This is a genomic window from Staphylococcus nepalensis (assembly GCF_002442935.1).
GTDB classification, from domain to species: domain Bacteria; phylum Bacillota; class Bacilli; order Staphylococcales; family Staphylococcaceae; genus Staphylococcus; species Staphylococcus nepalensis.
On sequence record NZ_CP017466.1, the window covers coordinates 1,095,760 to 1,211,102 of the forward strand.

Annotated in this window: 105 protein-coding genes, 27 tRNA genes, 3 rRNA genes and 1 pseudogene (1 of these 136 running past the window's edge); 106 read left to right on the top strand and 30 right to left on the bottom strand. The window is 33.2% G+C overall.

Going from position 1 to position 115,343, the window contains the following annotated elements; all coding sequences use genetic code 11:
- Together BJG89_RS05025 and BJG89_RS05030 are read right to left on the bottom strand one after the other, a co-directional pair.
- Positions 1-1,348 (bottom strand): annotated as a pseudogene (locus BJG89_RS05025) (MutS-related protein); it reaches 242 nt to the left of the window's first position.
- A 343-nt stretch (positions 1,349-1,691) separates the two neighbouring features.
- The gene (locus tag BJG89_RS05030; protein ID WP_096808845.1) at positions 1,692-3,620 is read right to left on the bottom strand and encodes an ABC-F family ATP-binding cassette domain-containing protein; all 1,929 of its coding nucleotides are present in this window, start codon (positions 3,618-3,620) and stop codon (positions 1,692-1,694) included.
- 151 nt (positions 3,621-3,771) lie between these two features.
- Here BJG89_RS05030 and BJG89_RS05035 point away from each other — a divergent pair, with 151 nt between their 5' ends.
- The 6 genes from BJG89_RS05035 to BJG89_RS05060 all read left to right on the top strand — a co-directional run bounded on the left by BJG89_RS05035 (position 3,772) and on the right by BJG89_RS05060 (position 9,824).
- On the top strand, positions 3,772-4,413 hold the full coding sequence (locus BJG89_RS05035) for a redox-sensing transcriptional repressor Rex (protein ID WP_096808846.1): 642 nt from the start codon (positions 3,772-3,774) through the stop codon (positions 4,411-4,413).
- Between the two features lie 204 nt (positions 4,414-4,617).
- The gene (locus BJG89_RS05040; RefSeq protein ID WP_096808847.1) at positions 4,618-5,712 is read left to right on the top strand and encodes a YeeE/YedE family protein; all 1,095 of its coding nucleotides are present in this window, start codon (positions 4,618-4,620) and stop codon (positions 5,710-5,712) included.
- A gap of 27 nt (positions 5,713-5,739) precedes the next feature.
- A complete protein-coding gene (locus BJG89_RS05045) occupies positions 5,740-5,964 on the top strand; it encodes a sulfurtransferase TusA family protein (protein ID WP_096808848.1) in 225 nt (74 codons plus the stop codon).
- 371 nt (positions 5,965-6,335) lie between these two features.
- A complete protein-coding gene (locus BJG89_RS05050; protein WP_096808849.1) occupies positions 6,336-7,298 on the top strand; it encodes a LacI family DNA-binding transcriptional regulator in 963 nt (320 codons plus the stop codon).
- A gap of 78 nt (positions 7,299-7,376) precedes the next feature.
- Complete coding sequence (locus BJG89_RS05055) at positions 7,377-8,858, top strand: sucrose-6-phosphate hydrolase (RefSeq protein ID WP_096808850.1); 1,482 nt, start codon at positions 7,377-7,379, stop codon at positions 8,856-8,858.
- Entirely contained in the window at positions 8,859-9,824 is a 966-nt protein-coding gene (locus tag BJG89_RS05060) for a carbohydrate kinase family protein (RefSeq protein WP_096808851.1), read from the top strand.
- A gap of 190 nt (positions 9,825-10,014) precedes the next feature.
- On the opposite strand, the gene agrA is transcribed toward BJG89_RS05060, so the two are convergent.
- The 6 genes from agrA to BJG89_RS05090 all read right to left on the bottom strand — a co-directional run bounded on the left by agrA (position 10,015) and on the right by BJG89_RS05090 (position 15,091).
- Positions 10,015-10,731 (bottom strand): quorum-sensing response regulator AgrA, encoded by a 717-nt coding sequence (gene agrA / locus BJG89_RS05065; RefSeq protein ID WP_096808852.1) that lies wholly within the window; start codon positions 10,729-10,731, stop codon positions 10,015-10,017.
- 12 nt (positions 10,732-10,743) lie between these two features.
- Positions 10,744-12,039 carry a quorum-sensing sensor histidine kinase AgrC gene (gene agrC, locus BJG89_RS05070; RefSeq protein WP_096808853.1) on the bottom strand — a complete coding sequence of 432 codons (1,296 nt, stop codon included), beginning with the start codon at positions 12,037-12,039 and terminating at the stop codon, positions 10,744-10,746.
- Positions 12,040-12,069: 30 nt separating this feature from the next.
- Positions 12,070-12,207 carry a cyclic lactone autoinducer peptide AgrD gene (agrD, locus tag BJG89_RS05075; protein ID WP_096808854.1) on the bottom strand — a complete coding sequence of 46 codons (138 nt, stop codon included), beginning with the start codon at positions 12,205-12,207 and terminating at the stop codon, positions 12,070-12,072.
- A gap of 2 nt (positions 12,208-12,209) precedes the next feature.
- On the bottom strand, positions 12,210-12,779 hold the full coding sequence (locus BJG89_RS05080; RefSeq protein WP_096808855.1) for an accessory gene regulator AgrB: 570 nt from the start codon (positions 12,777-12,779) through the stop codon (positions 12,210-12,212).
- A gap of 746 nt (positions 12,780-13,525) precedes the next feature.
- Positions 13,526-14,311, bottom strand: a complete 786-nt coding sequence (locus BJG89_RS05085; protein WP_096808856.1) for a carbon-nitrogen family hydrolase — start codon at positions 14,309-14,311, stop codon at positions 13,526-13,528.
- 150 nt (positions 14,312-14,461) lie between these two features.
- On the bottom strand, positions 14,462-15,091 hold the full coding sequence (locus tag BJG89_RS05090) for a nitroreductase family protein (RefSeq protein WP_096808857.1): 630 nt from the start codon (positions 15,089-15,091) through the stop codon (positions 14,462-14,464).
- Between the two features lie 191 nt (positions 15,092-15,282).
- Here BJG89_RS05090 and BJG89_RS05095 point away from each other — a divergent pair, with 191 nt between their 5' ends.
- A complete protein-coding gene (locus tag BJG89_RS05095) occupies positions 15,283-17,295 on the top strand; it encodes an SdrH family protein (protein WP_096808858.1) in 2,013 nt (670 codons plus the stop codon).
- A 205-nt stretch (positions 17,296-17,500) separates the two neighbouring features.
- Here BJG89_RS05095 and mroQ read toward each other — a convergent pair whose 3' ends face one another.
- A complete protein-coding gene (gene mroQ / locus BJG89_RS05100) occupies positions 17,501-18,244 on the bottom strand; it encodes an intramembrane glutamic endopeptidase MroQ (protein ID WP_096808859.1) in 744 nt (247 codons plus the stop codon).
- Between the two features lie 175 nt (positions 18,245-18,419).
- Between mroQ and groES the strand changes: the two genes are divergently transcribed.
- From groES to BJG89_RS05115, 3 genes are all read left to right on the top strand, one after another.
- Positions 18,420-18,704, top strand: a complete 285-nt coding sequence (gene groES / locus BJG89_RS05105) for a co-chaperone GroES (protein ID WP_096808860.1) — start codon at positions 18,420-18,422, stop codon at positions 18,702-18,704.
- Positions 18,705-18,756: 52 nt separating this feature from the next.
- On the top strand, positions 18,757-20,379 hold the full coding sequence (groL, locus tag BJG89_RS05110; protein ID WP_096808861.1) for a chaperonin GroEL: 1,623 nt from the start codon (positions 18,757-18,759) through the stop codon (positions 20,377-20,379).
- 406 nt (positions 20,380-20,785) lie between these two features.
- Complete coding sequence (locus BJG89_RS05115; RefSeq protein ID WP_096808862.1) at positions 20,786-21,253, top strand: DinB family protein; 468 nt, start codon at positions 20,786-20,788, stop codon at positions 21,251-21,253.
- A gap of 46 nt (positions 21,254-21,299) precedes the next feature.
- On the opposite strand, the gene BJG89_RS05120 is transcribed toward BJG89_RS05115, so the two are convergent.
- Positions 21,300-22,592, bottom strand: a complete 1,293-nt coding sequence (locus tag BJG89_RS05120; protein WP_096808863.1) for an aminotransferase class I/II-fold pyridoxal phosphate-dependent enzyme — start codon at positions 22,590-22,592, stop codon at positions 21,300-21,302.
- 199 nt (positions 22,593-22,791) lie between these two features.
- On the opposite strand from BJG89_RS05120, the gene BJG89_RS14760 reads away from it, so the two are divergent.
- The 7 genes from BJG89_RS14760 to pmtD all read left to right on the top strand — a co-directional run bounded on the left by BJG89_RS14760 (position 22,792) and on the right by pmtD (position 27,027).
- Entirely contained in the window at positions 22,792-22,890 is a 99-nt protein-coding gene (locus BJG89_RS14760) for a Trp-rich small protein (RefSeq protein ID WP_096808864.1), read from the top strand.
- Positions 22,891-23,123: 233 nt separating this feature from the next.
- Positions 23,124-23,318 (top strand): SE1626 family protein, encoded by a 195-nt coding sequence (locus BJG89_RS05130; protein WP_096808865.1) that lies wholly within the window; start codon positions 23,124-23,126, stop codon positions 23,316-23,318.
- A gap of 147 nt (positions 23,319-23,465) precedes the next feature.
- On the top strand, positions 23,466-23,846 hold the full coding sequence (pmtR, locus tag BJG89_RS05135; protein ID WP_096808866.1) for a PSM export ABC transporter transcriptional regulator PmtR: 381 nt from the start codon (positions 23,466-23,468) through the stop codon (positions 23,844-23,846).
- Positions 23,843-24,730: a phenol-soluble modulin export ABC transporter ATP-binding protein PmtA gene (pmtA, locus tag BJG89_RS05140; RefSeq protein WP_096808867.1), complete on the top strand. Its 888-nt coding sequence runs from the start codon at positions 23,843-23,845 to the stop codon at positions 24,728-24,730. The genes pmtR and pmtA overlap by 4 nt, the downstream gene beginning before the upstream one ends.
- A gap of 15 nt (positions 24,731-24,745) precedes the next feature.
- On the top strand, positions 24,746-25,408 hold the full coding sequence (gene pmtB, locus BJG89_RS05145) for a phenol-soluble modulin export ABC transporter permease subunit PmtB (RefSeq protein WP_096808868.1): 663 nt from the start codon (positions 24,746-24,748) through the stop codon (positions 25,406-25,408).
- An 18-nt stretch (positions 25,409-25,426) separates the two neighbouring features.
- The gene (gene pmtC, locus BJG89_RS05150) at positions 25,427-26,299 is read left to right on the top strand and encodes a phenol-soluble modulin export ABC transporter ATP-binding protein PmtC (protein ID WP_096808869.1); all 873 of its coding nucleotides are present in this window, start codon (positions 25,427-25,429) and stop codon (positions 26,297-26,299) included.
- Positions 26,299-27,027, top strand: coding sequence for a phenol-soluble modulin export ABC transporter permease subunit PmtD (gene pmtD / locus BJG89_RS05155; protein WP_096808870.1), 729 nt, complete (start codon positions 26,299-26,301; stop codon positions 27,025-27,027). Before pmtC ends, pmtD begins: the two co-directional genes overlap by 1 nt.
- A 76-nt stretch (positions 27,028-27,103) precedes the next feature.
- Here pmtD and BJG89_RS05160 read toward each other — a convergent pair whose 3' ends face one another.
- Positions 27,104-27,664: a thioredoxin family protein gene (locus tag BJG89_RS05160; RefSeq protein WP_096808871.1), complete on the bottom strand. Its 561-nt coding sequence runs from the start codon at positions 27,662-27,664 to the stop codon at positions 27,104-27,106.
- A 163-nt stretch (positions 27,665-27,827) separates the two neighbouring features.
- Between BJG89_RS05160 and BJG89_RS05165 the strand changes: the two genes are divergently transcribed.
- The 3 genes from BJG89_RS05165 to BJG89_RS05175 are packed head-to-tail and all read left to right on the top strand — an operon-like array spanning position 27,828 to position 29,808.
- A complete protein-coding gene (locus BJG89_RS05165; protein WP_096808872.1) occupies positions 27,828-28,349 on the top strand; it encodes a hypothetical protein in 522 nt (173 codons plus the stop codon).
- A 50-nt stretch (positions 28,350-28,399) separates the two neighbouring features.
- A complete protein-coding gene (locus BJG89_RS05170) occupies positions 28,400-28,960 on the top strand; it encodes an HAAS signaling domain-containing protein (protein ID WP_096808873.1) in 561 nt (186 codons plus the stop codon).
- Positions 28,957-29,808 (top strand): DUF4097 family beta strand repeat-containing protein, encoded by an 852-nt coding sequence (locus BJG89_RS05175; protein ID WP_096808874.1) that lies wholly within the window; start codon positions 28,957-28,959, stop codon positions 29,806-29,808. The genes BJG89_RS05170 and BJG89_RS05175 overlap by 4 nt, the downstream gene beginning before the upstream one ends.
- Before the next feature lie 93 nt (positions 29,809-29,901).
- Here BJG89_RS05175 and BJG89_RS05180 read toward each other — a convergent pair whose 3' ends face one another.
- A complete protein-coding gene (locus tag BJG89_RS05180; RefSeq protein WP_096808875.1) occupies positions 29,902-30,942 on the bottom strand; it encodes a C45 family autoproteolytic acyltransferase/hydrolase in 1,041 nt (346 codons plus the stop codon).
- Between the two features lie 439 nt (positions 30,943-31,381).
- On the opposite strand from BJG89_RS05180, the gene BJG89_RS05185 reads away from it, so the two are divergent.
- Positions 31,382-31,552: a hypothetical protein gene (locus tag BJG89_RS05185; RefSeq protein ID WP_017723456.1), complete on the top strand. Its 171-nt coding sequence runs from the start codon at positions 31,382-31,384 to the stop codon at positions 31,550-31,552.
- A gap of 365 nt (positions 31,553-31,917) precedes the next feature.
- Here the strand turns inward: BJG89_RS05185 and BJG89_RS05190 are convergent, their stop codons facing one another.
- A complete protein-coding gene (locus BJG89_RS05190; RefSeq protein ID WP_096808876.1) occupies positions 31,918-32,334 on the bottom strand; it encodes a YolD-like family protein in 417 nt (138 codons plus the stop codon).
- A gap of 349 nt (positions 32,335-32,683) precedes the next feature.
- Here BJG89_RS05190 and pglS point away from each other — a divergent pair, with 349 nt between their 5' ends.
- Entirely contained in the window at positions 32,684-33,721 is a 1,038-nt protein-coding gene (gene pglS, locus BJG89_RS05195; protein ID WP_096808877.1) for a 6-phosphogluconolactonase, read from the top strand.
- Positions 33,722-33,779: 58 nt separating this feature from the next.
- Here pglS and BJG89_RS05200 read toward each other — a convergent pair whose 3' ends face one another.
- The 3 genes from BJG89_RS05200 to BJG89_RS05210 all read right to left on the bottom strand — a co-directional run bounded on the left by BJG89_RS05200 (position 33,780) and on the right by BJG89_RS05210 (position 36,840).
- Entirely contained in the window at positions 33,780-35,159 is a 1,380-nt protein-coding gene (locus BJG89_RS05200) for an aldehyde dehydrogenase (RefSeq protein WP_096808878.1), read from the bottom strand.
- 148 nt (positions 35,160-35,307) lie between these two features.
- On the bottom strand, positions 35,308-36,234 hold the full coding sequence (locus BJG89_RS05205; RefSeq protein WP_096808879.1) for a manganese-dependent inorganic pyrophosphatase: 927 nt from the start codon (positions 36,232-36,234) through the stop codon (positions 35,308-35,310).
- Positions 36,235-36,288: 54 nt separating this feature from the next.
- Positions 36,289-36,840 carry a cysteine hydrolase family protein gene (locus BJG89_RS05210; RefSeq protein ID WP_096808880.1) on the bottom strand — a complete coding sequence of 184 codons (552 nt, stop codon included), beginning with the start codon at positions 36,838-36,840 and terminating at the stop codon, positions 36,289-36,291.
- 138 nt (positions 36,841-36,978) lie between these two features.
- Here BJG89_RS05210 and BJG89_RS05215 point away from each other — a divergent pair, with 138 nt between their 5' ends.
- Complete coding sequence (locus BJG89_RS05215) at positions 36,979-38,067, top strand: glycosyl hydrolase family 28-related protein (RefSeq protein WP_096808881.1); 1,089 nt, start codon at positions 36,979-36,981, stop codon at positions 38,065-38,067.
- Positions 38,068-38,197: 130 nt separating this feature from the next.
- Positions 38,198-39,757, top strand: coding sequence for an SLC13 family permease (locus BJG89_RS05220; RefSeq protein WP_096808882.1), 1,560 nt, complete (start codon positions 38,198-38,200; stop codon positions 39,755-39,757).
- A 206-nt stretch (positions 39,758-39,963) separates the two neighbouring features.
- On the opposite strand, the gene BJG89_RS05225 is transcribed toward BJG89_RS05220, so the two are convergent.
- Positions 39,964-40,773 (bottom strand): prephenate dehydratase, encoded by an 810-nt coding sequence (locus BJG89_RS05225; protein ID WP_096808883.1) that lies wholly within the window; start codon positions 40,771-40,773, stop codon positions 39,964-39,966.
- A gap of 41 nt (positions 40,774-40,814) precedes the next feature.
- Positions 40,815-41,882 carry a nitric oxide synthase oxygenase gene (locus BJG89_RS05230; protein ID WP_096808884.1) on the bottom strand — a complete coding sequence of 356 codons (1,068 nt, stop codon included), beginning with the start codon at positions 41,880-41,882 and terminating at the stop codon, positions 40,815-40,817.
- A gap of 245 nt (positions 41,883-42,127) precedes the next feature.
- Between BJG89_RS05230 and BJG89_RS05235 the strand changes: the two genes are divergently transcribed.
- The 10 genes from BJG89_RS05235 (at position 42,128) to BJG89_RS05280 (ending at position 53,712) form a co-directional block, all read left to right on the top strand.
- Positions 42,128-43,597, top strand: coding sequence for a nicotinate phosphoribosyltransferase (locus tag BJG89_RS05235; protein WP_096808885.1), 1,470 nt, complete (start codon positions 42,128-42,130; stop codon positions 43,595-43,597).
- Positions 43,590-44,426 carry an NAD(+) synthase gene (gene nadE / locus BJG89_RS05240; RefSeq protein WP_096808886.1) on the top strand — a complete coding sequence of 279 codons (837 nt, stop codon included), beginning with the start codon at positions 43,590-43,592 and terminating at the stop codon, positions 44,424-44,426. The genes BJG89_RS05235 and nadE overlap by 8 nt, the downstream gene beginning before the upstream one ends.
- Positions 44,427-44,495: 69 nt before the next feature.
- Complete coding sequence (locus tag BJG89_RS05245) at positions 44,496-45,074, top strand: DUF2179 domain-containing protein (RefSeq protein WP_096808887.1); 579 nt, start codon at positions 44,496-44,498, stop codon at positions 45,072-45,074.
- The gene (locus BJG89_RS05250) at positions 45,071-45,256 is read left to right on the top strand and encodes an NETI motif-containing protein (RefSeq protein WP_096808888.1); all 186 of its coding nucleotides are present in this window, start codon (positions 45,071-45,073) and stop codon (positions 45,254-45,256) included. Before BJG89_RS05245 ends, BJG89_RS05250 begins: the two co-directional genes overlap by 4 nt.
- A gap of 346 nt (positions 45,257-45,602) precedes the next feature.
- Positions 45,603-46,898: an adenylosuccinate lyase gene (gene purB / locus BJG89_RS05255; RefSeq protein WP_096808889.1), complete on the top strand. Its 1,296-nt coding sequence runs from the start codon at positions 45,603-45,605 to the stop codon at positions 46,896-46,898.
- An 85-nt stretch (positions 46,899-46,983) separates the two neighbouring features.
- The gene (locus BJG89_RS05260; RefSeq protein ID WP_019469593.1) at positions 46,984-47,286 is read left to right on the top strand and encodes a YerC/YecD family TrpR-related protein; all 303 of its coding nucleotides are present in this window, start codon (positions 46,984-46,986) and stop codon (positions 47,284-47,286) included.
- 301 nt (positions 47,287-47,587) lie between these two features.
- Positions 47,588-48,280, top strand: a complete 693-nt coding sequence (gene pcrB, locus BJG89_RS05265; protein ID WP_096808890.1) for a heptaprenylglyceryl phosphate synthase — start codon at positions 47,588-47,590, stop codon at positions 48,278-48,280.
- Entirely contained in the window at positions 48,277-50,481 is a 2,205-nt protein-coding gene (gene pcrA, locus BJG89_RS05270; protein WP_096808892.1) for a DNA helicase PcrA, read from the top strand. Before pcrB ends, pcrA begins: the two co-directional genes overlap by 4 nt.
- A 3-nt stretch (positions 50,482-50,484) precedes the next feature.
- Entirely contained in the window at positions 50,485-52,488 is a 2,004-nt protein-coding gene (gene ligA, locus BJG89_RS05275; RefSeq protein WP_096808894.1) for an NAD-dependent DNA ligase LigA, read from the top strand.
- A 12-nt stretch (positions 52,489-52,500) separates the two neighbouring features.
- Complete coding sequence (locus tag BJG89_RS05280; RefSeq protein ID WP_096808896.1) at positions 52,501-53,712, top strand: CamS family sex pheromone protein; 1,212 nt, start codon at positions 52,501-52,503, stop codon at positions 53,710-53,712.
- 91 nt (positions 53,713-53,803) lie between these two features.
- On the opposite strand, the gene putP is transcribed toward BJG89_RS05280, so the two are convergent.
- A complete protein-coding gene (gene putP / locus BJG89_RS05285; RefSeq protein ID WP_096808898.1) occupies positions 53,804-55,339 on the bottom strand; it encodes a sodium/proline symporter PutP in 1,536 nt (511 codons plus the stop codon).
- A gap of 385 nt (positions 55,340-55,724) precedes the next feature.
- Here putP and gatC point away from each other — a divergent pair, with 385 nt between their 5' ends.
- The 7 genes from gatC (at position 55,725) to dinB (ending at position 63,570) form a co-directional block, all read left to right on the top strand.
- Positions 55,725-56,027, top strand: a complete 303-nt coding sequence (gene gatC, locus BJG89_RS05290; protein WP_096808899.1) for an Asp-tRNA(Asn)/Glu-tRNA(Gln) amidotransferase subunit GatC — start codon at positions 55,725-55,727, stop codon at positions 56,025-56,027.
- Between the two features lies 1 nt (position 56,028).
- Positions 56,029-57,486: an Asp-tRNA(Asn)/Glu-tRNA(Gln) amidotransferase subunit GatA gene (gene gatA / locus BJG89_RS05295; protein ID WP_096808901.1), complete on the top strand. Its 1,458-nt coding sequence runs from the start codon at positions 56,029-56,031 to the stop codon at positions 57,484-57,486.
- A 12-nt stretch (positions 57,487-57,498) separates the two neighbouring features.
- Positions 57,499-58,926 carry an Asp-tRNA(Asn)/Glu-tRNA(Gln) amidotransferase subunit GatB gene (gatB, locus tag BJG89_RS05300; protein ID WP_096808904.1) on the top strand — a complete coding sequence of 476 codons (1,428 nt, stop codon included), beginning with the start codon at positions 57,499-57,501 and terminating at the stop codon, positions 58,924-58,926.
- Positions 58,927-59,125: 199 nt separating this feature from the next.
- Positions 59,126-60,043: a diacylglycerol kinase gene (locus BJG89_RS05305; RefSeq protein ID WP_096808906.1), complete on the top strand. Its 918-nt coding sequence runs from the start codon at positions 59,126-59,128 to the stop codon at positions 60,041-60,043.
- 138 nt (positions 60,044-60,181) lie between these two features.
- Entirely contained in the window at positions 60,182-61,543 is a 1,362-nt protein-coding gene (gene rlmD / locus BJG89_RS05310; RefSeq protein WP_096808908.1) for a 23S rRNA (uracil(1939)-C(5))-methyltransferase RlmD, read from the top strand.
- A 202-nt stretch (positions 61,544-61,745) separates the two neighbouring features.
- Positions 61,746-62,300, top strand: coding sequence for a DUF3267 domain-containing protein (locus BJG89_RS05315; RefSeq protein ID WP_096808910.1), 555 nt, complete (start codon positions 61,746-61,748; stop codon positions 62,298-62,300).
- A gap of 199 nt (positions 62,301-62,499) precedes the next feature.
- Positions 62,500-63,570, top strand: coding sequence for a DNA polymerase IV (gene dinB, locus BJG89_RS05320; RefSeq protein ID WP_096808911.1), 1,071 nt, complete (start codon positions 62,500-62,502; stop codon positions 63,568-63,570).
- A 32-nt stretch (positions 63,571-63,602) separates the two neighbouring features.
- Here dinB and BJG89_RS05325 read toward each other — a convergent pair whose 3' ends face one another.
- Positions 63,603-64,157, bottom strand: coding sequence for a 3'-5' exonuclease (locus BJG89_RS05325; protein WP_096808913.1), 555 nt, complete (start codon positions 64,155-64,157; stop codon positions 63,603-63,605).
- 487 nt (positions 64,158-64,644) lie between these two features.
- On the bottom strand, positions 64,645-65,151 hold the full coding sequence (gene ftnA / locus BJG89_RS05330) for an H-type ferritin FtnA (RefSeq protein ID WP_096808915.1): 507 nt from the start codon (positions 65,149-65,151) through the stop codon (positions 64,645-64,647).
- A gap of 170 nt (positions 65,152-65,321) precedes the next feature.
- On the opposite strand from ftnA, the gene murT reads away from it, so the two are divergent.
- Both murT and gatD read left to right on the top strand, forming a co-directional pair.
- Complete coding sequence (gene murT / locus BJG89_RS05335; protein WP_096808918.1) at positions 65,322-66,641, top strand: lipid II isoglutaminyl synthase subunit MurT; 1,320 nt, start codon at positions 65,322-65,324, stop codon at positions 66,639-66,641.
- The gene (gene gatD / locus BJG89_RS05340; RefSeq protein WP_096808920.1) at positions 66,638-67,363 is read left to right on the top strand and encodes a lipid II isoglutaminyl synthase subunit GatD; all 726 of its coding nucleotides are present in this window, start codon (positions 66,638-66,640) and stop codon (positions 67,361-67,363) included. Before murT ends, gatD begins: the two co-directional genes overlap by 4 nt.
- A gap of 100 nt (positions 67,364-67,463) precedes the next feature.
- On the opposite strand, the gene BJG89_RS05345 is transcribed toward gatD, so the two are convergent.
- Positions 67,464-68,450 carry an FUSC family protein gene (locus tag BJG89_RS05345; protein WP_096808922.1) on the bottom strand — a complete coding sequence of 329 codons (987 nt, stop codon included), beginning with the start codon at positions 68,448-68,450 and terminating at the stop codon, positions 67,464-67,466.
- Between the two features lie 177 nt (positions 68,451-68,627).
- Here BJG89_RS05345 and map point away from each other — a divergent pair, with 177 nt between their 5' ends.
- The 5 genes from map (at position 68,628) to vraR (ending at position 72,248) form a co-directional block, all read left to right on the top strand.
- A complete protein-coding gene (map, locus tag BJG89_RS05350; RefSeq protein WP_096808923.1) occupies positions 68,628-69,380 on the top strand; it encodes a type I methionyl aminopeptidase in 753 nt (250 codons plus the stop codon).
- Between the two features lie 104 nt (positions 69,381-69,484).
- Positions 69,485-69,871: a hypothetical protein gene (locus tag BJG89_RS05355; protein WP_096808925.1), complete on the top strand. Its 387-nt coding sequence runs from the start codon at positions 69,485-69,487 to the stop codon at positions 69,869-69,871.
- Between the two features lie 16 nt (positions 69,872-69,887).
- On the top strand, positions 69,888-70,589 hold the full coding sequence (gene vraT, locus BJG89_RS05360; protein ID WP_096808927.1) for a cell wall-active antibiotics response protein VraT: 702 nt from the start codon (positions 69,888-69,890) through the stop codon (positions 70,587-70,589).
- Complete coding sequence (gene vraS, locus BJG89_RS05365) at positions 70,586-71,629, top strand: sensor histidine kinase VraS (RefSeq protein WP_096808929.1); 1,044 nt, start codon at positions 70,586-70,588, stop codon at positions 71,627-71,629. Before vraT ends, vraS begins: the two co-directional genes overlap by 4 nt.
- Entirely contained in the window at positions 71,619-72,248 is a 630-nt protein-coding gene (gene vraR, locus BJG89_RS05370; RefSeq protein ID WP_096808931.1) for a response regulator transcription factor VraR, read from the top strand. Before vraS ends, vraR begins: the two co-directional genes overlap by 11 nt.
- 72 nt (positions 72,249-72,320) lie before the next feature.
- Here vraR and BJG89_RS05375 read toward each other — a convergent pair whose 3' ends face one another.
- The 3 genes from BJG89_RS05375 to BJG89_RS05385 all read right to left on the bottom strand — a co-directional run bounded on the left by BJG89_RS05375 (position 72,321) and on the right by BJG89_RS05385 (position 74,456).
- Positions 72,321-73,412 carry a YihY/virulence factor BrkB family protein gene (locus BJG89_RS05375; RefSeq protein ID WP_096808934.1) on the bottom strand — a complete coding sequence of 364 codons (1,092 nt, stop codon included), beginning with the start codon at positions 73,410-73,412 and terminating at the stop codon, positions 72,321-72,323.
- Positions 73,413-73,700: 288 nt separating this feature from the next.
- The gene (locus tag BJG89_RS05380) at positions 73,701-73,985 is read right to left on the bottom strand and encodes a YtxH domain-containing protein (RefSeq protein ID WP_096808936.1); all 285 of its coding nucleotides are present in this window, start codon (positions 73,983-73,985) and stop codon (positions 73,701-73,703) included.
- Positions 73,986-73,991: 6 nt separating this feature from the next.
- Entirely contained in the window at positions 73,992-74,456 is a 465-nt protein-coding gene (locus tag BJG89_RS05385; protein ID WP_096808938.1) for a low molecular weight protein-tyrosine-phosphatase, read from the bottom strand.
- Positions 74,457-74,588: 132 nt separating this feature from the next.
- On the opposite strand from BJG89_RS05385, the gene BJG89_RS05390 reads away from it, so the two are divergent.
- The 3 genes from BJG89_RS05390 (at position 74,589) to BJG89_RS05400 (ending at position 76,745) form a co-directional block, all read left to right on the top strand.
- Positions 74,589-74,792, top strand: a complete 204-nt coding sequence (locus BJG89_RS05390) for a DUF1128 family protein (RefSeq protein WP_096808941.1) — start codon at positions 74,589-74,591, stop codon at positions 74,790-74,792.
- Between the two features lie 14 nt (positions 74,793-74,806).
- Positions 74,807-76,048: an aminopeptidase gene (locus tag BJG89_RS05395; RefSeq protein ID WP_096808943.1), complete on the top strand. Its 1,242-nt coding sequence runs from the start codon at positions 74,807-74,809 to the stop codon at positions 76,046-76,048.
- A 175-nt stretch (positions 76,049-76,223) separates the two neighbouring features.
- Complete coding sequence (locus BJG89_RS05400) at positions 76,224-76,745, top strand: acyl-CoA thioesterase (RefSeq protein ID WP_096808945.1); 522 nt, start codon at positions 76,224-76,226, stop codon at positions 76,743-76,745.
- A gap of 150 nt (positions 76,746-76,895) precedes the next feature.
- On the opposite strand, the gene yfkAB is transcribed toward BJG89_RS05400, so the two are convergent.
- Positions 76,896-78,056 carry a radical SAM/CxCxxxxC motif protein YfkAB gene (gene yfkAB / locus BJG89_RS05405; protein ID WP_232165069.1) on the bottom strand — a complete coding sequence of 387 codons (1,161 nt, stop codon included), beginning with the start codon at positions 78,054-78,056 and terminating at the stop codon, positions 76,896-76,898.
- Between the two features lie 177 nt (positions 78,057-78,233).
- On the opposite strand from yfkAB, the gene BJG89_RS05410 reads away from it, so the two are divergent.
- From BJG89_RS05410 to BJG89_RS05440, 7 genes are all read left to right on the top strand, one after another.
- Complete coding sequence (locus BJG89_RS05410) at positions 78,234-78,404, top strand: SE1561 family protein (RefSeq protein ID WP_096808949.1); 171 nt, start codon at positions 78,234-78,236, stop codon at positions 78,402-78,404.
- 88 nt (positions 78,405-78,492) lie between these two features.
- Complete coding sequence (locus BJG89_RS05415; protein ID WP_096808952.1) at positions 78,493-79,011, top strand: type 1 glutamine amidotransferase domain-containing protein; 519 nt, start codon at positions 78,493-78,495, stop codon at positions 79,009-79,011.
- A gap of 297 nt (positions 79,012-79,308) precedes the next feature.
- A complete protein-coding gene (gene sgtB, locus BJG89_RS05420) occupies positions 79,309-80,121 on the top strand; it encodes a monofunctional peptidoglycan glycosyltransferase SgtB (RefSeq protein WP_096808954.1) in 813 nt (270 codons plus the stop codon).
- Between the two features lie 445 nt (positions 80,122-80,566).
- Positions 80,567-81,385 (top strand): recombination regulator RecX, encoded by an 819-nt coding sequence (gene recX / locus BJG89_RS05425; protein ID WP_096808956.1) that lies wholly within the window; start codon positions 80,567-80,569, stop codon positions 81,383-81,385.
- The gene (locus BJG89_RS05430; protein WP_096808958.1) at positions 81,363-81,677 is read left to right on the top strand and encodes a YfhH family protein; all 315 of its coding nucleotides are present in this window, start codon (positions 81,363-81,365) and stop codon (positions 81,675-81,677) included. Before recX ends, BJG89_RS05430 begins: the two co-directional genes overlap by 23 nt.
- 15 nt (positions 81,678-81,692) lie before the next feature.
- Positions 81,693-83,225 (top strand): ATP-binding cassette domain-containing protein, encoded by a 1,533-nt coding sequence (locus tag BJG89_RS05435; RefSeq protein WP_096808960.1) that lies wholly within the window; start codon positions 81,693-81,695, stop codon positions 83,223-83,225.
- 9 nt (positions 83,226-83,234) lie between these two features.
- Positions 83,235-84,089, top strand: a complete 855-nt coding sequence (locus BJG89_RS05440) for a sugar ABC transporter permease (protein WP_182478045.1) — start codon at positions 83,235-83,237, stop codon at positions 84,087-84,089.
- Positions 84,090-84,195: 106 nt separating this feature from the next.
- Here BJG89_RS05440 and BJG89_RS05445 read toward each other — a convergent pair whose 3' ends face one another.
- Positions 84,196-85,173 (bottom strand): metal-dependent hydrolase, encoded by a 978-nt coding sequence (locus BJG89_RS05445; protein WP_096808962.1) that lies wholly within the window; start codon positions 85,171-85,173, stop codon positions 84,196-84,198.
- Between the two features lie 123 nt (positions 85,174-85,296).
- On the opposite strand from BJG89_RS05445, the gene mutY reads away from it, so the two are divergent.
- The 3 genes from mutY (at position 85,297) to BJG89_RS05460 (ending at position 88,887) form a co-directional block, all read left to right on the top strand.
- The gene (mutY, locus tag BJG89_RS05450; RefSeq protein ID WP_096808963.1) at positions 85,297-86,343 is read left to right on the top strand and encodes an A/G-specific adenine glycosylase; all 1,047 of its coding nucleotides are present in this window, start codon (positions 85,297-85,299) and stop codon (positions 86,341-86,343) included.
- 66 nt (positions 86,344-86,409) lie between these two features.
- Entirely contained in the window at positions 86,410-86,952 is a 543-nt protein-coding gene (gene ntdP, locus BJG89_RS05455) for a nucleoside tri-diphosphate phosphatase (protein ID WP_096808965.1), read from the top strand.
- Between the two features lie 198 nt (positions 86,953-87,150).
- Complete coding sequence (locus BJG89_RS05460) at positions 87,151-88,887, top strand: ABC transporter ATP-binding protein (RefSeq protein ID WP_096808967.1); 1,737 nt, start codon at positions 87,151-87,153, stop codon at positions 88,885-88,887.
- A gap of 103 nt (positions 88,888-88,990) precedes the next feature.
- On the opposite strand, the gene BJG89_RS05465 is transcribed toward BJG89_RS05460, so the two are convergent.
- Complete coding sequence (locus BJG89_RS05465; RefSeq protein ID WP_096808969.1) at positions 88,991-90,085, bottom strand: FUSC family protein; 1,095 nt, start codon at positions 90,083-90,085, stop codon at positions 88,991-88,993.
- A 75-nt stretch (positions 90,086-90,160) separates the two neighbouring features.
- Entirely contained in the window at positions 90,161-91,450 is a 1,290-nt protein-coding gene (locus BJG89_RS05470) for a glutamate-1-semialdehyde 2,1-aminomutase (protein ID WP_096808970.1), read from the bottom strand.
- A gap of 82 nt (positions 91,451-91,532) precedes the next feature.
- On the opposite strand from BJG89_RS05470, the gene BJG89_RS05475 reads away from it, so the two are divergent.
- The 42 genes from BJG89_RS05475 to fumC all read left to right on the top strand — a co-directional run bounded on the left by BJG89_RS05475 (position 91,533) and on the right by fumC (position 110,577).
- The gene (locus BJG89_RS05475; RefSeq protein WP_096808972.1) at positions 91,533-91,988 is read left to right on the top strand and encodes a peroxiredoxin; all 456 of its coding nucleotides are present in this window, start codon (positions 91,533-91,535) and stop codon (positions 91,986-91,988) included.
- Positions 91,989-91,994: 6 nt separating this feature from the next.
- Positions 91,995-92,945, top strand: coding sequence for a phosphoglycerate dehydrogenase (locus BJG89_RS05480; RefSeq protein ID WP_096808974.1), 951 nt, complete (start codon positions 91,995-91,997; stop codon positions 92,943-92,945).
- Positions 92,946-93,039: 94 nt separating this feature from the next.
- Positions 93,040-93,492 (top strand): peroxide-responsive transcriptional repressor PerR, encoded by a 453-nt coding sequence (gene perR, locus BJG89_RS05485; RefSeq protein ID WP_096808978.1) that lies wholly within the window; start codon positions 93,040-93,042, stop codon positions 93,490-93,492.
- Positions 93,493-94,159: 667 nt separating this feature from the next.
- A 16S ribosomal RNA gene (locus BJG89_RS05490) occupies positions 94,160-95,712 on the top strand.
- 104 nt (positions 95,713-95,816) lie between these two features.
- A tRNA-Ile gene (locus BJG89_RS05495) sits at positions 95,817-95,893 on the top strand.
- 21 nt (positions 95,894-95,914) lie between these two features.
- Positions 95,915-95,990: transfer RNA gene (locus BJG89_RS05500), tRNA-Ala, on the top strand.
- A gap of 194 nt (positions 95,991-96,184) precedes the next feature.
- Positions 96,185-99,105: ribosomal RNA gene (locus BJG89_RS05505) — 23S ribosomal RNA — on the top strand.
- Between the two features lie 78 nt (positions 99,106-99,183).
- Positions 99,184-99,298: ribosomal RNA gene (rrf, locus tag BJG89_RS05510) — 5S ribosomal RNA — on the top strand.
- Together the 16S, 23S and 5S rRNA genes with 27 tRNA genes alongside form the textbook arrangement of a ribosomal RNA operon.
- A gap of 11 nt (positions 99,299-99,309) precedes the next feature.
- Positions 99,310-99,385 (top strand) — tRNA-Val (locus BJG89_RS05515).
- Between the two features lie 10 nt (positions 99,386-99,395).
- Positions 99,396-99,471 (top strand) — tRNA-Thr (locus tag BJG89_RS05520).
- Between the two features lie 6 nt (positions 99,472-99,477).
- A tRNA-Lys gene (locus BJG89_RS05525) sits at positions 99,478-99,553 on the top strand.
- A 12-nt stretch (positions 99,554-99,565) separates the two neighbouring features.
- Positions 99,566-99,647 (top strand) — tRNA-Leu (locus tag BJG89_RS05530).
- Between the two features lie 3 nt (positions 99,648-99,650).
- Positions 99,651-99,725: transfer RNA gene (locus tag BJG89_RS05535), tRNA-Gly, on the top strand.
- A gap of 7 nt (positions 99,726-99,732) precedes the next feature.
- Positions 99,733-99,821 (top strand) — tRNA-Leu (locus tag BJG89_RS05540).
- 12 nt (positions 99,822-99,833) lie between these two features.
- Positions 99,834-99,907, top strand: a tRNA-Arg gene (locus tag BJG89_RS05545).
- Between the two features lie 28 nt (positions 99,908-99,935).
- Positions 99,936-100,009, top strand: a tRNA-Pro gene (locus BJG89_RS05550).
- Positions 100,010-100,028: 19 nt separating this feature from the next.
- Positions 100,029-100,104: transfer RNA gene (locus BJG89_RS05555), tRNA-Ala, on the top strand.
- A 26-nt stretch (positions 100,105-100,130) separates the two neighbouring features.
- A tRNA-Met gene (locus tag BJG89_RS05560) sits at positions 100,131-100,204 on the top strand.
- 26 nt (positions 100,205-100,230) lie between these two features.
- A tRNA-Ile gene (locus tag BJG89_RS05565) sits at positions 100,231-100,304 on the top strand.
- Positions 100,305-100,313: 9 nt separating this feature from the next.
- Positions 100,314-100,406, top strand: a tRNA-Ser gene (locus BJG89_RS05570).
- A gap of 41 nt (positions 100,407-100,447) precedes the next feature.
- Positions 100,448-100,540, top strand: a tRNA-Ser gene (locus BJG89_RS05575).
- Positions 100,541-100,553: 13 nt separating this feature from the next.
- A tRNA-Met gene (locus BJG89_RS05580) sits at positions 100,554-100,627 on the top strand.
- A gap of 14 nt (positions 100,628-100,641) precedes the next feature.
- A tRNA-Asp gene (locus BJG89_RS05585) sits at positions 100,642-100,717 on the top strand.
- Positions 100,718-100,731: 14 nt separating this feature from the next.
- Positions 100,732-100,804: transfer RNA gene (locus BJG89_RS05590), tRNA-Phe, on the top strand.
- Between the two features lie 10 nt (positions 100,805-100,814).
- A tRNA-Thr gene (locus BJG89_RS05595) sits at positions 100,815-100,890 on the top strand.
- 7 nt (positions 100,891-100,897) lie between these two features.
- Positions 100,898-100,981, top strand: a tRNA-Tyr gene (locus tag BJG89_RS05600).
- A gap of 11 nt (positions 100,982-100,992) precedes the next feature.
- A tRNA-Trp gene (locus BJG89_RS05605) sits at positions 100,993-101,066 on the top strand.
- A 2-nt stretch (positions 101,067-101,068) separates the two neighbouring features.
- A tRNA-His gene (locus BJG89_RS05610) sits at positions 101,069-101,141 on the top strand.
- Between the two features lie 11 nt (positions 101,142-101,152).
- A tRNA-Gln gene (locus tag BJG89_RS05615) sits at positions 101,153-101,224 on the top strand.
- 8 nt (positions 101,225-101,232) lie between these two features.
- Positions 101,233-101,306, top strand: a tRNA-Cys gene (locus BJG89_RS05620).
- 7 nt (positions 101,307-101,313) lie between these two features.
- Positions 101,314-101,388 (top strand) — tRNA-Gly (locus tag BJG89_RS05625).
- 17 nt (positions 101,389-101,405) lie between these two features.
- Positions 101,406-101,480 (top strand) — tRNA-Gly (locus BJG89_RS05630).
- 42 nt (positions 101,481-101,522) lie between these two features.
- A tRNA-Leu gene (locus BJG89_RS05635) sits at positions 101,523-101,606 on the top strand.
- 510 nt (positions 101,607-102,116) lie between these two features.
- A complete protein-coding gene (locus BJG89_RS05640; RefSeq protein ID WP_096808980.1) occupies positions 102,117-103,184 on the top strand; it encodes a PTS sugar transporter subunit IIC in 1,068 nt (355 codons plus the stop codon).
- 246 nt (positions 103,185-103,430) lie between these two features.
- Positions 103,431-104,894: an ABC transporter substrate-binding protein/permease gene (locus tag BJG89_RS05645; RefSeq protein ID WP_096808982.1), complete on the top strand. Its 1,464-nt coding sequence runs from the start codon at positions 103,431-103,433 to the stop codon at positions 104,892-104,894.
- A complete protein-coding gene (locus BJG89_RS05650; protein ID WP_096808984.1) occupies positions 104,887-105,609 on the top strand; it encodes an amino acid ABC transporter ATP-binding protein in 723 nt (240 codons plus the stop codon). Before BJG89_RS05645 ends, BJG89_RS05650 begins: the two co-directional genes overlap by 8 nt.
- A 164-nt stretch (positions 105,610-105,773) precedes the next feature.
- A complete protein-coding gene (gene queG, locus BJG89_RS05655; RefSeq protein WP_096808986.1) occupies positions 105,774-106,901 on the top strand; it encodes a tRNA epoxyqueuosine(34) reductase QueG in 1,128 nt (375 codons plus the stop codon).
- Positions 106,902-106,905: 4 nt separating this feature from the next.
- On the top strand, positions 106,906-107,376 hold the full coding sequence (gene trmL, locus BJG89_RS05660; RefSeq protein ID WP_096808988.1) for a tRNA (uridine(34)/cytosine(34)/5-carboxymethylaminomethyluridine(34)-2'-O)-methyltransferase TrmL: 471 nt from the start codon (positions 106,906-106,908) through the stop codon (positions 107,374-107,376).
- 182 nt (positions 107,377-107,558) lie between these two features.
- Positions 107,559-108,158 (top strand): sugar phosphate isomerase family, encoded by a 600-nt coding sequence (locus BJG89_RS05665; protein ID WP_096808990.1) that lies wholly within the window; start codon positions 107,559-107,561, stop codon positions 108,156-108,158.
- Positions 108,159-108,181: 23 nt separating this feature from the next.
- Complete coding sequence (locus BJG89_RS05670) at positions 108,182-108,364, top strand: SAS053 family DNA gyrase inhibitor (RefSeq protein WP_096808992.1); 183 nt, start codon at positions 108,182-108,184, stop codon at positions 108,362-108,364.
- Between the two features lie 203 nt (positions 108,365-108,567).
- Entirely contained in the window at positions 108,568-108,981 is a 414-nt protein-coding gene (locus BJG89_RS05675; RefSeq protein WP_096808994.1) for a hypothetical protein, read from the top strand.
- A 210-nt stretch (positions 108,982-109,191) separates the two neighbouring features.
- Complete coding sequence (gene fumC, locus BJG89_RS05680) at positions 109,192-110,577, top strand: class II fumarate hydratase (RefSeq protein WP_096808996.1); 1,386 nt, start codon at positions 109,192-109,194, stop codon at positions 110,575-110,577.
- A gap of 259 nt (positions 110,578-110,836) precedes the next feature.
- Here the strand turns inward: fumC and BJG89_RS05685 are convergent, their stop codons facing one another.
- Positions 110,837-111,664: an RluA family pseudouridine synthase gene (locus BJG89_RS05685; protein WP_096808998.1), complete on the bottom strand. Its 828-nt coding sequence runs from the start codon at positions 111,662-111,664 to the stop codon at positions 110,837-110,839.
- 197 nt (positions 111,665-111,861) lie between these two features.
- Between BJG89_RS05685 and BJG89_RS05690 the strand changes: the two genes are divergently transcribed.
- From BJG89_RS05690 to BJG89_RS05700, 3 genes are all read left to right on the top strand, one after another.
- Positions 111,862-112,971, top strand: coding sequence for a GAF domain-containing sensor histidine kinase (locus tag BJG89_RS05690; RefSeq protein ID WP_096809000.1), 1,110 nt, complete (start codon positions 111,862-111,864; stop codon positions 112,969-112,971).
- Between the two features lie 21 nt (positions 112,972-112,992).
- Positions 112,993-113,616 carry a response regulator gene (locus BJG89_RS05695; protein WP_096809003.1) on the top strand — a complete coding sequence of 208 codons (624 nt, stop codon included), beginning with the start codon at positions 112,993-112,995 and terminating at the stop codon, positions 113,614-113,616.
- 286 nt (positions 113,617-113,902) lie between these two features.
- On the top strand, positions 113,903-115,186 hold the full coding sequence (locus BJG89_RS05700) for a dicarboxylate/amino acid:cation symporter (RefSeq protein WP_096809005.1): 1,284 nt from the start codon (positions 113,903-113,905) through the stop codon (positions 115,184-115,186).
- The last annotated feature ends 157 nt before the right edge of the window (positions 115,187-115,343 follow it).

Here is a 115,343-nt window from a genome sequence, read left to right on the forward strand (position 1 = left end):
TTAAAACAGATTCAGAAGCTGCAATTCTTTCTGTAGTATTTGTTCCCTTGAAAATTTCATCTATGAAACAATAAACCGTGTTATTTGTTTGTATATCAAATAAACGCTTTATTGATTTAATCTCGGTCATAAAATAACTATCGCCAGATAATATATCGTCTTGATTAACCATAGAAGTATAAACTAAACCTGGTTTAAATTTGAAATGCTTTGCGGTCACGGTATATACTGTTTGAGCTAATATAAGATTTAACGCGATAGATTTCATAAAAGTAGACTTACCGGAAGCGTTTGAACCAGTTAGTAAAATATGACTATTGATCTCTAAATCATTAGGCACTGCGTAATCAAGTAGGGGATGTGTAATTTCCTCAAATTCCAGTGTGCTTGCTTCGTTTTCTTCTGGAAATGTATATTGTGTTAATGTTTCCCTCCATAATGCCACAGCATAATGATTATCAATATTTGCTATATAGTCGTAACATGACATCACTTCGGACTCGTATTTTTTAAAACTATTTTGTATTAAGTGAAAAATGTGGTAATCCAGCATAAACATAGTTTTAAATAAAAAAGCAAATACCATAGCATCTTCAGACGTATTAACTTTTCCTAACAATCCACTCAGTTTACGAGCAGTTTTAAAATGACTGAAATCAACGTCTATCGTAGGGACGCCATCAATTTTTTGTAGCGCATACGCTTTTTTAATAACCATTGATGTATAAAATATTGAATTTAAATCTTGATTGAATGTCTTTTTTAGCACCCCGCTTAAAACCATATTAAAAATGGCACTAAGTATCGTTAGTAATATGCCTAAACCAGGATTGAAAAAAGAAAAAATAATAAAAATCAAAGGGAATACGTGCATAACATAAAACAATTATTTCGTTTAACCGTATATAGTTGATCCGGGAATGTTGGATAAATTGCTTTACCGATTTCTGCTAAATGTATAGAAAGTTGTATCCGAAACGATTCATCATGTTTAAATTTATGTATTAAGCTTTGGTTACTGATTGTAAACATTTTTCTTAAGGTTACATATAATCTCATTTCCCCTATAGCTGTAAAATTAAAGTTCATTTTCTCAAACATAGCGTTAATGTTTAAATCTGAATAAGTTTTATCATCTACTAATGCGTTTTTATCATATTGAAATTGATATGTATCAAACTGATAACTATATATGGTTCGGCCGAACAAAATTCTCTAGAGGCTTTTGCTTTGACCATAAGAGCTGGATATCATGCTTTAATTTTTTATTTGTCACAATATTTGTCATCATAGACACGAGGAAAGCAGCGATGATAAAAGCAATAAAAAACCAAAATAACGGTAACATAGGACCGATCTCTCTTTTTAATGATTACAATAATTATGTCATTAAATGGATTAATAAACAATTAGTTAAATGAAATAAACTTTGCTAGATGTCAATAGGGAACGTGCGTACTTATCAACAGTTAGTGTACAACCTGTGGATAAGTAGTGTGTATGTGTGTGGATATGACTTGTTATCTGAAAATTCAATACAAAATGGTATTGCTTTTTGCTTGTGGATAACTAGGATAACTCTGTGGACAGCTCTCGTTATAAGGTTTATCGCTGTTAATAATTCGAGTGTAAAAAAACATAAAAAATACGGAAAATGATAAAATCATTCCGTATTTTTGAGTAGTTCATAATTATATTAACTTTTCTTGTAATTCTGTCCATTTAGACATCACTTGTTCTAATTTTTGTTCGCTTTCTTCTTTTTCTTTGGCTAAACGACTTGCTTCTTCAGGATTGCTATATATATCTGGTAAGGTTAATTGTTCGTTAATTTCACCAATTTTACTTTCGTAGTTTTCTATATCAGCTTCAACTTGTTCGATTTGCCGTTCGATTTGCCGCTGTTCTCGTTTTTGAAGTTTTTGATCAAAATAATTATTATTTTGCGTGGTGGTTACTTCAGATTGCGTCGGAGTTTCTTGTTCTTTTTTGGCTTGGATAGCTGCATTTTCTTCTTTTTTTTCAATGAAATATTGATAATTACCTAGATACATTGTGCCGCCCTCATGATCTAAATCATAAACTTTATTTGCCAGTTGATTAATAAAATAACGATCATGGGAAACAAATAATATGGTTCCTTCAAAATGATCTAATGCTTGTTCGAGCATTTCTTTCGAATCTATATCAAGGTGGTTAGTTGGCTCATCTAATATAAGGACATTGTTGCGTTCGAGCATGAGTAACGCTAATTGTAACCGGGCTTTTTCACCACCCGAAAGATCGTTGATAATTTTTTTGACATCTTCTTGAACAAATAAGAAACGACCCAACACTGCCCGAATATCTTTTTCATTCATTGAGGGATATTGATCCCATAGATAATCGAGAATCGTCTTGTTTGATTTGAATTCAGCTTGTTTTTGATCATAGTAACCTATTTTTAAATTGGCACCTGTAGTAATTTGCCCAGCTAATTGAGGCTGAATGCCTGCAATTGTCTTGATTAATGTAGATTTACCAATACCATTGGGCCCAATAATGGCTATATGATCTCCTTTAGAAACTTCAATATTAATCCCCTTAGTGATAGCTTGTTCATAGCCAATTTCTAAATTTTTTATATGGAAAACATCGTTACCTGTGTTTCTATCAAAGTTAAATTGGATATTCGCACTTTTGGCATCAATCATTGGTTTATTGATTCTTTCAATTTTTTCGAGCATTTTTCGACGACTTTTTGCCATGCCAGTAGTTGAAGCACGTGCAATATTTTTTTCTACAAAAGTTTCTAAGCGTTTTATTTCAGCTTGTTGACGTTCGTATTCTTGCATGCGTTTTTCATAATATTTATCCCTTTGTTCAATGAATTGTTTGTAATTACCTACATAATGCTGTACATCTCCGAGTGCAACATCATAGATTTGGTTTACAATTTTATCTAAAAAGTATCTGTCATGGCTGATGATTACAATAGCGCCTTTAAAGTAATTCAAATACCCTTCTAACCATTGCGTGGTCTCCATGTCTAAATGGTTCGTAGGCTCGTCTAATAATAATAAATCAGGTTCGCTAAGGAGCATTTGGGCTAGTGAAAGTCTTGTTTTTTGACCTCCGCTAAAATCATTAATAGGGCGGTTGTAATCTGATTCAGTAAAATTCAGACCATGAAGCACTGTTTTGATTTTACTTTCGTATTGATATCCATCTTGTTGTTCAAATTCATTTGATAAATATTCATAGCGGTCAATATGTGTTTTATATTCTTCTGTATCATATTCATTTGCATGTTGCGCTAACCAATCTGTTTCTTTTTTCATTTCATTTTCAAGTTGTTTCATACTCTCAAATGGTTTAGACATTTCTTCAATAACAGTTTGATTTGTATTTAATGTCATTTGCTGTGTTAAATAGCCGAGTTTTAAATTTTTACTCTTTGAAACATGGCCACTATCATAATCTTCGACGCCAGCAATAATTTTCATTAAAGTAGATTTACCAGCACCATTGCGACCGACTATACCAATACGTTCGCCTGTTTTAACTTCAAAATCTACGTCATTAAAAATATCTTCTCCGTCGAATGATTTTGTTATATCATTTAGTTGTAATAATATCATCCGATTTTGCACCTCTCTATCCATTATCATTCTACCGTATTCTAAGCATTGTTAAAACTATCAGTGTTTATTTTTAGCATGTATTAATGTATAATGTTGTAGTAATTATAAGATTAATTAGTAATAGATCATAGTATAGGAGGACAAGATCTTGGCTAACCAAAGCGAAAAGATTCCTCGTGCCACATTGAAGCGTTTACCGTTATATTATAGATTTGTCAATACATTAAAATCTAAAGGTATAGACAGAGTTAATTCTAAAACAATTAGTGAAGGATTAAATATTGATTCTGCAACAATACGTCGTGATTTTTCTTATTTTGGTGAATTAGGCAAAAAAGGATATGGCTATAATATTGACAGTTTATTACATTTTTTCAAAAATGAAATTAGTGAAAATGATGAAATTAAAATCGCCATCGTGGGTGTAGGAAACCTAGGTAAAGCATTATTAACATATAACTTTTCTATTCATGATGAAATGACCATAACGGAAGCTTTTGATATACGAGATGAAGTGATCGGTACTGAAATTGGGCAAGTTACTGTGAGTCCATTTTCGAAGGCTACTGATATATTAAAACAAGAACAAATAGATGTTGTGATTTTAACAACGCCTGAAGATGCTGCACAACAAGTTGTAGATACTTTGGTTGATGCTGGCATTAAAGGCGTGCTCAACTTTACACCAACACGTGTGTATACACCAGTAGATGTTCAAGTCCACCATATTGATTTGGGAATTGAGCTACAATCTTTATTATTCTTTATGAAAAACTACAGTAATAAATAAGATTTTAAAGCACTGAGCTTTTTATAGATGTAAGTCACCAATCATGACGATACATTTATAAAAAGCTTTTTTATTTTCCAAATAGTTTCATATTTAATTAGTGAATTTATACTTTTTTTAAATTATTAATCATTAAAGGTTGAAATTTCCATATAAATCTAATATGATAATTCATATTGATTTTATCGGAAAAGAGGTAATGTTATGACGTGGTTAATAATCAGTGGATTGGTCGTGGGTGCGCTTCTAGGATTTGTCATGCAACGTACACGATTTTGTCTTGCTGGCGGTTTTAGAGATATGTATATTCAAAAAAGTAACAAAATGTTCTACGCATTATTAATAGCGATATCTGTACAAAGTATTGGCTTATTAATATTGACTTCCACTGGATTAGTACAAATTCCAGAATCAACATATCCAATAATTGGAACGGTAATAGGTTCATTTATTTTTGGGATTGGTATCATATTAGCTGGTGGTTGCGCCACTGGGACATGGTATAGAGCTGGAGAAGGATTGATTGGAAGTTGGTTAGCACTTATCGCATATGCATTTACTTCTGCTGCTACTAAATTTGGTTTATTGTTACCTTTAATGGACGGGGTTAATAAACCAACTAATGTAAATACTAGTATGTCACAAACAACTGGTATTCCAACTTGGGTTTGGGTTTTGTTATTAACGATTATAACTATCACATTTGTTGTGAAAACATTGCGTAAACCAAAACCAAAAGTTGCAGTTCCGAAATTAAAGCAAAAATTTACAGGCGTTCGTCATTATTTATTTGAGAAAAAATATCATCCATTTGTAGCAGCTATAGCAGTTGGTCTCATTGCACTTTTAGCATGGCCTGTCAGTGAATCTACAGGAAGAATGTATGGTTTAGGAATCACAACGCCATCTGCAAACTTAGTTCAATTTTTCGTAACTGGAGACCTTAAGCTTTTAGATTGGGGTGTTTTCCTTGTCTTAGGAATTTTTGCTGGTTCTTATATTGCAGCCAAAGGATCCAAAGAATTTAAGTGGAGATTACCAGATAAGAAAACAATTCGTAACAGCATTATTGGCGGTGTTTGCATGGGCTTTGGTGCATCAGTAGCTGGCGGTTGTTCAATAGGAAACGGATTAGTAGAAACAGCTACAATGTCGTGGAAAGGTTGGATAGCACTTGCTTCCATGATATTAGGTGCATGGTTCATGAGCTACTTTATATTTATCAAACCAATGAAAAAAGCACAAAAAGTAGAAAAATCTGCGAAGCATACAGTTTCAACGCAAACTCAAACGACTTAAGATTTTAACTTAAAGGAGGAATTAATTATGGTACATGAATTAGGAACAGTAGGAATGGTATGTCCCTTCCCTTTAATTGAAGCACAAAAGAAAATGAGTACATTGGAAAATGGTGAGGAGTTAAAAATTGACTTTGATTGCACGCAAGCAACAGAAGCGATTCCAAACTGGGCAGCTGAAGAAGGTTATCCAGTGACTAATTACGAACAGCTAGATGATGCTTCATGGACAATTACAGTTCAAAAGGCATAATGCTTTTCAATAAATAGTCGGACTGAAATATAGATGTTCATGATTGAAATAAAAATCTGGGTTTATTCCAAGTGAATAAAGCCAATTTTTAAATAATATATAAACACCTTCGTTGGATTCATAATAAAATGAATTTATACGAAGGTGTTTTTCTACGTTAAGTGTTCAATTTTTGAAGACAATTTATGATAATTAAATATAGATAGCACAATGGTTTATTATATTGGCAGGCGTTTATTGAAACAAATATCTTAAGCACAAGCGTTTCTTAGCCAACATAGTTCATTTTATTTTTAAATAGTATTTAAAGCGGTTGCAATATGATAAAATAGATGATGTTTACAATAGCAAATTAATGAGAGTGAAAATTTATGAAAAACATTGAAGACATTGCAAAAATTGCTGGTGTATCTAAAAGTACAGTTTCTAGGTATCTAAATAATGGTTCAGTCAGTAATAAAACAAAACAAAAATTAGATAAAATTATCAGTGAAAATAACTACCAACCCAATCAATTTGCACAAAGTTTAAGAGCAAGAAGGACGAATATGGTAGGTGCGATTATCCCCCGTATGAACTCTTTTGCTGTTGATGAAACTATTCAGGGTGTTAAAACAATTTGTGATAATTTAAATTATAGATTATTACTTAATTACACAAATTTAGATATTGAAAAAGAAATAGACGCGTTAGAAACCTTTAATAGAAGCAAAGTAGATGGCATCATTTTTATGGCTACAGAAATCACTGACCGACATTTAGAAGTGATTAATAAAATAGATGTACCAGTCATCATCGTTGGGCAAGCACATACTGATTTGAATTGTGTTATTCATGACGATTATCGAGCTGGTTATTTAGTAGGAAAATATATTGGAGAAAAGGGTTTTACGTGTGTTCAGTTTTTTGGCGTTACAGAAAGCGATGAGGCAGTTGGCATACAGAGGAAAGAAGGGCTTATAGATGGTTTGAAAGTAAATGGTGTAATGCCTCAAATGACATTAACCTCATTCAATTTTAAAGAAGCAATGCCAGATGTAAAGAAAACACTTAATGCATCGCCAGACTTAGAAGTAGTTATAGGCGCGACAGATTCTATTGCATTAGCAGTGCATAAAGTGATTTCAGAACAATCAAATCAAATGTTTAATCCAATGGTTGTTGGATTTGGTGGCGATCCAGTTACTGAAATTGTCTCCCCATCAATCCAAACTGTGCTATATCACTTTGAAGAAGCTGGTGAAGTAGCTATGAACCAGTTAGAGAAACTGATTCAACACGTTCCAGCAGAGTCTAAAATATTAATTGATGTCAGTCTGTCATTTAAAATATAAACAATCGATGGTATGATAAATTATATTAAGTGGAACCGGTACCAAAATCCGGAAGAATTTTCAATAGGAGGAAAAACAGTGCGTGAATGGACAAGAGATGAACGTTATCAACGTTATGAAGATATGGATCAAGATACAATAAATGAATTAACAGAACGTGTTAATCAATCCAAATATAGACAATTATTTCATATACAACCGAAAACAGGACTATTAAACGATCCTAATGGACTTATTTATTTTAACGGAGACTATTATATTTCTCATCAATGGTTCCCTTTAGGACCTGTTCATGGTTTGAAATATTGGTATACATATACAAGTAAAGATTTAATCAATTTTGCCGATAAAGGTATTTCATTAAAACCAGATACAAAAGATGATAGTCACGGAGTGTATAGTGGCAGTGCGTTTGTTTATCAAGATAACTTATATTATATGTATACTGGCAATCACAGAGATGAAGACTGGAATCGAAAATCAACACAACATATAGCTAAAGTGCATAAAAACGGTGAAGTACATAAATTTCCTAAAGCTGTGATATCGGGACCTCCGTCAGGTTATACACAGCATTTTAGAGACCCAAAAGTGTATGTTAAAGATGGGATTTATTATGCCTTTATTGCTGCTCAAAATGAGGAAGGGTTCGGCCGAATACTCCAATATCAATCCAAAGATATTGTTAATTGGACGTTTCAAGGTGAAATTCAAACAAAACTAGATGCCTTTGGATATATGTGGGAATGTCCAGACTATTTTAATTTAGATGGCTTTGATTTATTATTATTCTGTCCACAAGGTGTTGAACCAGAAGGAGAGAAATTTAGAAATATATATCAATCTGGTTATATCATGGGCCAATACGATATCGAAAATTTAGATATGAATCATGGAGATTTTCATGAATTAGATCATGGTTTTGACTTTTATGCACCACAAACTTTTACAGATGCTTCTGGAAACAGAATACTAATAGGGTGGATGGGTTTGCCAGAAATAAATTATCCTTCTGACTCTGATGATTGGGCACATTGTTTAACAATCCCACGTATTTTGTCCATTGAGCAAGGCAATTTAAAGCAACGTCCAATTAAGGCCCTTCAACAATTGAGATCTAATAAGGAAACAGCGCTAGGTTATGCAAATAAATTTACACGTTTTTTGTATCCATATGAAGGTAAACAATTTGAGTTAATCATTGATATTTTAGAAAATGAAGCTACTGAGATCTATTTTGAAATCAGAGCATCTAAATTACAATCGACACTCATCACTTATAATACGAAAACAAGAAAAATCACATTGGATCGCAGTGAAAGTGGTACATTGCCAGAACCAGTTGATGGAAAAACACGAAGTACCTATTTAGATAAGCCTTTATCTCAATTGCAATTATTTGTTGATACTTCAAGTATTGAACTATTCTGTAATGATGGTGAGCGTGTGATGACTTCAAGAATTTTTACGGATGATGAAGCCATAGGTATAAAAGCTTCTACGGAATCTGGACAAGTATTTCTTAATTTTACAAAATATGATTTAAAGGATGATAAATAAATGAAACGTTTACTTGCAATAGGAGAAGCACTAATAGATTTTATCCCTGACCAGAAGGACTCAAAATTAAAAGACGTTGAAGGGTTTACAAGGCAGGTAGGGGGCGCTCCTTGCAATGTTGCTTGTACGACGACGAAATTGGGCGGACAAGCTGAAATGATAACGCAATTAGGTACCGATGCATTCGGAGATTTAATTGTTGACACAATAGAAGAGATTGGTGTCAAAACTGATTATATTCAGCGTACAAATGAAGCAAACACTGCATTAGCATTTGTAAGTTTAACTAAGGACGGTGAACGAGATTTTTCATTTTATCGCAAACCATCTGCAGATATGTTGTATGATGCTAACAATATAGCACATATCACAGTATCGGAAAATGATATGCTACATTTTTGTTCAGTAGATTTGGTAGACAGCCCAATGAAACAAGCGCATAAAGCATTAATAGATAAGGTTAAATCAGTAAATGGTACTATTATTTTTGATCCTAATGTACGTTTACCATTATGGGACAGTGAAGCAGCTTGTAGAGCAGCCATTCATGAGTTTCTACCATTAACACATATTGTGAAAATTTCTGACGAAGAATTAACATTTGTAACAGGATTTGAAGATGAACAAAAAGCGATCGCATGGCTGTTCCAAGGCACTGTTGAAGCGGTCATTTATACTAAAGGTAGAGATGGTGCTGAAATTCATTTAAAAGATGGCACAGTCATTAGTCATTTAGGATATAAAGTACAAGCAGTAGATACAACAGGTGCTGGCGATGCATTTATAGGTGCATTAATTAATAGATTATCAGTATCTCAAATCAATAACCCTATAGAAGCTTTGAAAACTGAAGGCGAAACAATGCTGCAATTTAGTAATATAGTAGCTGCAAAAGTTACGACCAAATACGGTGCAATCGGTAGTATCCCCACTTTGGATGAGGTAGAACAAGCATTAAAAGGTTAAAAACAAAGGCTTAGAACGAAATGAGTATATATTTAATTCAATAAGCTAAACATTAAGGTTAAAACAATTCATTTTGATATGCTCTCTTTAAAGAAAGCATACTATTTTGTGTCTCAATCTCTACAACTATAAAAAAATAGCTATGAAAAATCAATCGTCATTGATTTTTCATAGCTAAGTTTAGTATGTATTAAATTTTTTTTACATTACGTACGGAAGCGTAACAGTGTTCGTTATTTTTAAAGTAAACAATACGTGATTTAGAATCAATAGATTCAATATTGTGCCTGTTAATAACGAAACTATTATGGCATCTGAAAAAGCGTTCATCTAAATTGTCGATTGCTTTCAAGTTACCATAGAATTCAATTTGTCTATTATCTAAATGGGCAATTAAACGATGAGAATTAGAGGAAGACTCAAAGAACATTACATCATCGTATTGTACATAAACAGAATTGCTTCCACGTTTTAATTCAATTGTTTCTACAGTACTTTCTTTAGAAAGTAATTTCAATCGTGTTTCAGAAGTTTCAAGACAATCAATAACTCTTGATTTCAATTCATCAGGATCATCCTTGAAAATAAAATCCATAGCCGCAACTTTATAAACAAATGTCAGATAGGTCAGTTCACTATGACTAGTGACGAAAATGATATTACTGACTGGATCATATTTTCGGATTTCGCTCGCTAATTTAATACCATTAATATCAGCTTCTAATTGTATGTCTAGAAAGTAACAACCGATATCTTTAAGTTCCTTTGCATGTTCCAATACCTCATAAGGATCAGAGGTTGCTACTTCAATTTCCATCGGTTTTTCTTCTATCATGATGTAATTATTGATAATAGAAACCAAATTTTCACGTTGTCTCTCATCATCTTCACAAATGAATATTTTCATATATACACATCCTTATGAATCTGAATTTAATATTTCTACTTTTTGAATAAAATAGTTATTATCAATGGTCGTATCTAATAAAACATTGGAAGTTGCATCGGTTATTTCTTTTAGGTTAGATAAACCTAATCCTCGGTTTTTACCTTTTGTAGAATAATTTTCTTGGAATAATGTATGTACCCTAGGCATATCTGGTTTACATTTATTCATAACAATAAATGTCACAGATGCGTCCTCATTTTTAATAAAAGCAATACGAATTAAAGGATCTTCTTCAATTTTTTCTGATGCCTCAATCGCATTATCTAGTAATATACCAATCACTCTACTTAAGTTGATAATCGGCATATCAATTTTTTCAATTGGCTCAGGCACCTCAATGCTTAGTCTAATGTTTTTTTCTTGTGCTTGTAAAATTTTAGTAGTTAATAAACCTTTAATTTCACGAACTTTTAAATTTTCAATACCATTAATTTTGAGTGACTTCATTTGCATATTATCTTGCATCGGCATAATTTCTTCGTTGAAATATTTACGTAGGCCTTCCATATCATCTTCTCTTATAAAATCAGATAAAGTTGAAAGTATATTAACATAATCATGTCGAAATTTACGCATTTCATTATTAATTTCTTCGATTTGCAACGTATATTTATAATAATTTTCAATTTCTTGCATATTACGCTTATACTGGATTTGGCGAATAATACTAAAAGAAATGGTAACGATTAAAATCGCAGTAGTAACAATTACGACTGCATACATAATTGAAATAAATTTAGCATCACCAAAAGACACATTTTGCTGTGGTAAATAAAAATAAATTAGGCCTAAAATTGTTAATAAGAATAAGCTAACTAATGTTAAATATATTTTGTTTAATGATAAATCAGAAAAAGATAAGCGTTTAATAAAAAATTTAGCAATGTAGGCATAAATTAATGAAAATATCGTGTAAGTAACAGCGTAAAATATTGAAAAATTATATTTTATGATTATTACGTCTACAATTAAACTGCTTAGCCATAAACTTGTGAAATTGGCCATATATAAAATAAAAAAACAAATTAATGCGGTGACAATACCCATGAATTTGTTTTTGAAATACATGAATACTATACTTGCTATAAACAAAAATAAGACTGCTTGAGATTCAATAGTAAGAAATAAAACAGCAGAAGGGATTATTATCCCAATAATTGAAATATAATCCCTCTTAGTAAAATGAACCCCACTTATAAGCTTCATATTATAAAATAAAATAATTGCTTGTAACAACGATAAAAGCACTGATATTAAAATCACCATATTATACACACTTTCTAACTAACTATTATTCTATTCGTATAAATCTGTTAATTCTTTAGGAATTTCAGGTTCATCGGCAAATGCAGTACAAGGTTTAACACCCGAAATTGCACCAATAGTAGCAAAAAACTTAGCAAAAAATGTTAAAAACGATTCGAAAATATTCATAATTAACCATCCTCCTTAGGGAAAAATATTGGAAGTTGCAAGATAGATATAATAATAATACCAAGTAACATTAATTGTTGATAAGGCTCATTTAAAAAGATTGAAATTATCAACAATAGTAACGTTACACTTATAGCTTTGATTCTCTTACCTTTTCTTAGTCTTTTTGGGATAGGTTGCTTTTTAGTAGCAGATGGTGCGTATATTATAATTATAATTAAACCTATAATAGCTAGTGGAAACATTACCAGAAACGGCACTTGTATATACCCGACTATCCAAGGCAGTAAAACAAAATAAACTAAACTTTCTAAATAACAAATTAGAGAATTTTTAGCATGCGCGCCATGCGCAAAATGCCTAATTATAAAAAATGATAAGTGGACAGTTAGTGTGTATAAAAATAGATGACAAAGGATAGAAACGCCATAAATTATAATCGTCTTAAAAATATTACTTACAAAAACTTGCATACCTAAACGCATTTTTAAATATTCTATATGATCTAAGTTGTTGCGTAATTGCAGGTGTTTAGCAAAGTTGTCAATTTTATTATCAATTAACTTTACCATTGGCTTTTCTCTCCTCACTCGTATTATACAATTTTAATTATATTTTAGGCGTCTCATTGCTTAAGTGTATATTTTGAATTCCTAACTGTTTGAAATTCTTATCTTCTTTATTTTAACATACAATTCTTAACGAATAAGTATGAAATATTACGAGTTAGGGAATATCTCACGCAATTAAACAGATATATGGTTAAATATAATTGTATCACAAAGAAGTGATAACATTGCTTGAGTCATTTTAACTGAATCGTTTAAATGACTATATTGATTAGACTTATGAGCAGGAGTCTAATTAATACAACTAAAAATTGTAACTGTGCTTTCTTCGTATAGTTATTGAAGTTACAAGTTTAGTTATCGTTTTCAGTTCTTTGAATACGGACAAGAGGAGGCTGATGTAGTGACAAGAACCTTTTCAGCAATAGCTAGTGATTTCGTAAAATAGTACTAAATAAGTACACAACTCGCTTAATTCTTTAAGCAAATCCCTTATTTGTATTTGTAGACCTTTCCCAGTCTCAAATCCAATTCAATTTTAACATTGTCTATAACAGAGACAAATTAAAATTAAACATGTAAGCTATCGTAAACATCATTCAATTTATCATTTTAATCGATAAATTCACTAACTTTTTTCATAATTAATAACATCCCCAAAAATAGATAGAGAAATAACTGTATAAAACATTCCCTTAATAATAAGTTACAAAACCGTGAGTCCCTCCCAAGCTCACGGTTTTTTATATTCATTTATAAAGATGAGGTCTCAAATTTTTAAAAACTGGTATTGATTCACGTTGTTTAGATACTTCATTTAAATCTAAAGAACAACTTAGTTGTCCTTCTTTATCGTTGAGTTGGTCTATCACTTCGCCATTAGGATTAATAATAATAGAATTGCCCGCATACTCGGTTTTACCATCATCACCACAACTATTGCAACCGATAACGAACATATCATTTTCAATTGCTCGTGCTTTCAACAGCGCAACCCAATGATCTAATCTAACACTTGGCCACTGTGCTACATAAATTGCTATTTCTGCGCCTTTACGTGCTGGATAACGTAGTAATTCAGGAAAACGTAAATCATAGCAAATGATTTGTGCAATTTTTACTCCATTCGAAAGTGAAAAGGGTTCAGGAACAGCATTACCTGCACTCATATAGAGTGGTTCATCTAACATAGGAACAAGGTGTACTTTATCGTAACTATTAATGAGGTAACCGTGTTTAGATACTGCAAAGGCAGTATTATAAATATCTTCTTTCATACTGTTTGATACAGAACCCGCAACGATATCAACGTGATATTGTATCGCTAATTTTGATATAAATTCAAAGCTTCGTGATAATTGTTGATCAGCAAGCTTATTTAATTGAGGTAGGGCATAACCGTTATTCCACATTTCTGGTAATACGACAACATCTGTTTCTGATGTCACATATTTAGAAAACCAATTTTTAATTGTTTCTTCATTTAATGAAACATTAGATGGTTTAATTTTAAATTGAAAGACTTCTATATTCATCTCTATCGCCCCTTAATTTAGTATTAAAGTTAATATACTAAATATTTTTAGAAAATTCAAAATTTGTTTAATAAAAAAACTGACAGTGAAGTTTAACAACTTACCGTCAGTTATAAAAATTTAATTCTATTAACTAGCATATGAGTTTAATTATTTTCTAATAAGGAAACGTTTGCTTACATCATTAAATTCTTTTTCGCCAGCTTCTTCACGGACATTACCGAAAGGCATTTGTCCCACAAGTTTCCAAGTTTTTGGAATATCAAATGCTTCAGCAACGGCTACATCTACAAGAGGGTTGTAATGTTGGAGAGAAGCACCAATGCCCTCAGTACTTAATGCTGTCCAAATTGCGAATTGGTGCATAGCATTTGTTTGATTAGACCAAACCGCAAAATTTTCTGCGTAGTTTGGCATTTGATTTTGTAAACCTTCGATTACTTCTTCATCTTCAAAGAATAAAATAGTGCCATGTGAATGTTTGAAGTTGTCAATTTTGTCTGCAGTAGGTTGGAAATCACGGTCAGGGCCCATTACATTTTTAAGTTCTTCTTTTGCGATTTCCCAAAATTTATCATGATTATTATTCAATAATAATACAACGCGTGTTGATTGTGAGTTAAATGAAGATGGTACATGTTTAATAGCGTGTTCAATTATATTTTCAACTTCTTTATCAGAAATTGAAATTTCTTTATCTAAACTATATACTGTGCGTCTAGTTTCTATAGCATTTTGCAATGCATCTAAATCTTTTGATTTTTTAGTGAAAATTCCCATTATGATAGCTCCTTTAATAATTCAAATTATATACCTAGTATAAATATTATATCAGAGTTTGTAAATAGGGTTTTTACAAAAAATTTCAGATTTATTACTTTTTCCTTTCAAAAAGCATCTAACTAATGAAAAAAAGTATGCTTTCTAATATAATAAAACTGAATGTAAAATGAATAATCGGAGGTGAGAGAATGAAAAGGTATAAAACAAATAAACTGTTAGTTTCTGGCTTCGCTTTTGCTGTAGGAGCTACTTTAATGTCTAAACCTATTCTAGCCGAAGAAGAAAATAAAGATACTAACAAAAATAACAATTTATCAATGAATTTAGCCAAAGATATTAGCGATAAAAATAAGGCGGTAAATTCAAAGTTTATGCCTTCAGTTTCTGACCTTTATGCAACAAACTATAATACAGAAAATACAAATTCGAATGTTGATGAAGCAACTGCTAATACAAATAATGCTTCAACGGATATACCAAATCAAGATGTAAATGATGGTACAAATGAAGGCACAAATGATTCAACAAATTCGAATCAACCAAACGATAATGGCGAAAGCACATCCAATAATCCAGATGAATCAAATGATGAACATATACCGATCAATTCAGATAATACAAACGATGATAGTACTTCAAACTCAGATATAAGTGACGATACAAATTCGGATCAACCAAGTAATGACGGCGGAGGTATGCCGAGCGATTCAAATAATTCAAATGACAATAATAGCTCAAATTCGGATGAATCTGATGACACAAATCAAGGCACAGATGATTCAAACAATTCGGAACAACCAAATAATGGTGATGGAAACACACCAACAAATCCAGATAAACCGAATGATGGAAACACCTCAAATCCGAATGAACCTGATGACACAAATCAAGGCACAGATGATTCAAACAATTCGGAACAACCAAATAATGGTGATGGAAACACACCAACAAATCCAGATAAACCGAATGATGGAAACACCTCAAATCCGAATGAACCTGGTGACACCAATGAAGGCACAGATGATTCAAACAATTCGGAACAACCAAATAATGGTGATGGAGACACACCAACAAATCCAGATAAACCGAATGATGGAAACACCTCAAATCCGAATGAACCTGGCGACACCAATGAAGGCACAGATGATTCAAACAATTCGGAACAACCAAATAATGGTGGTGGAGGTACGCCAACAAATCCAGATAAACCGAATGATGGAAACACCTCAAATCCGGATGAATCTGGCGACACCAATGAAGGCACAGATGATTCAAACAATTCGGAACAACCAAATAATGGTGGCGGAGGTACGCCAACCAACCCAGACAACTCGAATGGCGAGGGCACAACAAATCCAAATGGCGTAGGTAATACAAACGAAGGGGCAGGTAATTCAACTTCCTCAGGTCAGTCGTCTAACTCCAATAATCTTAATAACCCTTCGAAGCCTAATAATGAAGATGATAAGGGCGATATCGGTGATAATTATCAACGAATACAACCAAATAGGCCTTCAAACCCATCACGACCTAATGTGCAAAGACCAGTTGAAAATGAAAAGTCTAATGGTCAGCAAAACAACATTACACAAAGGTCTCATTCGAATAACCAACATAGCGAATTAAACTATGGTAATTTACCAGCTAATGAAAGTACAAAACAAGCATCCTCAAATATAAATAATGAACATCAAATTTTAAACAGATTTAGCCAAATGTCTACTGGATCTTTCAAATATAATCCTTTTGTTGTGAATCAAGCAAAACAATTAAACGATAATCAAGATGATGTTTCGAACAAAGAAATTTTATCAATGCTTAGACCACACAAATTTGATGATAATAGTTTTTTAAACGAGTTACAAAAAGGCACAAATTATTTTAAGTTCCAGTATTTTAACCCGTTAAAATCACAAGATTATTATCAAAATTTAGATAATCAAGTATTAGCATTGATTACTGGAGAAATTGGTTCAATGCCAGATTTGAAAAATCCAAAAACCAAAAATGCTTCAGGCAAATATGAGTATCACTCAAGTAGTGATGAAGAAATAACCGAGACTACAAAAAGAGATGCCCAAAATACCATTGATATCAAATTTGAACGCACTTTATTTGCTTTAATCACAGCGATTATTGTAATTTTTGTAGGTGTACTGGTTGGATATTTTGTTCATCGTAAAAACAACAAAATAAAATAAATACAGTCATTAATTGAATTGACATAAAAAAAAGATGAAAGAAAAACCTAATCTAGAAAAAGTTTCGTTATCCTTCCTAAGCGTGGATATCAAAATTGAAACAATGATGTTTTTGGTTTAACCACATGCTTTTGATATCAATAAAGAGCCTGAGACAATCGTTGTCTCAGGCTCTTTTCTTAATATATTTTGTCACTCCAATAATCTAAATAATTAAATTAAAGATAAATGAAGCTGTTTCTTGTAATTCTTTTATTTTTTCTGGCCCTACTAAAACTTGAATGATAACTACAAAACCGTTTTGCATCATATGTACAACAATTGGCACCCATATACGTTTTGTAAAAGCATATAAACCTGAAAAAATCATTCCCATGCCAAAGTAAATTATAAAGAAAGCAGGGTCGCCATGCGCAGCACTAAAAATAATAGAACTTACGATTGAAGCTACAATGAATCGTAACGCTTTACTACCCTTCATAAGGTTATACAATTCACCGAATATAACTTTTCTAAATACATATTCTTCAAGAATAGGCCCTACTACTGAGATTAAAATAATAAAGACAGGTATTTCTTGGGCTACTTTCATTAATTGTTCAGTGTTAGGGCTTGATTTAGGGCCACCTAGAACATACATATTAATAATGCCGGCAATAATTTGATAAAACATAACACATACATATCCAATTAATGACCATAAAATTGCATAACGTTTCTTTTCCTTATGCTGTTGTTCAAGCTGTGTAGGATTAGAAATAAAGTTGTTGATAATAATGATGATAAATGCTGCAATAATAAATAAAGTTACTTGTGTATAAATATTAGCAAATGCTAATGATTTACCACTTAGATTGTTAAAAAAGCCTGCCATATGAAAAAATAAAACACCATATTGTGCAAGGCCATAAATAATTAATGTCAATATGGATACCCACAAACGAGACATAATGAACCTCCAAAAATAGTTTATACTCTATTTTAGCGCAAATTAGTTTTTCATACAAAATAAACAGTGATGGTTTTAACTTGAAATATTGACCAACTTTGATTATTATAGAAAGTAGATTAGCACTCTGATTAACTAAGTGCTAAAGATTTTTAATTCTAAGGAGGAACAATCAATGTTAAAACCATTAGGTAACCGAGTAATTATTCAAAAAATAGAACAAGAGCAAACAACAAAAAGTGGTATCGTATTAACAGATAGCGCTAAAGAGAAGTCAAACGAAGGTACGATAATTGCAGTAGGTGCAGGGCGTATTTTAAAAGATGGTTCTCGAGTTGCTCCTGAAGTAAACGAAGGCGATAACGTTGTATTTCAACAATTTGCCGGTACTGAAGTTAAACGTGGAGACGAAACTTATTTAATCCTTAATGAAGACGATATTTTAGCAATTATTGAATAGAAAATAAAAAATTAACTTTATAAAATACTAACAACATGGAGGTACGAGAAATATGGCTAAAGATTTAAAATTCTCTGAAGATGCACGTCAATCTATGCTTAGAGGTGTAGACAAATTAGCAAATGCTGTCAAAGTTACAATTGGACCAAAAGGACGTAACGTTGTATTAGATAAAGAATATACATCACCATTAATTACAAATGATGGGGTAACAATCGCTAAAGAGATTGAATTAGAAGATCCATATGAAAATATGGGTGCGAAATTAGTACAAGAAGTAGCTAATAAGACAAATGAGATTGCTGGCGATGGTACTACTACTGCAACTGTATTAGCACAAGCAATGATTCAAGAAGGTTTGAAAAACGTAACAAGTGGTGCTAACCCAGTTGGTTTACGCCAAGGCATTGATAAAGCTGTTGACGTTGCAATTGAAGCATTACATGAAATTTCACAAAATGTGGATAATAAAAATGAAATTGCACAAGTTGGTTCTATTTCGGCAGCAGATGAAGAAATCGGTAAATATATTTCTGAAGCAATGGAAAAAGTTGGCAATGATGGCGTTATTACTATTGAAGAATCAAGTGGTTTTAACACAGAACTAGAAGTGGTTGAAGGTATGCAATTCGATAGAGGTTATCAATCACCATATATGGTAACTGATTCCGATAAAATGGTTGCTGAGCTAGAAAGACCATACATTTTAATTACAGATAAAAAGATTTCATCATTCCAAGATATCTTACCGCTATTAGAACAAGTAGTTCAATCTAATCGTCCAATTTTAATTGTAGCTGATGATGTAGAGGGCGACGCATTAACAAATATTGTTTTAAACCGTATGCGCGGCACGTTTACTGCAGTAGCTGTAAAAGCACCCGGATTTGGTGATCGTCGTAAAGCAATGTTAGAAGATTTAGCAATCTTAACAGGTGCGCAAGTTATTACAGATGATTTAGGTTTAGAGTTAAAAGATGCATCACTTGATATGTTAGGTACATCAAATAAAGCTGAAGTTACTAAAGACAATACTACAATCGTCGATGGTGATGGCGATCAAAATAATATAGATGCAAGAGTAAGCCAAATCAAAGCTCAAATTGAAGAAACTGATTCAGATTTTGATAGAGAAAAATTACAAGAACGTTTAGCTAAATTAGCAGGTGGCGTTGCAGTAATTAAAGTGGGCGCAGCAAGTGAAACTGAATTAAAAGAACGCAAATTACGTATTGAAGATGCTTTAAACTCTACTAGAGCTGCTGTGGAAGAAGGTATCGTAGCAGGCGGTGGCACAGCATTTATGAATATTTATGATAAAGTATCTAAAATTGAAGCTGATGGCGATGTAGCTACAGGAGTGAATATTGTCCTGAAAGCTTTAGAAGCACCAGTTCGTCAAATAGCAATAAACGCTGGTCTAGAAGGTTCAATTATAGTTGAAAGACTTAAAAATTCAGAAGTAGGTGTCGGTTTTAATGCGGCAACTAACGAATGGGTTAATATGCTAGAAGCTGGAATTGTGGACCCAACAAAAGTGACACGTTCATCGCTTCAACATGCAGCAAGTGTTGCAGCAATGTTCTTAACTACTGAAGCAGTTGTAGCTAATATCCCAGAAGAAAGCGGTAATGACCCACAACCAGGCATGGGTGGTATGCCAGGCATGATGTAAAATAACCATTCAAGGCTGTTATATCAATATTTAGGTTGTTGACATGACATCATTTTACGTAAAAATTTTAAAATAATGCTTTATTGACGTTTCTCATTAGATTATCAAACTTTTGAGAAACGTTTTTTAATTTTAATCCTGAAACATGCTTTAATAAATAAGAACATGAAATAAATCATACCCTGGCTATCCATATGATAATTTTATCAGTAGTAATGGTGAGAAATGTGTAGAAACAGGACGATTTAGGAAATTAAAATTATTTGAAATTTAATTATAAATTTAGATGAAATGAATAATTAATAAATAAAAGGGTAGAGAGTGAGTGTACATTTTAGATAACTCTTGAAACGTTAAAGGAGTGTCTTGTACGTATGATATATCTAATTGTGGAGGGAGTTTAATTATGACAAAAAAATCAGTATACGATGTGATTGATATGGGCATTAATTATCTTATTTCAAATTATGAAAATTGGAATAATGATCAAGTGTTAGATGATAAAATTGATTTATTTCCAAACACGATACATTGGCAATATGGTCATGTATTAACTATATTCGAAACAGCTTTATCTTTATATGATAAAAATACAGTGGATATAGAGAAATATACAAAACTGTTTGGTTATGGTTCTTCACCGGAAAACTGGGAAGACGAAACAGTACCAGATATTAATGAGATATTAGATACGTTACAAACATTGCCTGAACGTTCTAGAAAACTTACAGATGAAGAATTAGAAGCTGAGTTGACTGAAACGATTGCAGGTTGTAGTACATTAGATGAATTATTAGTACTAAACGCGATTCATATCCCGTTACATGCCGGTAAAATTGAAGAAATGTCACGTGTCTTGAAACAACAACAATAAAAAAGAGATGAAATTGCTTTTTAGCAATTTCATCTCTTTTTTATTGTTAAGCATTTTGTAGATCTTCAATGCCTTTTGCAATGGAATCAAAAACATGAGGTATATCATTTTTTTCAACACAACTGAAAGCAATTCTAATGTCAGAATCATTTAATGCGATGATGCCGATTGAATATTTTTCAATTAAATGTTTACGTAATTGTTCTGGGTTAACGGCTTTAACTTGGAGCGCCATAAAATAACCAGAGTTAAAATCATATGGTTGCCAGTATGCTGCATATTTTTCATCATAAACAACAGATTTTGTAACACGGTATCTATCGTTTAGCGTATTAATATTATTTTGAATCTCTTTATCAAATTCATCATGATTTTCAAGAACATATTTAACAGCGCTTTGTGATGGCATTGGGCCGCTCGAAATATTGCTTCTTATCAATCCTTTTACTTTGGCTTCTAAAACTTGTTTGGTAGTATCGTCTTCAACGCCAAAGCTGATAAATCCTACTCTTAAGCCCCATGCAAAAAATTCTTTAGTAGCGCCATCCAAACGGATTGGTAATAAGTTTGATAAATGTAAATTCGTTAATGCAGTAAATAGAGATTGTGTGTAAACATCTTCATAAAATAAACCATAGTATGCGTCATCTACTAACGCAATTACGTTTGTCCCACGTTCAGCAAGTGATTTAATTGCATCAACTATGATGGTTGCCTCATCTTTTGTAGGTGTGTAACCAGTTGGGTTATTTGGATAATTTAAAATTAAAACAACTTTTTCTTTATTGTATTGTTCTAATGTATGAACAAGTTGTTCAGTAGTAAAATGGCCATTCTCATTAAAGATGTCATACGTTTCAATTTCAGCGCTGTGTCTTGTACTATATACAAGTTTATAATTACCCCAATTATGTGATGGTAATAAAATCGTATCGCCGCTATCAACGAACATATCTCCAACTAGGGATAAACCATGTGTCAATGCATTGGTAACGATAGGTCTAGACATGTCATTAGAATTTAAATCAGGGTTTTCTTTCAACATTTTTTGTTGCCACAAGTCGCGCAGCGTCTCTAAACCTTGAGGTGGAGCATAGGGGAAAATTTCATCTGGTTCTAAATGATTGAACATATCGTTTAATGTTTCAGCATACATTTTACTATCTTTATATGTTGCCATACCGATTGTAGCATTATACTTAGTAGCTTTTGCTTCAGCTGATTGTGATAAAATACCTTTTGGATAATACATTAACTTTCCAAGATCAGAAAGCATGTCAGCAATTTCTGGGCTGGATTTAGATAATTGCTCGTTTAAATCTAAAGCTAAAGGATTCATAGTTGGTCAACCTCTCTTTACTTTTTTAAATGATATATCTATATTATCTTGAAATAGGTTAAAATTAAAGTGTTGCACGTGTTTTATAAGAAAATTGTAAAATTATAGTTATTTATACGAACACACGTTCTATTTTATGTTAGAATATAAATAGGCCATCAAATTCCTACATGGTACTTTCTTCTGTGGGGGGTGTAGTATGGTTACGTGGTGGCAAGAAATCATAGTTACGTTATTAACAGGTGGCTTGCTTGTTGTATTTCGAGTTTGGTTAGAAGACAAATGGAAAAACAAATAGGTGGCCTTACACAAAAACCCCAAGTCTGCGGTACCAGACTTGGGGTTGTGTAGTATAATCCGTGGATGCAATATATATTTTATCATCGTAAAGTAGAAACTGCAAACAATATATTTTATTGCGCGTAATAGAAATTAGTAACTAGAAAATGGTAAATACGCATTATACTAATGTAATGCTTTTAGAAATTAAAAGAAAACTTTGGTACAATGTAGTTATTTGGGGTGAGTATAGTGAAACATTTAACAAAAATATTTGTGATTATTGCTATCATATTATTTATTGTTGGCTACTATTTACAAGCTACAGGTCATGAAAATTCTGGAATTAAATTACTAATTGCCGCGATTATGTTTATGGTTTGTGCATTTATAAATAGAAGTAATGATAGACGAAAAAGGAATAATCAACATAATAAAAAGAAATAATTTTAAAAAGCTATAAATGAGTGTATCGCATAGTAAATACATTTATTTATAGCTTTTATTTCGTTTTTAATTTTATTACAAATTTTTCTTTACAACTGTGTGTATATTGTATATATTGTGTATATACAGTTATGGGGGAGGACGTTAATGAAAATACTTTTGAAAAATAGTAGTGAAAGACCGATTTATGAGCAAATTAAACAACAAATAAAAGAAAATATTTTAAAAGGCTACGTTGTTCCTGGAGAACATTTACCATCCATGAGAGAGTTAGCATTAGATTTAAGTGTGAGTGTGATTACCACAAAACGTGCTTATGAAGATTTGGAAAAGGATGGTTTTGTTTTTACTATTAGAGGTAAAGGTACATTTGTAAAAGAACAAGATAGTTCAATATTAAAAGAAAAACAGTTTATAGTCATAGAGTCTTTAGCTAAATCGATGAGTAAAGAAGCTAAGACAATAGGGATGTCATTGTCTGAATTACAAGAGATCCTTACTTTAATCTATGAGGAGGACGAAGAATGAATGTTATAGAATTGAAAAATGTTCATTATCAACATAAAGCATTTCAATTGAACGATATTACTTTTCGTGTACCTCAAGGTTTTGTAACGGGATTTATTGGTGCTAATGGCGCAGGAAAAACAACTATCATTAGGTTGATTATGGATTTAATTGAACCTCATGATGGTGATATATCCATTTTTAATCAAAAAATGAAAAATAATGCTGTAGCTATTAAAGATAAAATTGGTTTTGTTTATTCAGAATTATATCTTAATGATAAATGGACAATTAAAAAAATTGAAAATTATATTACTCCTTTTTATAGCCGTTGGGACCATGAGATCTTTAAGTATTACATTGAAAAGTTTGGTTTATCTTTTAATAAAAAAATTAAAACTTTTTCAACTGGTATGAAGATGAAATTATCTATAGCGATTGCGTTTAGCCATCAAGCTGAATTATTTATATTTGATGAGCCAACTTCTGGGTTAGACCCAATTATTAGAAATGAAGTTTTAGATATAATACAAAAAGAATTAATTGACGAAAGAAAAACCGTTTTTATATCCACCCATATCATTTCAGATTTAGAGAAAATCGCGGATTACTTAGTTTACATTAAAGATGGCCACATCACTTTAGGTGATTTTTTAGATAATATTTTAAAGCAATTTCAAATTGTTAAAGGTGATCCTCAACAAATTGATGAAGAGTTAGTTCAACTCACACATTATTTTGAAAGAAATAAAACAGGATATACTGCTTTAACCACACAAGCCAATGTATTTTATGAAATATTCGGGAATTCTGTTACAATTACTACTCCTACAATTGAAGATTTAATGGTTTATCTCGAAAAAGGGACCCGAAATAATGAGTACGATCGTTATGAAAACGAATAATACGGGAGGTCTAAGATGAAAAATTTACTTATTCGAAATCTTAAGTTGCGTAAATGGACAATTGCTATTTATACCGTTTTACTCGTTGCGTCTCCATTGCAGCTTGTGTTGGACTATCATACCAATTTAGCTAAAGTATTATACTCTACACTTGGAATGATTTTAGTAGCCATTTCAGTGTTAGATTCTGGTCATGTCTTTCGATTTAATAGTAAATTAGGACATAAACATGCATATCATTTTTTTGCCAGTTTGCCAGTTTCTAAACTGTCTTTACTTAATGCCAACTATCTCACAGTAATTATTTTCACTTTAATTGGTGCCGGTATTTTATCTTTATATGGTGCAACAAATAATGATTTTTCAAAGGATGCAATTAATATTAATTTCACATTGCCTTTCTCATATATTGCAATTAATTTATTTGCAATCCCAATAGGGTTTAAGAAATACACTGAACAAAAGTCAGAATATATTTCTTTCATTCCTTATATATTAGGTATGCTGATTTTTATTCCGTTTTTAATTGCGATAATGATTATTGGATATTCCTTATTATTCAATTATAATTTTGAGCATTTTAAGTATTTTAAAGATAGCTTTAACTATGGCTTTTTAGCTCTAAGCATTATATTTTTTGTGATAAATTATATAATTCAATATAGAAAATTAACTTAATTTTAAAGGAGGCGTACTATGCAATTAAAAGAAATTACGAAAACGTATGGTAGCAATAATGTATTAGACCATATTGATTTTGACTTCGGTCATAGTCAAATTGTAGGTTTAATAGGAAAAAATGGTGTAGGTAAAACAACACTGATGAAGGTCATGAATGGCAATATTGTTAATTACAAAGGAGAGGTACAATTAAGTAATAAAGAAAATATAGGCTACTTAATTGAACATCCGAAATTATACGATAATAAGTCTGGCTTATATAATTTGAAACTGTTCGCTAATGTGTTAGGCAAAGGCTTCGATAAAAAGTACGCTGACCAAATCATTGATGCTTTTGGAATGCGCAATTATATAAAAAAGAAAATAAAAAAATATTCAATGGGTATGAAGCAAAAGTTAGCAATTGCAGTTTCTTTGATGAATAAGCCTAAATATTTGATCTTAGATGAACCAACAAATGGTATGGATCCGGATGGTTCTATAGATGTTTTAACAACTATTCAATCACTCGTGCAAGAACTAGATATGAAAATATTAATCTCTAGTCATAAACTTGAAGACATCGAATTAATTTGTGATAGAGCTGTATTCTTACGGGATGGTACCTTTGTACAAGATGTAGATATGAAAGAAGGCGCACCCACTGATTCTACAGTGTTACATCTTGAATTAGAAGATTTTGATGAAGGGTTAGCTTACTTAAATGAATATTTTGATGTTTTACAGTCACAAAAAGAGAGTGGAGAAATTATATTGAAAGCACAAAAAAATTATAGAAATATCCTCAAAGGACTGGCTAGTAAATCAATATTCCCTAAATATATTGAGACACGTAAAAGTTCTTTACGTGATACTTACTTTAATATAAATCAGAAAGGCGGCCAATAATGAATAGCATTCAACTTGTAAAATATGACTTGATTAGTATTTTTAAAAGTCCATTGACTTATTTAGCGTTATTATTGACTATTTTGCCAATGATTGGATTTACAATTCTATTTGTTCAACAATCTGACGAAATGAATGGAAATACATTACTTGCGATAGGTAGTTGGTTCTTTTCAATTATGGGCTTGCTTTTTGTAATTAAAACCATTACACGCGATATATCTCAAGGAACAATACAATTGTATATGAATAAGACATCGAGCCGTGTAGGTTATGTTATTGCAAAAGTAATTTCTATTATATTAATAGCAATATTAATAACAGCGATACTTGTGATTTTCATTTTAATTGTTCAAGGTATTGTAGACGGTGAAAATGTTAAAACTGAAAAAATCTTTGAATTACTTTGGTTTTTCTTAATGTTTCATCTATTCTTTGGTTTATTATTATATTTATTTGCGCTAATCGTACCTAAAACAGCGCTTATCTTTACTTTGGGTATTTTCTTAGTATTAATTGTGCCGTTTGCGGAACCATTTTTACCAATGATTCCAAAAATTGGAGACAATATTCAAGATGCATTAAAATATATCCCATTTAGTTATTTAACATCGAAAACAACTACTGGGGATTATACGTTTTCTAATTGGCAATGGTTTATAACATCAGCTTCTATTGTTATTTTATTTATCATCAACTTGTTCTATGCATCTAAGAAAGATATTTAATATAAATAACCGAAATTAAATTTTTTTAAAAGACGTATGAATTGCGGTTATATTAGCGCAATTCATACGTCTTTAGTTATTTAGTAATCAATTTATCTAAAATTGAGTCGTAGACATATTTCCACATTTGTGAATCTGTTTTGTAACGATTGGAGATAATTGCATGTGTTTCTGCAGCTTTATCGTCAAACGTTGGGTCATCTTTTGCAGGTAGCTTTGAGCGTCTTTCATCAACAAAGTTCTGTGCGTGTCTAGAACGAGGTCCCCAAACAGTTTGTTGTTCAAATTCATCGTTAAGAAAAACAAAAATTGGAATGGATCTAGCTGTACCGTTCGTTAAGTATTGATCTATTAAATCTGTGTTTTCATCACGGTGAAATACTCTCACTTCAAAATGAAGTGCTTCACTTATATGTTTCAAAATAGGAAGATTCATCATGGCATCTCCACACCAATCTTCCGTGATAATAAGCACCTTGCTATAAGGTAGTGATTTAATTTTTTCAAGACGTTCATCATCTTGAGGAATTGAGAATGAATTATAAATAGATAGTACATTTTCTTGGTTTTCAGTCATATCCTCAATGTATTGATCAAGCGGTTGACTGTTTTTGAAATAAGTTTCTAAACTTGTCATTGTTTTTCCCCCTTTAATTTATTAGGTATTATTATAGCAACAATTGTTAGTGAAAGAAAATTTTTAATACTCAGAAAAATGATAAGTTTCATCATATGTTTTAAATGAAAATACTATCTGAGTATGCTATATTGTTTACGTATAATGGAGTGTGTAAGCTACTTTGAAACGACATAAAACTTTGGTATTTATTATTTTTTTATTAATGGCCGCAATGGTTTGGATGCTAATTAATTATTTAAAAAATGAACAAACTACAAATTTATCATGTTTAACGATTAATCAAAATAAGGTTAATTCTCAGATTGATATTCGTAATTATATTAAAAATGATGATGTGATGTTAAAAAAATATCAAATTTATTATACAAAATCACAGCCAGACTTGATTTATAAAGTTGATAAAAGCAATGATACGGTTAAATCAATGACTTTAATAAGTGATCAGAGCATCAATACGAATTTCAACACCTCAATTAACAATCGTATACAAAATGTAAAAAACTATCTGGGTAAAAATTTTATTGAGAAAAAATTGCGTAATGGATTTAAGGCTACTATTTATGTGGATAAAGATAATCAAATAAAATTATCTCTCATTCATAAAGATAATAAAATAAAAAAATTGAAATCAATAAGAAGTAACTTTAAAAATGACATTCCATTTAGGTATGTTATTTTTTGAATTGCAATAGAATTTGGTTCAATTTTACGAATTGAATGGTGGTAGATAACTTGGATAAAATCACTTTTTTAAATGCTCTAGAACAAGAATTACATAATCTACCTCGTAATGAGCGAGACAAGATCATGTATGAGTATGAACAATATTTTTTTGAACAAGAAAGTGACGGTAAAAATGAGTATCAAATTATTGGCGCGTTAGAATCCCCAAAGCAAATCGGTAAAGAGATTATGGTAAAAAATGCAATCGTTTCTGCAGAATACAGACCAAATGCTAAAAATATTGTCAAAGCTATTATGGCATCCCTTGGTATGGGGATTCTTTCGTTAGTTATTATTTTGTTACCAATGGTGGTATTGGCTGTATTTATGTTTGGTTTATTGCTTGTGGCTTTTTTCTTAACAATCAGCCCCATATTATTAATTATTCACGGATTACTAAATCATATGATGAGCCTTGCAATTAGTAATTATTTTTTTGCTTTTTCTTTTACAGGATTAGGTATCGTGTTGTTTGTGATTATTGCTAAGTTGAGCCAGCTTGTTTATCGCTTGATTTTAAAATACCTAAGATGGAATATCCGAACAATTAAAGGAAGTGCAGATCTATGAAGCGATTATTTATAGGCGGACTAGGGCTGTTTATCATTTGCTTCCTAATAGGAAGTATTGCCTGGTTCGGTTTTGAAAAGCAAAATGAAAAATTGAACACTGTTAATAAGGTGTTGAATACGAATGATATTAAAAATTTAGATGTATTGACTGAAAATTGTAAAGTCTTAATTAAATCAGGTGGCCAAACTTCGATAAAATATAAAGGCAAAAGAAATATTGACATAAAAGAAGTGGATAATGCTTTAAAGGTAAAAGAAACTAAGGAGTTAGAAAACCACTACGGTTTAAATTTCAACCCCTTTAGACAGTTTGACGATCATTTAATAATCACCTTACCTAAAGAAAAATTAAATAAACTTAAGTTGTCAAGTAGTTATAATTCTATTAACATTAAGAATTTAAATATAAAATCAGCTGAAATATCTAAAAATAATAAAAATGGTGGTAAAGTAAATATAGACAAAACTAAATTTGAAAAATTATTATATAAAGGTGTAAACTCACAAATAAAGCTCGATGACAGTGAAGTTATAAATGCTGATATTAAAACTGAAAATGCAAGAATATTAAGTGAAAACTCGTTAATTCAGAAATCTGTACTGTTAGCCAATCACAGTAATATATATTTATCAGATATAGATGTTAATTCAAATTTTAAAGCATCTACGAAAAAGGGTGATATTAATATTAGTTATAAACAAGCACCTAATAATATATTATTAAAATTATACCCTGTTCATGGTACAACAAATATCAATAATAGTCGTTTTGTGAACGATAGAGTAGGAAACGGAGACAATATTCTAGAGTTATATACAAATGACGGAGATATTAATATCGATTAATAATTTAAAGAGGCTTAGGGATTGAAATGCTCCCTCTAAAGTAGACACTAAAAAAGTGAAAACTTTAGAGGGAGATATTTTTATATGGAATACTTAGTAAGTTGCAAATGTTAAATCGGTGTCTAGGTGACCTGCAATGGTGTAGGTAGACAACGTATCGCCTTTAAGCCATTTTGCAAAATCTATTTTCGTAGGAAAGCTATTTTGACCTATTCCAATCTGTGCAGTTAAAGATTGTGGTTCATACATACTTGTATGTATAGTGCCAGACCAGCTTCTGAACAATTTACTGTATATTTGGTACTGTGGATCATTAAATAGTTGAAAAGCGTCTGCTTTATTTAAGTTTGTTGGTTTATGATTGATCAGTCGTTTTAAACGTTCTTCGGATTCTTTTGTGTAATTTCTATTTTCATGCGTTAAAAGTTTGAAATGGTTCGTGCAAGTAGAATCATAGCGCACATCAATTGAACGCGGTGTAACTTCTACAATAGCAGACGCGAGTTGCTTATCCATGACAATATAACTAAAAGAACTTCTATGCGGTATTTCCTTTAAAAGTTGAATTGCCTCTGACACATTTTTACAATACTGTAAAATGAGTCTGCCTATCATATAACAAACAAAGCCATCGCCAGGATGTTTACGATGCATAAAGTTGTAACCCATAGCTAGACCGGCCTCGTTCATACCATCCATTCTCCCAGTTATACGAGATGTTGGGCCAATCTGCGCTAGCCCGCCATCATTTGGTTGAAATAGTAAATAACGACCGTCATATGTAGCAGGGTGATAATCGTAATTGCGTACCATATAATCTTCACCTAAGAATACAGTACAGCCGCTATTTTTTAACGGGGTAAAACGATAATGTCCAAAATTAAGTATCATTTGGTTAGTAGGAAGATTTAAAACTTCTTGCATCCCTTTTATCTCTTCCCAAATTTGAGGTGCATAAGCTTGAAAAACATCGTAAGTCTCTTTGATATGGATATCAAAACGAGGCATACGTTTTTTCCATTCGCTTTCTCTATTTTTAAGCATGGGCGTTTGTTGCATCCATTCGGCGGTTTTTACGCCTAAATCAAAGTGGGACCCACGATGTGTTAAAATATCTGATTGTATATTTTGCATTTCTAAACTCCTATATTAAAGTGTAATCTTACAAAAATGTCACTTCATTGTAATCTCACGTTAATTGTATTATGTTACTTCGACAGTTATGATAAGGATAACTTTTAAAACTAAATTTGTATGTTAGTTGAATGAGGTGATGAGTATGTTAAATTATTATGGAAAATTAAGAGATGCTATATCAACTTGGTGGGGTAATTAACATCTACAATTATTTTATAGTAGTATAATGTCAACTTCAAATAGTAGTGAGTGTATTCGTGTCGATTGTTTTAACAGATTTAGATTTAATAATAATTTATTTTATGTCTTGAATATGGAATATTACATTAAAAATATTTAGAATAATATATTTGGAAATGGGTATATATTTATTGATGTAGTTAAATGTGCTATCATAAATATTAGACATGTTAATAAATTATTGAGGTGAAACAGAATGTGGAATTTTATTAAAGGTTTATTTAAATTTGTATTTGGTACAATCCTTACTGTATCATTAGCAGCAGGCATCGGTGCTGTAGTATTTGCTTATATTTTCAAAAAAGATTTTGAAGATATCGAAAGTAAAACAAAAGAAATTGTTTCAGATATTGAATCAAATAATTAATTTACTAATAGAACACCCTAGAGTGTTCTATTTTTTTGTCTGAAATACTGATAAACAATCAAGGCTATGTATGATACAAATGTTAGATGACTGGTATTAAATGTCACTGCATAAATCTTTTAATCTTTTAAAAGGTTACTGCTTATGAAGTCCGACAGTTATTATGCAAACGCTCTAGTTCTTGTATGATTTTTCCTAAACTTCTTTACTTAAGGAAGAAAAAATTAAAAAGACAACATAGTTTCCTTTCTGACTTCCATATACAGTATGAATGTCTACATATTCAAAACGTTCAACGAAGTTGTTAATGCTTATCTGATTGAAGGAATTAAGCAATTTATAGGTTCAATCTATGTGAAGTAAGGTTAATGCCTAGTGTCGTGCGAGATTTGCATGATATCAAATAAAGACAATTTAACGATTTCGTTATTATGACATGCATGACCTTTTAACGTCATATGAACCATATCTATATTTTTAATTTTCAGGATGGTATGTTCTAACCAACCATCTTGGTAATATTCTATGTGGATAAGTGTATTTTTATGTAAAGCATAGTGTAATTGACTATTGAGTTCATTTAATTGATCGTCTGATAAAATAGGGCGGTCAATTTTATTTTGATCTACGATATGCTGTTGTATAGCTTCAAATTGCTCAGGTAATGTAGCGAACGGGGCCCATTTAACCATACCACGCCCTTGTGGAATATTAGGGTTTAGTTTTTCTCTTGGAATTTTTCTGTAATCTGTTTCTTTATTATTGTATTTATCTGAATGCATCAAATCACCTCAATATCATAATAGAACATTTGTTCGTGTTTGTGCAAGTTATTCTTCAAAAATTTATAAATCTATTGTCAAAAGTAGGTAATAGGTAAATTTTCATTGAAAGTGGTATCATAAGTATGACAATGTTTTTCAACTAATGGAGACGGTTAAAGAAATGTTTAAAATGTATCATGGAAAATGATAGGATGACATAAGCATTTGGTTTAATAAGCAAGGTGAGTTTTTATGAAGAAACATTATTTAAACGATGTATATGCATGTTTATCAATAAAAAACATTATATTGTCTTTTATTCGTAATATTTATTAAAATGAAAGTATCATAATATGGAGGGGTTTACATGACAACAATAGGATATATTGGTTCATATACAAAAAAAGAAGGTAAGGGCGTCTACCGCTTTGAATTAGATGAACAAACGGGGACGATTACTGAAGTGGAAACGGGTTATGAATTAGAAGCGTCGACATATGTAAATCAACATGACGCTTTTTTATATGCTGTAACACGAGAAGGGGAAGATTGTGGCATTGCAAGTCTTAAAATAGGAGAAGATGGCAAACTCAGTCTTATCAATAAATGTTTAGCTTCCACAAAAGGTAGCGGATGTTATGTTTCAGTATCGCCAGATGGTAAATATGTTTTTGAAGCGGTTTATGGTGCAGGGCTTGCTCGTATCTATGAAGCAAATCCAATTACGGGTGAAGTGGTTCGTTTAATCCAAGAATTAGCACATGATTATCCTACAGGTCCTCTAGAAAGACAAGAGCAACCTCATGTTCATTATTTAGATACCACACCAGATGAACAGTATGTTGTAGCAATGGATTTAGGTACTGATAAGCTTATAACATATGAATTTGGTGAAGAAGGTTATAGCGAATATGCCGTATTTGACTTTGAACCAGGTGATGGGCCAAGACATATTACATTTCATGAAAATGGTGAAATTGCTTATGTAGTTCATGAATTATCTAATGTTGTAAGTGTTATGCAGTACAAGAATGGTGAATTTTCGGAAATTGAACGCCATGCAACGATTCCTGAAAATTTTGAAGGTGCTACAAAGTTAGCTGCGGTAAGATTATCTCATGATCAAAACTTCCTATATATTAGTAATAGAGGACATGACAGTATCGCAATTTTTAAAATAGGAGATAACGGAGCCACAATTTCCTTAGTAGACATAGTGGCTAGTGGAGGAGTATTTCCCCGCGATTTTAATATTACTGAGACAGATGATTTCTTAGTTTGTGCACACCAAGAAGATGGTTATGAGCTAACTGTATTTAAACGAGATAAAGTGACTGGAAAATTAGAAAAATCTGATGGTCAATACACTGCACCAGAAGGTGTTTGTGTTCAGTTTTTACAATAATAAAAAATATAAAAGTCCGAAAGCTAAATTTTAGTTTTCGGACTTTTATATTTTAATATTATTTATTGAAAAAGGCTTTAATATACTTGAATTTCCCTTTATAAGGTGGGAAAAGTAAGCTTGATTCAAGCCGTGTAGATTTAAAAATATATGATTTATCATGGCTAAATGTATCGAAAGTATACTTACCGTGATATTTTCCTATACCAGAAGCACCAACACCACCAAATGGTAAGTTTGGGTTTGCTAAATGCATTAAAGTATCGTTTATTGCGCCTCCACCAAAGGATAGTTCGTTTAAGACACGTTCTGAACTGTTTTCATCTTCGCTAAATAAATAAAGACTGAGCGGTTTAGGTTTAGTGCGTATTAAATCAATAGCTTCGTTAAAATCGTCATAAGTTATAATTGGCAATAATGGACCGAAAATTTCATCATCCATAATTTTTGAATTGATGGTAATGCCGTCTAAAATAGTAGGTGCAATATAATTTTCATCAGCATCTGTTTGACCGCCAAAACTTATTTCAGGTTTATGGATATTTAACAATTCACTTAAACGGTTAAAATGCTTCTCGTTTACAATACGGCCATAATCTGGGCTTTCCTGTATATTTTCTCCATAAAATTCAGTGATTGTTTTTGTTAACGCGCTAATGAGCTCATTTTTGACCTTACGATTTACAAGTAAGTAATCCGGTGCAACACAAGTTTGGCCTGCATTCGTAAATTTACCAAAGCTAATACGTTCACTTGCCACTTTGATATTAGCACTTTCGTCAATGATGGCCGGGGATTTTCCGCCGAGTTCTAAAGTAACAGGTGTTAAATGTTCACTTGCTGCCTTATAAACAATGCGGCCAACTTGTTCACTACCAGTAAAGAAAATATAGTCAAAAGGTAATTGAAGTAAAGATTGTGTAGTTTCAGCGTTTCCCTGAATAATACTAATATACTCAGGGGCAAATGCATCTGTAATTATTTTCTCTATTATTTCTGATACGTTTGGTGTGTATTCAGAAGGTTTGAGTATAACAGTATTACCAGCTGCAATAGCACCAATTAATGGTTCTATGAGCAATTGGAAAGGGTAGTTGAAAGGACCGATAATTAAGACTGTGCCATAAGGTTCCTTCATAATATAGCTTTTAGTAGGAAACATATATAATGGCGTATTTACTTGTTTGGTTTTTGACCAATTTTTAAGTTCTTTACGAGCTAATTTAATACTTTTTAATGTATAACCAATTTCTGTTGCATATGTTTCTACTTTGTTTTTACCTAAATCTTTTTGAAAAGCTTCAAGTAATTCATTTTCATAGTTTTTAATACTTTTGCTTAACTGTTTAAGTTGTTTTTTTCTAAATTTAAGAGATTTAGTCTCATGAGTATTAAAATATTGTTTACTATTGTGGAAAGTTTGTTCTATTAAATTCAAATATTATTCCTCCTAGTATATTGGCGATTTAGATAGCTCAAAATAGTTGATAAAAAACTGGAACATAACAATTATGTCCCAGTTTTGCTGTTTAGTAAAATATTTAAGTTTTCAATTTAACATAGTTATTTAAAATTATTGTGTTGAACTAACTCAAAGCTTCCGTGATTTGTGGTACAACTTGTTTTTTACGTGATACAACACCTGGAAGGAAAGCGGTATTGTTTTCAAGTTGAACATTAAACGCAGAACCTACTTTATCTTTCTCTGCACCAACAACTAGAATTTTAGAGTCACTATTGATTATATCAGTTACAAGTAATACAAAAAGATCATACTTTTCATTTGTACTAACTTCTAACATTTCTTTTTCTAATTCTTCTTGGCGTTCAAATACTTCGTTAATGTCTACAGTGTTAACTTGTCCAATACGTGTAATATAGTCACCCATGTTAAATGATTTTGCGTCCATATTTAATAGTTCAGTTGCAGTTTTATCAGTTGTAGAGGCTCCAGCTTTTAACATCTCTAAACCATACGCTTCTAAATCAACATTAGCAATTGATTTTAATGCTTCCGCAGCTTCAATATCTTCTTGTGTGCAAGTAGGAGACTTAAATAATAAGCTGTCTGAAATAATAGCAGAAATCATTAAACCAGCGATTTCTGGTTTGATTTCAAATCCACGTTCTTTATACATTTTGTATAAAATTGTTGCAGTACAACCTACTGGCTCAGCACGGTAGTATAAAGGTGCTGCAGTTTCAAAGTTAGAAATTCTGTGGTGGTCGACTACATGTTTGATTGATGCTTTATCGATTGTATCAGCACTTTGTTGGAATTCATTATGGTCCACTAAAATGACGTTTTGATCATTTAAGTCATCGCTTAATAATGCTGGCGTTGAAACTTTAAACTGATCTAATGCGTATTGTGTTTCAGGACCTATTTCACCTAATCGAAAAGGTGTTGCCTCTGCGTTTCCTGTTTGTTGTTCAAAGTCTGCCATAATAATCGCTGATGAAATTGCATCTGTATCTGGATTTTTATGCCCGAAAATATAAGTTTTTGCCATGTTTAAATTCTCCTTATTTTATATTTAGTTATATTTTATCATGATTTTGTATTGTTATTCTACTTCAGCACCTAGAGAATTTTTAAAGTGGTCTAAAGCCCATTGATGGCCCGTTGGATTAAACGACGCCACGCCTTTATGAGAGATTGAAATAGAATATCCTAAATTATATGCAGTAATAGCAGTATGGAGTACGCAAATGTCGGTACACACACCGACAATTTCTAAATGTGTAATGTTTCTTTCGCGTAACATAATATCTAATGGCGTACCACAAAAAGAATCATAACGTGTTTTATCTAAATAATGTACATGATCGTTAAACAGGATATTTTGATAAATATCATTTACTTTGCCATAAAGTTCTCTTCCTGTAGTATCTATTATATTATGAGGAGGGAAAAGTTTGTTTTCTGGATGATACGTATTTTCTTCATAATGTAAATCCATAAGGAAAAAAATATTAGCTTGTTTATTGTTATAAGCTTCAATTCTTTCGATAATATAATTTTCAATTTGTTGACCAGGAAGGCCACAAGTTAATTTACCATTATCAGCCACAAAATCATTTGAATAGTCGACAATGATAAGTGCGCTATTTTTCATATTATGTAACACTCCCAAAATTTTAGATTACAGCCATTATATCTTAAGTAGGTAAATCAATAAAGATGCAAATAAAGCGTTTAAGAAACTTTGTATTAGTTTATTATAGAGTATGAAATTGAGAAGGAAGGTGGATTAATGCGGATTAATGCTAAACAATTTGGTTTGAAAGGAAAGGACAAACGAGCAGATACACGTGCAATGCAAAAAGCATTAAAATATGCTAAAAAACACAAACATACTACAATCTATGTCCCTAAAGGGGAGTATCATATACATAGACCACTGGTAATATATGATTCCACGACCTTAATACTGGATGATGAAGCGGTATTAAAAAGAGTAGGTAAAGATACATTATTGAAAAATGGAAACTGGTTAAAATCTTATTATGGATATGATGGTAATGGGCATATACATATTGCTGGAGGTACATTTGATATGAATGGGTATCAATATCCGTATAACAATACTGCAATGTGTATGGGGCACGCAGAAGATATTCAAATCATAAACGTCACATTTAAAGATGTGGTTGGGGGTCACGCACTTGATGCATGTGGAATCAACGGTTTATATATCAATAGATGTCAATTCCTAGGATTTAATGATAATAATGGTACACGCCCATTTTCTGAAGCGGTACAACTAGATATCCAAGTAAAAGGCGCTTTTCCTAAGTTTGGCGCTACTGATGGGACAATAACTAAAAATGTAGTGATTGAAAATTGCTATTTTGGAGGTTCTAAAACGCCTCATATGGATGCATGGAACAGGGCGATTGGCTCTCATGCAAGCAGGTATAATCAATTTTACGAAAATATTCATATTCGATTTAATACGTTTGAAGGCATGAACCAATACGCGCTCACACCTTTAAAATCTAAAGATATATTTGTGCATCATAATGTATTTAAAAATTGCGTGGGCGGTTTACGTTTTTTAGCAGTCAAAGATGGCAAAAATGCACAAGATCTCAAAGGGAATGTAAGGCCGACGCAAGCAGGAAAGAATTTATATATTTATCGTAACCAATTTTTGGGTTATATGGCTAAAGATGCAATTCGTATCCAAAGTTACAATAATATAAAGCACAATCGTGTTTTAATCGCTCAAAATGATTTTGGTTATAGCTCTCAAACCTTATATTTGAAAGATATACAGAACTTGCATCTTTTAAGTCAAGGAAATATAAAAATTAAAAAAGTGAATGTGAAATCAATTTAAACGTCGCTTAGTTTCACATTTCTGAGTTAAAACATTAATATATAATATTGAAATCTAATTAGAATTATATTATGTTATAGAGTGATAATTTAAGAAAATTCAGAAAACATCTGAAATAAGGGGGAACATTATGAGTGATAAAAGCAAAGGGGAAATGAGACGTTCTCAGTATTTAACTTTCTTTTCTAAAGACAAAGAAAAGAAACCGTATAATGCAGGGCAATTTGTAGGTTTAATTTTAGGACCGCTACTATTTATTTTAACATTATTGATTTTTCAGCCTGAAAATTTATCAAATAAAGGTGTTTTCGTGCTTGCTATTACAATTTGGATTGCTATTTGGTGGATTACTGAAGCGATTCCGATTGCAGCAACTAGTTTATTGCCACTCGTTTTATTACCTGTTGGTCATGTGCTCAGTCCAGAAGAAGTATCTGCTCAATATGGCAACGATATTATATTCTTATTCTTAGGTGGGTTTATTTTAGCGATCGCTATGGAAAGATGGAATTTACATACACGTGTAGCTTTAACAATTATTAGTATTTTAGGCACAAGCACAGGGAAAATATTGTTAGGATTTATGATTGCAACGGGCTTTTTATCTATGTTTGTTTCAAATACAGCAGCGGTTATGATTATGATTCCAATTGGCTTGGCAATTATTAAAGAGGCTAATGAGTTAAAAGGTGAACAAATGAATGCTACGAGCATTAGTAAATTCGAACAATCTATGGTGTTAGCTATTGGTTATGCGGGTACGATAGGTGGTTTAGGTACACTTATTGGGACACCGCCACTCATTATTTTAAAAGGGCAATATCAATCAGCTTTTGGTGAAGAAATCAGTTTTGCTAAATGGATGATAATTGGTGTGCCAACCGTTATTATATTACTTGTTTTAGTGTGGCTATATTTGCGCTATGTCGCTTTCAAACATGATATGAAAGAATTACCAGGCGGTCAAAATTTAATTAGAAAAAAACTAGATGAATTAGGTAAAATGAAATATGAAGAAAAAGTAGTTCAAGCTGTTTTTATTTTAGCCAGCTTATTATGGATCAGCAGAGAGTTTTTATTGAAAAATTGGTCGCTTACTTCAGAAGTAGCGGACGGTACGATTGCAATGTTTATTGCTGTTTTGTTATTTTTGATACCTGCTAAAAATAAAGAACAACATACCCGAATTATTGATTGGAATGTTGCTAAGGATTTACCGTGGGGCGTGTTAATTCTCTTTGGTGGTGGTTTAGCACTTGCTAAAGGTATTTCTGAAAGTGGTTTAGCGAAATGGTTAGGCGAGCAATTAAAGCTAATCGAAGGTGTGAGCCCGTTAATTATAGTGCTTGTAATTACAATATTTGTGCTGTTTTTAACAGAAATTACTTCCAATACTGCGACTGCAACTATGATTTTACCAATACTTGCTACATTGTCTGTCGCTGTAAATGTGCATCCACTATTACTGATGGTCCCAGCAGCGATGGCAGCTAACTGTGCGTACATGCTGCCAGTTGGAACACCGCCAAACGCAATTGTCTTCGGTACTGGAAAAATCAGTATTAAAAAAATGGCATCAGTTGGTTTTTGGGTCAACATATTAAGTATTGTTATTATCGTGTTAGTTGTTTATTTCTTAGTGCCTCCAGTATTAGGTATAGATGTAACCAAACCATTACCATTAAAATAAATCGCATTTTTATAAAATAACGGTGTTACGCCAACCTAACAAAAAGAGACCCAGTGGGGTCTCTTTTTTTATGCAAAAGTATTTTAGTTTAAGAGAATTACATAAGCTAAAAATGGTGTATAAGTGCTACTAATTTAAAAAGTAAGTATACATGCCTAAGGCACCGTTTTTGTGTCTCGGTCTTCCTTTATAGGAGCTATTTTGTATTAAGCGTGTCCTAATTTATTAAATGATCCAATCACAGTGACTTGAAAGTCTAATGTATTTAAGATTTTGATTACTTTTGATAAATCTTCAGTTAATCCAGTATCTGCTTGTACAAAAAAGTGGTACATACCTAATTGTGTTTTTAAAGGTCTGGATTCAATCCAAGATAAGTTGATATTGAAAAGGACAAACGTGTTTAAAATACTCGCCAACAAACCTGGTTTATCATATTGTGGTGTAATTAATAGCATGGTATCACTGGCGTTATCTAAATGTTGTGGTTGATTGCTAACTACTAAGAAACGCGTGACATTATGAGGAAAATCTTGAATATTTTGTTCAATAGGTTGAAAACCGTAAGCCTCTCCGCTACCTAAAGGCGCTATAGCGCCAACATGATTAGTGATTTTTTCTAAACTCTGTATTGTGCTATCTACATAATCATATGTGAAATCGTGTTGTTGAATATATTTGCTAGTTTGACTAATTGCAGGTCCTATGGAATACACTTTAGAAATATCGTTTACTGTAGCATTTTCTAATCCATATAAAGCAAATTGAATATCTAGATGAATTTCTCCTTGAGCATAAATATTTTGTTGTGTTAAGGCGTCAGCAACAATGTTTATAGTGCCTTCAATTGAGTTTTCTATTGGTACTACAGCGATACTATTATCATCTTCTGATACAGAAGCAACCACTTCATATAAATTTGATTTTGAAACATATTCAATTTCTGAATCAGATTTATATTTTTGTGCAGCTAAATATGAAAAAGTACCTTTTGGTCCTAAATAATATAATTTCATTTGACGTTACCCCTTATTAAGATATGTGTAATTTTAAAGTGTTAATGGAAGGGACAGCCTGTAGTAGATGATTGTTTTTTGTAAAAGAAGTTAGGATCTCTTATCTCATTTTTATATCCATGATGATAATTAGATACAAGTGTAGGAGATAATGGGGGCGCCAACCAAGACCATTTACCAGTAACTATTCTTCCATGTTTTTGTTCATTTTTTTCAAATCTTTCAAATTGTTTTGACGCAGTTAAATGATCAACCATTGAAATACCTTCGTTTTTAAATGAATGATATACTGCATAATTCAATTCGACTAATGTTCTGTCTTTATTGAAAGAATTATTCTTTAGTGTATCAAATTCAAATGCTTCTGCAATAGTTTCTAATAAATTATATCGATATGAATCCGTAAAGTTACGCACGGCAATTTCATTTACCATATACCAACCATTAAATGGGGCAGTCGGATATGTCACACCCCCAATTTTCAAGTCCATACTAGATATGATAGGGACTGCATACCATTTTAAACCAAGTTCTTTTAATTTTGGAAACTGCTCATGAGTGATAGGTACTTCTTTAATTAACTCAGGATTATAATTATGAAACTTTAATTTGTCTCCAGGCATTTGATAAATTAATGGTAAAATATCAAAATGAGTATGTTTGCTCTCCCATCCTAGATATTCCGCTAATTGTGTAACTTTCCTTTCAGCTGGATCGCCAACATCTTCATACCCAGCATATCTTATAAGTTGATTATTAAAAATTTGGGGTGGATGATGAGATGAAAAAATTGTAATATATGGCTTTATTTTACCTTTATTTGTAGCAATTTGAATATGGCTTTCAATTGTGTCAATAAATTCATTTTCAGTTTGGATGTGCCTTGCATCATTTACTGTTAAAGCGTCCCAAAAAGCACGGCCAATACAACGATTGGAATTTCTCCAAGCTATTTTAGCACCATAAATAAGTTCTTCATTTGTATGTTCATACGTGCCTGTGGCATTAATTTGTTTCTCAATTTGATAAATGCGTTTTGATATACTATCTTCATTATAATTTAGTTCTCTATACATCGTTTTAACAAAAGATTTAGCTTCGTTTAACATATAAACACCTCATAACATATTATACGGTATTTTGTATATTTTTAATCCTTACTAAAATAATTGTCACTATTTTGTCGCTACTATTTGAAAAAATGTAAAAACTATCATTATGAATAACTAATGATTTATAAATGTAAATACCCCTACAAAAACGTTGTATTTATATACACATATATATTTGTTTCAGATATAAACGATTATTATTTTGTGTTAAACTAATGAAAAAGCCGATTGGAGAGATAGCGGTGTACCAATTTGAAGATGATACATTTGTATTACACAATGATTTATATCAAATAAATATGGCAGAAAGTTATTGGAATGATGGCATTCACGAACGTTATGCTATATTTGATTTATATTTTAGAAGTATGCCATTTAATAGTGGTTACGCGGTTTTTAATGGGTTAAAACGTGTTATTGATTATATCGAAAAATTTCATTTTTCAAATTCAGATATTGAATATTTGAAATCCATTGGTTATCAAGAAGATTTTTTGGGATATTTAAAAGATTTAAAATTTACTGGTAATATTCGTTCTATGCAAGAAGGCGAGTTGTGTTTCGGTAATGAACCTTTATTAAGAGTTGAAGCGCCTTTAATCCAAGCGCAATTAATCGAAACAATGTTATTAAATATTGTAAATTTTCACACGCTCATCACTACAAAAGCTAGTAGAATTAAACAAGTAGCGCCCAATGACAATTTGATGGAATTTGGGACAAGACGTGCACAAGAAGCAGATGCAGCTTTATGGGGCGCAAGAGCTGCATATATTGGAGGATTCAATTCAACAAGTAATGTACGTGCCGGAAAACTATTTGGTATTCCAGTCTCAGGGACACACGCACACGCCATGGTTCAAACTTATGGAGATGAATATATAGCGTTTAAAAAATATGCAGAACGTCACAAAGATTGTGTATTTTTAGTTGATACTTACCATACGTTAAAATCAGGGGTGCCAACAGCAATTAAAGTTGCTAAAGAATTAGGTGATAAAATTAATTTTGTCGGCATTCGTTTGGACTCCGGAGACATAGCATATTTATCGAAAGAAGCACGTCGTATGCTAGACGAAGCTGGTTTCCCTGATGCTAAAATTATCGCTTCGAATGATCTAGATGAGCAGACAATTACGAGTTTAAAATCTCAAGGTGCAAAGGTTGATTCATGGGGAGTAGGGACAAAACTAATCACAGGTTATGATCAACCTGCTTTAGGCGCTGTTTATAAGTTGGTAGCAGTTGAGGATAGTTCTGGATCATATGTAGACCGTATAAAATTATCTAATAACGCAGAAAAAGTAACTACACCTGGTAAGAAAAATGTATATCGTATTATTAATAAAAAGACAAATAAAGCTGAAGGCGATTATATTACACTGGCTCATGAAGATCCTTATAACGAGTCGCCGCTTAAATTATTCCATCCTGTTCACACTTATAAGATGAAATTTATAAAATCTTTTATAGCAAAAGCATTACACCATGATATTTTCAAAGATGGTAAATTAGTATACGATTTACCAAGTGAAAAAGAAGCACAAGCTTATTTAACGGAAAGCCTATCTTACTTATGGGATGAAAATAAACGTCACCTTAACCCACAAGAGTATCCAGTTGATTTAAGTACTGAATGTTGGGAAAATAAACATAAACGTATATTTGAAGTGGCAGAACAGGTTAAGGAGATGGAGGAAGAAAATGAGTGAAATTCAAGATATTATTGTTAGAGAAATGAAAGTGAAGCCTACAATTGATAGCAAGATAGAAACACGTCAAATCATTCAGTTTGTAAAAAACTACGTTCAATCTCACTCTTTTATCACATCCTTGGTGTTAGGTATATCAGGCGGACAAGATTCAACTTTAGCTGGTAAATTGTGCCAAATTGCAGTTAATGAATTAAAAGAGAAAGATATCGATTGTCGATTCATTGCGGTCAAATTGCCCTATGGCGAACAAAGTGACGCGGACGAAGTGGAAGATGCTTTGGAATTTATACAGCCTGATGAAATATTCACTGTGAATATTAAACCTGCAGTGGATCAAAGTGTTCAATCGTTAAAAAATGCAGACATTATATTAACAGATTTTCAAAAGGGAAACGAAAAAGCGCGTGAACGTATGAAAGTACAATTTTCAATTGCTTCCAATACACAAGGTATTGTAGTAGGTACTGACCATTCAGCTGAAAATTTAACAGGCTTCTTTACTAAATACGGTGATGGGGCAGCAGATATAGCGCCTCTGTTTGGTTTGAATAAGCGTCAAGGCCGTCAAATACTCGCATATTTGGGCGCTCCCTCACATCTATATGAAAAAGTACCAACTGCTGATTTAGAAGAAAATAAACCACAAGTGCCAGATGAAGATGCATTAGGTGTTAGTTATAATCATATTGATGACTATTTGGAAGGAAAGCCTGTTCCAAGCGAAGCTAAATCAATCATCGAAAGTCATTATATTAAAAATGCACATAAAAGAGAATTAGCATATACAAGATATACTTGGCCAAAAAACCAAACAAATTTCGAATAATTTTAGTGACAAAATAGTAACTTACTGATAAAATAATTTGAATTTAATGTGACAGAAAGGAAAATGGACATGTCAGTGATAACATCTAATCCATGGTTAATGGTTTTAGCAATTTTTATTATTAATGTTGCATATGTGACATGCTTAACAATGAGAACGATATTAACACTTAAAGGTTATCGCTATGTTGCAGCAGTAGTAAGTTTCCTAGAAGTCTTAGTATATGTTATTGGTTTAGGTATGGTTATGTCTAGTTTAGACCAAATTCAGAATGTCTTTGCATATGCTTTTGGGTTCTCAATTGGTATCATAGTAGGAATGAAAATTGAAGAAAAATTAGCACTGGGCTATACAGTAGTTAATGTAACATCTTCTGAACATGAGTTAGATTTACCAAAACAATTGAGAGATTTAGGTTATGGCGTCACGCACAATACTGCATATGGCCGAGATGGCGCAAGGTTAATTTTGCAAATTTTAACCCCGAGACGTTTTGAATTAAAACTGATTGAAACAATCAAGCAAATAGACGAAAAAGCCTTTATTATCGCATACGAGCCAAGAACAATCCACGGTGGTTTCTGGGTTAAAGGCGTTCGAAGTAAAAAACTCAAACAATATGATCCAGATAAAGTGGAAAGTATATGAAGAAACAACGAAAATTCAAGGTTGGCGAAAACGAAACTATTCAAGATTGTTTAAAACGTATGCGAGACGCTGGTTATATGCCTGTTAAGCGCTTTGAAAAACCAATTTACAAAGAAAATAAAAATGGTACTTATGAAGTATATAGACAGGAAATTCAATTTGTTGGAAAATTGCAAGAATAAATGCTTGAAGGAGGCTGGGACATCAATATATGTTCCAGCCTTAAATATGCTATGAATAGTGCATAGCTTATTTGAAAGCCCTTTAAATTAAGTTTATTAATCCCAGACAATATAAGGAAGACAAGATAATGCATTTTAATGAAAATGGATTTTAATCCTATCCATTATTTTTATGAAACATGTTAAAATTTCTTAAAGAAGGAAGAAAAGGCTTATACATTTAAAGCTAATTCTGTTAAACTAATAGTGAAAAGAATAAACACGAACTTTAATCGTAAAATATTGTTAAATGTACATGTTTTGGAGTTTGTGCACTAAAACTTACGTAAGATAGGAGCTTATTTCAATGATAGAACGTTATTCTAGAGAAGAAATGTCTAATATATGGACGGATCAAAATCGTTATGAAGCATGGTTAGAGGTAGAAATACTAGCGTGTGAAGCTTGGAGTAAATTAGGTGATATACCTGCTGAAGATGTAAAAAAAATTCGCCAAAATGCGAAGGTTGACGTTAACCGTGCAAAAGAAATTGAAGAAGAAACACGTCATGATGTCGTTGCATTTACAAGGCAAGTATCTGAAACATTAGGGGAAGAACGTAAGTGGGTTCACTATGGTTTAACGTCAACAGACGTAGTTGACACTGCGTTAAGTTATGTAATTAAACAAGCGAACGATATTATTGAAAAAGATTTAGAAAGATTTATTGAAGTATTAGCGCAAAAAGCCAAAGACTATAAATATACATTAATGATGGGACGCACACATGGCGTACACGCTGAACCGACGACATTTGGTGTAAAAATGGCTTTATGGTATACAGAAATGAAACGTAATTTAGAGCGCTTCAAACGCGTCAGAGAAGAAATCGAAGTAGGTAAAATGAGTGGTGCAGTAGGAACGTTTGCAAATATCCCACCAGAAATCGAAGCATATGTTTGTGAACATTTAGGTTTAGATGCGGCGCCAGTTTCAACACAAACATTACAACGAGACCGCCATGCATACTATATTGCTACATTAGCCTTAATCAGCACTTCTATGGAAAAATTCGCGGTAGAAATACGTAATTTACAAAAAACTGAAACACGAGAAGTAGAAGAAGCATTTGCCAAAGGACAAAAAGGTTCATCAGCGATGCCTCATAAACGTAACCCAATTGGTTCAGAAAATATTACAGGCATCGCACGTGTTATCAGAGGATATGTAACCACTGCATACGAAAATGTAGCATTATGGCATGAAAGAGATATTTCTCATTCATCAGCAGAACGCATCATGTTGCCAGATGTTACGATAGCGTTAGATTATGGATTAAACAGATTTACAAATATTGTAGAAAGACTTACTGTGTTTGAAGACAATATGTTAACAAATATTGATAAAACATACGGCCTTATCTATTCACAGCGTGTATTATTAGCCTTAATCAATAAAGGGTTAGCACGCGAAGTAGCTTATGATAAAGTACAGCCAAAAGCGATGACATCTTGGGAAACTAAAACACCATTTAGAACATTGATTGAAAATGACTCATCCATTACTGAGTTATTAAGCTCTGAGGAATTAGATGAATGTTTTAATCCTAAACATCATTTAAATCAAGTAGACACTATTTTTAGCCGTGCAGGTTTAGAATGATTGAAATTTTCAAATGAAATGGTTACACTTTAATGTATTAGTACGTTGAACTGAGATTAAATTGAAAGTACAGGGGTTGTTTTTGATGCAAATAGAAAAATTACGAGGAAAAGCATTAGATGAATTATTTGATGCTATTCTTACATTAGAAAATAGAGAAGAATGTTATCAATTCTTTGACGATTTATGTACAGTGAATGAAATTCAGTCATTATCACAACGATTACAAGTCGCAAAAATGATTAAACAAGGTTATACTTATGCGACAATTGAGCAAGAGTCTGGGGCTTCAACCGCAACAATTTCCCGTGTTAAAAGATCTTTACAATGGGGAAATGATGCGTACACAATGATTCTAGATCGCATGAATATTGAAACGACCGATTAATTCATAACTCAATAATCGTAGCATAGCGTGTAATTTACATCATTTCATTTGAAAAGCTGTTGGCAAAGTAACTCACTTTGTTGGCAGCTTTTTTCTGTTGTTAATTTAAAGTGTATTGATAAAATAGGTACAAAGATGTTTATTTTATATATAGTTTATTAAAATGTATATAAGGCGTAGTGATGAAAATAATACGTTAATACAACTTGTTAAAATACACTATATTTTCTTACATCATTTTAGAACTTGCTGATTAAAAATGATATAATCTTATGTATGCTAAAAAAAGGAGTAACATATCATGTATGACATTAAAAAATGGAAACATATTTTCAAATTAGATCCTGCCAAATCCATATCTGATAATGATTTAGACGCTATTTGTATGTCTAAAACCGATGCAATTATTATAGGTGGGACAGACGGTGTTACTGAAGATAATGTTATTCAATTAATGAGTAGAGTAAGAAGGTATCCACTACCTTTAGCTCTAGAAATTTCAAATGTAGAAAGTGTGATGCCAGGATTTGATTTTTATTTTGTACCAACTGTGCTAAACAGCGCAAACGTAAAATATCATAATGGCATACTTTTAGACGCATTAAAATCATTTGGTCACATGATTGATTTTGATGAAGTTGTTTTTGAAGGCTACGTTGTAATGAACCCAGACAGTAAAGTTGCTCAGCTTACACAGGCTAACACTAATTTAACAGAGGACGATATTGAAGCATACGCTCAAATGATTAATGCAATGTATAAATTACCAGTTATGTATCTTGAGTATAGTGGTACATATGGAGAAAGCGAAAAAGTTAAAACAGCAGCAAGCATGTTAACTGATACCCAGTTGTTTTATGGTGGGGGTATTAGTAACCAAGAAGAAGCGGAAGAAATGGCTTCAATTGCTGATACGATTATCGTTGGTGATATTGTTTACAAAGATATTAAAAAAGCACTAAAAACAGTTAAGATAAAGGAGTCACATAAATGAATGCATTAGTAAATCAGATGAATGATGAACAAAGCCTAGCGGTACGAACTACAGAAGGGCCACTTCTTATTATGGCAGGTGCTGGTTCAGGCAAAACGCGTGTCTTGACTCATCGTATAGCTTACTTGCTTGATGAAAAAGACGTGTCTCCCTATAATGTTCTAGCGATTACTTTTACAAACAAAGCAGCAAAAGAAATGAAAGCGCGTGTTGAATCTTTAGTGGGTGAGCCTGCGCAAGTTATTTGGATGTCCACTTTCCACTCAATGTGTGTAAGAATTCTTAGAAGAGACGCAGATAGAATTGGTATTGAACGTAATTTTACAATTATTGACCCTACTGATCAAAAATCAGTTATTAAAGACGTTTTAAAGCAAGAAAATATAGATAGCAAAAAATTTGAGCCGAGAATGTTTATTGGCGCTATAAGTAATTTGAAAAATGAATTAAAAACACCGGAAGACGCACAAAAAGAAGCTGAGACATATCATGAACAAATGGTCGCTACCGTTTATAAAGGTTACCAACGACAATTATCAAGAAACGAAGCTTTGGATTTTGATGATTTAATAATGGTTACAATTCGTTTGTTTGAACGTGTACCTGATGTATTAGAATATTATCAAAATAAATTTCAATACATACACGTAGATGAGTATCAAGATACAAATAAAGCACAGTATACGCTAGTAAATCTTTTGGCAGCTAAATTTAAAAATTTATGTGTAGTAGGAGATTCTGATCAATCTATCTATGGATGGCGTGGCGCAGATATTCAAAATATACTGTCCTTTGAAGAAGATTATCCTGAAGCAAAAACGATATTTTTAGAACAAAATTACCGATCAACTAAAAATATATTAAATGCAGCAAATGAAGTAATCAAAAATAACTCAGAGCGTAAACCTAAAGGGTTGTGGACTGGCAACACATCTGGAGATAAAATCCATTACTACGAAGCTACGACTGAGAGAGATGAAGCAGAATATGTAGTAAAAGAAATTATGAAACATCAACGCAACGGCAAAAAGTTTAAGGATATGGCAATTTTGTATCGTACAAATGCACAATCACGTGTGCTTGAAGAAACATTTATGAAATCTAATATGCCTTATACGATGGTCGGTGGTCAAAAATTCTACGATCGTAAAGAAATTAAAGATTTATTAAGCTATTTGAGAATAATAGCTAATAGTAATGATGATATTAGCTTGCGTCGTGTAATTAATGTACCTAAACGTGGTATTGGTCCATCTTCAGTAGATAAAATTCAAGCTTATGCGAATCAAAATGATATTAGTATGTTTGACGCTTTAGCAGAAGTAGATTTTATCGGTTTATCTAAAAAGGTAACACAAGAATGTATAACTTTTTATGACACGATTCAAAATTTGATTAAACAACAAGAGTTTTTAGAGATTACTGAAATTGTTGAAGAAGTATTAGTTAAATCAGGTTATCGAGATATGTTAGAACGTGAGAAAACACTAGAATCAAGAAGTAGACTAGAAAATATAGATGAATTTATGTCGGTTCCCAAAGACTATGAAGAAAATACACCACTAGAAGAACAGTCATTGATTAATTTCTTAACCGATTTATCTTTAGTTGCTGATATAGACGAAGCGCAAATAGAAGATGGCATAACATTGATGACAATGCACTCAGCCAAAGGATTAGAATTCCCAATCGTGTTTATTATGGGGATGGAAGAGTCGTTATTCCCTCATATCAGAGCGATAAAAAGCGATGATGATCATGAAATGCAGGAAGAAAGAAGAATCTGCTATGTAGCGATTACCCGTGCAGAACAAACATTATATTTAACGCATGCTACTTCAAGAATGCTTTTTGGCAGACCACAATCTAATATGGCTTCAAGATTCTTACAAGAAATACCTGAAGATTTATTGGAAAATGAAAATAAAGCGGCAGTTAAAACACAAAACAATCACTTTAAATCAGCAACCAAACAACCTGAAAAAAGAAGTCATAGTAAACGTGTTGCATCTTCTAAGCAATCACAACAAAATACGCATTGGCATGTCGGTGATAAAGTTATCCATAAATCTTGGGGTGAAGGTATGGTAAGTAATGTAAATGAAAAAAATGGCTCTGTAGAGTTAGATATTATATTTAAATCAGAAGGACCAAAGCGTCTGCTTGCTCAGTTTGCACCTATCGAAAAGAAAGGGGAATAAAATGTGGCTGACATACAATCACGTGTTAATGAATTGCATCAATTATTAAATCAATATAGCTATGAATACTACGTACAAGATAATCCCTCTGTACCAGATAGTGAATACGATAAATTATTGCACGAGTTGATTGAAATTGAAACAAACCATCCAGAATATCAAACAGTGGATTCACCTACTGTGAGAGTGGGTGGTGCAGCACAATCAACTTTTGAAAAAGTGAATCATGATACACCAATGCTTAGTTTAGGCAACGCGTTTAATGAAGAAGATTTGAGAAAATTTGATCAACGTGTACGTGAACAAATTGGTAAAGTCGAGTATATGTGTGAATTAAAAATTGATGGTTTAGCGGTTTCTCTTAAATATGAAAATGGACGATTTGTTCAAGGTTTAACACGCGGGGATGGTATAACAGGTGAAGATATTACTGAAAATTTAAGAACGATACATGCGATTCCTTTGAAAATAAATGAACCTAGAACGTTCGAAGTTCGCGGTGAAGCGTATATGCCTAGAAAATCTTTCTTTGATTTAAATGAAGCTAAAGCTCAAAATGATGAACAACCCTTTGCCAACCCTAGGAATGCTGCCGCTGGATCGCTTAGACAATTAGATTCTAAACTTGCAGCAAAACGGAAATTAAGTGTTTTCTTATATAGTGTGAATGATTTTACACAGTTTAATGCCAATACACAAAGTGATGCTTTAGATGAATTAGACGAATTGGGTTTCAAGACAAATCAAGAGCGTGAGCGGCTTCAAACAATTGAAGAAGTTTTAGAGTATATTGAGAAGTGGACAGAAGCGCGTGAAGGACTGCAATACGATATTGATGGCATCGTTATTAAAGTCAATGATTTAGAGCAACAAGATGAATTAGGATACACACAAAAATCTCCTCGTTGGGCAATCGCATATAAGTTCCCAGCAGAAGAAGTTATCACAGACTTATTAGATATTGAATTGAGTATTGGTAGAACAGGTGTTGTTACACCAACAGCAATACTTGAGCCTGTAAAGGTTGCAGGCACAACTGTGTCTAGAGCTTCTTTACATAACGAAGATTTGATACACGAAAAAGATATTCGAATTGGTGACAGTGTAATTATTAAAAAAGCAGGAGATATTATACCGGAAGTCATTAAAAGCGTATTAGATCGCAGACCTCAAAACGCTGAAGTTTATCATATGCCAACGCATTGTCCTAGCTGTGACCATGAACTTGTTAGAATTGAAGGCGAAGTAGCACTGAGATGTATTAATCCAAAATGCCAAGCACAGCTTGTAGAAGGCATGATTCATTTTGTTTCTCGTCAAGCAATGAATATCGATGGTTTAGGTACTAAAATTATTCAGCAACTTTATGAAAATCATAAGATTAAAGATGTTGCAGATATATTTTACTTAACTAAAGATGATTTGCTACCATTAGAGAGAATGGGTGAAAAAAAGGTAGACAACTTATTAAATGCTATCGAAAAAGCTAAGTCGAATTCATTAGAACATTTACTATTTGGTTTAGGTATAAGACATTTAGGCGTGAAAGCAAGTCAAGTTATTGCTGAAAAATATGGCACGATGGATACTTTATTTGATGTTACAGAAGACTCGTTAATTGAAATATATGATGTGGGTCACAAATTAGCTCAATCGTTAGTGACATATTTAGAAAATGAAGACATTCGTGCGCTTATCAATAAACTCAAAGAAAAAAATGTTAATATGACTTATAAAGGTATTAAAATAAGTGATTTAGCTGGACATCCAGAATTTAGTAATAAGACAATTGTTTTAACCGGTAAGTTATATCAAATGACTCGAAATGAAGCTTCCAAGTGGTTAGAACTTCATGGTGCTAAAGTTACAAATAGTGTTACAAAAAAAACAGATTTAGTGATTGCTGGTGAAGATGCTGGTTCTAAACTTATGAAAGCTGAGCAATTTGGAACAGAAGTGTGGACAGAAGATGACTTTGTCAAAAAACAAAATGAAATAGAGGGATAGAGGAGATAATGCATGAAAAGAACGATTATATTATTTATTTCAGCAATTTTTGTATTATCAGCATGTGGTAACGATAATGACGAGAACAATAAAGAACAGTCAAATGATAATAAACAACAAGAAGAGTCTGGCTCTGTAAAGGAAATTGCTACTGATAAAAATGTACAAGGCAATAATTATAGAACGATTTTACCGTTTAAAGAGAGCCAAGCACGTGGTTTGTTACAAGATAATATGGCAAATAGTTATAATGGTGAAGACTTTGAACACGGTCTTTTAGAATTAAGTAAAGAAGTCTTTCCTACTGATGATTACTTGTACCAAGACGGTCAATATTTAGATAAAGACACAATTAATGCTTATTTGAGCCCTAAATATACTAAATCTGAAGTAGATGCTATGGACGAAGATGAACGTAAAGAAAAGAAAGCAAACGAAAATTTAGGTCTTAACCCATCGCATAAAGGGGAAACCGATCCAGAAAAAATTGCTGAAAACACACCAGCATATCTTTCTAATATTTTAGAGCAAGATTTTTATGCGAGTGGAGATACGAAAGGTAAAAATATCAAGGGTATGACTATCGGATTAGCTATGAATAGTACATATTATTACCAAAAAGAAAAAGATGGCGAAACGTATAGTAAAGATTTAGATGACAAAGAAATTAAAAAGCAAGGCAAGCAAATGGCAGGAGAAATTCTTTCTAGACTCAGAGAACATAAAGAATTAAAAGAGATACCTATCCATTTTGCAATCTATAAGCAATCTGGGGAAAATTCAATTGTCCCTGGGGAATTTATAGCGGGTACTACGGTTGAAGATGGCAAAACGCGTATTAATGAATGGAAGGATATTAACCAACAAACGGCGTTACTACCTTCTGAAGAAGCGGGTAAAGTTGATGAAAATCTAAACAATAATTTCAAACAATTTAATGATGATTTACAGACATATTTTAATAACTTTACGCAAGCAGTGGGTACAGTTAAATTTGATAATAAAAAAGCAAAACAATTAACGGTCGATGTACCTATTGATTATTATGGCGAAGCAGAAACAATTGGTATCACACAATATATAACTGAACAAGCTGAAAAATACTTTGATGATATAGGCGAATATGAAATCCACATTAAAGATGGTAATAAAGCCAAAGCTTTAATAAGTAAATCTAAAGATGATAAAGAGCCACAGGTTCACATTTATAAAAATAATAATTAATATGTGACAAACAATTAAAGCCACACTTTGTAATACTTTTCATGATTACATTGTGTGGCTTCTTAATTATGAAACGATATTATTTGAAAACTTATTCTTTAACAATTTGTTTTACTTTATTTAAATCACGTTCGACAAAAAGGCCGGGCTTTTTCGTGAATTTACTTACTACATAAGTGACAATGACACTGGCTAAAAAACCAGGAATGATTTCATACATGCCAAATATTTCATTAAATGAAGCTAACGGTTTAATCCATGCAATCCAAATAATAACAACTAAAGCACCTGTAACCATACCGCTTAATGCACCGATGTGGGATAAGCCTTTCCAGTAAAGTGAAAGTATAACTAAAGGACTAAATGCAGCTCCGAACCCAGCCCAAGCATTGCCAACAAGGTTTAATATCGTATCATTTGGTGACCAAGCAATCCAGATTGCAATCATAGCTACTAACAAAACGGATAATCTGCCAACCAGGACGAATTCTTTTTCGTGTGTTTTAGCTTTATCTTCGCCTCGGATAAGTTTATAAAAATCTTCCGTTAAAGAACTAGAAGTAACTAATAATTGTGATGAAATTGTGCTCATAATTGCTGCCAAGATAGCTGCTAATAAAAACCCTCCAACAAGTGGGTGGAATAATATTTGGCTCATAATAATAAATAACGTTTCAGGATCTTCCATTTTTATATTATATTGAGGAACAAATGCAATACCAGTTAAACCAACTGCTACTGCTCCTAATAAGCCAACCACCATCCAACTTATCCCTAAGCGTCTAGCTTTTGGTAAAAGTTTATGTGTCTTAATAGACATAAATCGAACAATAATATGAGGTTGTCCGAAATAGCCTAATCCCCAAGCAAATAATGAAACGATACCTAAAAATGTTGTTCCTTTAAACAAGTCCATATTAGTAGGTCTCATAGTGGCAACTTCGCTAAAGGTATCTAAACCATTAAGTTTGATAAGCGCTACGATAGGGACCATAACCATTGCGATTAGCATGATAACACCTTGGAAGAAATCAGTAATTGAAACAGCTAAATAACCGCCAAAAAATGTGTAAAAAATAACTATAGCGGCAACAATAACAAGTCCCCAATGATAATTTAAACCAAAGGCACTTTCAAATAACTTTCCTCCAGAAACGAAGCCAGAATGTGTGTATAAAGTGAAAAAGACAACGATAATGAGACCTGAAATAATTTTTAGATAATTTTTACGGTCATTGAGCCGATTTTTAAAGAAATCTGGTAGTGTAATGGCGTCTCCAGCAATTTCAGTATAAACACGAAGTCGCGGGGCAACTACAAAATAGTTAACATAAGCACCTAGTGACAAGCCTATGGTAATCCACATAGCGGATAATCCTGTACTATAAACAGAACCTGGAAGACCCATAATCATCCATCCACTCATATCTGATGCACCCGCCGAAAGCGCAGTAACATAGGGACCTATACTTCTGCCTCCGAGCATAAATTCACTTAAATTACCTGTCGCCTGTTTATAACCGTAATAACCAATAAATAGTAAAATGATAAAGTAGACAATAATCATAATATACGTTTGCCAAGTTGCATGAACTTGATTGGCTAACGATGTGCCTAGAATCAACATAATTGCTCAACTCCCTTATTTCCGTCATATTAAATTGTGTTACATGAATGATTATACAATGGAATTTATAAATAGAGTAGAAAAAATTTCAGAAAATTACAAAAATAACATATGGAATCTAAAATAAAGCCTTACATTTATTGAAAACATGATTTCAAGTTTTATAAAAGTGTATGATTTATTATGCAATGACGACGTTTAATCTAATCATATAAAAGTGACGCGTATGACATTCATTATTTAAGTTACTTAATGTGAAGCAACCTCCTCAAAGATTTTAAAATAAAACGAGGTTATTTGTTGATATTGTTGAAAAGTTTAGATTTTTGAACGAAATTTTGATACAATTTTATAATGAATGAGTAAACAAGGAGGCTTTTATTTAATGGCTAAGGTTACACGTGAAGAAGTAGAGCATATTGCTAATTTAGCTAAACTTCAAATTACTGAAGAAGAAACAACAGAAATGCAAGATACATTAGAAAGTATTTTAAATTTTGCTAATCAAATAGATACAGCAGATACTAGTGCTATTGAGCCAACTTATCACGTATTAGATTTACAAAACGTGTTAAGAGAAGACGAAGCAATCGAGGGCATTCCTCAAGAGCTTGCATTAAAAAATGCTAAAGAGACGGAAGATGGACAATTTAAAGTACCATCTATCATGAATGAGGAGGACGCTTAAGATGACCATCCGTTATGAATCTGTGGAAAATTTAATTAAACTAATAAAAAATAAAGAAATTAAACCTTCACAAGTAGTGAACGATATCTATGATGCTATCGAAGAAACTGATCCAACAATCAAATCATTTCTTGCATTAGATAAAGAAAATGCTATTAAAAAAGCACAAGAATTAGATGAATTACAAGCTAAAGACCAAATGGAAGGAAAACTATTTGGTATCCCTATGGGAATTAAAGATAATATTATTACTGACGGCGTAGAAACAACTTGCGCTAGTAAGATGCTTGAAGGCTTTGTACCAATTTATGAATCTACAGTTATGAATAAATTACACAATGAACAAGCGATTTTAATTGGAAAACTAAACATGGATGAGTTTGCAATGGGTGGTTCTACAGAAACTTCTTATTTCAAAAAAACTGTAAACCCATTTGATCATAGCGCTGTGCCTGGTGGGTCATCTGGTGGTTCTGCAGCAGCAGTAGCAGCAGGGTTAGTACCATTTAGTTTAGGCACAGACACTGGTGGATCAATACGCCAACCAGCAGCATACTGTGGCGTTGTTGGTTTAAAACCAACTTATGGCCGTGTATCTCGTTTTGGATTGGTAGCATTCGCATCTTCATTAGATCAAATCGGACCATTGACACGTAACGTTAAAGACAATGCTTTAGTGTTAGAAGCAATCACAGGTGTGGATGAAAATGATTCTACAAGCGCACCAATCGAAGATGCTGATTTCACTTCAGAAATCGGTAAAGACATTCAAGGTCTTAAAGTAGCCTTACCAAAAGAATATATAGGAGAGGGCGTTTCTGAAGAAGTAAAAGCATCAGTGAAAAAAGCAGTTGAAACATTAAGTGAATTAGGAGCTACAGTAGAGGAAGTATCACTGCCTAATACGAAATATGGTATCCCTTCTTATTACGTAATTGCATCATCTGAAGCATCATCAAACTTATCTCGTTTCGATGGTATTAGATATGGTTATCATTCACCAGAAGCAAAATCACTTGAAGAATTATATAAAATGTCGAGAAGTGAAGGGTTTGGCGAAGAAGTTAAACGCCGTATTTTCTTAGGTACATTTGCTTTAAGTTCTGGATATTATGATGCTTTCTACAAAAAATCACAAAAAGTTAGAACTTTAATTAAAAATGATTTTAATCGTATTTTTGAAAATTATGATGTTGTAGTAGGACCGACGACACCAACAGCTGCATTTAATTTAGGTGAAGAAATTGATGATCCACTTACAATGTATGCGAATGATTTACTAACAACACCAGTCAACTTAGCTGGTTTGCCAGGTATCTCTGTTCCTTGTGGAAAAGCGAATGGGCGTCCAATTGGTTTACAATTTATCGGTAAACCATTTGATGAGAAAACGTTATATCGTATCGCTTACCAATATGAAACGAAATTTAATTTGCATAATGAATATGAAAAATTATAAGGAGTGGAAATCATGCATTTTGAAACAGTTATTGGACTAGAGGTCCATGTTGAGTTAAAAACAGAATCAAAAATGTTTTCTCCATCACCAGCTCATTTTGGGGCAAAACCTAACTCAAATACAAACGTAATTGATTTGGCTTATCCTGGTGTGTTACCAGTAGTCAATAGACGCGCTGTTGATTGGGCTATGAGAGCATCAATGGCATTAAATATGGATATTGCAACAGAATCAAAATTTGATCGTAAAAACTATTTTTATCCAGATAATCCTAAAGCCTACCAAATTTCACAATTTGACCAACCTATAGGCGAAAATGGTTATATCGATATTGAAGTAGATGGTGAAACAAAACGTATCGGTATTACGCGTTTACACATGGAAGAAGATGCTGGTAAGTCAACACATAAAGATGGTTACTCTTTAGTTGATTTAAATAGACAAGGCACACCATTAATTGAGATTGTTTCTGAGCCAGACATCCGTTCACCACAAGAAGCATATGCATATTTAGAAAAACTACGTTCAATTATTCAATATACTGGCGTTTCTGACTGTAAAATGGAAGAAGGATCATTACGTTGTGATGCTAACATTTCCTTACGTCCATATGGCCAAGAAGCATTCGGTACCAAAGCAGAACTTAAAAACTTAAACTCATTTACGTACGTACGTAAAGGTTTAGAATACGAAGAAAAACGTCAAGAAGAAGAACTGTTAAATGGTGGAGAAATCCTCCAAGAAACGAGACGTTTTGATGAATCAACAGGTAAAACAATTTTAATGCGTGTTAAAGAAGGATCAGATGACTATCGTTATTTCCCTGAGCCGGATATTGTACCATTGTACGTAGATGAAGCATGGAAAGAGCGTGTACGTCAAACAATCCCTGAATTACCTGATGAAAGAAAAGAAAAATATGTGAATCAATTTGGATTACCAGCATATGATGCACACGTGTTAACATTAACAAAAGAAATGTCCGACTTCTTCGAAGGTGCAGTAGCCGAAGGTGCAGATGTGAAATTAACATCAAATTGGCTAATGGGCGGCGTTAATGAATATTTAAATAAACATCAAATTGAATTATTAGATACAAAATTAACACCACAAAACTTGGCTGGTATGATTCAATTAATCGAAGACGGTACAATGAGTAGTAAAATTGCTAAAAAAGTATTCCCAGAATTAGCTGAAAATGGCGGCGACGCAAAACAAATTATGGAAGATAAAGGCCTCGTCCAAATTTCTGATGAAGCAACACTACTTAAATTTGTTAACGAAGCATTAGATAACAATCCACAATCAGTAGAAGATTACCAAAACGGTAAAGGTAAAGCAATGGGCTTCTTAGTTGGTCAAATTATGAAGGCATCCAAAGGCCAAGCTAATCCACAACTAGTTAACCAATTGTTAAAACAAGAATTAGACAAAAGATAATCAAATGATTAATCTATAATTTCGAGATTTAAAATTTGAAAATCTAATTTTGAAAGAACCTGTAGAGCAATGCTATCTACAGGTTCTTTATTATTGAGTAGGATGCTATATTTTCTTTTAAAAAATAGCCTAATTACTTTTATCATTTAACTAAATCATTTAATATAGAAACTGAGTATAAAAAGTTGAGGGATAAAATATGAGAAAACGAGCTAGAATCATTTATAACCCAACATCTGGTAAAGAATTATTTAAGCGTACATTGCCAGATGTATTAATCAAATTAGAAAAGGCCGGTTTTGAAACAAGTGCCTACGCAACTGAAAAAATTGGTGATGCGACAACAGAAGCTAGACGCTGTTTAACACAAAATTATGATGTTCTAATAGCCGCAGGTGGTGATGGTACATTAAATGAAGTCATCAATGGTATAGCTGAATATCCGAATAGGCCTAATATAGGGATAATTCCAATGGGCACTGTAAATGATTTTGGTCGTGCTTTACATTTACCAAATGATATCATGAGTGCAATTGATGTGATTATAGAAGGTCATTCAACACGTGTGGATATTGGGAAAATGAATAGTAGATATTTTATTAATTTAGCCGCTGGAGGGCAATTAACACAGGTCTCCTATGAAACACCAAGTAGGTTAAAATCCATCGTTGGTCCATTTGCTTACTATATAAAAGGGTTTGAAATGTTACCACAAATGAAAGCTGTTGATATTCGTATTGAATATGATGGTGAAGTTTTTCAAGGAGAAGCCTTGTTGTTTCTTTTAGGTTTGACTAATTCTATGGCAGGATTTGAAAAATTAGTGCCTGATGCTAAATTAGATGATGGGTATTTTACTTTAATCATAGTTGAAAAAGCTAATTTAGCTGAATTAGGTCATATTATGACACTTGCTTCACGAGGTGAGCACATCAAGCATCCTAAAGTACACTATAAAAAAGCGAAATCAATCAATATATCATCATTTATAGATATGCAATTGAATGTAGACGGTGAATATGGAGGTAAATTACCAGGTAATTTCTTGAATTTAAAACAACATATTGAAGTATATACACCTAGTGATATGAAAAACGAAGAATTAGTAGAACAATAAGATTTACGAAACACATAAAAGCAAACTTGAATTATTTCTTGCTTTTAAGTTAAAATAAACAGTCAAAAAATTAATAATAAACTACGAGGTTAGGTAATGACACAAAGTATCCTAACCTCTTTTATGTGGAGTGACAAGATGAAAACATTACAAAAAAATGAAAGATTAGAGGGAAAAGTGGTTGATTTAACACATGAAGGACACGGTGTTGTTAAATTAGATCGTTATCCTATTTTTGTACCTAACGCGTTAATAAATGAAATAATTACATTTAAGGTAATCAAAGTTAAAAAGAATTTTGCCATTGGAAAATTAATAGAAATAAAAGAGCCAAGCAGCGATCGTGTTGAACCACCATGTGTATACTATTACAAATGCGGGGGTTGTCAATTACAACACATGACATACCAAGCGCAATTAAATATGAAAAAAGAACAAGTGATTAATTTGTTCCATAGGAAAGCCGGCTTTAAAGATACAATCATCCACGACACTGTGGGAATGGAGCACCCCTGGTATTACCGTAATAAAACTCAAGTGCCCGTAGGTAAAAACCAAGAAGGAAAAATAATTTCCGGTTTTTATAGACAGAGAAGTCATGACATTATAGATATGGATGAATGCTTAATTCAAGATCAACTGCATCAACAAGTGATGAATCAAATAAAAGCTTGGTTTAATGAATTAAATATAAGTGTTTATAACGAACATAAAAAGCAAGGGCTTATGAGACATGTTGTAGTAAGAACTGGGCACTATTCAAGAGAATTAATGGTGATTTTTGTGACAAACGGAAAAAAATTTAAACAGAGCGATTTACTTGTCCAAAAAATGGTTGATGCGTTTCCTTATATCACAAGTATTAAACACAATATTAATAATACACATTCCAACGTAATAATGGGATCAGAATCTTATACTTTATATGGTAAAGATGCAATTCATGATACTTTATCAGACGTTACTTTCAAAATAAGTGATCAATCTTTCTACCAAATTAACTCGATACAAACTGAAAAATTATATCAACGCGCAATAGAATACGCAGAGTTGAATGGTGAAGATATCGTACTTGATACGTATTGTGGCATTGGTACGATTGGGTTATATATGGCGCCACAAGCCAAGCATGTTTATGGCGTAGAAGTCGTTTCAGAAGCCATTGAAGATGCAAAACAAAATGCGACCATAAACCAATATGAAAATACTACTTTTGTCTGTGGAAAGGCAGAAGAAGTTATTTTAAAATGGAAAGCACGAGGAATTAAACCAGATGTAGTGATGGTTGACCCACCTAGAAAAGGCTGTGACGATACCTTTTTGGAAACACTTTTAGAATTAAATCCAAGAAAAATCGTCTATATATCTTGCAACCCGTCAACACAACAACGGGATGCACAACATTTAGCAAAACAATATAAGTTAACACAAATTACACCAGTTGATATGTTTCCACATACAACACATGTTGAAACTGTTGCTCAATTTGAACATATTTAACAAATGATTATGTGTTGCATTTCTTGCAATACAGTGTGTAAAGTTAATTAATTTATTGTTTGCTCAATATTGCAGAGTATTGCAAAGTAAGAAGGTTTGTTAAAATTCAATTACAAGTAACTTACTTTCTAGCATTACTCTTTCATAGTGGGTTAAATCGTTGTATACTCTAGGTAATAGCGAAGCGCTTGGAGGGTGACTAATGTTTAAAATTGATTTGTTTTCTAATAAAAAGTTATTAGAAGGCTTCTTATTATTTCAATTTACAGTAGTAATGATCAGCATATTGTTATCGTATAAATTTGCTTATTTATTTGCTTCAGTAATAGAGCAAAATATCTTATTTAATTTAATTTATGGTATATTAGGATTTACTGTTATTTATTTATTACATGAATTGGTTCATAATCTGATGTTTCGTTTGTTGTCAAAAGGACAAAAACCTACTTATCGCATTAAATATGGTTTAATAAAGTCACATATGCCTCAAGTGTATTTTAAAAAATGGCAATATAGCATGATTATGTTAGCACCTTTATTAATTATTACGTTAATTTTATTTACCCTATTTTCTGTTGCTACTTATTCATCTATTATTTTTATTGCAAGTTTCCATATTGGATACTGTGTTAGGGATATATATTTATTATCCGGAGTTTTAAATGCTAACGTTCAATATATTGAAGATACAGAAGATGGCATCATATATTTTACCCAAAATCCCTCTAATCAGTTACAAACTGATACCAAATCGTAGAATGTAAATTAATTTGAGTTAGTATTACTGGTAAATACGTAATCAATGTTTAAACAGATATCGTATTTACATCGTGATAGCTAACTCTTTTTTTAATTGTGTTCATTTTAATGAGCATATTTTATGTAAGGAAATTATTAAGAATGTAAGATAAATACCAATGATATTAATTTAAGATGTTACAAGGGAGGTGTGTGCATTGTCAGAAAGAAGAATCATTCATATTGATATGGATTATTTTTTTGCTCAAGTGGAAATCAGAGATAATCCTAAATTAAAAGGTAAACCAGTCATCGTTGGTGGAAAAGCAAGCGGGAGGGGCGTTGTATCAACAGCATCATATGAAGCTCGAAAATATGGTGTTCACTCTGCAATGCCCACAGCGCAAGCACATAAATTATGTCCTGATGGTTTTTACGTATCACCTCGGTTTGAAGCATACAAAACAGCGTCAAATACGATAATGAACATTTTTAAGAGCTATACAGAAGAGGTTGAACCTTTATCACTCGATGAAGCTTATTTAGATATAACACATCTTGTACGGCCAGATTTACCTGCTTCTACAATTGCTCAATATATTCGAAGAGATATTTACGAAGCAACACAATTAACTTCTTCAGCGGGTGTATCATATAATAAATTTTTAGCTAAATTAGCAAGTGGTATGAACAAACCCAATGGTCTCACTGTTATCGATTATAACAATGTTCATGAAATATTAATGGGATTAGATATTGGCGATTTTCCAGGGGTTGGTAAAGCTTCGAAAGAAAAAATGCATGAACATCAAATTTATAATGGACAAGATTTGTATAATCAAAGTGAGCGAGAGTTAATCCGTTTATTTGGCAAGCGTGGTCATGGATTATACAATAAAGCAAGAGGTATAGATTATAACGAAGTTAAACCCACAAGAATTAGAAAATCAGTTGGAACAGAACGAACATTTGCTACTGACATGAACGATGACGAACAAATTCTCCAAAAAATATGGGAGTTATGTGGTAAAACAGCTGAGCGGTTAGCTAGAATTCAAAAATCTGGAAAAACCGTAACAGTTAAAATAAAGACCTTTAAGTTTGAAACACTGTCTAAGCAAAGAAGTTTAAGAGACCCAGTTAAAAATGAGACAGATATATATAATATTGCCTATAGTTTGTATACAGAATTAAAAGAATCGGAAACACCTATTCGATTGGTGGGAGTCACAGTAGGCAATCTAGAAAAAGCAACATATGAGAATATGACGATTTATGATTACATTTAACTAAAGCGCCACTAACAGACACCATTTCTATTTCAATCTTTATCTTGCAATTGTTTGCCATATATATTGAGCATGCTATTCAAATCATCATAGTGTTTTAATAAGCGAAAGGTTATCATCGCACATGCTTTAGCATCGTTTAAAGCATCATGATGACCATGAAAATCTAGGTTGTAATAAGACATCATATAGTTTAATCCATAACGATGATTATTGATTGTTCTTCTAGATAGTTGTAAAGAACAAAAATATGTCATTGGAGGTGTGTCTTGTCCTATCGCTTTAATGCTCTCATATAATACATTCATATCGAATGCCGCATTGTGAGCAACGACTGGGAGATTCTCGATGAATTGCATCATATAGGGATACACTAAGTCAAATGTAGGTGCATCTATGACATCATTCGGTTGGATACCATGTACAGCTATATTTTGTTTGGAAAAATAGTCATTAGGATTTATAAGTGTGTAAAAAGATTCTGTGATTTGATGATTGATAACTTTAACCATACCTATTGAGCAAATACTAGTTCGTTTTCCATTCGCAGTTTCAAAGTCTAAAGCAATATAAGCATTGGCGGTCATGAAGCAAGATTCCTTTCTCATTTATGAATATGATATGACTTTATATAATTCTGTTTTTGAAGTCAAGCGAGTCATACTGTTTTCAACTATGTCAGTACTTGTTGATGCTTTGATATTCGTAGTATTAAAAATAACGAAAAGAGGCTGAAACATAAATAATGTGTCAGCCTTAGATATCATATTGGCAATAGATGACTGGAAAGAAAATATAAAAACGCACTTCTTTAAAAACTAGATCTAAGTGCAAATTTTAAAGCGCTAGTTCTAAAGAGCAACTTCTTCATCTATGAAGCTTAGTATTAAGGTTAAGTTCATGCAATGTACTGAATTTAGTAGCACTTATGCGTGAGTCTTTGTTTTTGCATGCTTTTTTCTAATTATTCTTGCCGAGTGTGCAAGGAAATCATTTTATAAAATATGATTCCTGTTTACTCTCTTTTGTATTCAATTCAAACTGAATTTACGAGTAAATAATGGCATGGTTGAACTATGCTTCCTCTTCATTAAAGGAACGTGCTGCCAATTCTTTTTCATATAAATATAATGTATTGCTGTCATCGCCGATGCGTTTTAAATAATCAATATGTGTATCGAACATTGATTCTTCTTCCACCTGTTCATCTAAGAACCAATTTAAAAATGAAATAGTAGCATAGTCTTTATCTTTATTGGCTAGGTCAGACAAGTTATAAAATCTACGTGTTACATCTTGTTCTTGTGCTAAACCATCTTCAAATGTTTCTAAAATACTTGAGAATTCAGATTTAGGTGCTGGGATAGAATCAAATTTTGCTTGTTCGCCACGATCATTAATATAGTCATAGATTTTGTGACCGTGAAATCTTTCTTCTTTGGCTTGCTGGATATAGAAATTCGCAAAGCCTTCGTAAGACTTGCTATCACAGTACGCAGCCATAGCCATATATGCATGTGCAGCAAAATATTCGTGATTCATTTGTTCGTTTAATGCATCTAATAATTCTTTATTTAACATAAGAAATAGCCTCCATGTATTAGTTTTTAAATAGTATAGCAAAGTTATTCTCATTCGTAAATAATAATTATTATAATCTGAAAAAAGATGGAGTCTTTTGCATTGAGAATTGTTTGGAATACAACTTAATCGTGTTATAATATTTTAGTGAATAGTAGAGGAGGAAATAAATGAGACAATGGACTGCAACCCGCTTAGCAAAACTGGCAAGACAAGTGAGTAGAGCTGCTGGAAAAAAGGGCACTGATTTACCAGGTCAAGTTGCTAGAAAAGTGGATAAAAATATATTAAGAGAATTGGCGTCTCATGTAGATGAGATTGTATTTATAAGTGGTACAAATGGGAAAACAACTACATCAAATTTAATTGGCCATACTTTAAAAGAGAATCATATTGAAATCATACATAATAATGAAGGTGCAAATATGGCTGCAGGTATTACATCAGCATTTATTTTACAAATAAAAAAAGAAACTAAAATTGCTGTTATTGAAATAGATGAGGGTTCTATTCCGAGAGTGTTAAATGAAGTTACACCAACAATGATGGTTGTGACGAATTTCTTCCGTGATCAAATGGATAGATTTGGGGAAATCGATATTATGGTAAATAATATTGCAAATGCAATTAATAATAAAGGGATTAAATTATTATTAAATGCTGACGATCCGTTTGTAAGTAGGTTAAAGACAGCTAGCGATATTGTAATTTATTATGGTATGAAAAAGAACGCGCACAATTTTGAGCAAAGTTTAATGAATGAAAGCAGATATTGTCCTAATTGTGGTCGTTTGCTACATTATGATTATATTCACTACAACCAGTTAGGACATTATTATTGTGAATGTGGTTTTAAGCGAGAAGAAACAAAGTATGAGGTGACACAATTTGATTTGGCACCTTTTATCAACCTAAATGTTGGTACTACAACATTTAATATGAAAATTGCAGGTGATTTTAATGCATATAACGCAATTGCTGCCTACACTGTGTTAAGAGAATTAGGGTTGAATGATGAATCTATCCAAAAGGGTTTTGAAAGTTATACTTCCGATAATGGGCGTATGCAATATTTCAAAAAGGGTAAAAAAGAGGCGATGATTAATTTAGCTAAAAACCCTGCTGGAATGAATGCAAGTCTTTCAGTAGGAGAACAAATCGAAGGGAATAAAATTTACGTTATAAGTTTAAATGATTACGCTGCAGATGGCCGTGATACTTCATGGATTTATGATGCAGATTTTGAAAAATTAGTAAATCAACAAATCGAAACCATTATTGTTACTGGTACTCGCGCAGAAGAATTACAGTTAAGATTAAAATTAGCAGGGGTAGAAGCGCCTATTATTTTAGAAAAAGATATTTATAAAGCGACGGCCAAAACAATGAACTATGCAAATAGTTTTACTGTGGCAATCCCTAATTATACTTCGCTATCACCTATGTTAAAACAATTAAATCACTCTTTTGAGGAGGAAAAAACAAAATGAATGAGTTAACGGTTTATCACTTTATGCCTGATAAATTAAATTTATATAGTGATATTGGAAACATTATTGCTTTGAAACAGCGTGCAAAATTACGAAATATCACTTTAAATGTAATTGATATCAATCAAACAGAAGGTGTGACGTTTGAAGAATGTGATATTTTCTTCATTGGTGGTGGCAGTGATAGAGAACAAGCATTAGCAACTCAAGAACTAAGCAAGATAAAAGAGAGCTTGAAAGCTGCAATTGAAGATGGTATGCCTGGATTAACTGTTTGTGGAGGATATCAATTTTTAGGAAGTAAATATATCACGCCAGATGGTATAGCGTTAGAAGGTTTAAATATTTTAGATTTTTATACAGAATCACAAAAAGATCGCTTAACTGGAGATATTGTTATAGAAAGCGATACTTTTGGTACTATAGTCGGTTTCGAAAATCATGGTGGGCGTACATATCATGATTTTGGAACACTGGGTTCAGTAACTTATGGGTATGGTAATAATGATGAAGATGCAAAAGAAGGCATACATTATAAAAACTTACTTGGCACCTATTTACATGGTCCCATATTACCTAAAAATCATGAAATTACTGACTATTTATTAGAAAAGGCCTGTGATCGTAAGGGGATTGTTTTTGAACCAAAAAATGTGGATAATACTGAGGAAGAAGCAGCAAAAAATGTGATCATAGAACGTGTTTCACAGCAAAGCAAATAGTATTACCATAATATTAAAAGCCAAAAGTTGATTGATTCAAATCAGCTTTTGGCTTTTAATGTTCTAGTTTATGTAATGACAATTTTATAAAAAAACAGGTTTAGGCAAAACGATTATTTAATATTCTATAAATCAATAATATTTCATATACGATATGGCTTTTTAATTGATTTTTATCAAATTCATCTAGACCCTTAACAGTCGATTTAAGTAACGATGCAGATTTGGGTTGACGTTCGAAGTGCCCAGAACTATGAATTTTATGTATACTTTGCGCAATGCTTAAAATGGCAACTTTTTCATCTTTTGTAAAAGTAACATAAGTATCTTTAGGCAAGTAAACTAAATTGGATAGATGCGTTATAAATAATCGGTTTGTATGGGTGCGAGTTGTTAATGACTTTAATCGCATCCATTCAGAATTATGGTGTTTGTGGTAACTGAGTTCATCTTTTTGGTAAGATAATAATGTTTCTACTTTTTGGTTTAAATCTAATAATGAATTTAATTGATGATACGTGCTTCCTTTATTAAACTTGCCCATTACGAGTTCACGCATTCGCTGGTTAAATAATGCATACATTTTTTCCTCAGTTAAATTAATAGAGTCATCTAGTTGGTCATAATACTTGGGGGGCAAGATAATAAAGTTTACTAATCCCGCCGTAACAAGCCCAATGATAGCCGTTAATAATCTGGAAAAAAAATTAAAGTAATAAGCATCATGTATACCAGGGATCATAGCCATAGCAGTTAATGTCGCTACGGTTGTGCCTACTTGTAAATTTAATCTTGTACATAAAATGATTGTGCATGTTGCGCTAAATGCATATGTGAATGGAGATTGATCACCAAAAACAAACGTAAATATTACTGCAAATAATGCACCAATAACCGTAGCAGGAAGCCTCTTATACCCTTTTTTTAAAGATGCTTTCGCAGTTGGTTCGATGGTAACGATTGCAGTTAAAATTGCAAAAATCGGATTTAAGTTTAAAGCCAAACAAAAGAAGGCTGTTAAAAAGGTCGCTAAGCCAGTTTTAATTGTTCTAGCGCCTACAATTTTTTTATACCAGATGTCATTCATAAAAAAACTCCTATTAAATTTATACATTAATCGAAATAACCAGAATAGTAAAAGTGGTTATGTCATTATCAGTTTAAAATGTTAAACTATATATGATAAAAATTTTCTAATTTATTATATCAAAAAAAGTCTGCTATAATAAGAAAGAATATAATTTACAAAAAGGAACGGGATAAAATGATTGTAAAAACTGAAGAAGAATTAACAGCGTTAAAAGGTATTGGTTATATCTGTGCATTAGTAAGAGATAAAATGCAAGCAGCTACTAAACCAGGTATCACTACTAAAGAATTAGATGACATTGCTAAAGCATTGTTTGAAGAACATGATGCAATTTCAGCACCAATCCATGATGAAAACTTTCCAGGCCAAACTTGTATAAGCGTGAACGAAGAAGTTGCGCATGGTATACCTGGAAAAAGAAAAATCCGTGAAGGTGATTTAGTCAATATCGATGTTTCTGCATTGAAAAATGGTTATTATGCAGATACTGGTATTTCATTTGTTGTAGGTGAAGCGGATAATCCTTTAAAACAAAAAGTTTGTGATGTTGCTTTAGAAGCGTTTGAACAAGCTATGACAAAAGTTAGACCAGGCGCAAAATTAAGTCAAATCGGTAAAGCAGTGCATGCTACCGCACGGAAAAATGATTTGAAAGTGATTAAAAATTTAACTGGACATGGTGTAGGGCAATCACTTCATGAAGCACCAAGTCATGTCTTAAATTATTACGATCCAAAAGACAAAACATTACTAAAAGAAGGTACAGTTATTGCAGTAGAACCATTTATCTCTACTAATGCAACTTTTGTAACTGAAGGCAAAAATGACTGGGCATTTGAAACGCAAGATAAAAGTTTTGTTGCACAAATAGAACATACGGTGATAGTCACAAAAGAAGGACCAGTTTTAACTACTAAAATAGATTAAAATAAGTTTCGGTCTAAAGTCCTAATATAAGATGGTTCCGGAGCCTATACTAATGGTTCCGGATATTTTTTATAATAGAATTTAATCAATCATGAGGTGATTCTATGAATTATATTACGACTTATTTAGAAAAAGTGACTAAACAAACATTTTATTCAAGTTTAATTGAATACAGACAATATCTTGATAAAAAATTAAGAAGTATAGAAATGTACATAAAATATCTATTCGAAAGAAAAATGTATGTAGGAAAATTAATCGATCATTTGACATTGTCTTTAGAGAATAAATATATTGATATATTAGATGAAACATATATCGAATGCGCTCAAGAGGTAGAGCATCAGGATATTGAACATATTAAAAACGAATTAAATGAAATGGAAGCAGACTACGCTCGAATTGTAGCCGATTTGTCACAACAAGCAAAAGAAAAAGTGAATGTTGAAACAGAATGTGATTTAATCGAACGCATTAGTTTAGTCGCTTGAAGAAAGGTGGCGAAACATGACTCATAAATATATATCAACTGAGATGCTAATTGTGTTTACAGCATTAATGATAATAGCTAACTTCTATTATATTTTCTTTGAAAAAATTGGTTTTATTTTTGTATTGTTATTAGGTTGTATTTTAGTTTATGTGGGCTATTTATATTTCCATAAAGTACGAGGACTATTATCATTTTGGATAGGCGTATTACTCATCGCCTTTACCTTATTATCCAATAAGTATACGATTATCATATTATTTGTCTTTTTAATTGTGTTAATTGTTAGGTATATATTTTATAGGTTTAAGCCTTTAAAGGTTATTGCGACTGAAGAAGCTGTTGAATCTCCGGAGTTTATCAAACAAAAATGGTTTGGCGAACAACGGACACCTGTTTATGTGTATAAATGGGAGGATTTACAAATTCAACATGGCATTGGTGACATTCACATAGATATGTCTAAAGCTGCCAATATCAGAGAGCATAACACCGTAGTTATTAGACATATTTTAGGTAAAGTGCAAATAATTGTACCACTCAATTACAATATTAAATTACATTTTTCGACACTTTATGGTAATGCCTATGTTAACGAGACCTCATATAAAGTAGAAAATAATAATATTAAGGTCGTAGAAGAAACAAAAGAAGATAACTATGCTGTTAATATTTATGTATCAACATTTATAGGTGATGTTGAGGTGATTTATAAATGAATCACTACATAAGAGCAATAGGGTCAATGTTGATATTAGTATATAGTACTTTTTTCGCCATGTTTTTTATAGACAAAGTATTTGTTAATATCATATATTTCCAAGGCATGATTTACACACAAATATTTGGCATACCAGTTTTATTATTTATAAACTTGTTAGTTATATTACTTTGTATCATCGTTGGATCTGTATTAGCATATAAAATTAATCAACAGAATCATTGGTTACAAGATCAAATTGAGCGCTCCATAGAAGGCCAAACAGTAGGTATCAATGACCAAAATATAGAGTTGTACAATGAAACCATTGAATTATATCAAGCACTGGTACCACTTAATCAAGAAGTTCACAAGTTGCGTATGAAAACGCAAAATTTAACAAACGAATCATATAATATGAATGACGTGAAAGTTAAAAAAATAATAGAAGACGAACGACAAAGGTTGGCTCGTGAACTACATGATTCTGTAAGCCAACAATTATTTGCAGCAAGCATGATGCTTTCAGCAATTAAAGAAACTGAATTACAAGCGCCTTTAGATCAACAAATTCCAGTACTCGAAAAAATGGTTCAAGATTCACAATTAGAAATGCGCGCATTACTATTACATTTAAGACCAATTGGTTTGAAGGATAAATCACTAGGCCAAGGTATCAAAGATTTAGTTGTTGACTTGCAGAAAAAAGTACCCATGAAAGTCGTACACGATATTGAAGACTTCAAAGTACCCAAAGGTATTGAAGATCACTTATTTCGGATTACCCAAGAGGCAATTTCAAATACATTAAGACATTCGAAAGGTACTAAAGTTACAATTGAATTATTTAATAGAGAAGAATATTTATTATTACGTATACAAGATGACGGTAAAGGCTTTAACGTAGATGATAAGGTAGAACAAAGTTATGGTTTGAAAAATATGCGAGAACGCGCCCTTGAAATTGGTGCAACTTTCCATATCGTATCTCTGCCAGATTCAGGCACGCGAATTGAAGTCAAGGCCCCATTAAATAAGGAGGATTCAAATGCCGATTAAAGTATTGTTTGTTGATGACCATGAAATGGTTCGAATCGGAATTTCTAGTTATTTATCTACACAATCAGACATAGAAGTAGTTGGAGAAGGGCAATCAGGAAAAGATGCAATAAAAAAAGCACATGAACTACATCCTGATTTAATTTTAATGGATTTATTAATGGATGATATGGATGGCGTAGAAGCAACAGAACAAATAAAAAAAGATTTGCCGCATATTAAAGTGGTTATGTTAACAAGTTATATTGAAGATAATGAAGTGTACCGCGCTTTAGATTCAGGTGTCGATAGTTATATTTTAAAAACGACAAGTGCGAGTGACATTGCTGAAGCTATTCGTAAAACATATCACAATGAGTCTGTATTTGAAGCTGAAGTATTAGTTAAAATGAGAAATCGCATGAAACAACGTGCTGAATTGTATGAAATGTTAACTGAGCGAGAAATGGAAATCTTATTATTAATTGCAAAAGGTTATTCAAACCAAGAAATAGCTAGCGCTTCCCACATTACGATTAAGACGGTTAAAACACATGTGAGTAATGTATTAAGCAAATTAGAGGTACAAGATAGAACACAAGCTGTTATTTATGCATTCCAACATAATTTAATACAATAAAAAAGCTAAAACCTAAGCAGAAATACGACGAGGTCTGCCTAGGTTTTAGCTTTTATGTTTATTATAATCAAATTAATTGTCTTTTTGGTAGTCATCATCATTTTGGTCGTCTTCAATTTGAGCAATTGTTATTTCTTCTGGTGTTTTTCCAGCTACAACTTTTCTTTGATGCATAATTGCATTGATTTCCGCACCGATAATAATGATGAATCCAGTAATATACAACCATAACATGAGTATAATGATACCGGCGATACTACCATATGTTTTAGAGTAATTAGCAAAATTTGAAATGTAAATACCAAATAAATATGAACCACTTAAAAATACGATAGTTGCAAATATAGCGCCTGGTATAACTGAAAGCATTTTAATCTTAACATTTGGCGCTAATGTATAAAGGACAATGAATGCAATGAGTACTACAATGACAGGTAAAGCGAAACGAACTAGATTAAATACCCATTTGATTTGATCGCCTAAACCTATTGGTCCAAAAAGTAATGAACTAATTTGTTCACCAAATGTTGGCAAAATGATTGCTAATGGTAATACAATGATTAACGCAAGCGTGAATAGAACACTTAATAATTTGGAGACAATAAAGTTTCTGCTATCTTCCACATCATAGGCCACATTAAATGAGTTCATCAAAGCTGTCATACCGTTAGATGCGGACCAGAGTGCTAAAATTAATCCGACAGATAAAATGCCGCCACTTGCATTATTCATAATATCACCAACGATTGATGTTACTTGAGGTGCATAATCTTGCGGCACATGATCACTAATCATATTTCTAATCGTTTTTTGGTTAATGCCGAGAGATGGGACGATAGATAATAAGAAAAGTAGCATTGGAAATAATGATAGCATGAAATAATACGATAATTGTGCTGATAAACCAGATGCATCATCTTTTCCAATTCTGTATACTAAATAAGAGAAAAAATTCGAATCTTTAGTATATTTCGCTGGTTTATTGATACGTGATACAAAAAATGCTTGATTGTCTTTTTTTGGTGTTTTAGATTTAAATTCATTAGGTGTAATATATACACGATCACGTTCAATTTGATCGTTCTTGTGTTTTTGCTTCTTATTTTCTTCATCATCTTTGATTTCATTTAGAAAATTAGAAGTAGTTTTATCGTGTTTAGACATATCAAATCTCCTTATGTATTGATATTTAAAGTATACAGTTTAATATACTTTAAATTATATAAAAGGTAAATATGTGTTGCTATATTCTTTTAAGATATAGTAAATTTTTAAAAATAAAATGCTGAAAATAATCAATATATAAAGGGCGAGAAAGAAATCGAAATTTGAAAGTTGATTTCTTGTTCTCGCCCTTTGTTAGCGTGATGATAGTTTCGATAGGATTTAAAATTAGTCATCAGCTATGCTCTACCTATACTATGTTAATTTAGTAATGAAGTGCTATTTGCGTTAGTCATTTAATCGATTGTTTTTGCGTTCAACAAAAGTGTCTTTGGCATTTTTTAAAGAACGTTCTAATTCTGGATTGTTGCGTCTAATCTCTTCAATTGCATCTTTCCAGTATACGACTTCATCTTTAATGTTTGAAATAGCTGAAGGTTTTTGAGAACGATTGCCTTCTTTAATATCTTTAATTGATTGTTTTAATGATTGGCGTGTAGATTTGTCAGCGAGTGTTGCTGCGCCTCCGATTACAGCACCTAATAATATACCTGGAATTAATTTGTTTTGCATGATGTGTTACTCCTCTCTTAAATTAGCATCTTTAATAATGAAATCAATTAAATTATCACAAGATGATTGTACCATTTTATATACGCCTTCGAAATTATTTGTATAATAAGGATCAGGTACATCAGTCTCATCCATATCACTAAACTCTAACAATTTATACAATTGTCCTTTAATATTTGGATTAATGCTTTGAATAGTATTTACGTTACTTTGATCCATAGCAATAATATAATCAAAGTCGTTATCTGATTCAAATAACTCACTTATCATGCCATCAAATGGGACATTGTGTTCTGTTAGTATTTTTTGTGTCCCTTCATGGGGTGTTTGGCCAAGATTCCATTTACCAGTACCTCTTGAAGTTACTTCTATACCATTGATATCTCTATCTTTTAATCTTTGTCGCATAATAGCTTCTGCCATAGGTGATCGACAAATATTTCCAAGACAAACAAATGCAACTGTAATCATGTGTGTACCTCCAAATTATATAATCCTATTTCCCATTTTAATGCTTTTTCAATCATTTCTAAAGAGGAATTAGGATAAAAGTTTTACAAGGTTAGTAAATTTGATAAAATGAATAAAAAAGAGGTGAGCGTAATGACAAAGAACAATGAAGAAATGATCGGTGAAATTAGGGAACGTTTAAATTTAGTTAATCAAAGTTTAATTGACCCTGAAAAGTATAAATCTGCAGATGAACAAGAAGTGAAAGAAGTATATGATTATGTTACATCTAAAGCGTCATTTACACCAAGCGAAGCATCAGCAATTGCAGACGCACTTGGACAAATTCGTAAATAAGGGAGTGTTGAAACATGGTTCAATTACAAGATAAATTGAAACAATACGCCGAGCTTCTAGCTGGAGTAGGTATGAATATACAAAAAGGACAACCAGTATTTATACGTTCAAGTGTAGATGCTTTGGAATTAACACATTACATAGTTGAAGCTGCATATAAAAGAGGCGCTTCTGATGTGAAAGTTGAGTATAGCGATGATCGGTTATCGCGTTTGAAATTTGAATATGAACCAGTTGAGCATTTCGAACTTAATGAGGTTAAAGATTACGAAGTGGCTAAACGTATGGATTACGTTCAACGTGGTGCAGCTAACTTGGCGCTTATCACGCAAGACCCAGATTTATTAAATGGTATTGATAGGGATAAATTATCTGCATTTCAAAAGCAATATGCTACCGCATATAAAGGGTATATGGAAGCAAGTCAAAAAAACCAATTTCCTTGGTGTGTAGCTGCTTTTCCTTCTAAAGCGTGGGCGGCACGTGTATATCCAGATTTATCTGTAGAAGAAGCATATGTTAAATTTATAGATGAAGTTCTAGACATTGTCAGAGTAGATGGTAATGACCCAGTAACAAACTGGGAAGAACATATTGCTAATTTAAGTAAACATGCTGATAAATTACAACATAAGAATTATAAAACTTTACATTATATTTCGGAAGGGACTGATTTAAAAATTGGCCTTCCTAAAGGACATATATGGGAAGATGCAACAAGTTATACCGAAAACGGACAAGCATTTGTTGCTAATATACCAACAGAAGAAGTATTTACTGCGCCCGATCGTTTAAATGTAAATGGGTACGTGACAAACAAATTGCCGTTAAGTCATAATGGCAATATTATTGATGGGTTTACCTTGACATTTAAAGATGGTGCAGTAGTTGATTTTACTGCTGAACAAGGTGAAGATGTGCTACGTGATTTATTAAATACAGACGAAGGAGCCAAACATTTAGGTGAAGTGGCTTTAGTTCCAGATGATTCTCCAATATCAAACCGTAATACGATATTTTATAATACATTATTTGATGAGAATGCGTCTTGTCATATTGCATTAGGTTCAGCATACGGCTTTAATATTGAAGGCGGCACGACCATGACTACAGAAGAAAAACTAGCACATGGTTTGAATGATTCGTTAATCCATGTAGACTTTATGATTGGCAGCCCAGATTTAACTATTTATGGTATTCTGGAAAATGGTGATCAAGAATTGATTTTTGAAAATGGTAATTGGACTAATGATTAAAATTAATTTACGAAAACGAGTAGTTCTTATGCAAGCGTCTTAACGCTTGTATTCTTTTTCTACTCATGCTTGCTGGAGCGGGACAATGAAATTGTTTAAGAAAAATGCGATTTCTGTCCCACTCCTTTCATTTAATACGTTTTATCTAAGCTTTTAAAAGGGGAAGGGTTATTTTATGGGAACTACTAATAGTAAAGCAATGTCAAAATCTAGAAGCATTAAAACAAGACAAGTATTTCCACAAGACACTAATCATCATCATACTATGTTTGGTGGGATGCTTATGGCAAATATAGATGAAATCGCTGCGATTACCGCAATGAAACATAGTAATGCACAAGTTGTGACTGCATCTACAGACTCCGTAGATTTTTTAAAACCAATCAAAACAGGAGACGTTGTCTCATATGAAGCTATGGTGTCATATGCAGGTACTTCTTCGATGGAGGTTTGTGTGCAAATTACAATTGAAGATGTATTGAAAAATGAAAGACATTTAGCAGCACTTAGCTTTTTAACATTTGTTGCATTGAATGATGTTGGCAAACCAATATCTGTGCCACAAGTCTATCCAGAAACAAAAACAGAAACATGGTTTCATGAAACAGCATTAGCAAGGGTGAAACGCCGCAAAGAAAGAAGACAAGAAAGTAAAGAGACAATTGAATTTTTAGCTAATGTACAACATATAGAATGAAGTGTATTAAATCCGTGAGAGTTACATATAAAAGCGAATTGCTTACAAACAAAGAGAGTATATCAAGTTAAATGTCATGAGTGATGGATTAGGTTATGACATTTCAAATGATATGCTCTCTTTATTTAACTTATTGAATTGCAGCTTTATTTAATCCATAGTATATATACGACGCATGTTTGATTCATTTTCTTTAAAATCTGATTGAGGGTAATACATATTTTTAACAAGTATATTGGGACCTAAACAACTAAATTGAGCGCAATGGCAGTTGATGGATTGAGCTAAGGGCGATTTTAGCCATGTGCTAAATACATCTGTTAGTTTGTCATTTTTAATATTAGATAGCGTGCCGTTTTCATCCCCAAAATCTGTGACAATAATATTACCAGTAAATACGTTGACGTTTAGTCTATTTCTCCCATCTGGATCATTTCTCAATGAAACGTTTTGAGCATTTCTAAGCTTTTGAAGTAGGGCTTGGTCCTCCTCATCCCTAATACAAGGATAAATTGGTAGCGTCCCGAAAAGCATCCATGTACCTGGATGACGATGATCTAAAAGATAATGTATAGTTTCTTTTATTTCTCTCAATGATAGTACTTCTAGTTGACTTGCAAAATCAGCAGGATACATCGGATGTATTTCATGTCTCTGACATTTCATATCATAAACAATTTCATTATGTATTTTATTTAAGTGAGGTTGTGTACTTTTATTTAACATGGTTTCTGCTGATATAAACATACCTTGTTCGGAAAGTGTACGAGTGTTTAATAACATTTGATCATATAACTTTAGCTTTGCTTTTAAAGGTGGTTGTTTTTGCATAGCACCAAAACCCACTTCAGTAAACGTATCAATTCTTCCCCAATTGTGAGAGATATGCATTACATCTATATATTCAGCAATCTCTAGATACCTATCTAATGACAATATTAGGTTAGAATTCATTTGTACATATATGCCACGGTCAAAAGCATATTTCAACAGGGGTTTAACTACATTTTTAATAGATTTTTTTGAAAACATAGGTTCGCCACCGGTTATGGATATCGTTTTTAAATTGGGCACTTCGTCTAATCGACGATAAATTAAATCCATTGGCAATGGCGTAGGGTCTGAAGTTTGTAGCGTATAACCTACTGCACAATGGCTGCAACGCATATTGCATAAATTGGTGGTTGTAAATTCAATATTACTTAATGTTAATTGATTATGTTCTGAAAAGTCATTATAGGCTTCCCAAGGGTCGTGAGATATAGATATAGGCTTTTTAAAATGAGGTAAAGCAGAGTTTGAACTAGTCATTTTTAACATCCTTTTATAATGGTTTCGTTGTGATTAGGAAAGTGATCCGTAACTATGTGTATCATCATTTCTAAAACGTGATGTTTTTATTTCAGTTTAATATTATTCAGACATTACCAAAATTTGTCAAATCCATGTTAATATAAGAATATATGAAAAAAAGGAGTTACAAATATTATGGATGAAAATCAAACAATTGATCAAATTAAGAAAAGATTAGAGAAATTTATTGATGATATTGATCATGTGAACCCTGATGAAGTTAAAGTAGAAGATATAGATGAATGGATTGGTTTGTTGGATCAATTAGAAGAAAAAGTTAAGACAGTATCTCATACGTCAGATTAATAGTTAACGAAATTCAATCAGATATGTTTAAAATTTAAATTTTAGTCTAAACACTTTATAGAACGCAAATAGAGAAAGGTGATAATTCATGGCTAAAAAAGTAGCAATTATTGTAACTAATGAATTTGAAGATGTGGAATTAACAAGTCCAAAAGAAGCAATTGAAGAAGCAGGACATGAAACAGTTATTATTGGTAACGAGGCTAATAGTGAAGTGGTAGGTAAACACGGTGCAAAAGAAACAGTAGATGTAAGTATTGCTGATGCTAAAGCAGAAGACTATGATGCTTTATTAATACCAGGCGGTTTCTCACCTGACCATTTACGTGGTGATTCAGAAGGTAGATACGGTACATTTGCTAAATACTTCACTAAAAATGATGTTCCAACATTCGCAATTTGCCATGGACCACAAATATTAATTGATACTGATGATCTAAATGGCAGAACGTTAACAGCGGTGTTAAACGTTCGTAAAGATCTTGCTAATGCAGGTGCTCAAGTTGTCGATGAATCTGTAGTAGTCGATAATAATATTGTTACAAGTCGTACACCCGACGATTTAGATGATTTTAATAAAGCAATTGTAGATCAACTAAACGCTTAATTTATTAAATTAAGCAACATTCGTTTGAATAGATAGTTTAGAATTAGAAGTTAACTCATTATATGAATGAGTTAACTTTTTTGTTGTCTCTTAGGCGTTTCATTGATAAATGTAATTTATAAGTAATAGCGTGTCATGTTAATATACCTAAAGATGAGTAAACTATTTATTATAAAACCTTAAAACGATATACTCATACACCCTTGGACTGATTTTTACTATTTACTATAGATAAAAATTCCAACAATTGATAAACTCACTTATAATGATATGAGAGCAATATAAAGGAGCTACCGCATGAAAAGAAGCGATCGTTATAAGCAAACACACAAAAAATCCCAAACTCATACTGTAAATGAACCTCAATACAATACTTATTTTCAACCAGTCACAAAATCACAAAAGACAAAAAGAGGAAAAGGGCTGTTTTTTAAACTCCTAATTCTACTATTAGTTATAGTAGGCATTTTTATAGGTGCTATGTATGCGTTATCGTCTCGAGCAGACGTTGATGATTTGCAAAATATTGAAGATAAAGATACTTTTGTTTCTGTATCTAATATGCCAGATTATACTAAAGGCGCTTTTATAGCTATGGAAGATGAACGATATTATAAGCATCATGGATTTGATATTAAGGGAACATCACGTGCTATTTTCTCTACTTTGAGCGATAGAAATGTACAAGGTGGAAGTACAATTACACAGCAGGTAGTAAAAAATTATTTTTATGATAATGAACAATCGATAACACGTAAACTCAAAGAATTATTTGTTGCACATCGTGTTGAAAAAGCGTACAGCAAAGATGAAATACTCAGTTTTTATGTGAATAATATATTCTTTGGAAGTGATAATTATTCAGTTGAAGCAGCCGCAAATTATTATTTTGGAGTCACTACAGATAAAAATAATCAAAATTTGCCTCAAATTTCAGTATTACAAAGTGCTATATTAGCAAGTAAAATTAACGCACCCAGTGTTTATAATATTAATGACATGTCAAACAATTTTATAAACCGAGTAAAGATAGATTTAGAAAAGATGAAACAACAGGGGTATATCTCTAATGATCAATATAAAAATGCTTTATTAGAGTTAGGTGTATAAATAGCATAGGTGTTCTGAATTGAAGCGTAAGTAATGTTTTGATTTCTAGTATTTGCATCAGATCAAATGACAATAAAGGAAAAATTTATATCAATCCGTTTTAACGCTATTTATGCTAAAGCACCGTGTATCCATGTGGTTTGACTCATATGTCCTCATTAATTCTTGGTACTATTTATGATTTGATTTGGATTTTAGCTCATTTAATCCACTGTGCAGATGAGCCTCTCTTAATGTAAGGCTCCAGTACGTTATTCTTTTTTAGCCATCCTTAATGGAGCGGGACAACGAAACCATTTTTTGAGAAAAGTGATTTCTGTTCCGCTTCTTTTTAATGTTATAATTTAATTAAGGTACATATTTTTCAGTAGATGTTTAAATATAAAAACCACTATAATTCCATTCATAATCGATATAAGTTATTCTTATAAGTGGAGTGAATACAATGCCGAAAATCACAAAAATTGAAGTACAAAAAAATAATAAAGAACGTTTTAATTTATATTTAGATGATGAATTTGAAATGGGTATCGATATTGATACTTTTGTCTATTTCAACCTCAAAAAAGACCAAATAGTTGAAGCACAAGATATGGAAAAAATTCAAAACTATGAACAATATAGACAAGCTATCAATATAGCTATTCAGTATTTATCTTATAGAAAAAGAACTGAACACGAAGTAGCGCAACATTTATCTAAAAAAGATATATCTGAACCTGTTATTGCAAATGTTTTAGAATACTGTCATAAACAAAAACTAATAGATCATAAAGATTATGCTAATAGTTTGAAAAATACGATGATTTTAACGACAGACAAAGGTCCTGAGATTTTCAAACAAAAATTGCATCAAGCTGGTATCGAACAAAAATTAATTGATGAATATGCGCTTATTTATATTGAGGAACAGCCGTTAGATGACATTTTAAAAGTAGCTAAAAAAATTTTAAAACAGAAGAAAGGCCCTCAAATAAAACGAAAAGAAAAACTAACACAATCTCTAATGCAAAAGGGTTATACGTTTGACACCATTAATCTAGTTATAGAAGCGTTGGATTTCTCACAATCCGAAGAAACATTAGATATATTGCTACAAGATGAGTTAGAGAAAGCGTATAATAAATTTTCAAAAAAATATTCAGGTAAAAAAATAATTAATAAAACAATTGAAACGCTTATGAGAAAAGGTTACCAATATGATAAAATAAAATCTAAACTAGAAGAGAGTGGTATAGAAGATGGAACGGAAGAAATTGAGTGAAATGAGCGAAATAGAATTACGTCATGAAATTCAAGGGTATAAAGAACAAATGCGTAAAGCAGAAATGAACGGTATATATAATGAGTATGATGTATATGCTAGTAAAGCCATTATAGCTGAGAGTTATTTAATAGATAGAAATAAAGTAGAACTTGGTAAAATATATCAATTAAATGACGGAACTGGAAATTATTTTAAGGTAGAACGGCTTAAAGGCGTTTTTGCATGGGGGTTCAGAATTAATAGTTCAGAACCAGAAGAAGGTTTGCCTCTAGCATTATTAAAACTGTAGAAGGATGAAGATAGCATGGGTAGTTCAATTATTTTAAAGTTACTTAATGTAACGCACTATTATAGAGATAAAAAGTCAAAAAAATGGTATCAGCCTTTTGGTTATGATGCAGAGAATATAGAATTGAATAATATTAACTTACATATCTATCAAGGTGAATCATTAGGCATTATTGGTGAACCTGGTTCTTCAAAATCACTTATAGGACGTATATTAAGCGGTGAAGTTAAGCCTGATAAGGGGAAAGTTATTCGCAAAATGGATGTGTTTTATGCAGATATAGATGATAAATATTTGCAAGATATTTCAGTGGTAGATTATGTATCACATGCAGTCACATTATTTCCTTATAAAACAAATACTCATAAAGTCGAACAGGTTTTAAAATATGCTCATATAGAAGAACAAAGCGATACACCTATATGTGAACTCTCAGATGAAGCTTATGCGCGTTTACTTTTTACGCTTTCTCGCACTTCGAAAGCAAATATTATTATTTTTAATAAAATACTGCAAAATTTAACTGATGAATATTTTGAAAAAGCAATTGAGCTATCAAATGAATACATAAACAATAATTTAACCATTGTTATGATAGATGACAATGTAGAAAGAATTACAAAAGCAAGTAATTATATAGCTTGGATTTCTCATGGACAATTTAGAATGGAAGGCTCCATTAAACAAGTTATCCCTCTATTTAAAGATCATGAAAGAGATAGAAATTCTTTAAAAACAGATGATGAAAAAAAGAATTTTGATCTAGATTGGAAAGAAAATAGAACACGTACACCTGAATTAACCTATAACTTCAAACGTGTAGATAGATATAATCACGTCAAACCCCCTGTTGTTCTAGTAAGAATTTGGATATGGGTTAGTATTTTTATTTTAGGAATGGTTTTAACGGCGTTGTTAATGTTTAACGATATAGGGAAAATTAAAATTGGTCAGAACGAAGACCAAGCTTCTATACAAAATCAATCGAAAAATCCTTATGAAGAAAAACTAGCTTATGGCATTGTTTTAGACGATTCAATCAAACTTGAAAACATGGAAAGTGATAAAGATTTAAAAGCGACTAAATATGCTTTTATTACAATTACTGGGGAAAACAGTAAAAGTTATAAAGTTACTGTTGATAACCAGTCTTATAAAGTTAGTAAAAAAGATATACGTTATTTTGACCCAGCTGGGTTATTTGAGGAACACAGTGGTAAATCACTTGCACCATTTATGAGTAATAATTATAGCAATTACTATGAATTTTATAATAGTCACTTACATAAAAAACATAGTACTGTGACAGATTCACTTGTACCAGAAGCAGGTGGAAATAATCGTTTTATTGTGCCAATTACGCAACAGCCAATAACAATGATATTTAATGACCAAAATAAACTAGCAGGTTTTACTATCCCAATGAAAGATAAGGAAAAATTAAAAAATAAGTTTAATATAGATAATAATTTTTGGATAACTAAATCAGACGAAGGTTATTTTATGGCAGACTTCAAAAATAATAAATGGATATATATTGAATTGTAGGTGTAGTAAATGATAGATAATATAATTAATTTTTATAAAAACACACCATATTTAAGTAAACATTTGTTTCATCGCTTAAAAGGACAATGGAAATGGTTTGTAATACCTTTTGTTGTAAGCATCCTTTTATTATGGTTATTAATGTTTATTTTTAAAATAAATGGTACAGAAGAAATAAAACAAGCTCGAGGCTATTTTAGATTAGCAGCTTTAACAAGTTTCATATTTATTTGGATGGCAATTTATCACAGCGTTCATTTGTTTAAAAAAGAATATTTTACTACTAAACTGTATAATTTAAACCCAATATTTCAAAATATTGTTATAGCTGTTATTTCTAATCTCTTAATGTTTATTGCACTAATGTTCATTATCTTTATGACTCCAGTAAATATTGAAAGTTCTATACCATCTGCATTGTATTTTGTGGTCATGTCTACAATCTTTGTAGTGATAACTTCCACACTGATTGGTTTATTTACAGTCATTAGAAAAAATGTAGATATGATAATGTATGTCCTATCATTTATAATGTTTTTTATTGTACCGATTATTTTCATACCGTCAAGTTATTCAACATTATTCACTCATATTTTAATGCTAAACCCATTATTTTATCTCGTTGATGGTATTTCACAATCTGTCGTTTTAGGCGCATTAAGTTTGAATAATGTCCCCTATCATTTCTATTACCTATTTTTTGTAGCAACAGTTTGTATTATGATATTTGCAATGTATAGAATAACAGCATACAAAAAATTCCGATTTTTTGCTCCAATAATGAATCAATCTAAAGAAAACAGTACAACAAACGAAATAGAGAATGGGCATATTGAAACATCTAAAGACATGAAAAAACATTAGAAAACTGATTTTATTTAGTTCAGTTTACGCTAATAAAAGATTAAAAAATAGGAAGTAATCAATGATATAGTACATGATTACTTCCTATTTTTTTAATTTATAACGTTTACTTTGCAAATAATTTTTTTTGTAATTTATCTTCACTGAATACCCAACCGATATAAGAATGATCAATATTCATACATTCATCTAAATGAGCAATCGCTACGAAAGAATAATGTCCATTTTTTAAATAACGTAAATCAATTAATCTAATTTCCGTTGTATCATCATCCAATTTTCTTGTTTGCCAACGATAGATAGATGAAAAGTTAAGAAATGTTTTGATATTTTTATCGTCTTTTACATACTTCATTAAATCGTTACTTGGAAATGAATGACGTTTTGATTTATCACTAAAAACGATATTGCGGCCGTAACTACGCCCCACATAATCATATGCTTCTGTTTGAATAGCTACACGCCATTCCATAAAACGCATTGTAGGCGCAACGAAAACTTTGACTGGGTTATGCTCTTGTTTAATTTGTTTTAATGCTTGTTGCTTAATTATTGCTTGCATTCTAAAGCGAATAATATAATAGACAACGAGTATTCCAACAATAGGGAAGAATGAAATGTAAGGATGTAAACCTATTATCCAAAGTATGATACCAATACATAACAAGGAGAAAATGATTGGATCAAACGTATTAATTACACTGAGTTGAATCCATTTATTTGTAATTGGTCTAAGCGCTTGAGTACCATAAGAATTAAATATATCTACAAAAACATGAAGAAATACTGCAAGCTGTGCCCACAACCAAATATGGCCAGTATCAATATTTTTAAAAAACGTAAATATAAATAAAGTTATAAGTAACGGCCATAAAATTGTAAAAGGTATTGAATGTGTTATCCCTCTATGGTTTGATATATAAGTGGCATTATCTTTAAGCTTTAAAACTGTGTCACTATCAGGTATCAAAGAACCAATAATTAATGTGGTGGCTGTAGCTGCAAATGAACCGGTCATTGCAGGGTCTTGTGTTGCTAAAGCTGTTAAACCGATACCCATGACAATATGCGTACCTGTATCCATAAGTATCCTCTCATTTCATTTCGATATTATATCTATTATAATCTAATATACTAAATAATAAAATTAACATACTAAAATTAAGAAAAAAAGTTTTAGAATGACGCATAGAAAGAGATGTATAACATGTTAAATAAATCGCAATTTAAAAATAATCTCGTTACATGGTTTGAAGAAAATCAACGTCAAATGCCATGGAGAGAAACCACTAATCCGTATTATATTTGGTTAAGTGAAGTTATGTTACAACAAACACAAGTTAAAACTGTAATTGATTACTATCACAAATTTATTAGTAGGTTCCCGACTATTTATGAATTGAGCAAAGCTCACGAAGATGAAGTACTTAAATATTGGGAAGGGCTTGGTTATTATAGTAGAGCACGTAATTTTCATACCGCTATAAAAGATGTCTATGAATCTTATAATGGGGAAGTCCCAGATGATCCGCAACTTTTTGGAAAACTTAAAGGCGTAGGACCTTATACTCAAGCAGCTGTAATGAGTATTGCTTTCAATAAGCCATTAGCAACTGTTGACGGTAATGTTTTTAGGGTTTGGTCTAGGCTAAATAATGATGATCGAGATATTAAATTACAATCTACAAGAAAAGCTTTTGAAAATGAGTTAGCGCCTTATGTTCAAGAAAAGGCTGGTACTTTTAATCAGGCTATGATGGAATTAGGTGCGTTAATCTGTACTCCAAAAAACGCATTGTGTTTATTTTGTCCCGTTCAAGCACATTGCGAAGCTTTTGAACAAGGAACAGTTGAACAATTACCGGTGAAAACTACACAAGTGAAGAAAAAACATATAAAACAAAATGTGTATATTATAAAAAACACAGACGGCGCTTATCTTATTGAAAAACGAACACAAAGGCTGTTAAACAATATGTGGGAATTCCCAATGTTTGAAGCTACAGGTGATGAAAGTGTAAACGCACAATTATCAACGAATATTCAGTTTCAACATAAACCTGTTTATTCATTGAAACACCAATTTACGCATATAACTTGGGATATCAACGTGTACTTAGCAAAAACCCAAGTTAATCCACAAGAAGTTACTTTATCTGAAAATATGGTATGGATGAAATTAGAAGATAGGGAGAATTATAATTTTCCAGTAAGTATGTCCAAAATATATAAATTTTTGATAACCAACAGTTAGGGTCGTTCTGTTAAGCATAATTATGTTATAATTCAATGTGTGAAATAAGAAAAGGTGGTGTGGAGCATGGTGAAAGAATCCATACCTAAAGAAGGTCAGACAATAAAAATTCAAAGTTATAAACATGATGGTAATATACATCGTGTTTGGTCTGAAACGACTATTTTAAAGGGTACGGATCATGTAGTCATTGGTGGCAATGACCATACATTAGTAACAGAAAGTGATAATCGCACATGGATTACAAGAGAACCAGCAATTGTGTATTTCCATTCTGAGTACTGGTTTAATGTTATTTGTATGTTTAGGGAAGATGGCGTTTATTATTATTGTAATTTATCCTCACCATTTGTATGCGACGAGGAAGCTTTGAAATACATTGATTACGATTTAGATATTAAAGTCTATCCTAATGGTAAATATCATCTTTTAGATGAAGATGAATATGAGCAACATATGAAGCAAATGAATTATTCTTCTGATATTGATATTATTTTAAGAAGAAATGTAGATATTCTACAACAATGGATCGAACAGAAAAAGGGGCCCTTTGCTCCAGATTTTATTAAAGTCTGGCGTGAAAGATTTAAAAAGATTAGAGATTATTAAGCAGATTTAATGTATTTAAGTGATTTATCGTATATAGTTAGATAGGTATAAACAATACAAAATAATTATTTAATTTTGAAAATCACAGCAAATGCACGATAATAATCACCTAGTCAAAGATAAATTGTATTAACAGCCTTGTTGAAATTCAACGAAGGCTGTTTCATTTGCTGAAATAAGCAGGGAGGAGTAAGTTATATGATTCGCAGATATTTACAATTCGTAAGACCATATAAATGGCGGATCATTGCCACTATACTTGTTGGTATATTAAAATTTGGTATTCCAATGCTGATTCCATTATTAATTAAATATGTTATTGATAACATTATTAATAATGGGGCAATCACTATTGAAGAAAAATTTACAAGATTAGCAATTGCATTAGGTATAGCAATATTCATTTTTGTGATTGTTAGACCACCGATAGAATTTTTAAGACAATACTTAGCGCAATGGACGAGTAATAAAATTTTATATGACATTCGTAAAAAGTTATATAACCATTTGCAAGCTTTGAGCTCAAGATTTTATGCTAATAATCAAGCGGGCCAAGTTATTTCAAGAGTGATTAATGATGTTGAGCAGACCAAAGATTTTATTTTAACAGGGTTAATGAATATTTGGCTTGACTGTATCACTATCGTTATCGCTTTATCTATTATGTTTGTTTTAGATGTGAAATTAACATTAGCAGCAATCATTATTTTCCCAATATATATTTTAACAGTGTATTTCTTCTTTGGACGCTTAAGAAACTTAACAAGAAAAAGATCTCAAGCATTAGCAGAAGTACAAGGCTTTTTACATGAACGTGTACAAGGTATGTCAGTTATTAAAAGTTTTGCTATCGAAGATAACGAAGCAGCTAATTTTGATAAACATAACAGTAATTTTTTACAGCGTGCCTTTACACATACACGATGGAATGCCTATTCTTTTTCAGCGATTAATACAGTAACAGATTTAGGACCACTTATCATTATAGGCTCAGGCGCTGTTTTAGCTATCAATGGGTCTATTACAGTAGGGACACTAGCTGCATTTGTCGGTTATCTTGAACAACTCTTCGGCCCTTTACGTAGACTAGTTTCTTCATTTACTACATTAACTCAAAGTTTTGCGTCTATGGACCGTGTTTTCCAATTGATGGACGAAGGTTATGATATTAAAAATAAAAAGGGTGCTTTACCTTTAGAGATTAAAGAAGGGCGTATTGAAATTAATGATGTTAGTTTCAAATACAATAATGAAGAATCTACTATATTAAATCATATTAATTTAGATATTGAAGAGGGCGAAACTGTCGCTTTTGTTGGTATGAGTGGTGGAGGTAAATCTACGCTGATTAATCTCATCCCAAGATTTTACGATGTAACAGATGGTGAAATTAAAATAGATGGTACTAATATTAAATCATATTTAACTGGTAGTTTAAGACATCAAATTGGGTTAGTTCAGCAAGATAATATTTTATTCTCAGATACGATTAAAGAAAATATCTTATTAGGTAGACCGAATGCTACAGACCAGGAAGTCATTACTGCTGCAAAAATGGCTAACGCACATGATTTTATTATGGAATTATCAGAAGGGTATGATACAGAAGTTGGAGAAAGAGGCGTTAAACTTTCTGGTGGCCAGAAACAACGTATTTCTATAGCACGTATTTTCCTTAATAATCCACCCATTATTATATTAGATGAAGCGACGAGTGCACTAGATTTAGAAAGCGAATCTATTATTCAAGAAGCATTGAATATCTTAAGTGAAAATCGTACTACATTGATTGTCGCGCATAGATTATCTACAATTACACATGCAGATAAAATAGTAGTTATTGAAAATGGTGAGATAGTAGAAAGTGGTACGCATCAAGAGTTATTAGCTAAAAACGGAACGTATGAACACCTATATAGTATTCAAAATTTATAATAGGTAGAAAAGTGAGCAAAAAATCTATTGTGTTGCTTTTTGAGACAACGCCAGTAATAATAAAAAAGAGGCTAGGACAATATGACGTCCGGCCTCTTTTTATTTATAAATCGAAATCTTCTTCTTCAATTTCAATTTCATTATCATTTTGATGATAAGAAAAGAAACTAATAACTAACCGATCTAAATGTTCTAAAGTATAACGATATTCTTCTATGGATGAAATAATCTGCATGATATTAGCGAAAGAATATGTTGTTTGGTAAGGATCTTTGATAATTTCACGTTGAAAGGCATCCATTAAATCTTTTTTTTGCGGATTCTCAATTTGACTGTCGAAGTGGCTAACGTCGTAACGTGCTTTTTTTGAAAGACTGATAAAAATTTGTTCATGATAAGCGATTAGCAAATCAATCTCTAATTTAATTTGTAGTAGTAATTCATTATTTAAATTATGAAGATCATTTTGGTATCGATTCATTCGTTTTAATACATCATAAGCTTGACGTGTACTTCGAACAACTTGCTTGAAGAGTATTTTTTTTCTGTTTTGTGCGTACATTTGCTTTTTAGTCCAAGGTCTTTCCTCTTCATAATACTCAAATGTTTGCTCTAACTTCGAAATACGTTTGCTAATTAGGCCTCTATCTTCTTTGATATGATGATATTCAGATGTGTCATTTAAAACAAGTTTGAACCATACAAATATGTCTGAACAAATATTCAAAGCGTTATAGTAAATTTTCGACTCAAATTTAGGGGGTAAAAATAAAAGATTAACTGCAGAAGAACTAATTACACCTACCATAACAAGTACAAATCTGTAAAATGCAGAAACATAAAAGTTACCAGTATGTGTTCCCATAATTATTAATGCAGTTATACTTGCAAGTGTAGCTACATGTTCCAAATTAAAACGGAATAAAATGGCAATTAATAGTATAACGGTAACACCCATGATTACTGGATTATTACCAAAAACTGTAACCATAACAACTGCAAGTAATGCACCTATGAGGTTACCAATTGCTCTTTCTGAAATTGTTTTAATGGAACGAAAAACACTTGGTTGCATCGCGATTACCGCACTGACTGCAGCGATTGCTTTTAATCCTGCTTCATCAGGGAACAGAGAAGCGATAAACAAAGCAAGTATAATAGCTATACCTGTCTTCAGAATACGTGCTCCTAATTTCAAATGTACCGCTCCTTCGTATATTTAATAAAATAATGTTTATACTTGTTATACAACGATTCCCTATAAAATTCAAGTTTATTTCATTTGACTGAATGCATAATCTACAGCTGCTAATGTTTGATCTATATCTTTTTTAGTGTGTTCAGTTGTTAAAAACCATGCTTCAAATTTGGATGGTGCAAGGTTAATTCCTTGATGTAACATGAGTTTGAAGAATTTAGCAAACGCTTCTCCATCTGAATTTTCAGCTTGGTCATAATGTGTGACAACTTCATTTGTGAAGTAAAGCGTCAATGCACCATATACTCTATTAACAGTTGCAGTTATATGGTGTTTTTGAATTAGTTCATTCAAGCCTTCCTCTAAGTGTTGTCCTAAATCGTTGAGATGTTCATATATGCCTTCTTGTTCTAATACTTCCAATAAAGCAATACCTGCTTTCATCGATAATGGATTACCAGCCATCGTTCCAGCTTGATATGCAGGACCTAATGGTGCGACTTGTTCCATTATCTCTTGTTTGCCGCCATAACCGCCTATTGGCAAGCCACCGCCGATAATTTTCCCAAAAGCAGTCAAATCGGGGTAAACTTTGTAAAGATCTTGCGCACCACCATAATGGAAACGAAAGGCAGTAATGACCTCGTCATAAATTACTAAACTTCCATTATTATGTGTGATTTCATTTACTTGTTCTAAAAAACCTTGTTTAGGTTTGACCATACCAAAATTTCCAACAATCGGTTCCACTAAAACTGCCGCAATGTCATCCCCCCAATAATTAATAGCTTCTTTATATGCGTCGATATCATTATAAGGTACTGTGATAACTTCTTGCGCAACGCTTTGAGGCACACCTGCTGAATCAGGAGAACCTAATTGGGAAGGTCCACTGCCAGCTGCTACTAATACTAGGTCTGAGTGACCGTGATATTGACCTGAAAATTTGATTATTTTATTTCTTCTAGTATATGCGCGGGCTACACGTATGGTTGTCATCACAGCTTCTGTCCCTGAGTTTACAAAACGAATTTTTTCTAATGAAGGAATTGCATCGCGTAATTTTTTGGCAAAGTCTATTTCCAACTCTGTAGGTGTACCATATAAAACACCCAGTGCAGCTTGGTCTTGAATTGCTTTTGTAATATGAGGATGCGCATGACCAGTTATAATTGGGCCGTATGCTTGTAAATAATCAATATACTTATTTCCATCTACATCATATAGATAAGCGCCTTCTCCAGATTGCATCATTACTGGAGCACCACCTCCTACAGCTTTATATGAACGAGAAGGCGAATTGACGCCACCTAATATATATTCATTTGAAAAATTTTGAAGTCTTTCACTTTCAGTAAATTTCATTAATATCAACCTCTTTTAATTTAATATTTTCGTTTATTATCGTATCATATAATTAATATTAAAAAGAAATAGGGTGAGTTATTTGTTAAAAAAAGGAGATCAATTTCCCAAATTCAAACTAGAAAATCAAAATGGGGACATTATTTCTAATGAAACGCTTAAAGGAAGTAAAGCAGTAATTTACTTCTATCCTAGAGATAATACGCCAACTTGTACTACAGAAGCATGTGATTTTAGAGATAATTTATCTTATTTTAATAAACTTGATACACAAGTATATGGTATCAGTGGAGATACAAAGAAAAAACACCAAAATTTTAGCAATAAACTTAACTTGAATTTTGATTTGCTGATAGACGAGGATTATCAATTATCTAATGAAGTTGGTGTGTATCAATTAAAAAAATCTTTTGGTAAAGAATCTATGGGGATAGTAAGAACTACATTTGTCTTAGATGAAAATGGTATTATTATAGATGTAATTGAAAAGGTTAAAGTAAAATCACAAATGGAAGAACTAAAAGCTATTTTGGGGTGAGATTAGATGAAGGCTGTCAGTTTAAAACGATTGGATGGATTAGAAGGAGATTTAGTTGATACTTTTCCAAATGTAAATTTTGTATTTACGAGTGGTATTTCGGAAATAAATGATAACGATAAAAAAGATCTAGATATTTTATTTGGATATGATAGTGCAATAGATCAAACATTCTTAGAGGAATGTCCAAATTTAAAGTGGCTAGCTTGGTATTCCACTGGGGTTAATAAGCTACCATTAGAGTACATTGATAACCAAAACATATTACTTACTAATGGGAAGGGTGTGCACGCTAAACAAATGTCCGAATTCATCATAGCTTTTATTTTAGACGATTATAAGTATATGAGCACTTCTTTCATTAATCAAAAACATAAATATTATGACTCTAAATTAACTGGTAAAAGAGTTAGTGGACAAAAAGTTTTATTTTTAGGAACAGGTAGTATTGCACAAAAAACAGCGAAAATAGCAAATGCAATGGATGTAATTGTTCAAGGCGTCAATACTTCAGGACATTCAGTAGACGGTTTTTCACAAGTATATGCGATTGATGAGTTGACATCAGCTCTACCTGAAGCGGATATTGTTGTAAACACATTACCGGAAACAAAAGATACGATTCATTTACTTCAAAGAAGCCATTTCGAGGCGATGAAAGATACTGCATTGTTTATTAATGTAGGCAGAGGCACTATCGTGGATGAAAATATTATAGCTAACGTTTTAAAAGACAAATTGATAAGACATGCATATTTAGACGTGTTTGAAAATGAACCATTAAATCCAGATAATCAACTCTACAACCTAGATAACATTTCAATAACAGCGCACATTACGGGGAATGGGATAGAAAATCAGGAAGAAGTAACTGATATTTTCCAAAGAAATCTAGTATATTTTCTCAATAACCGTGAGCTAATTGAGAATGTGGTTAACCCTCAAGCAGGATATTGATTGAAATGAGCTTTAGTTATTGACATTTCCTTAACTCAACCGTTATATTAATATTAAGTAATAATTATTATTAAATAGAAAGATGGTGAGGGAAATGAGTGCAGAGATGGAAACAGTTGAACATCAATTAGAAGATTCAATAGCATCGTTAAGAGATAATGGCATTAGAATAACGCCACAAAGACAAGCCATTTTAAAGTTTTTAATTGCTTCAGAAACGCATCCAACAGCTGATGAAATTTATCAAGCACTTTCACCTGATTTTCCAAATATAAGTGTTGCAACTATATATAATAACTTACGTGTATTTAAAGGCATAGGTATTGTAAAAGAATTACCTTATGGAGATGCTTCAAGCCGTTTCGACTTCAACACACATAATCACTATCATGTTATATGTGAAAATTGCGGCAAGATCGTAGATTTCCACTATCCACAACTCCATGAAGTTGAACAGTTAGCTCAGCACGTAACAAACTTCGATGTAACGCACCACCGTATGGAAATTTATGGTTTATGTAAAGATTGCCAAGATAATGAAAAATAATAGCATCGATTAAAATTTATAAAAATTAATTTACTAAAGTGTGAGGCTTCGTTTTATTAACGAAGCCTTTTTCTTATCTATAATATAGAAGAGACAACAAATGAAAGAAGTAAATTGATTTATAAGCGCAGTTAAATGGTTCCAATATACTTCCATTTTGGAAACTTAATTGAATGGATATACTCAAAATCATCCTATAATTCATCAAAATACTTACACTTTTTAATATTTTAATACATATTAAAAATAAATAGTTATCTCTAAGGTAAAATTTAACTAAAAAGATTTAGAATTTGAATTGACGATTGTGATTAAACTTGATATTATATAAAAGTCGTCAAAACGAGATGGCAACCAAAAACAAACCAAACAAAAAAATATTACAAAGTGTAAATTTGACACTTGTTAAAACCTTTGAATGGTTATACAATATTAAATGTTGAGTTAACAAACGAAATAAAGTTAAATAAAAATAAACAAAATTTATTATTGACTTAACAAAAACTTAATGTTATAATTAATTCTTGTAACGCATCAATGAACATTGAAAACTGAATTGCAATATGTCAACGTTAATTCCGAATTCAACATTAAATGTTGATTCAAAAACAACGTGTTATTGATAACACAAATTAGTATTTTATGAGCTAATCAAACATCATAATTTTTTATGGAGAGTTTGATCCTGGCTCAGGATGAACGCTGGCGGCGTGCCTAATACATGCAAGTCGAGCGAACAGATAAGGAGCTTGCTCCTTTGACGTTAGCGGCGGACGGGTGAGTAACACGTGGGTAACCTACCTATAAGACTGGAATAACTCCGGGAAACCGGGGCTAATGCCGGATAATATTTAGAACCGCATGGTTCTAAAGTGAAAGATGGTTTTGCTATCACTTATAGATGGACCCGCGCCGTATTAGCTAGTTGGTGGGGTAATGGCTTACCAAGGCAACGATACGTAGCCGACCTGAGAGGGTGATCGGCCACACTGGAACTGAGACACGGTCCAGACTCCTACGGGAGGCAGCAGTAGGGAATCTTCCGCAATGGGCGAAAGCCTGACGGAGCAACGCCGCGTGAGTGATGAAGGTCTTCGGATCGTAAAACTCTGTTATTAGGGAAGAACAAATGTGTAAGTAACTGTGCACGTCTTGACGGTACCTAATCAGAAAGCCACGGCTAACTACGTGCCAGCAGCCGCGGTAATACGTAGGTGGCAAGCGTTATCCGGAATTATTGGGCGTAAAGCGCGCGTAGGCGGTTTCTTAAGTCTGATGTGAAAGCCCACGGCTCAACCGTGGAGGGTCATTGGAAACTGGGAAACTTGAGTGCAGAAGAGGAAAGTGGAATTCCATGTGTAGCGGTGAAATGCGCAGAGATATGGAGGAACACCAGTGGCGAAGGCGACTTTCTGGTCTGTAACTGACGCTGATGTGCGAAAGCGTGGGGATCAAACAGGATTAGATACCCTGGTAGTCCACGCCGTAAACGATGAGTGCTAAGTGTTAGGGGGTTTCCGCCCCTTAGTGCTGCAGCTAACGCATTAAGCACTCCGCCTGGGGAGTACGACCGCAAGGTTGAAACTCAAAGGAATTGACGGGGACCCGCACAAGCGGTGGAGCATGTGGTTTAATTCGAAGCAACGCGAAGAACCTTACCAAATCTTGACATCCTTTGACAACTCTAGAGATAGAGTCTTCCCCTTCGGGGGACAAAGTGACAGGTGGTGCATGGTTGTCGTCAGCTCGTGTCGTGAGATGTTGGGTTAAGTCCCGCAACGAGCGCAACCCTTAAGCTTAGTTGCCAGCATTAAGTTGGGCACTCTAAGTTGACTGCCGGTGACAAACCGGAGGAAGGTGGGGATGACGTCAAATCATCATGCCCCTTATGATTTGGGCTACACACGTGCTACAATGGACAATACAAAGGGCAGCTAAACCGCGAGGTCATGCAAATCCCATAAAGTTGTTCTCAGTTCGGATTGTAGTCTGCAACTCGACTACATGAAGCTGGAATCGCTAGTAATCGTAGATCAGCATGCTACGGTGAATACGTTCCCGGGTCTTGTACACACCGCCCGTCACACCACGAGAGTCTGTAACACCCGAAGCCGGTGGAGTAACCATTTATGGAGCTAGCCGTCGAAGGTGGGACAAATGATTGGGGTGAAGTCGTAACAAGGTAGCCGTATCGGAAGGTGCGGCTGGATCACCTCCTTTCTAAGGATATATTCGGAACATCTTCTTTAGAAGATGAACAAGGAATAACATTGACATATTGTATTCAGTTTTGAATGCTCATTGGAGTATTCAAAAATCGAAATGGGCCTATAGCTCAGCTGGTTAGAGCGCACGCCTGATAAGCGTGAGGTCGGTGGTTCGAGTCCACTTAGGCCCACCATTAGAATTATATATGAATTTCGGGGGCTTAGCTCAGCTGGGAGAGCGCCTGCTTTGCACGCAGGAGGTCAGCGGTTCGATCCCGCTAGTCTCCACCATAAAATTTATATTTGTACATTGAAAACTAGATAAGTAAGTAAAATTTATGATTTTACCAAGCAAAACCGAGTGAATAAGAGTTTTAAATAAGCTTGAATTCAAAAAGAAATAATCGCTAGTGTTCGAAAGAACACTCACAGATTAATAACATTTTGGGTTTTCAACCGACGGTTGTCGAGTTGGAAAGCAAATAGATTAAGTTATTAAGGGCGCACGGTGAATGCCTTGGCACTAGAAGCCGATGAAGGACGTTACTAACGACGATATGCTTTGGGGAGCTGTAAGTAAGCTGTGATCCAAAGATTTCCGAATGGGGGAACCCAATACGAGTTATGTCGTATTATCGATGCGTAAATACATAGCGTATCGAAGGTAGACGCGGAGAACTGAAACATCTTAGTACCCGCAGGAAGAGAAAGAAAATTCGATTCCCTGAGTAGCGGCGAGCGAAACGGGAATAGCCCAAACCAACGAGCTTGCTTGTTGGGGTTGTAGGACACTCTATACGGAGTTACAAAGGAATAGATTAGACGAATGATCTGGAAAGATGAATCAAAGAAGGTAATAATCCTGTAGTCGAAAATCTGTTCTCTCTTGAGTGGATCCTGAGTACGACGGAACACGAGAAATTCCGTCGGAATCCGGGAGGACCATCTCCCAAGGCTAAATACTCTCTAGTGACCGATAGTGAACCAGTACCGTGAGGGAAAGGTGAAAAGTACCCCGGAAGGGGAGTGAAATAGAACTTGAAACCGTGTGCTTACAAGTAGTCAGAGCCCGTTAATGGGTGATGGCGTGCCTTTTGTAGAATGAACCGGCGAGTTACGATTTGATGCAAGGTTAAGCAGTGAATGTGGAGCCGTAGCGAAAGCGAGTCTGAATAGGGCGTTGAGTATTTGGTCGTAGACCCGAAACCAGGTGATCTACCCTTGACCAGGTTGAAGTTCAGGTAACACTGAATGGAGGACCGAACCGACTTACGTTGAAAAGTGAGCGGATGAGTTGAGGGTAGCGGAGAAATTCCAATCGAACCTGGAGATAGCTGGTTCTCTCCGAAATAGCTTTAGGGCTAGCCTCAAGTGATGATTATTGGAGGTAGAGCACTGTTTGGACGAGGGGCCCTTCTCGGGTTACCGAATTCAGACAAACTCCGAATGCCAATCAATTTAACTTGGGAGTCAGAACGCGGGTGATAAGGTCCGTGTTCGAAAGGGAAACAGCCCAGACCACCAGCTAAGGTCCCAAAATATATGTTAAGTGGAAAAGGATGTGGCGTTGCCCAGACAACTAGTATGTTGGCTTAGAAGCAGCCATCATTTAAAGAGTGCGTAATAGCTCACTAGTCGAGTGACACTGCGCCGAAAATGTACCGGGGCTAAACATATTACCGAAGCTGTGGATTGTCCGTAGGACAATGGTAGGAGAGCGTTCTAAGGGCGTTGAAGCATGATCGCAAGGACATGTGGAGCGCTTAGAAGTGAGAATGCCGGTGTGAGTAGCGAAAGACGGGTGAGAATCCCGTCCACCGATTGACTAAGGTTTCCAGAGGAAGGCTCGTCCGCTCTGGGTTAGTCGGGTCCTAAGCTGAGGCCGATAGGCGTAGGCGATGGATAACAGGTTGATATTCCTGTACCACCATAATTCGTTTTAAGCGATGGGGGGACGCAGTAGGATAGGCGAAGCGTACGATTGGATTGTACGTCCAAGCAGTAAGACTGAGTGTTAGGCAAATCCGGCACTCTTAAGGTCAAGCTGTGATGGGGAGAGGAAATTGTTTCCTCGAGTCGTTGATTTCACACTGCCGAGAAAAGCCTCTAGCTAGATTTATGGTGCCCGTACCGCAAACCGACACAGGTAGTCAAGATGAGAATTCTAAGGTGAGCGAGCGAACTCTCGTTAAGGAACTCGGCAAAATGACCCCGTAACTTCGGGAGAAGGGGTGCTCTTTAGGGTTAACGCCCAGGAGAGCCGCAGTGAATAGGCCCAAGCGACTGTTTATCAAAAACACAGGTCTCTGCTAAACCGTAAGGTGATGTATAGGGGCTGACGCCTGCCCGGTGCTGGAAGGTTAAGAGGAGTGGTTAGCTTCTGCGAAGCTACGAATCGAAGCCCCAGTAAACGGCGGCCGTAACTATAACGGTCCTAAGGTAGCGAAATTCCTTGTCGGGTAAGTTCCGACCCGCACGAAAGGCGTAACGATTTGGGCACTGTCTCAACGAGAGACTCGGTGAAATCATAGTACCTGTGAAGATGCAGGTTACCCGCGACAGGACGGAAAGACCCCGTGGAGCTTTACTGTAGTCTGATATTGAAATTCGGTACAGCTTGTACAGGATAGGTAGGAGCCTTAGATACGTGAGCGCTAGCTTACGTGGAGGCGCTGGTGGGATACTACCCTCGCTGTATTGGATTTCTAACCCGCACCATTTATCATGGTGGGAGACAGTGTCAGATGGACAGTTTGACTGGGGCGGTCGCCTCCTAAAGAGTAACGGAGGCGCTCAAAGGTTTCCTCAGAATGGTTGGAAATCATTCATAGAGTGTAAAGGCACAAGGAAGCTTGACTGCGAGACTTACAGGTCGAGCAGGGTCGAAAGACGGACTTAGTGATCCGGTGGTTCCGCATGGAAGGGCCATCGCTCAACGGATAAAAGCTACCCCGGGGATAACAGGCTTATCTCCCCCAAGAGTTCACATCGACGGGGAGGTTTGGCACCTCGATGTCGGCTCATCGCATCCTGGGGCTGTAGTCGGTCCCAAGGGTTGGGCTGTTCGCCCATTAAAGCGGTACGCGAGCTGGGTTCAGAACGTCGTGAGACAGTTCGGTCCCTATCCGTCGTGGGCGTAGGAAATTTGAGAGGAGCTGTCCTTAGTACGAGAGGACCGGGATGGACATACCTCTGGTGTACCAGTTGTCGTGCCAACGGCATCGCTGGGTAGCTATGTATGGACGGGATAAGTGCTGAAAGCATCTAAGCATGAAGCCCCCCTCAAGATGAGATTTCCCAACTTCGGTTATAAGATCCCTCAAAGATGATGAGGTTAATAGGTTCGAGGTGGAAGCATAGCGATATGTGGAGCTGACGAATACTAATCGATCGAAGACTTAATCAAATTTAAATGTTTTGTTTGTAGAACTAAAATTTACTTACTATCTAGTTTTGAATGTATAATGATTTATACATCAACTTGTCTGGTGACTATAGCAAGGAGGTCACACCTGTTCCCATGCCGAACACAGAAGTTAAGCTCCTTAGCGCCGATGGTAGTCGGACTTACGTTCCGCAAGAGTAGGACGTTGCCAGGCAATTATTTAATGGAGGATTAGCTCAGCTGGGAGAGCATCTGCCTTACAAGCAGGGGGTCGGCGGTTCGAACCCGTCATCCTCCACCATTTCAAATAAGCCGGCCTAGCTCAACTGGTAGAGCAACTGACTTGTAATCAGTAGGTTGGGGGTTCAAGTCCTCTGGCCGGCACCATCTTTAGAGCCATTAGCTCAGTTGGTAGAGCATCTGACTTTTAATCAGAGGGTCAGTGGTTCGAGACCACTATGGCTCACCATTCAAGAATAACGCGGGTGTGGCGGAATTGGCAGACGCACTAGACTTAGGATCTAGCGCCTTACGGCGTGGGGGTTCGACTCCCTTCACCCGCATATGCAGAAGTAGTTCAGCGGTAGAATACGACCTTGCCAAGGTCGGGGTCGCGGGTTCGAATCCCGTCTTCTGCTCCATTATATTGCCGGGGTGGCGGAACTGGCAGACGCACAGGACTTAAAATCCTGCGATGAGAGATCATCGTACCGGTTCGATTCCGGTCCTCGGCACCATGTTTTAATTAAGCGCCCGTAGCTCAACTGGATAGAGTGCTTGACTACGGATCAAGAGGTTATGGGTTCGACTCCTATCGGGCGCGTAATTTGGAATACTTCATCCTATGAAAACGGGAAGTAGCTCAGCTTGGTAGAGCACTTGGTTTGGGACCAAGGGGTCGTAGGTTCGAATCCTGTCTTCCCGATACTTACTAAATTTAACATGGGGGCTTAGCTCAGCTGGGAGAGCGCCTGCTTTGCACGCAGGAGGTCAGCGGTTCGATCCCGCTAGTCTCCACCATATATTAATACAAACTAAATTACAACGGCGGTGTAGCTCAGCTGGCTAGAGCGTACGGTTCATACCCGTGAGGTCGTGGGTTCGATTCCCTCCACCGCCACTATTATTAGTTGTAAATTATACTTAGGACCTTTAGCTCAGTTGGTCAGAGCTAACGGCTCATAACCGTTCGGTCGCAGGTTCGAATCCTGCAAGGTCCATATAATTTTGGAGGAATACCCAAGTCCGGCTGAAGGGATCGGTCTTGAAAACCGACAGGGGCTTAACGGCCCGCGGGGGTTCGAATCCCTCTTCCTCCGCCATTTTTATAACAATTTAATAAGTTTAATTTACGCATATTTTTGGAGGAATACCCAAGTTCGGCTGAAGGGATCGGTCTTGAAAACCGACAGGAGCTTAACGGCTCGCGGGGGTTCGAATCCCTCTTCCTCCGCCATTAATATCATTATCGCGGGATGGAGCAGTTCGGTAGCTCGTCGGGCTCATAACCCGAAGGTCGGTGGTTCGAATCCGCCTCCCGCAATTTACATTTAAAATGGTCTCGTAGTGTAGCGGTTAACACGCCTGCCTGTCACGCAGGAGATCGCGGGTTCGATTCCCGTCGAGACCGCCATTAATATTTATTATGGTTCAGTAGCTCAGTTGGTAGAGCAATGGATTGAAGCTCCATGTGTCGGCAGTTCGATTCTGTCCTGAACCATTTTATACAAGCCGGCCTAGCTCAACTGGTAGAGCAACTGACTTGTAATCAGTAGGTTGGGGGTTCAAGTCCTCTGGCCGGCACCATCTTTATGGAGGGGTAGCGAAGTGGCTAAACGCGGCGGACTGTAAATCCGCTCCTTCGGGTTCGGCAGTTCGAATCTGCCCCCCTCCACCATGTAATTTAATAGGGGTATAGTTCAACGGTAGAATAAAGGTCTCCAAAACCTTCGATGTGGGTTCGATTCCTACTACCCCTGCCATGGCGGTTGTGGCGAAGTGGTTAACGCATCGGATTGTGGTTCCGACACGCGTGGGTTCGATTCCCATCAACCGCCCTTATTATTAATGGGCTATAGCCAAGCGGTAAGGCAACGGACTTTGACTCCGTCATTCGTTGGTTCGAATCCAGCTAGCCCAGTTTCTATTGGCGGCATAGCCAAGTGGTAAGGCAGAGGTCTGCAAAACCTTTATCACCGGTTCAAATCCGGTTGCCGCCTCCATGAATATGCGGGAGTAGTTCAACTCTTAGAACACATTCCTTCCCGGAATGAGATATAGGTGCAAGTCCTATCTTCCGCTCCATTTAATTTAATATTCTTGCGGGAGTAGTTCAACTCTTAGAATACATTCCTTCCCGGAATGAGATATAGGTGCAAGTCCTATCTTCCGCTCCATTTTCACTTCCGTGTTTGGAAGTTTTTTGTCTATAATATTGAGCCAGCGTGGCGGAATTGGCAGACGCGCGGGACTCAAAATCCCGTTCCTTTTTTGGAGTGTCGGTTCGATCCCGACCGCTGGTATACTGATATTTAAATAAATATTTTGAACCCTAGTTATACTAGGGTTCTTTTTTTACTTCAAATTGTTTAAATTTAACATGAACTGGTTTCTCTTAATAATTATGCTTTTGGTGAAGGTTAAAGTTTTTAACGTGGTTTTTATACTTCGTAATACTCATTTATTCCAACATTTTATTATACTCATAGCTAATTAAATATTTATATTGAAAGCTTATTAAACTATAATTTATTATTTTTTGTTATTTAACTACTCACCGTAAGTATATTATAAAAACGAGGTATTTCTTCGTATTATATATAGCTTCAAGATTGTGATGATGTAACATTTGCTATTGTTAGCTATATATTTTATAAAGTGGCATCCCGGTATTTTTTTTAGCTAATTTGATTCATGTTTAAGTTATTTTAATTTCTGATGTGGGTGTTAGTGGATATTATTTGTAGTTTATATTGTAGTTTTGTCTGAAATATAATATTATTAGTCTAATGTTATATATGGAGGATACATAAATGGTACAATCAAAGACAATTAAGCCTACAGGAAAAGCTTTTATTGGTAATATTTTGCAAGCTGTTGGTGCTGGGGTAGTCATAGCGTTAATACCTAATGCACTTTTAGGTGAATTATTAAAGTTTTTTAAGGAAGGAAATCAACTATTAGAAATGATATATCAATTGGTTGTTTTAATACAATCATTTATGGCATTTATTATAGGTGTTTTAGCAGCGCATCAATTTAAATTTAATGGCGCTGGTGCGACTATGATTGGTGTTTCTGCAATGTTGGGCAGTGGAGCAGTGAAAATGACAACGGAGGGGTTCACACTCAACGGGATAGGAGATATTATAAATACTATTTTAGTTGTTATTATTGCCTGCTCATTGTATTTATTGTTACAAAATAAATTGGGTTCTCTTGAAATGATTTTACTTCCTGTTATTATACCAGTTATAAGTGGCGTTATAGGGTTATTTACGTTAGACTATGTTTCCAATGTCACTAAAGGGATTGGTCATATTGTCAGTGCTTTTACAGAATTTAATCCATTAATAATGTCAATTTTAATATGTGTTACATATGCTTTATTGATGGTTACACCAATATCTGTCGTTGCCATAGCAACAGCAATAAGCTTATCAGGTTTAGGTAGCGGAGCAGCAAATATGGGTATCGTAGCAGCATGTGTGACATTCTTATTTGGTTCAATTAGAGTGAATGGCGCAGGTGTGAACTTAGTATTAATTATTGGAGCAGCTAAAATGATGATTCCTGTATATTTCAAACATCTAATTATTGCAATACCATTAGCCATTAATGGTGTCATCGGAGGATTCATTGCTTATTTTATTGGAATTAAAGGTACGCCAATGTCTGCTGGTTTTGGTTATACTGGTTTAGTTGGACCAATCAATGCTTTTAACCGTATGGATGGAGATCCAACGATGAATATTATATTATTAGTGTTTGGTTATTTTATAATTCCATTTGTTGCTGCATTTTTTGTACATGAAATATGCAAAAAAATGATTCGTAAATATACAGATGAAATATATAAGTTTGAAATACTTAAACAATAAGTTAAGAGTGAAAATCATAAAGCGTGAAAGTTAATATACGAGTGTTTTGATTAGTGTTTATAAATAGTAGTGTGAGTCATCGAATTGATATATTCGGTGACTCACATTTTTAATATGCAATATTTATGCATATATTAGAGGTTAATCATTTGGATTATAACTTTATATGGAAGGAATGAAATAATGTATTGAATATTTTTACGTAATTATGTATAATAATTAATGTTATGGAAAGGAGATCACTAGATGAAACAACTACTGAAAGTGCTTATTATATTTTCTTTACTTATAAGTACATTAATTATTTACATAAATCCTGAAATAAATGCTGAAGCAAACGACCAATGGGAAAAGATTAAAGAACGCGGTGAATTACGTGTCGGGTTATCAGCTGATTATGCACCGTATGAATTTGAGCATAATGTAAACGGCGAAACAAAATATGCTGGTATTGATATTGATATTGCCAAAAAAATTGCGAAAGATAATAACTTAAAATTGAAAATTGTAAATATGCAATTTGATAGTTTGTTAGGTGCTATTAAGACAGGAAAAATTGACATTATTATATCAGGTATGACACCTACACCAGAGCGGTTAAAAGAAGTTGATTTTTCTAATGCTTATATGACGGTAGATCAAAAAATGATTATTAAAAAATCAGAAGCTGATCGTTTTAAAACGATAAGTGATTTTGCTAATAAAAAAATCGGTGTCCAAAAACAAACACAACAAGAAAAAATAGCACAAAACGAAATTGAAAATGCACAAATTCAATCATTAACTAGAGTTCCTGAAGTTATCATGTCATTAAAAAGCGGTAAAGTAAATGGAATGGTTATTGAAGGACCTGTAGCAGAAGCTTGTTTAAAACAAAATAAAGATTTAACATTTGCAGATGATGTTAAATTTGAAGAAGGGAGAAAAAATACAGCAATTGCGCTACCCAAAAATTCTCCAGTCTTAATGGATAAATTAAATAGTTCTATCAAAGATGTAAAAGATAAAAATTTATTAGACGATTATAAAGATTCAGCTGCTGAAGCTATGCAAAAAGATGAAGGTAACTTCTTTACGAAATATGGTAATTTTTTCTTGAAAGGTATTAAAAATACAATCCTAATTTCGATAGTAGGTGTAGTTCTAGGTGCTGTATTTGGAGCGTTTATCGCATTATTGAAATTAAGTAAAATTAAAATATTAAGATGGATTTCATCGGCGTACATTGAATTTTTAAGAGGTACACCATTATTAGTACAAGTCTTCCTAGTTTATTTTGGTACTACAGCAGTACTCGGGTTAGATATATCTGCTTTAATATGTGGTATGATAGCGCTCGTTATAAACTGTTCAGCTTATATTGCTGAAATAATAAGAGCAGGGATCAATGCAGTTGATAAAGGGCAAACTGAAGCAGCTAGAAGCTTAGGACTAACTTATGGTCAAACGATGAAATCAGTTATTTTACCACAAGCTGTGAAAAATATATTACCAGCTTTAGGTAATGAATTTGTGACTGTAATTAAAGAATCTTCAATTGTATCTGTAATAGGCGTTAGTGAAATTATGTTTAATGCACAAGTTGTGCAAGGTGCTTCATTTGATCCATTCACTCCACTTATTGTAGCTGCAGTATTATACTTTATACTTACATTTACTTTATCAAGAGTGATGAATTTCTTCGAAGGGAGATTGAAAGTTAGTGATTAATATTAAAAATTTATATAAAGCATTTGGGAAGAATGAAGTATTAAAAGGCATAGATTTGAAAGTGGAAAAGGGAGAAGTTGTTGCAATTATTGGCCCGTCTGGAAGTGGTAAAAGTACACTTTTGCGTTGTATGAATTTATTAGAAACACCTTCAAGTGGTGAAGTAATATTTAAAGATAATCATTTAACAAATGAAAAAACAAAATTAGAAACCTTAAGACAACAAATGGGAATGGTTTTTCAGAACTTTAATTTGTTTCCTCATAAAAAAGTAATTGATAACATTATGCTAGCACCTAGTTTATTGAAAAAAGGTAGTCAAAGTAAATTAAGAAAAGAAGCGAATATTTTATTAAAAAAAGTAGGCTTAGAAGATAAAGCTGATGCTTATCCGTCACAACTATCTGGAGGACAAAAGCAAAGAGTGGCAATTGCAAGGGCGCTTGCGATGAATCCAGAAGTTTTACTATTTGATGAACCTACGTCAGCACTTGACCCAGAAGTGGTCGGTGATGTATTAAAAGTAATGAAAGATTTAGCAAAAGAAGGCATGACTATGGCGGTAGTAACACATGAAATGAATTTTGCTAAAGATGTAAGTGATAAAGTCGTTTTCATGGCTGATGGTGTAATCGTAGAAGCTGGTAAGCCACAAGATATTTTTGAACAACCCAAGCACGATAGAACCAAAAATTTCTTAGCACGTGTCTTGTAAATATATTGTATTTAAGCAAGTTGATTATGAACGTAGTACACTACAATTCATTTAAATCAGCTTGTTTTTTTAATAAAAATTTGAAATTTGTTTCAGTGAATTCTCTTAATAACACTGAATGTGTTAAACTATAGAATGTATGTTTTTAAGGTGGGGTGTATTAAATGAATATAGATCAATTGAAACAAGATGTCATAGACTATGCCCATTCAATTGGAATTGATAGTATAGGCTTTACAACTGCTGATCCATTTGATGAATTAAAGCAAAAATTAGTGGATTATCATGCAAAGGGTTACGCATCAGGCTTTGAAGAATCAGATATTGGTTTACGAACTGAACCCAAATTATCGTTACCAACGGCAAGATCAATTATTGCTATTGCTGTTGGTTATCCTAATAAATTGAAAGGTGCACCTAGGAGTGTACGTGGAGATAGAAGAGGCATGTTTGCGAGGGCTTCATGGGGTCAAGATTATCATACAATCATGAGAAAACGTTTGGACCAATTGGCTGAATATTTAGAAGCTAGAGTACCTAATGTAGAAATAAAATCTATGGTTGATACAGGAGTATTGTCTGACCGCGCTGTTGCTGAACGCGCAGGATTAGGTTACGTAGGGAGAAACGGTTTTGTTATAAATCCAGATCTTGGTACATGGACATATTTAGGTGAAATGTTAGTAAGTGTTCCTTTCCCGCCAGATGACCCACTTATCGATAGTTGTGGTGATTGTACTATATGTGTGGACCGTTGTCCTACTGGAGCACTTGTTGGTGATGGACAGTTAAATAGTCAAAAGTGTATTAGTTTTTTAACTCAAACAAAAGGTTACTTAGCCGATGAATACCGATATAAAATTGGTAATCGTCTTTATGGGTGCGATACCTGCCAACAAGTTTGTCCAAGAAACCGTGGAATTAATACCCAACATGATGATATTGTTTTAGAACCTGAGGTTTTAAAACCAAGATTAGTGCCATTATTACAAATGAGTAATAAAGAATTTAAAAATACTTATGGCCATTTGGCTGGGGCTTGGAGAGGTAAAAAACCAATTCAAAGAAATGCAATATTGGCGTTAGCGCACTTTAAAGAAGAAACAGCTATACCTGAATTACAGGAAGTGGCTTTGAATGATCCTAGGCCGATGATTAGAGGAACAGCTTATTGGGCTATTGGACAAATTCAAGGAGAAGTTGCAAGACCTTTTATAGATGCACACTATGATAATGAATTAGAAGAAGTCCAACACGAGATGTTAAAAGGGCTAGATATGAGGAGAGAATAAAAGAATGACGAACCACATCGTATTATTTCAACCACAAATCCCTGGCAATACAGGAAGTATTGCCAGAACATGCGCTGGCACATATACACATTTACATCTAATAAAACCATTAGGATTTAGTACAGATGATAAAATGTTGAAGAGAGCAGGCCTAGATTATTGGAATTCTGTAAATATCAATTATTATGAAAATATAGAAGAATTTTTTGCAACAACAAATGGTAATTATTATCTATTGACGAAGTTTGGTAAAAAAACATATTCTGATTTTGACTTTACTAATGAAGCACAAGATCACTATTTTATCTTCGGTAGAGAAACAACGGGGTTACCAGATTGGGTGAAAGATAAATATCAAGACACAGCGCTAAGAATCCCGATGAACGATAATATTAGGTCATTAAATCTCTCTAATACAGCTTCTTTGCTTATATACGAAGCTTTGAGACAACAAAATTTTCCTAGCTTATATTAAATTACATATTAATCAATGAAAATCTAGCTAAACATTTGTATAATAATGGTAAGACTTATAGTCAAGCTTTGAAATTTTGGTTGGTTTTTTAAAAGTTATATAGTTTATGAGAATTGCTTCAGGGGTATTATTATAAATAATGCTAGAACGCGTGTTAAAAGAAAAAGAGGAGTGTAATTACTATGGCAATGAACTTTAAAGTTTTAGAAAATGAAAGAATCGTAGCAGAATATGCTGCTGATATTTTAAGAAAACAATTTAACAATAATCCAACAACTATTGCTGGTGTGCACCTTTCTAATGATAATGCACCAGTATTAGATGAACTAAAGAAAAATATAGATAATAATGCTGTAGATTTTAGTCAAATTAATATATTAGACTATGACAGTAATAAGTCATATTTTGAAGCATTAGGTGTACCAGAAGGCCAAATTTACGGTATTTCTTATGGCGAAGACACAGAATCATTTATAAGTGACAAGATTAAAACTAAAGAAAATAAAGGTAAATTGATTACGCAAATACTTTCTATTGATACAAATAGTCGACTTAATGTAAGTATTAATCATGGTCTGTTTTCTGCAAGAGAAGTTATATTGGTCATTACTGGTAGTGAGAAAAAAAATATTGTTCATAAATTATACGAAGAAAATGGTAAGACTTCATTTGAACCCGCTGATTTAAAAGCGCATCGCATGGTTAATGTTATTTTGGATGAAGCAGCTGCAGAAGGTCTGCCAGAAGATGTTCGTCACTATTTCACTGCACGTTTTGCATAAAATAAAAATGTGAGGTGTGTATAATGAGAAATGATAGTACTAAAAACCAATTAAATCATGATACTGAAGTAGAAAATGAAATGGTTGATGGTTTTGAAGATGTTGTAGAGTTAGGTAAAGAAATGGAACAAATTTCTGAAGAAAACGACGAAGATAAGCTAGATAAAGCACATGATGCAAGCGTGCGTTCAGATTTAGATGATTAATGATTAATCTGAAAATTGGGTTATTGAAGCGAGCATACAAAATCAAAGTTTAGTTTTTGATTTTTATCTCGTTTCTTTTTTATTATATACTCGTTTGAGTTCTATTTAATCATAATTAAAAGAAAACTGTTAAAAACAATGCCACGTGAAAAATGATTATGTTATTATTAAGTCATTATTTGATTTAAGGAGCAATTATACATATGTTAAGTAACTATTGGAAATATCTTATGATTAGTGCAATCATTGTAAATTTAATTTCTATTAAAGGTTTTCCAATGGCTATAGGAGCCATTTATCTACCTATATTATTTAAGATTATTCAATTACAGATAAATTTATCGCGTGGTCTTGTGGATAAAGTGAATGCCTCAACTTTTGTAAAAAGCAACCAGACAGGAATCATTATTAGTGTATTATGTTGTGTTGTTGTAACGGTGTTACTATTCAAACCTTTAGGTGACTTTTATAATAGTCTAACTGGCTTTTTAGGTTTTCTTATAACTATAAGTCCAGTCACAATGGTTATTGGAACAATTCTGTTGATCCTGACTGCTATAGGTATTATACAAGCAGCAAAAATTAAATTTAAAAATATAAATATTACAAAAGAATAATAATATAATACGTGAAATGCGACCAGAAATTATTTTTGAATTTCTGGTTTTTTATATCGATTAAAATGATAATTCATTCTTTTTTAATTTTTAAATCAATAACTACACGCTTATTTTACAGTAATGAAAACGCTATATTAAAGAGATTGCCCAGTTAAATTGATTAATGCTATACTAAAGTCAAATACACATTGAAGGGGAGAATTTTAAATGTCAGTTAGAATTGAACATGATACATTTGGTGAAATTGAAGTACCTGCAGATAAATACTGGGGCGCCCAAACAGAAAGAAGTAAACGAAACTTCCCAGTTGGCAAAGAACGTATGCCAATTGAAGTTGTTTATGGTTTTGCGCAATTAAAAAGAGGTGCAGCTTTAGCCAATCACGAATTAGGAAAGCTAAGTGACGCAAAAAAAGATGCCATTACATATGCATGTGACCGTATTTTAAATAAAGAATTAGATGAGCATTTTCCATTAGTTGTTTGGCAAACAGGAAGCGGCACTCAAAGTAATATGAATGTTAATGAAGTTGTTAGCTATGTAGCTAACGAATATCTAAAAGAACAAGGAAGCGATGAATCAATCCATCCTAATGATGATGTGAATAAATCACAAAGTTCAAATGATACATTCCCGACTGCTATGCATGTTGCTTTATATAATGAAATTGAGAAGAAACTTGAACCTGCTTTAAAAATATTACGTAATACATTCAAAGAAAAAGAAGAAAAATTTAATGACGTTATTAAAATAGGCCGTACGCATTTACAAGATGCTACACCGATACGTTTAGGACAAGAAATAAGCGGTTGGCGCTATATGTTAGATAAATGTGAAACATTGTTGAATGAATCCAAAGCACATATTTTAAATTTAGCTATTGGTGGCACTGCGGTAGGTACAGGCATCAACGCTCATCCAGATTTTGGCGATAAAGTTGCTAAATTCATTTCAAAAAATACAGGATATCCATTTGTATCGTCTGAAAATAAATTTCACGCATTAACTGCTCATGATGAAGTAGTTCAATTACATGGTTCTCTTAAAGCGCTTGCAACTGACTTAATGAAAATTGCCAACGATGTTAGATGGTTAGCGTCAGGCCCACGTGCAGGACTTGCAGAAATTTCAATACCTGAAAATGAACCAGGCTCTTCTATCATGCCAGGTAAAGTAAACCCGACACAATGTGAAATGCTAACTATGGTAGCTGTACAAGTCATGGGCAATGACACTGCAGTAGGCATAGGTAGTTCGCAAGGGAACTTTGAGTTGAATGTGTATAAACCTGTCATCTTGCATAACACATTACAGTCTATTTATTTATTAGCTGATGGTATGCAAACATTTAATGATAATTGCGCAATAGGTATTGAACCAATTGAAGCCAATATCGATAACTATTTAAATCAATCATTAATGCTAGTAACAGCGTTAAACCCTCATATTGGATATGAAAAAGCTGCAAGTATTGCAAAAAAGGCACATCGTGAGGGCTTAACCTTAAAAGAATCTGCAATTCAATCAGGTTATCTAACAGAAGCACAATTTGATGAGTGGATTAAACCTGAAGATATGGTTGAACCTAAATAATATCGAGTAATAAAAGAGTGAATAAAAAATCAACTTTTAAAGGTCGCTGTTTTTAGAAGGGGCTGGAAGACTAGGAAAATGAATCTAGTTAAGTGCATGACATGGGCTAAAGTTTATATACACATATTACTAAATTGATCAATTGAAAAATAATACTTTTATAGCTTGTTATTATCTTATTTTATGTCTAATCATTTATTGTGAATATTATGTACGAGGCTGAAACGTATTTACGTTTCAGCCTCGCTTTAAATACTATTTAAATGTCGTCATCTAAGCTGACGGAAATCATTTTTTGTGTTAATGGATGAATAAATTCAATTTTATAACTGTTTAACTGAAGTTGTCTTAAAGTTGAATCACCATATAGTGGGTCACCGATAACAGGGTGGCCCATTTCTGCTAAATGGACACGAATTTGATGTGTTCTTCCAGTGTCTAATTTTAAATCTACTTCACAGACATTTTCTTTTATCATCTTCGACGATAAAATATGCGTAATAGCTGTTTGACCTGTAGAAGAGACCCGACGTTTATTTGAATGAAATTTATCTTTGCCTATAGGCATGTCGATGGTTTGAGACTTAATAGGTAATAAACTATGTACGTGTGCTTTATAAATTCGATCAATTTGATTTTCTTCTAGCATACGGTCTAGTATCTTTTTCATCAATGGGTTTTTTGCAACAATTAACAAGCCAACTGTCTCTTGGTCTAAGCGATGTATTGGTTCAACATAATCGCTTTTTATTGTATATATGACATGATTCATTAATGTATTGCTTTCTTTTAAATCGTTAGGATGTGTTTTGACACCCTTAGGCTTCATAACAATTGCTAAATCATTATCCTCATAATAAATTTGTGCGAATCGATAACTTGGTAAATAATTGCTTTTTTCATCAGGCGTAGGGATATAAATATCGTCACCTGTTTTTACTTGTGACATGAGTTTGGCTTCTAAGCCATTAATTGTGATGTCTTTTGACATATTTAAATTGTGTAAGTCTTTTTTAGGTAATTGTAATTGCTGGAATATTTCTTTTAATGTTAATTGATTATATTTTTCTGGGATTTGAAACTTCATAATATCCTCCTCTATGATCAATTATTATCATACCATAAACATTACACTAAACATATGAGTCGTTGAGATTGATTTAATCATTTTTATTGTTAATTATCTAAAATGAAACACAATTGTTTACCTATTTTTAAATTTCTTAACAAGATTGTATAATGTATGTAAACAGGGTTGTTAAAGTTAAAGAATGGACTGGTTAAATGGAAAAACCGACTAGATTAGCATTATTGAAAGAAATTGCTGAGTTTTTAAATGAAGAAACAGAAACATATAGTATGTTACAAGGTGCTTTAAAATCATTAATTGATGGCAGTGAATTTACGACAGGATGGATTTTCTTCATTGATGAAGTAGGTCAACATGAGCTTGTATCATATATCAATTTGCCTGGTGCGTTAGAAAAAAATAATTGTCAGTATATGCGTGAAGGTACTTGTTGGTGCGTACAGGCTTATCAGAATAAAAAGTTAACAAAGGCTTCAAATATTATTAATTGCTCCCGTATTAATTTAGCAAATCGCGCTTATCATGAAGAAACAGATGGAGTTACACATCATGCTACAGTGCCATTGAGATCAGGTGAAGAACAATTTGGTTTACTCAATGTAGCAACACCACATACCAAAAGATATAGTGAAGAAAATTTGGAATTACTAGAGTCTGTTGCGTTACAAATTGGTTCTGCTATAAAAAGAATTCTTTTAACGAATCAAGAAAAGGAAGCTGTACGCATAAGCGAACGTAATAGGTTAGCTAGAGACTTACATGATTCAGTTAATCAGATGCTTTTTTCTGTGAAATTGACAGCCCATGCTGCTCTAGGAATGACGCAAGAAGAAGTGTCGCGTAAAGCTTTTCAAGTTATTGAAAATACGAGTCAACAAGCTGTCAACGAAATGCGAGCGTTAATTTGGCAATTAAAACCTGTTGGGTTAGAACAAGGTTTAGTTAATGCACTAAAACAATATAGTGAATTGTTACAATTAGAGCTATTGGTTAAAGTAGAGGGTTTAATTAAATTGCCTAATTTAATTGAAGAAAATGTTTACAGGATTGTCCAAGAAGCAATCAATAACACTAAAAAACATGGTGACACTACTCAAGTTAAATTAAACTTAATTCAAAAATTAGATTATCTGTACGTTACCATTGTTGATTTTGGGAAAGGTTTTGACGCTACTCATCCAAATTCATATCATTCTCATGGCATAAATAATATGAAGCAACGCTCAAAGCAGATAAATGGTAAATTAATGATTGAATCCCAACCCAGCAAAGGTACGCAAATTTATATAACAATACCATTATAAAGTTTCGAAAGGAAGGTCAAGATGCATCGAATCATTTTAGTAGACGATCACCATATAGTAAGACAAGGCTTAGAATTTCTACTATCTACAGTAGAAGATATAGAAGTTGTGAAAGGCTTCTCAGATGGTAAGTCTTTTTTAAGATATATTGAAGCGCATGATTTGCCTGATATTGTCTTGTTAGATTTAGTTATGCCAGTTATGAATGGTATTGAAATTACAGAAATAATGAAAGAAAAATATCCTGATGTGAAAATACTAGTATTAACGAGCTATGTAGATGACGAACACGTCATTTCTGCTATTGATAAGGGCGCTGATGGTTATGAAATGAAAGATGTTGAGCCAGAACAATTGATCAAAACAATTAAAAGCGTATTAGCAGGCGAAAAAATTATTCATCCCCAAGCACAAAGTGTCATTGAATCTATAAGCGATAAACCACATTACACCAATAAGCTATCAAAACGAGAGTCTGAAGTCCTTACTGAAATGGCAAAGGGAAAAACAAATAAAGAAATTGCTGAAACATTATTTGTGTCTGAAAAAACAGTTAAAACACATGTTAGTCATATTTTTGCTAAATTACAAGTGAGTGATCGAACGCAAGCTGCGATTTATGCAATGCAAAACAACCTTATATGAACTCATTGAGTAAGGAAGCCAGAACGCTATGCTTTTAAATGTTGTTATCCACTAGATAGAGGGGTTAGGCTTGAAAACGAATGATATAATCCTATTGTTATATCTTATTAAATCGCAATAGGACTATATTTAGGGCTAATACATAAGTTGGGCGTAAATTTCTAAAGTAGTAGTCTAATCAAAACACAAGGCGCTCTAATCTTTTTCAACATTCTTATTTACTTTTGTTTTAAAATGTATAATTTTACTATATAATATAGCTAATAAACAATAAGGGGATGTTGTTATGAAAACCAAAAACTTGTCGTTAAAAATCGTAATAGCGCTTATTTTAGGCATAACCATTGGCTCAATTTTTAATATGTTTGCGCAATCAGGATTTGTTGTCAATGTTGATAAGTATGTCTTTAATGTCATTGGTCAAATATTTTTAAATTTAATATTCATGCTAGTCGTACCTGTTGTATTTGTTTCGATCGTATTAGGTGTAGTCGGTGTAGGGGACCCAAAATTACTTGGTGGTATAGGATTAAAGACAATTACTTTCTTTTTAACTACGACAGCTATCGCTATTATTATTGGTATTGTTTTAGCTTCAGTTTTACAACCCGGTGAAGGGAAATCAGATCTATTAAATAGTGATGATGTATCAAGTTATCAAAAAACATTAGATAAAGAAGAAAATGCTCAAAGCTCTGCAGCTAATCAAACATTTGATCAAACATTGATTAATCTTTTTCCTAAAAATCCATTACAAGCCATGAGTGAAGAAAATATGTTGCAAATTATAACATTTGCAATATTTATAGGGATTGGTTTAATTATGGTCGGTTCCAAAGCTCAAGCGGTACACCGGCTATTTGAACAAACTAATGAAGTTTTAATGTATATTGTGACTATGATTATGAGTGTATTTGCGCCAATCGGTACATTTGGGCTTGTTGCACATGCATTTACGGGAGCTGGGTTTGGTGCGATTCAACAACTTGGCATGTATTTCTTTATTGTGCTCCTGGCACTATTTATACATTTCTTCGTTGTATATGGATCAGCAGTTAAGTTTATCGCCAAAACTAGTCCACTGAGATTCTTTAAAGGGTTTTTACCAGCTATTACATTAGGTTTTAGTGCATCTAGCTCTACCGCCACTTTACCAGTATCACTAAAATGTACTAAAAACATGGGTGTTCGACCAGAAGTAGCTTCTTTTGTTCAACCATTAGGAGCAACAATCAATATGGACGGTACGGCCATTATGCAAGGTGTAGCAACCATATTCATTGCACAAATTTCAGGTGTAGATTTGTCGTTGATGCAAATTATAACAGTTGTTGTTATTGCAGTGGTTGCGTCCATTGGTACTGCAGGTGTGCCAGGCGTTGGATTGATTATGTTAGCTATGGTATTAAATGCAGTGGGCTTAAATCCAGCAGCAATTGGTATTATCTTAGGTATTGATAGATTATTAGATATGACAAGAACTTCAGTCAATATTACGGGTGATGCAGCTTGCGCCCTTATCATTTCAAAATCAGAAGATAAGAAATTAGCTGCAAAACGTGACAATTAATATAGGACCTTTAATAGGGATAGAAAGAGCAATTACGTTTTATGTTATTTAAATTTAATATGTCAACAACCAATGATTCAATTTGTATTTTTACTATAATTATTTTGTTTGTGAATATCACATCATGTGTATATAATTTTAAAGAGATTAATCGTAA

Coding starts and splice junctions, on each gene's coding strand:
- BJG89_RS05030 (WP_096808845.1), bottom strand. CDS start 3,620: ATGATATTATTACAACTAAATGATATAACAAAATCATTCGACGGAGAA.
- BJG89_RS05040 (WP_096808847.1), top strand. CDS start 4,618: ATGACGTGGTTAATAATCAGTGGATTGGTCGTGGGTGCGCTTCTAGGA.
- BJG89_RS05045 (WP_096808848.1), top strand. CDS start 5,740: ATGGTACATGAATTAGGAACAGTAGGAATGGTATGTCCCTTCCCTTTA.
- BJG89_RS05050 (WP_096808849.1), top strand. CDS start 6,336: ATGAAAAACATTGAAGACATTGCAAAAATTGCTGGTGTATCTAAAAGT.
- BJG89_RS05060 (WP_096808851.1), top strand. CDS start 8,859: ATGAAACGTTTACTTGCAATAGGAGAAGCACTAATAGATTTTATCCCT.
- agrA (WP_096808852.1), bottom strand. CDS start 10,731: ATGAAAATATTCATTTGTGAAGATGATGAGAGACAACGTGAAAATTTG.
- agrC (WP_096808853.1), bottom strand. CDS start 12,039: ATGGTGATTTTAATATCAGTGCTTTTATCGTTGTTACAAGCAATTATT.
- agrD (WP_096808854.1), bottom strand. CDS start 12,207: ATGAATATTTTCGAATCGTTTTTAACATTTTTTGCTAAGTTTTTTGCT.
- BJG89_RS05080 (WP_096808855.1), bottom strand. CDS start 12,779: ATGGTAAAGTTAATTGATAATAAAATTGACAACTTTGCTAAACACCTG.
- BJG89_RS05085 (WP_096808856.1), bottom strand. CDS start 14,311: ATGAATATAGAAGTCTTTCAATTTAAAATTAAACCATCTAATGTTTCA.
- BJG89_RS05090 (WP_096808857.1), bottom strand. CDS start 15,091: ATGGGAATTTTCACTAAAAAATCAAAAGATTTAGATGCATTGCAAAAT.
- BJG89_RS05095 (WP_096808858.1), top strand. CDS start 15,283: ATGAAAAGGTATAAAACAAATAAACTGTTAGTTTCTGGCTTCGCTTTT.
- mroQ (WP_096808859.1), bottom strand. CDS start 18,244: ATGTCTCGTTTGTGGGTATCCATATTGACATTAATTATTTATGGCCTT.
- groES (WP_096808860.1), top strand. CDS start 18,420: ATGTTAAAACCATTAGGTAACCGAGTAATTATTCAAAAAATAGAACAA.
- groL (WP_096808861.1), top strand. CDS start 18,757: ATGGCTAAAGATTTAAAATTCTCTGAAGATGCACGTCAATCTATGCTT.
- BJG89_RS05115 (WP_096808862.1), top strand. CDS start 20,786: ATGACAAAAAAATCAGTATACGATGTGATTGATATGGGCATTAATTAT.
- BJG89_RS05120 (WP_096808863.1), bottom strand. CDS start 22,592: ATGAATCCTTTAGCTTTAGATTTAAACGAGCAATTATCTAAATCCAGC.
- BJG89_RS14760 (WP_096808864.1), top strand. CDS start 22,792: ATGGTTACGTGGTGGCAAGAAATCATAGTTACGTTATTAACAGGTGGC.
- pmtR (WP_096808866.1), top strand. CDS start 23,466: ATGAAAATACTTTTGAAAAATAGTAGTGAAAGACCGATTTATGAGCAA.
- pmtA (WP_096808867.1), top strand. CDS start 23,843: ATGAATGTTATAGAATTGAAAAATGTTCATTATCAACATAAAGCATTT.
- pmtB (WP_096808868.1), top strand. CDS start 24,746: ATGAAAAATTTACTTATTCGAAATCTTAAGTTGCGTAAATGGACAATT.
- pmtC (WP_096808869.1), top strand. CDS start 25,427: ATGCAATTAAAAGAAATTACGAAAACGTATGGTAGCAATAATGTATTA.
- pmtD (WP_096808870.1), top strand. CDS start 26,299: ATGAATAGCATTCAACTTGTAAAATATGACTTGATTAGTATTTTTAAA.
- BJG89_RS05160 (WP_096808871.1), bottom strand. CDS start 27,664: ATGACAAGTTTAGAAACTTATTTCAAAAACAGTCAACCGCTTGATCAA.
- BJG89_RS05175 (WP_096808874.1), top strand. CDS start 28,957: ATGAAGCGATTATTTATAGGCGGACTAGGGCTGTTTATCATTTGCTTC.
- BJG89_RS05180 (WP_096808875.1), bottom strand. CDS start 30,942: ATGCAAAATATACAATCAGATATTTTAACACATCGTGGGTCCCACTTT.
- BJG89_RS05185 (WP_017723456.1), top strand. CDS start 31,382: ATGTGGAATTTTATTAAAGGTTTATTTAAATTTGTATTTGGTACAATC.
- BJG89_RS05190 (WP_096808876.1), bottom strand. CDS start 32,334: ATGCATTCAGATAAATACAATAATAAAGAAACAGATTACAGAAAAATT.
- pglS (WP_096808877.1), top strand. CDS start 32,684: ATGACAACAATAGGATATATTGGTTCATATACAAAAAAAGAAGGTAAG.
- BJG89_RS05205 (WP_096808879.1), bottom strand. CDS start 36,234: ATGGCAAAAACTTATATTTTCGGGCATAAAAATCCAGATACAGATGCA.
- BJG89_RS05210 (WP_096808880.1), bottom strand. CDS start 36,840: ATGAAAAATAGCGCACTTATCATTGTCGACTATTCAAATGATTTTGTG.
- BJG89_RS05215 (WP_096808881.1), top strand. CDS start 36,979: ATGCGGATTAATGCTAAACAATTTGGTTTGAAAGGAAAGGACAAACGA.
- BJG89_RS05220 (WP_096808882.1), top strand. CDS start 38,198: ATGAGTGATAAAAGCAAAGGGGAAATGAGACGTTCTCAGTATTTAACT.
- BJG89_RS05225 (WP_096808883.1), bottom strand. CDS start 40,773: ATGAAATTATATTATTTAGGACCAAAAGGTACTTTTTCATATTTAGCT.
- BJG89_RS05230 (WP_096808884.1), bottom strand. CDS start 41,882: ATGTTAAACGAAGCTAAATCTTTTGTTAAAACGATGTATAGAGAACTA.
- nadE (WP_096808886.1), top strand. CDS start 43,590: ATGAGTGAAATTCAAGATATTATTGTTAGAGAAATGAAAGTGAAGCCT.
- BJG89_RS05245 (WP_096808887.1), top strand. CDS start 44,496: ATGTCAGTGATAACATCTAATCCATGGTTAATGGTTTTAGCAATTTTT.
- BJG89_RS05250 (WP_096808888.1), top strand. CDS start 45,071: ATGAAGAAACAACGAAAATTCAAGGTTGGCGAAAACGAAACTATTCAA.
- purB (WP_096808889.1), top strand. CDS start 45,603: ATGATAGAACGTTATTCTAGAGAAGAAATGTCTAATATATGGACGGAT.
- BJG89_RS05260 (WP_019469593.1), top strand. CDS start 46,984: ATGCAAATAGAAAAATTACGAGGAAAAGCATTAGATGAATTATTTGAT.
- pcrB (WP_096808890.1), top strand. CDS start 47,588: ATGTATGACATTAAAAAATGGAAACATATTTTCAAATTAGATCCTGCC.
- pcrA (WP_096808892.1), top strand. CDS start 48,277: ATGAATGCATTAGTAAATCAGATGAATGATGAACAAAGCCTAGCGGTA.
- BJG89_RS05280 (WP_096808896.1), top strand. CDS start 52,501: ATGAAAAGAACGATTATATTATTTATTTCAGCAATTTTTGTATTATCA.
- putP (WP_096808898.1), bottom strand. CDS start 55,339: ATGTTGATTCTAGGCACATCGTTAGCCAATCAAGTTCATGCAACTTGG.
- gatC (WP_096808899.1), top strand. CDS start 55,725: ATGGCTAAGGTTACACGTGAAGAAGTAGAGCATATTGCTAATTTAGCT.
- gatA (WP_096808901.1), top strand. CDS start 56,029: ATGACCATCCGTTATGAATCTGTGGAAAATTTAATTAAACTAATAAAA.
- gatB (WP_096808904.1), top strand. CDS start 57,499: ATGCATTTTGAAACAGTTATTGGACTAGAGGTCCATGTTGAGTTAAAA.
- BJG89_RS05305 (WP_096808906.1), top strand. CDS start 59,126: ATGAGAAAACGAGCTAGAATCATTTATAACCCAACATCTGGTAAAGAA.
- rlmD (WP_096808908.1), top strand. CDS start 60,182: ATGAAAACATTACAAAAAAATGAAAGATTAGAGGGAAAAGTGGTTGAT.
- BJG89_RS05315 (WP_096808910.1), top strand. CDS start 61,746: ATGTTTAAAATTGATTTGTTTTCTAATAAAAAGTTATTAGAAGGCTTC.
- BJG89_RS05325 (WP_096808913.1), bottom strand. CDS start 64,157: ATGACCGCCAATGCTTATATTGCTTTAGACTTTGAAACTGCGAATGGA.
- ftnA (WP_096808915.1), bottom strand. CDS start 65,151: ATGTTAAATAAAGAATTATTAGATGCATTAAACGAACAAATGAATCAC.
- murT (WP_096808918.1), top strand. CDS start 65,322: ATGAGACAATGGACTGCAACCCGCTTAGCAAAACTGGCAAGACAAGTG.
- gatD (WP_096808920.1), top strand. CDS start 66,638: ATGAATGAGTTAACGGTTTATCACTTTATGCCTGATAAATTAAATTTA.
- BJG89_RS05345 (WP_096808922.1), bottom strand. CDS start 68,450: ATGAATGACATCTGGTATAAAAAAATTGTAGGCGCTAGAACAATTAAA.
- map (WP_096808923.1), top strand. CDS start 68,628: ATGATTGTAAAAACTGAAGAAGAATTAACAGCGTTAAAAGGTATTGGT.
- BJG89_RS05355 (WP_096808925.1), top strand. CDS start 69,485: ATGAATTATATTACGACTTATTTAGAAAAAGTGACTAAACAAACATTT.
- vraT (WP_096808927.1), top strand. CDS start 69,888: ATGACTCATAAATATATATCAACTGAGATGCTAATTGTGTTTACAGCA.
- vraS (WP_096808929.1), top strand. CDS start 70,586: ATGAATCACTACATAAGAGCAATAGGGTCAATGTTGATATTAGTATAT.
- vraR (WP_096808931.1), top strand. CDS start 71,619: ATGCCGATTAAAGTATTGTTTGTTGATGACCATGAAATGGTTCGAATC.
- BJG89_RS05375 (WP_096808934.1), bottom strand. CDS start 73,412: ATGTCTAAACACGATAAAACTACTTCTAATTTTCTAAATGAAATCAAA.
- BJG89_RS05380 (WP_096808936.1), bottom strand. CDS start 73,985: ATGCAAAACAAATTAATTCCAGGTATATTATTAGGTGCTGTAATCGGA.
- BJG89_RS05385 (WP_096808938.1), bottom strand. CDS start 74,456: ATGATTACAGTTGCATTTGTTTGTCTTGGAAATATTTGTCGATCACCT.
- BJG89_RS05390 (WP_096808941.1), top strand. CDS start 74,589: ATGACAAAGAACAATGAAGAAATGATCGGTGAAATTAGGGAACGTTTA.
- BJG89_RS05395 (WP_096808943.1), top strand. CDS start 74,807: ATGGTTCAATTACAAGATAAATTGAAACAATACGCCGAGCTTCTAGCT.
- BJG89_RS05400 (WP_096808945.1), top strand. CDS start 76,224: ATGGGAACTACTAATAGTAAAGCAATGTCAAAATCTAGAAGCATTAAA.
- yfkAB (WP_232165069.1), bottom strand. CDS start 78,056: ATGACTAGTTCAAACTCTGCTTTACCTCATTTTAAAAAGCCTATATCT.
- BJG89_RS05410 (WP_096808949.1), top strand. CDS start 78,234: ATGGATGAAAATCAAACAATTGATCAAATTAAGAAAAGATTAGAGAAA.
- BJG89_RS05415 (WP_096808952.1), top strand. CDS start 78,493: ATGGCTAAAAAAGTAGCAATTATTGTAACTAATGAATTTGAAGATGTG.
- sgtB (WP_096808954.1), top strand. CDS start 79,309: ATGAAAAGAAGCGATCGTTATAAGCAAACACACAAAAAATCCCAAACT.
- recX (WP_096808956.1), top strand. CDS start 80,567: ATGCCGAAAATCACAAAAATTGAAGTACAAAAAAATAATAAAGAACGT.
- BJG89_RS05430 (WP_096808958.1), top strand. CDS start 81,363: ATGGAACGGAAGAAATTGAGTGAAATGAGCGAAATAGAATTACGTCAT.
- BJG89_RS05435 (WP_096808960.1), top strand. CDS start 81,693: ATGGGTAGTTCAATTATTTTAAAGTTACTTAATGTAACGCACTATTAT.
- BJG89_RS05440 (WP_182478045.1), top strand. CDS start 83,235: ATGATAGATAATATAATTAATTTTTATAAAAACACACCATATTTAAGT.
- BJG89_RS05445 (WP_096808962.1), bottom strand. CDS start 85,173: ATGGATACAGGTACGCATATTGTCATGGGTATCGGTTTAACAGCTTTA.
- mutY (WP_096808963.1), top strand. CDS start 85,297: ATGTTAAATAAATCGCAATTTAAAAATAATCTCGTTACATGGTTTGAA.
- ntdP (WP_096808965.1), top strand. CDS start 86,410: ATGGTGAAAGAATCCATACCTAAAGAAGGTCAGACAATAAAAATTCAA.
- BJG89_RS05460 (WP_096808967.1), top strand. CDS start 87,151: ATGATTCGCAGATATTTACAATTCGTAAGACCATATAAATGGCGGATC.
- BJG89_RS05470 (WP_096808970.1), bottom strand. CDS start 91,450: ATGAAATTTACTGAAAGTGAAAGACTTCAAAATTTTTCAAATGAATAT.
- BJG89_RS05480 (WP_096808974.1), top strand. CDS start 91,995: ATGAAGGCTGTCAGTTTAAAACGATTGGATGGATTAGAAGGAGATTTA.
- perR (WP_096808978.1), top strand. CDS start 93,040: ATGAGTGCAGAGATGGAAACAGTTGAACATCAATTAGAAGATTCAATA.
- BJG89_RS05640 (WP_096808980.1), top strand. CDS start 102,117: ATGGTACAATCAAAGACAATTAAGCCTACAGGAAAAGCTTTTATTGGT.
- BJG89_RS05645 (WP_096808982.1), top strand. CDS start 103,431: ATGAAACAACTACTGAAAGTGCTTATTATATTTTCTTTACTTATAAGT.
- queG (WP_096808986.1), top strand. CDS start 105,774: ATGAATATAGATCAATTGAAACAAGATGTCATAGACTATGCCCATTCA.
- trmL (WP_096808988.1), top strand. CDS start 106,906: ATGACGAACCACATCGTATTATTTCAACCACAAATCCCTGGCAATACA.
- BJG89_RS05665 (WP_096808990.1), top strand. CDS start 107,559: ATGGCAATGAACTTTAAAGTTTTAGAAAATGAAAGAATCGTAGCAGAA.
- BJG89_RS05670 (WP_096808992.1), top strand. CDS start 108,182: ATGAGAAATGATAGTACTAAAAACCAATTAAATCATGATACTGAAGTA.
- BJG89_RS05675 (WP_096808994.1), top strand. CDS start 108,568: ATGTTAAGTAACTATTGGAAATATCTTATGATTAGTGCAATCATTGTA.
- fumC (WP_096808996.1), top strand. CDS start 109,192: ATGTCAGTTAGAATTGAACATGATACATTTGGTGAAATTGAAGTACCT.
- BJG89_RS05685 (WP_096808998.1), bottom strand. CDS start 111,664: ATGAAGTTTCAAATCCCAGAAAAATATAATCAATTAACATTAAAAGAA.
- BJG89_RS05690 (WP_096809000.1), top strand. CDS start 111,862: ATGGAAAAACCGACTAGATTAGCATTATTGAAAGAAATTGCTGAGTTT.
- BJG89_RS05695 (WP_096809003.1), top strand. CDS start 112,993: ATGCATCGAATCATTTTAGTAGACGATCACCATATAGTAAGACAAGGC.
- BJG89_RS05700 (WP_096809005.1), top strand. CDS start 113,903: ATGAAAACCAAAAACTTGTCGTTAAAAATCGTAATAGCGCTTATTTTA.